We start from the raw sequence: 89,085 nt of genomic DNA on the forward strand, positions 1-89,085 counted from the left end.
GCTCCCGACAGCCCCGACGGGGCCCGCGCGCTCCGACGCGGATCGGGCCCGGCCCGGCCCGGCCGTCGGGCAGACGTCGCCGGTGGCCGGGACGTTGTTCCCGTCAGGGCGAGGACTCGGGGCGCACGGCGGCCGGGCCGGCGCCACCGGCCCGGCGGGGTCCGGTCGAGGACGACGACGCTGACCGGTGTCCGGCTGTTCACCTTGTCCGTCCTCCCGTCAGCCGCCTCCCGCCAGCCGCCGCCCGTCACCGCGACCCCGCGGCACGGGACTCCGCGACCGTGCCGGTCACCGGCGTCGCGGTGACGGGTTCGAGCTCGGCGACCGACTCGTCGGGAGAAGCAGGTGACCCGGAAGATCGGTTCGAGGAGTTCGGACATCAGCGGGCGGCGCGCGTCACCGCCCGCATCGTGCGCCTCGGTGGCACGACGTCACGTGACCCGGTTCACAGGGAACTCCGGGAGGCGAGCGGACAGGGGTGGACATGGAACTGTCACAACGCGCGCGATTGCGCGCCGGGGACCAGGACGCGCTCGGCGAACTCTTCGACGAGCACGCCCCGGCCGTGTACGGCTACGCGCTGCGCACCCTGGGGGACTGGGCGGCCGCCGAGGACGTGGTGTCGCTGACCTTCCTGGAGGCCTGGCGGCTGCGCGGGAAGCTCCACGAAGGTGACGACGACCTGCGGCCCTGGGTGTTCGGGATCGCCACCAACGTGCTGCGCAACACCGCGCGGGCGGCCCGGCGGCACCGGGCGGCGATCTCGCGCCTCGCCGAGCGGGAGCCCGTCCCGGACTTCGCCGACGAGCTGGTCTCCCGGATCGACGACGGCGACCGACTCGCCGCGGTGCGCCGCGCCCTGCCCGGCCTGCGCCGGTCCGAGCGCGAGGTGTTCCGGCTGTGCGTGTGGGTGGGGCTCGACTACGCGTCGGCCGCGCAGGCCCTCGGGGTGCCGGTCGGCACCGTCCGCTCCCGCCTCTCCCGGGCCCGGGCCCGGCTGCGCTCGCTCGCGGAGGACGAACTGACGGAGGGCCGGGAACCGGCTCCCGCCGTCGGACAGGTACGGGGTGGCGGCTTCGGTGCCGCCCGGTCGATGCAGGAGGACATCCGATGAACAACCCGCACGAGACGCTCTCCGCCGACCGCCGACGTCTTCTGAGGGAGCACCTGATGCGTGAGATCGCCATGGACGCGAAGGCACCGAGGCCGCGGAGGAGGCTGGTCTGGCTGGTCGCCGCCCCGCTGGCGGTCGGCGCGCTGGCGGCCGTCACCCTGGTCGTCCCCGGCGGGCACCACGGTGCCACCGCACCGGCGGCCCCGGCGTCCTCGGCGGCGACGCCGACGCCGGCGACGGGCACACCCCTGCCGGAGCCGACCGATCCCGCCGGGCTGCTCAGCCGGGCTGCGAAGGCCGTCGCGAGCCGTCCGGCCCCCGCGGCCGGGAACGCGCAGTTCGTGTACTCGCGGGAGATCCAGGACGGCGCCCGCCAGCCCGTGCACGAGCGCTCGTCGTGGCTCTCGGTCGACGGCAGGTCGGAGGGCCTGATCGTGGACCCGACCATGGGCGACGGACGCACCACCTGGCACGCCGCCCTGTCGGACCGGCCCGGGGCCCACCGGTCGGCCGGCTTCGACGTCCCGACCTACGAGTTCGTCTCCCGGCTGCCCACGGACCCGCAGCAGCTCCTGCAGCAGCTGCTCGCCGCCGACCGCTCCAACGCGGTGGCGGGAATGCAGATGACGCCGAAGCTGCGCAACCAGATCGCCTTCGGGGACATCCAGATGATCTTCCAGAACGTCTCGGCGCCACCGGCCGTCGCGGGCGCGCTCATGCAGGCGGCCGCGAAGATCCCCGGCACCTCCGTGGTCGCGGACGAGGCCGACGCGAACGGCCGACACGGCGTCGCGGTGGTCGGCACCAACGGCACCATGCGGGTGTCCCTGATCTTCGACAAGGACACCGGCGCGTTCCTCGGCCTGCGCGAGGTGCTGCTCGCCGACCTCCCGCCCGCCGGCCCGGACGGCCTCCCGCCCACCGGCACCCCGTCCCCGGGCGCCGGCAACGGCAAGGGGTACGACTACGCCACGGCCGTCCTCGCCTCGGGCATCGTCGACCACGCGGGCGACAGCCCCAAGGGCTGAACCCCGCACGCACGCACGGTCGGTACGTTCGACGCGGGAAGACGCCGTGGTGACCCGGATCGGGCGCCACGGCGTTCCGCCACAGCGACTTTATGTGGGTTGCGCCGTTCGCGCGCCTTCCGCTAGCGTCGGCGACGTCTGCCATCGACACGGAAGGAGTGGCGAGAAGCCGAACGATCTGCGAAGGACCGCGATCGACACGTCCGTTGAGGACTGATCGACGGTCGAGAGGGCCGATGAAGGCCGGAGTCGGGCACAGGATCCGACCACCCCATCTCCGCTGCCGTAGCAAGCAGCGTTCTTCAGCGAGTTCGTTACGCGTGCTCCCACTTCGGGCGATGCGCCGCACCGCGGCGCCGCTCCTCGATGACAAGGCTTCCCCATGTCCTCCCGCTCCTCCGAGCCTGCCGTCGGCGCATCCGCCGCACCCGCCTCCCCGGCCAGGACCAACGTGGTCGTGCTGACCCTGATGGTCGCGGTCTTCCTCTCCCTGCTCGACACCCAGATCGTCGCCACGGTGCTGCCCCGCGTGGTCGGCGACCTCGGCGGACTCGACCGGTTCGCCTGGGTCACCACCGGTTACCTCATCGGTGGCAGCGCCGCCGTGCCCGTGTCCGGCAAGCTCGGCGATCTCTTCGGACGCAAGCGCGTCCTCATGGCATCGATGGCCGTGTTCCTGCTCGGATCCGCCCTGTGCGGACTGGCACAGACGATGGGTCAGCTCGTCGCCTTCCGCGTCCTCCAGGGCATCGGCAGCGGCGGCCTGTTCATCTGCGTGCTCGCGGTCATCGGCGAGATGTTCCCGCCGCGTGAAGGCGCCCGGTACTACGGCTGGTTCTCCGTCACCTTCGGAGCCGCTTCGCTGACCGGCCCCTCCCTCGGCGGCATCCTCACCGAACTCGCCGACTGGCGTTGGGTGTTCTTCGTCAACCTGCCCGTCGGCGCGATCGTCCTGCTGGTCCTCTCCTCGGCTCTGGACCTGCCCGCCCGCCGCCGGCAGGCACACCTCGACTACGGCGGAGTGATCCTCCTCGTCCTGGCGATCGTCGGCCTCAACCTCTTCACCGGCCGGGCCGGCGTCGACCGTGCCTGGACCTCCCCGGTCACCGTCGGCCTCGGCGCCGGAACGGTCATCGCCACGGCGCTCTTCATCCTGTCGCAGCGCCGCGCCACCGACCCGGTGATTCCACTGCGGCTGTTCGCCGACCGGACCTTCGCCACCGTCGTCGTCATCGGCTTCGTCTCCGGCTTCGTCGGCCTCGGACTGATCAACTACCTGGTGCTGTGGCTGCAGACGGTCCTCACCCTCGACGTCCGGGAATCCGGCTTCGCCCTCACCGCGATGATGCTCGCCGTGGTCCTGGCCTCCTACGTCAGCACCAGGGTCATCGGCCGCACCGGCTCGTACCGCTGGTTCCCGGTGCTCAGCATGGCCGTCTTCGCCGTCACCGCGGTGCTGTTCTCGACGGCCGGGCCTTCGACCCCTCCGCTGCTCGCCGTCGTCTACCTGCTGCTGTTCGGTGCCGCCGGCGGCCTCAACTCGCAGGCCCTCACCCTCGCCGCCCGCAACACCGCCGGCGTGCGGGACATCGGTGCCGTCCAGGGCACCGCGACCCTCGTGCGCCAGCTCGGCACCGCGCTCGGTGTCTCGTTCTTCGCGGCCGTCACGACCGGCCGGCTCGGCAGCGGACTCGACCGCCTCGACAGGTCCGGTGTGCACATCGACCGGGACGACTCCCTGTCGCCCCGGTTCGTCGGCACGCTGCCCGCCCCGCTGCGGCTCGAACTCGCGGGCGTCTACGCGGACTCGCTGCGGGTCGTCTTCCACGCGGTCGTCCCGATCGCCCTGATCGGACTCGTGGCCTCGCTGTTCCTCAAGGACATCAGGCTCGCCGGCCGACCCGCGCCGACCGAGCCGACGGCGCCGACCGAGCCGACGGCGCCGGAAGGGTCCCGGTCCGCCGACTCCGGCGCGCCCGCCCGCAGCACCTCCTGACGCACCGCCCGGCGCACTTCCTGACGCACCCGCCCGGTGCACTTCCTGACACGCCACTCGACGAGTGGCCTCCCCGCCCGGTGCCCACCGTGCGGCACACCCCTGACAAGGAGCACACGCATGATCCTCATCACTGGCGCCACCGGCAACGTCGGCAGCGCACTCACCGCCCGGCTCGCCGCCGACGGCGTGCCGGTGCGGGCCATGACCCGGTCGCCCGGGAAGGCGACCTTCCCCACCGGCGTCGAGGTCGTCGCCGGGGACTTCGACAAGCCGGAGACCCTGCCTGCGGCGCTCGCGGGCGTCGACCGGGTCTTCGTCGTCCCGCCGGGTTACGGCCCCGAAGGCCCGGTCCAGGAGGCCGCCCTCGTCGCCGCCTCCCGCGAGGCCGGAGTTCGGCACCTGGTCAAGCTCTCCACCAGCGGCGTCGGCTTCGGCGCCACCGACCCGCTCACCTCCGGCCACCGTGCCGGCGAGCAGGTCATCCGGGAGTCCGGCCTCGGCTGGACGGTCCTGCGCCCCGGCACCTTCATGGTCTACCTCCACGGCTACGCCGACACCATCGCCAAGGAGCGGACCATGTACGTGACCGAGGGCGACCCGGTCTCCGCCATGATCCACCCGCGCGACATCGGCGCGGTCGCGGCCGAGGTGCTCACCGGCTCCGGCCACGAGGGCCGGGCCTACACCCTGACCGGCGGTGAGGCGCTCAGCCCGCAGCGGCAGGGCGAGATCATCGGCCAGGTACTCGGCCAGGAGGTCGCCGTCGTCGAGCGCACCGCCGCCGAGACCCAGGCGGAGTTCGACCGCCTCGGCTGGGGCGGCCCGCGCCTCGCGGCCCTGCTCGAACTCAAGCGGCAGTCCGCTGCCTGGGACTGGCACGTCTCCGACTCCGTCGAGCGGATCACCGGCACGGCGCCGTTGCCCCTGCGCACCTGGGTCGACGAGAACATCCACATCTTCGGCTGAGCCGATCCGCACACGGCACGGGGCTGGTGCGGGCGGGGCGGCCCGGGCCCGCCCCCCCCGCCCCCGCGGGGGGGGGCGAGGTGCCCCCGGGGGGTGAGCAGGGGGGGCGGGGGGGCGGCCGCGCGGGCCCCCCCCCCCCCCCCCAGCCCGGCACCGAGGGAGGGCGACGTGTTCCCCCGGGCGGATCAGAGGGAGCGGAGGTGGGACTCGGCGGAGTCGAGGGTGTAGAAGCGTCTGATCCGGTCCGAGGAGCCCGGGATGCGGACGTACCGGTGGTGGTCGAGGTCCCAGAGGGCCCAGCATTCCAGCATGTAGAAGTGCGGGCTCCTGGCGTCGATCAGGCGGATCTCGTACCGCTTGGGCGGGTGGGTCGGTTCGGCGCTCACCGGCGGGTCACCTGGACGAACCCGCCGGCCTTCTCGACGTGCCGGGCGAAGGCGTCGAACTCGCCGTCGAGGGGCGAGACGGTCGCCTTGGACGCGATCAGGATCGCACCGGCGGTCCTGTCCGTGATCGTCTGCAGGGCGGCCAGGAGCAGCGGGCGCTGCTCGGGGCACTTGTCCGTCTCGTCGTCCACGACGGTCAGGGAGACCTCCCACCCGAAGGCGAGCGCGTAGTCCTCACAACTCCGCATCTCCACCTCGGGGAAGGCGACACTCTTCTTGGCGAGATAGATCACCACCGGGAAACGCTCGATGGCCCTGGGGGAGCCCACAACTCGGGGCTGGCGCAGCATCAACGCCCACTCCTCTCCGTAGTGAAACGACTACCGGGAGCGCCAACTGTCCTCTAGGCTTGGGATCCCTTCAACCTGTCAGACGTGCTCGGAGAACGCCCATGAACAAGGTTGAGCTGGACCCCGATTCCTCGCCCAGCGCAGAGTTCGGCGCCTTTCTGCGCAGTTCACGAGAGGCGCGAGGGTGGCGGCAGGACGATCTTGCAAGCATCATCGGCTACTCTGCCACGCACGTCTCTGCCGTTGAAACTGGCCGACGATCTCCAACTTCGCGTCTTGTGCGAGAGCTTGACAAGGCGTTTGGATGGGAGCGGGTCTTCACTCGCAAAGCCCTCGACGTCAAGGAGACGGCACTCCTCGCAGGCTTTCCGGAGTACGTTGTGCAGGAGTCGAAGGCTGCGGAGCTGAGGTTGTTTGATCTCGGCATCGTTCCCGGATTGCTTCAGACCACCGACTACGCGCGGGCCATTGCGGCGGGGGCGGTGCTCCGAAACAGCATTACGCAGGACCAGGCCGATGAACGGGTGGCATACCTTTCGCGAAGGCAGGCAGCCCTGCGTCGTGACCCCTCGCCAATGGTTCACGCTGTCCTGGACGAGAGTTGCATCCGACGCCCGGTCGGCGGATCAGCCGTCATGGCTGCCCAGTTGGATGAGCTCGTCGCCTTTGCCAAACTGCCCCACACCGTCCTCCAAGTGGCTCCGTATGCCATGGGCGAGCGGCGAGCATTCGACCTTCCGGTGAACATCATCACCCTTCCTGATCGCTCGCTGATGTCCTACGCCGAATCGGCACAGCAGGGGCATCTGGAGCGGGACAGCGGTGCGGTGCCGCCGCTCCTTGCGTCCTACTATCAGCTACAGGCCCTTGCGCTCTCGCAGGCGGACTCTGTGGCCATGATCAGGCAGCTAAGGAAGGAACTTCCGTGACCGCCAAGGAACCCACGTGGTTCAAATCCAGTTACAGCAGCAACGGCGGGAACTGCATCGAAGTCTCGTCCGACATCCCCGGGCGGGTGCCGGTTCGGGACTCGAAGGATCCCGAGGGGCCGGTGCTGGTCTTCCCGGTCGGTGCCTGGTCGGCCTTCGTTTCGGCCGTCCTCGATGGGGAGTTCGGCGCCGTCTGAACAGAGGAATGCACCGCCCCGGCCGGGTGGCCGGGGCGGTGTGCGTCGTTGCGGGCGGCGACCGTTGTGAACACGTACGGTGGTCAGGGCCCCGCCTTCCTGTCCGTTCGAAGCGATCGTCCTGCACGTACTTCCGCGGCGCTCCGCACGCTTCTACCGTTGCTTCATGCAGCGAGTTCTGATGGACCGTTCGAACCCGGACGTGCTCGACCTGGTTCTCGCGGAGCGGGGCGGCTCGCTCCGGTACGCTCTCACGGCTTCGCTCCAGGCCGGGATCGCGGTGCCGGTGCTGTTCCTGCTCAGCGTGTTCGTCTCCCTCCCCCTCTACGTCGTCATGCTGTTCGCCGGCACCGGGTGGGGCCCGGTGTGGGCGGCGGCCGGGATCCTCGGTGGGGCGGGCGCGGTCGTCGGGTGGGTGCTGCTGGTCCGTGCGATCTTCCGTCACGTGCACCGGCTTCGCTTCTCGCCCTGCACCGGGCCGGCCACGGTCGTCCTCGTCCGGGGTGCCCGGGCAGACCGGCCGATGCCGATCACCGAGGTGCGTCGGATCCTGATCGACCACTCCATCGAGGAGCCGTACGACGGCGACCCGCGTCCGAGGTCCGTCACCGTCACGGTGACCGTGGTGCTGGGGCGCGGCGAACTCCCCCAGCAGTCCCTGCCGCAGGACACCGACGCCACCGCACTCCACCGCGAGCTGTACGAGGCCCTCTCCCCGACCGTGACGGTGGACCTGCACGTCCGCCACCGGCAGCGCCCCGAGCCGCCGCCCCCGCCCCCGGTCTCGAAGCGGTCGGCGGGCGACGGCTGGTGGGGCGCGATCGGGCACGGCGGTTCGACCGGCGGGGGTGGCTGCTGAGCCTGCGAGGTTGCCGAGGTCGCCGAGGTCGCCGGGGATGTCCGGGACGTTCGGGAGTCGAACGTACAATCGCCGGACGACTGGGCACGGGAGGGTGCGGTGGGACACTTCGAGGGCTTCGACGTGACCGGGTTCTGGGACGATTCCGCCTACGCGCTCAGGGCGTACGTGGAGGAGGCGCCGCCCTCGCGGGAGTCGGTCGAGGCGTTGGAGGTCGAGCTCGGCGGGTACCGCCTGCCGGACTCCTACGTCGCGCTGATGACCGCGCACAACGGCGGCATTCCGACCCGCACCTGCTTCCCCCTGGCCGAGCCGAACTCCTTGGCCGAGGATTACGTCGAGATCACCGGCATCCGGGGCATCGGGCGGGTGCGGCCGCAGTCGCTCGGCGGCGAGTTCGGCAGCCTGTTCTGGATCGACATCTGGGGGTACCCCGACATCGGTGTCTACTTCGCCGACACCCCGTCGGCGGGCCACGACATGCTCGCCCTCGACTACCGCGCGTGCGGCCGGCACGGTGAGCCGACGGTGGTGCACGTCGACCAGGAGAACGACTTCGCGATCACCCTGCTCGCCGAGAACTTCGAGGCGTTCGTCACGGGCCTGGTCGACGAGTCCGTCTACGACACCTCGGAGCAGGACCGGCTTGCCGCCCTGGCCACGGTGCGCGACGGCAGCTTCTCCCCGGTCCTGCTGCGGGCGTTCCGCGAGGTCGCGGACGTGCTGCCCGACGCGGACCGGCGGCTGCGGGCACTCGCCGAGGCGGTCGTGCACGACAAGGGGCACTTCTCCCTGCACGCCGACCCGCGCTCGATGCTCATGTACGACTACCTGTTCTGGCTGTTCACCAGCTTCAACCGGGTCGACGCCCTTGCCTGGTACCTCGGGTTGCCCCCGCAGGACGAGCGGTCCTACGCGCGGCCGAGGTTCCCGCTCATGGTCGCCGGCTTCGGCCCCGCGGCCGAGCCGTACGGCTTCCGCACCGGCGGGTACGCCTCCGCATTCCTCGAAGAGTGGTGGAACTCCCGTACCGCCTCGGGCCGCCTCGTCGGGACCGGCGACGACGGCTACCGCTTCACGGACGCCGCCGTCGCCGCACTGCTCCACGAACTGGCCGCCGTGACCGGGGAGGACGGGTAGCCGTACCGGACAGGGTGACGGCGTGTCCCGTAGGGCCGGCTCCCGGGCGGCCGCAGCGGTGTGCGGGCCGGGAGTCGCCCCGTTGAACGGACGTGGTGCGTGCCGGGTTCAGTCCGGGGCGGGGCCGGTCGAACCCGGGAGGGGGTGCCGTCCGTGCTACGGGGTGAGGCCGGGCGGCAACCGGCCCGAGGACGGATGCGGGAGGACAGCGATGGCCTGGTACCAGGGGCCGAGCCGGATCACGGTGACGGCGGTGGAGGGGCGGTTCCCGCAGCGGGCGGTGGTGACGGTCCGGGGCGCGGCGCCGGTGGAGCTTGCCGGGGAGGTCGGCGCCGTCCACCTCGTCGACGCGGAGAGCTGGCAGCTCGACCTGGAGCACCGCCACTTGGGCGACTGGTGCCCCAACATCCGTGCGGTGCAGGGTCGTTGGCAGGAGATCCGGGGTGTGCTGACGCAGGTCGTGCACAGTCGCAACCGTGATACGGCGGGCGATCGTCAGGACCGCAACCTGGTGCTGCGGATCGAGCGGGTCGTGCCGGGCGGCGACGAGTCCCCGGCCGTGACCCGTGCCCCCGCCGCGCGTCGGACCACCGCCGCGCACCACGTCCCGGCGGTCTCCGCGGGCTCGGCCGCGCCGCGTACCTCGGCCGGTGGGCCGGGTGGTACGACGGCGCCGGGTGTGCGGACGAGCGGCTCGGGCGTCCGGGTCACCGGCTCGGGCGGTCCGGCCGGGACCACCACCTCGACCACGTCCTGGAGCGGCTGACCGGACCGGCCGGCGGGGTCGGCGCAGTCGGTGCGGTCAGCGGGGTCGGTGCGGTCGGCGGGGGCAGGGTGCGGGCCGGGCCTGCACCGGTTCCATCCGGCCCTGTTCGCCGGCGAGTTCCGGGGCTCGCTCCCGGTGCTCGTGCGCCGGCCAGTCGTCCCGGGTGCGGCCGGGTTCCGGCGCCCGGTGGACCTGCGTCGCGGTCTGCGTGCGCGGCTCCGGTGTCCTGTTCTGTCGCCCGCCTCCCGGTCGCAGCTGATCGGGCGGGTGGCAGGCGTCCCGGGCGGGTTTCGGCCACCTTGCGCGCCGGGCTGGACTTCATGGACAGGTGTCCAGCTATTCTGGACACCTGTCCATGAAGTCTGGAGCCGATGATGCGCGTGACCGCCGATGTCCTGGTCGCCCTGGTGGCCGTCCTGCACGGGTACTTCCTGGTGCTGGAGATGTTCCTGTGGGAGCGCAGGCCGGGGCGGGAGCTGTCCGGCTTCGACGCCGCCCTCGCCCGCACCACCGCACCGCTCGCCGCCAACCAGGGCCTCTACAACGGCTTCCTCGCCGCCGGGCTCGTCTGGGGCCTGGCCGCCGGGGGCTCGACCGGCCACCAGGCACAGCTCTTCTTCCTGGTCTGCGTGGTCGTGGCCGGCCTGTACGGCGGCGCCACCGCGAACCGCCGCATCCTGGCGGCCCAGGCGCTGCCCGGCGCGCTCGCGCTCGGCGCCGTCCTGCTCGCCGGATGAGCGCCGCCCAGGATCCCCGGGCCGCCCAGGATCCCCGGACCGAGCGCACCCGGGCCGCGCTGCGCCAAGCGCTGCTGGAGGAGTGCGCGGAACGCCCGCTGGCCGAGGTCAACGTCGCCGCGCTGGTGCGCCGGGCAGGGGTCGGCCGGGCCACCTTCTACGTGCACTACGCCGACCTGGAGGCGCTGGCGGTGGACGCCTGCGCGGACGTGGTCCGCGCGGCCGTGGACGCGCTGCACGCCTGGCGCGGAGTGCCCGATCCTGCGGTCCCGCCGCCCGCGCTGACCGGGTTCTTCGCCGAACTGGCCCCGCATGCAGCCCTCTACCGTGCCCTGCTGGCGCCGGGCGGTGGCGGCCCGCTGGGCCTGGTGCTCACCCGTGACCTGCGCGAGCGCAGCCGCACCGAGCGGGCCCTGGCCGGGGCACCGGAGCCCGATCTGGTGGCTGCCGCCGTGGCGGGCACCTTCACCGGGGTGCTCGCGGACTGGCTGCACGGCCGGATCGAGGCGGCTCCGGAGCGGATCGCGCACCAGGTCTGGCGACTGCTGATCTCGCTCCACCGCACGCCGCAGCTCTGAAGGTCCGGGCGTCAGGCGACACCTCCGGGCCGGCGCCTCCGGGCGACGGGACGCGCGTGCCGCAGCGGGCCGGGCGGGCCGCTGCGGCGGAGGCGGGCGCTATTGGGAAACTTTCCTAACGAAAATCGTTGACCGGGGAGCCCGCCGCCCCCGATCCTGTGAGACACCCGTCGCGGGCCGGCCGCCGCCGTCCGCGCGGGCGTTCGCGCCTCCCTGACCTGCCGTCACCGTCCCGCTGGATCGACGAAAGTGAGTTGGCATGCGCAAGACCACCGGAGTCCGCCCGACAGTCGGAGTCCGTCTCACCGCCCCGCTGCTGGCCGCCGCCCTCGGGCCCGCCGCGCTCCTGCTGGCCCCCGTGGCCTCCGCGACGGCGGCGCCCGCCGCGGCGGCCGTGCCCGGGATGGCCGCCGCGCCGTACGAGTACCTGGGTTGGGGCAACCCGCAGAAGCCGACCGACGTGATGAAGGCGGCCGGGGTCACGTGGTTCACCCTGGCGTTCGTCCTGTCCGACGGTGGCTGCAATCCGGCGTGGGACGGCAGCCGGGCGCTGTCCGGCGGTTCCGACGAGGCCGCGATCAAGTCGATCCGGGCGGCCGACGGGGACGTCGTGGTCTCGGTCGGGGGGTGGAGCGGGAACAAGCTCGGCGAGAAGTGTTCCAGCGCGGGCGCGCTGGCCGGTGCGTACCAGAAGGTGATCGACGCCTACAAGCTGAAGGCGCTCGACATCGACATCGAGAACACCGAGTTCGGCAACGCGACGGTCCGTCAGCGGGTGGTCGACGCGCTGAAGATCGTCAAGACGAAGAACCCCGGCATCGTCACCTACGTCACCCTGGGCACCACGCCCACCGGCCCGGACGCCAACGGCAAGGACCTCATCAAGCGGGGCGCGGCCGCGGGCCTGGCGAACGACGGCTGGGTGATCATGCCCTTCGACTTCGGCGGCCACAGCGGCAGCATGGGCCAGGCGACGGTCAGCGCGCTGGACGGGCTGAAGGCGGCGGTCAAGAGCGCGTACGGCTACACCGACGACGCGGCGTACCGGCACATCGGCGTCTCCTCGATGAACGGGAAGACCGACGAGGCGGGGGAGACCGTCACCACCGGCGACTTCCGCACCATCCTCGGGTACGCGAAGCAGCACCACCTCGCCCGCTTCGCCTTCTGGGCCGTCAACCGGGACCGCGCCTGCGGCTCCGGTACGGACGCCGACGCCTGCAGCGGAGTCGCGCAGTCCCCGTACGAGTTCACCAGGATCGTCGTCCAGTACCGGGGCTGAGGCGCGTCGGCCTCAGGGCTCCTGACGGTCGATCTGGTGCTCCCGGACCAGCCAGAGCGCGAGGACGGCGCCCACCAGGCTGACCAGCCCGCCGAGCAGCAGCACCAGGTTGAGGCCGTCCAGGAAGCCGGCCCGGGCGGCGGCCACGGCCACCGCCCGGGCCGGTTCGGGGAGCGCGGCGACCGCCTGCGGGAGGCTGCCGTCGGAGGCGGCCTCGATCAGCTCGCGCGGGCGGGCGCCCGCGGCGATCGGGGTGCCCGCCGCGACCTCGCGGACCGTGTGGGAGCCCCGGGCGACGAAGATCGCCCCCCAGACGGCGATGCCGACCGCGATGCCGACCTGCCGGAAGGTGTCGTTGATGCCCGCCGCCATGCCGCTCTTCTCCTTGGGCACCACGCTCACCGCGACGTCGGCGATCACCGGGTTGATCAGGCCGATGCCCGCGCCGCCGACCAGGAACCCGGCCAGCAGGCCGGTCCAGGTGTCGTCGGGCTTGATGCCGCCCATCAGCAGCATGCCCGCGCCGACGGCGATGAGGCCGACGAAGAGCATCAGCCGGGCCGGCGCCCGGGAGAGCATGATCCCGGCGACCGGTGCGACGAAGAAGCTGAGCACCGTGATCGGCAGGTAGCGCACACCCGCCGCGAACGGGGAGAGCCCGAGGTAGTTCTGCAGGTAGAGCGTCAGGTAGAGGAAGAGCGCGAACAGCGAGCTGGACACCGCGAACGCGGCCAGCTGCACGCCGGTGAACGCGTGCCGGCGGAACAGCCCGAGCGGCAGCATCGGCTCCGGCACGCGGCGTTCGACCAGGACGAAGACGGTCAGCAGGGCGGCCGCGCCGATGAACAGCCCCACGATCAGCGGGCTGCCCCAGCCCTCGGTGTTGCCCCGCACCAGGGCGAGGACGAGCAGGAACAGCCCGGTGCTGAAGGCCGCGACCCCGGCCCAGTCGATCCGGGTGGCGTTCGGGTCGCGGCTCTCCGCCAGCTTGAGGTAGGTGACGACCAGGGCGGCGGCCCCGATCGGCACGTTGAGGTAGAAGATCCACTCCCAGCCCAGCGAGTCGGTGAGCGCCCCGCCGATCAGCGGTCCGACGGCGACGGCCATCCCGATCGTCGCCCCGTAGACGCCCATCGCGGTGCCGCGCTCGCGGCCGGGCGGGAACTCCTGCGCGACCAGGGCGAGCGAGACCGCGAACATCACCGCACCGCCCACCCCCTGCACCGCGCGGGAGACGTTGAGGAAGACCGGGTTCGGCGCCAGCGCGCAGAGCAGCGAGGCGAAGGAGAAGATCACCAGCCCCGCGGCGAAGGCCCTGCGCCGCCCGAGCCGGTCGGCCAGCGAACCGGCGGTCAGGACCAGGGCGGCCAGCGAGAGGGCGTAGGCGTCGAACACCCACTGCAGGTCGGTGAAGCTCGCGCCCAGGTCCCTGCGGATGGACGGCAGGGCGACGTTGACCACCGTGATGTCGAGAAGCAGCATGAACGTCGCGACCGACACGGCGATCAGCGTCCACCACTTGCGTTGCACGGCTGCCGGTCTCCTTCGACGGGGGATACGGGGGCACGCCGACCGCGGTCGGCGGCGGTGTGGCGTCGACCGTATGCGCGGCTGCGGCCCGGACCCGGGCCGACACGACCGGGCGCGCCCCCGGAGGCCCCGTCCGGTCGAGACCTCCGGCATCCGGGGTGCCGGTTCCGGCGGGAGTTCCGCGGGAGTTCCGCGCTCTCTTGACGAGTTAAGTAACGTTCCTTAACTTGATCCCGCGACCTTCCCGACCTCCCCGCGACCTTCCCGACCTCCCCGCGACCTCCCCGCCCCCCTGCTCCGCTCCCTGCTCCATCCCCCGCTCCGTCCCCCACCTCTGGAGCCACCCGTGGACTCAGGCCTCACCCGGAGAATCGGCCTCTTCCAGGCCACCGCGATCAACATGAGCCAGATGTGCGGCATCGGGCCGTTCGTCACGATCCCGCTGATGGTCGCCGCCTTCGGCGGCCCGCAGGCCGTCATCGGCTGGCTGGCCGGCGCGCTGCTCGCCCTCGTCGACGGCCTGGTCTGGGCCGAACTGGGCGCCTCGCTGCCCGGCGCCGGCGGCACCTACGTCTATCTGCGCGAAGCCTTCCAGTACCGCACCGGGCGGCTGATGCCGTTCCTGTTCGTCTGGACGGCGATGCTCTTCATCCCGCTGATCATGTCGACCGGCGTGCAGGGCCTGGTGCAGTACCTCGCCTACCTGTGGCCGGGCATGACGACCGTCCAGGGCGACGTTGTCGGCGTCGCCGTGCTCGCCCTCGTCCTGGTGCTGCTGTGGCGCACGGTCGAGGACATCGGCGCGATCACCGTCGTGATGTGGGTCGTGATGATCGTCTCCGTCGGCGCGGTGATCCTGGCCTCCTTCACCGGCTTCCACCCCTCGCTGGCCTTCACCTGGCCCGCCCACGCCGTCGAACTCACCCACGGCGCGTTCTGGACCGGCTTCGCCGCCGGTCTGACCATCGGCATCTACGACTACCTGGGCTACAACACCGCCTCCTACCTGGGCGCCGAGATCAGGAACCCGGGCCGGGTCATGCCCCGGGCGATCATCCACTCGATCACCGCCATCATGGCCGTCTACCTGCTGATGCAGGTCGGCGTCCTCGGCGTGATCGACTGGCGGGACATGCTGGACCCGGACAACGTGGCCTCGAAGTCCGTCGCCTCCGCGGTGCTGGAGAAGACCTGGGGCAGGGGCGCCGCCGACACCGTGACGGTGCTCATCCTGGTCACCGCCTTCGCCTCCGTCCTCGCGGGCCTGCTCGGCGGCTCCCGGGTGCCGTACGACGCCGCCCGCGACGGGATGTTCTTCCGCTCCTTCGGCAGACTGCACCCCCGGCACGGCTTCCCCGTGCTCGGCCTGGTCGCCATGGTCGCGATCACCGCCGCCGGCTTCCTGTTCGCGCGGCACATCGGCGACACCTCCGCGCACCCGCCGCTGAGCATCCTGATCGCCCTGCTGACCAGCGTCATGGTGATCGTCCAGGCGCTCGCCCAGATCGCCGCCGTCACGGTGCTCCGCAAACGCCAGCCGCACCTCGCCCGCCCGTACAAGATGGTGCTCTACCCGCTGCCGAGCATCGTCGCCGCCATCGGCTGGCTGGTCATCTACGGCTACGCGGACAAGGCCAACGAGGGCGTCCACCCGATCGAGTGGTCGCTGGCCTGGGTCGCCCTCGGCGGCCTCGCCTACCTCGTCTGGTCGAAGGCCGAGGGCGCCTGGCCGTTCGGGCCGAAGGAGATCCGCGAGGAGTACCTGGAGGCCCAGCAGGTCCGGGAGGCCGACGCCCTCGCCGGCCCCTGAGGGCCCCCGGGAGTCAACTCGCCCTCCTCGCCGCGTACTTCCCCCACGTGGCGCAGGCAGGACAACCAACTCGTCCGGGGCGTCGAGGCGCTGACGCCCGGACCGGGTGCGGACGGCGCGCCCTGCCCGCCCGGGCGCGGTCCCGGGCGGGGCGGGGCGGGGCGGGGCCCTGCGGGCGGCCCGGGCGGGCGGGTGAGCCTGTACGGGTACTTCGTCGCGCGGCACGGGCCGGGCGGCATGTCGTGGTCGGATGCGGCGGTCCCGGCCCCCATGATGGCCGCGTCCGCCGCCGACCGTCGTCCAGGAGACCTCGCATGCCCCGACGGGCCACCTTCCCCCGCCGTTCCGCCCTCGCAGCCGCCGCCGCGGCAGCCGTCCTGACCTCGGTCACGGCGTGCGGATCGGATCCCTCCACCCCCACCGCCGCCTCCACCTCCCCGGGGAGCAGCGCGTCGATCGCGTGCAACGGATCGGGCCAGCTCCTCGGCGCCGGTTCGACGGCGCAGGCGAACGCGATCGACCTCTGGAAGAACACCTTCGGCGCCGCCTGCCCGAGCATCATGGTCAACTACAGCGGAGGCGGCTCGGGCGCCGGCGTGCAGCAGTTCAACGAGGGCAAGGTGGCCTTCGCCGGGTCCGACGCCGCCCTGAAGCCGGCCGAGGTCGACGCCTCGAAGCAGGTGTGCCCCGGAGGCCAGGGCATCGACCTGCCGATGGTGGCCGGCCTCGTCTCGATCGTCTTCAACGTGCCCGGCGTGGACAAGCTCGTCCTCGACGGGCCGACCATCGCCAAGATCTTCGACGCGCAGATCACCAAGTGGAACGACCCGGCGATCACCGCGCTCAACCCCGGCGTCACACTGCCCGACACCCCGATCCAGGCCTTCCACCGCTCCGACGACTCCGGCACGACCGCGAACCTGACGGCCTACCTCGCCGCCGCGTCGAACGGTGCCTGGCCGTACCCGCCGAGCAAGACCTGGGCGGCCAACGGCGGCCAGTCGGCCAACGGCAGCGCCGGCGTCTCGGCGCAGGTCAAGCAGGTCGAGAACTCCATCGGCTACGTGGAGCTGTCCTACGCCCAGACCAACAACCTGAAGAGCGCGGCGGTCAACACCGGCGCCTCCCAGCCGGTCGACGCCACCGCCGCCAACGCGGCCACCACCTTCGCCAAGGCCCAGTTCGCCGGGACGGGCAGCGACCTGGCCCTGAACCTCGACTACGCGACCAAGGACGAGGGCGCGTACCCGATCGTCCTGGTCACCTACGAGATCGTCTGCGACAAGGGCAACAAGGCCGCCAGCCTGCCCGCCCTGAAGTCCTTCCTGACCTACACCTCCAGCGACGCCGCCCAGCAGGCGATCGGCGCGACGGGGTACGTCCCGCTGCCCGCGGAGATCACCACCAAGGTCAAGTCGGCCGTCTCCCAGCTCTCCTGACCCCGCCGCCCCGCACCGCCGCCCAGAACTGCTGTCCCGCACCGCCCCTGCACCGCTCCGGCACCGCCGGGGCGGTGCCGCACGTCCGGGCCGGCGAGCAGCCGGAGGCCCGAGCGGCGGCGACGAGGACACTGCGTGACCGACGCCGACCGCGCCCTCCCCGCGCACTCCCCGTGCCCTCCCCGTGCGGTGCCCGTGCGGTGCCTGCGGGCGACGGCTCGACCTCCGGGAACACCCGGGAGCGACCTACCATGAGAGGCGAGGTCTGCTCGATCCCCGCACCCGCCCACGGCGACACGGCAGGGAGGCCCGCATGGAGTCCGGGAACGGATTCGGTCCGGTGGACGGCGCACGCTATCCGCCGATCTCCGAACACGGCCTGATCGGCGACCTGCGCACCGCCGCGCTGGTCGGGACCGACGGCACCATCGACTGGTACTGCTGCCCGCGCTTCGACGCACCGAGCGTGTTCGCGTCCATCCTCGACGCCGACAAGGGCGGATCGTTCGAGCTGACCGCCGAGGTGCCGGCCCGTACCCGCCAGTTCTACTTCCCCGACACCAACGTGCTGATCACGCGGTTCTACGCCGCCGACGGCGTCGCGGAGATCCAGGACTTCATGCCGGTCGTCGACGAGTCGCGCGAGGCGTCCAGGCACCGGCTGATCCGGCGGGTCGTGTGCGTCCGCGGCGTCCTCCCGTTCAGGGCGCGGATAGCCCCCCGCTTCGCCTACGGGACCGAACCGCACACCGTCGGCATGCAGGCGAACGAGGCGGTCTTCGAATCCCCGTCGCTCTCCCTGGCGCTGACCTCCACCGCGCCGCTCGACACCGACGGCACGGACGTGTGGTCGCACGTCAAACTCCTCGAAGGCGAGTCCGTGGTGTTCGCCCTCGACCGGATCACCGACGACGTCCACCCGAGGGCCTGCCCGCGCGCCGAGGCGCAGGCACAGGCCGAGGCGACCGTCCGGTTCTGGCGCCAGTGGCTGGGCCGCTCCCGCTACCGCGGCCGGTGGCGGGAGATGGTGCACCGCTCCGCACTGGTGCTGAAACTGCTCACCTACGCGCCGACCGGGGCGATCGTGGCCGCGCCGACGACCAGCCTCCCCGAGCGCGTCGGCGGGGAGCGCAACTGGGACTACCGGTACGTGTGGATCCGCGACGCCGCCTTCTGCGTCTACGCCATGCTGCGCCTGGGCTTCACCTCGGAGGCCGAGGCCTTCATGAACTTCGTCTCCGAGCGGGGGATCATGCGCGGCGGGGGCACGACCGGACCGCTGCAGATCATGTACGGCATCGACGGCCGCACTGACCTGCCCGAACGCGAGCTGTCCCACTTCGAGGGCTACCTTGGGTCCGCCCCGGTACGAGTGGGGAACGCGGCCACCGGCCAGCTCCAGCTGGACATCTACGGGGCGCTGATCGACTCCGTGTACCTGTACGACAAGTGGGGGCAGCCCATCAGCAGTGCCCACTGGGACGAGGTCGGCGCCGTGGTGGACTGGCTCTGCGACCACTGGGACCAGCCCGACGAGGGCGTCTGGGAGACCCGGGGCGGCCGGAAGGACTTCGTCTACTCGCGCCTGATGTGCTGGGTGGCGATCGAACGTGCCGTCCGGATCGCCAACCGCCGCGGCCTGCCGGCCGACCTCGCGCGCTGGCAGCGGAGCCGGGACGCGATCTACCGGCAGATCATGCGACAGGGCTGGTCGGCCGAGCGCGGGGCCTTCGTCCAAGGGCTCGGCGACGACGTGCTCGACGCGTCCGTGCTGATGATGCCGATGGCCAAGTTCGTCTCGCCCACCGACCCCAAGTGGCTCTCCACCCTGGACGCGCTCACCGCGGACCTGGTCTCCGACTCGCTCGTCTACCGCTACGACCCGGAGGCCAGCCCGGACGGCCTGCACGGCACCGAGGGCACGTTCTCGATCTGCTCCTTCTGGTACGTCGAGGCGCTCACCCGCGCCGGACGCCTGGAGGAGGCCCGGCTGGCCTTCGAGAAGATGCTCACCTACGGCAACCACCTCGGCCTCTACGCCGAGGAGATCGGCCGGACCGGCGAACAACTCGGCAACTTCCCGCAGGCGTTCACCCACCTCTCGCTGATCAGCGCTGCCTTCAACCTCGACCGGGCCCTCGGTTGAGCCCGCGTCCTCGGTTACGTCCGCGGCCTCGGTTGAGCCCGTGCCCTCGGTTGAGCCCGCGCCCTCGGGTGAGCCCGCGCCCTCGGCTGAGCCCGCGCCCTCGGCTGAGCCAGTGCCCCGGCGCTCCGGCCATGGCCCCGCCGCGGGGCCGGCCGGACTCCGCCCGCACGCTCCTCGTGATCGCGCACGGGAGGAACCGGACCCGTAGGCCGAATGCTCCTGCCGGGAAAGCCTGTTGACGACCCGTCAGTCGGAAGCGGGCCGGTCCTCCAGGTGTGCGGCGAACTCGTTCACCCGGACCTCGGCGATGCGTTCGTAGCGGGCCAGGCGGTCGCCGTCGGAGGGGCCGACGCCGAAGGCCACTTCGGCGAAGCCGAGCCGGCCGATGGCCTGCGGCACGTCCGGGTCCCCGGGGGCCAGCAGCCGGACCGGGTCGCCGATGGCCAGGGTGTACGGGGGGACGAAGAACTCGTCCGGGAGTACCGTCCGGGCGTGGACGAGCCCCGCGACGGCGACGACCGTGCCGGCGCCCACCCGGGCCTCCTGCAGGACGTTGGCGGAGGTGGCCAGGTAGGCGCAGCGCTGTACGGTGCAGCCCAGCAGGGTCGCGTGCGGGCCGACGAACACGTGGTCGGCGAGTTCGACCGGCTGGTCGGCGGCGACGGCGGAGGCGCGCAGGACCGCGTTCTCGCACACGACCGTCGCCTCGCCGACCTCGATGTGCGAGCCTTCCGCGTCGAGCACGGCGCCGTACATCACCCGTGCGCGGGGGCCGATCCGGACGTCGCCGACGAGCGTGGCGGTCGGTGCGACGTAGGCGGTCGGGTGGACCTGGGGGGCGGCGCCGCGGTGCCGGATCCGGATGCCCTGCGAGTTCGTGTTCACAGGCGGGATTGTCGCGGACCGCCGGGCGAGCGGCTGGCGGATTTCGGACACGTCGTTCGGGCGCCCCGCCCAGCCCTGCCGACCCCGGGACGCCGGGACCGGCACCACGACCGACACGGCACCACGACCGACACGGCACCACCACCGAGGCGAGCGCCGGAGCCAGTAGCACTGCGGCCGCGCTCGCGGAGCAGTTCCGCACCGTCCCGGGCACCGCCGACCGGGAGCCGTTCCGCTGGCTGCTCGCCGCTGACGCGCCACGGTCTGCTTCGTGCGGGACGGGCGGATCGGCACGTCCGAGACGTACCTCCCGGACGTGCCCGACGCGGACGCCTTCTTCGTCCGAGGGCTCCGGCGCGCGCCTGCGGGTGGTGCGGCGGCCCACCACCCGCAGGCGACGGTGGGTCAGGCGACGGTCAGGACGATCTTGCCGGTGGTGCGGCCCTGTTCGCCGAGTTCGTGGGCCTTCGCGGCCTGCTCCAGCGGGAGGACCGTCTCCACCACGGGCCTCAGCGCGCCGCGCTCGGCGAGGGCCGCGATCTCGCGCAGGCCGAGGTGGTCCGGCTCGACCAGGACCCACACAGCGCGCACCCCGTCCGGGGCGGCGGGCAGGTCGTCCGGCCCGGGCAGGGTGACGAGGCGGCCGCCGGGCCGGAGCACGTCCAGGGAGCGCTTCGCGGTCTCGCCGCCGATCCCGTCGAGCACGACGTCGACGTCGGACACGGCGTCCTCGAAGCGCACCGTCCGGTAGTCGACGACCTCGTCCGCGCCCAGCTCGCGCAGCAGGTCGTGCTTCCCGGCGCTGGCGGTGCCGATGACGTACGCGCCGCGGGCCTTGGCGATCTGGACGGCGAAGTGGCCGACCCCGCCGGCCGCCGCGTGCACCAGCACCCGCTCCCCGGGGCGGACGTCCGCGGTGTCCACCAGGGCCTGCCAGGCGGTCAGCGCGGCCAGCGGCAGTGCCGCGGCCTCCACGTGGGTGAGGGCGGCGGGCTTGCGGGCGAGGTGGCGGGCCGGCGCCACCGCGTACTCGGCGTAGGCACCCGCCTGGCGCGGGAACAGCGGCATCCCGAAGACCTCGTCGCCGGGGCGGAACAGGCCCACGCCCGGCCCGACGGCCTCGACGGTGCCGGACACGTCCCAGCCGACCGCCGGCACGTCGCCCCACTCGATGAGGGCGCCGCCGGCCCGGGTCTTCCAGTCCACCGGGTTCACGCCGGCGGCGTGCACACGCACCAGGACCTCGCCCAGCCCCGGTTCGGGGCGCTCGACCTCCCGCTCGACCAGGTTCTCGGGTCCGCCCCACTGCTCCACGACCACCGCGCGCATGCTGTCCTGCCTCGTTCTTCGTTGCTCTCCGTGTGCCGCCGGGCTCTGGCGACGCGGTCCACGATCCGGCACCCCGGTCCGCCGTGGTGTTGGCCGTCTGGCCACTATGTGCCAGGATCTGGCCATGGGCATCGTGACGGCGGAGGGGCAGCAGGCGGCGGCGAAGGTGACGGTGAAGGCGCAGGTGAGGGCCGCGGCGGAGGCGGGAAGCGCGGACGGCCGGCAGCGGCCGGCCGGAGCGCCGCCCCGGCGCCACCGGATCGCGGTGCTCGCCCTGCCCGGTGTCCCGCCCTTCGAGCTCGGGATCCCCTCCCGGGTCTTCGGCAGCGCGCTGGACGCCGAGGGCCGCCCGCTCTACGAGGTCGTCGTCTGCACCGCCGACGGCGCGCCCGTCCTCAGCGACGCCGGCTTCACCGTGCAGCCGGCCGCCGGGCCCGAGGCGATGGCCGCGGCGGACACCGTGATCGTCCCGCCCACGCACGCCATGCCCGACCTGGCCCGCGGCGGCCCGCTGCCCCCCGAGGTCGGCGCCGCCATCGCCGGCATCCGGCCCGGCACCCGCCTGGTGTCCATCTGCTCCGGTTCCTACGTGCTCGCCGCGGCCGGACTCCTCGACGGCCGCCCGGCCACCACGCACTGGAACCTGGCCCCGGAGTTCCGCAAGGCCTACCCGATGGTCAAGCTCGACGAGGAGGTCCTCTTCGTCGACGACGGGGACGTCCTCACCTCGGCCGGCGTGGCCGCCGGCGTCGACCTGTGCCTGCACGTGATCCGCCGCGACCACGGCGCCGCGGTCGCCAACCGGGCCGCCCGCATGTGCGTCGTACCGCCCTGGCGGGACGGCGGACAGGCCCAGTACATCGACCGCCCGGTCCCCGAACCCACCGTCGCCAGCACCACCGCCACCCGCGCCTGGGCCCTGGAACACCTCGGCGAGGACCTGCCCCTCACCCGGCTCGCCGAGCACGCCCGGATGAGCCTGCGCTCCTTCACCCGGCGCTTCCGCGACGAGGCCGGCATGACCCCGGTGCAGTGGCTCACCGCGCAACGCCTCGAACTGGCCAAGCAGTTGCTGGAGACCACCGACCTGTCGATCGACCTGGTCGCCCACCGGGCCGGCTTCGGCTCCGCGAACTCGCTGCGGGCGCACATGCGGACGGCCTTCGGCGTCTCCCCGGCCGCCTACCGCCGCACCTTCAGCCCGCACGAGGCCGCGCTCGGCTGAGCGTGCGGCGTCGAAGCGGCGCGGGAGGTGCGCGGTTCCCGGGTCGGCGCAGGCCCGGGAACCGCCCGCGCACGGGTCGCGGATGCTTCGCGATCGCCGGGTACGACAGCGCCCTGGCGACAGCCGTCACCAACGGCACGTCCTGACCGTTGCCGACCTGATGGGGCGTGGGGGCGTGGGGCGTGAGGCGTGGGCGTGGGGCGTGTTCGTGGAGCGGTCCGCGCCCGGCCCGCCCGAACCTGACTCCGCTGCGGCGCAGTCGTCCGACTGCCCTGCGGCGGCGGCCCGTCCGGTGTCGGGCACCGGGCGGGCCGAAGGGTGTCAGGCGGGCCGAAGGCCTTCCAGGACGGTCTCGACCAGGAGGGGGCTGCGCAGGGTCTCCTCGGGTCCGGCGCCGAGCAGGACCCGGTAGTAGACCGGCGCGTAGAGGACGTCGACCATCGTGCGGGTGGGCAGGTCCGAGCGGAGCTGTCCGGCGGCCACCGCGGCGTCGAGGCGGCGGACGCACCGCTCGATCCGCGGTTCGAGGAAGGTCGCGCGCATCGCGGCGGCGAGGGCGGGGTCGCTCTGGGACTCGGCGATGATGCCGCGGTAGAGCGTCCCGGTGGTGCCGGTGAGCATGGTGGCGACGGCGGTGAGCTGGGCGGTGAGGTCGGCGGTGATGTCCCCGGTGTCGGGGAAGTCCATGGAGTCGCCGATCCGGTCGTTGACGGCGTCCAGGGCGATCGCGCCCTTGGACGGCCACCAGCGGTAGATGGTCGGCTTGCCGACGCCCGCGGTCGCGGCGATGGCCTCGATGGTGGTCCTGCCGTATCCCTTGGCCCCGGCGACTTCGAAGACGGCGTCGAGGATGGCGCGGCGGGCTCGTTCGCTCCGGCGCTCGGGGTTCGGCTGCGGGGTCATGGCGGGAAGTCTAGCCCAGGCGTGACGTTACGTTTCGTTTTGACAAGGGGGTCGGGCCGTCCTAGCCTCGTTGGCGTTACGAAACGTTTCGTAACGCCGCTCGGTGATTCACGAGCCTCACCAAGGAGCCCGCCATGACCGCTTCCCCGTCCTCGTCCCCGTCTCCGTCCGCTTCCTCGTCCACGTCCTCGGTTTCGTCCGCGTCCGCCGACCGCTACGCGCGGGGGCTGTCCCTCCTGCGCGAGGTCGCCGGCCCCGGAGGCCCGGCCGTGCTGGACGCGCTCGACGGCATCGCCCCGGACCTCGCCCGGCTGACCGTCGAGTTCGGCTACGGCGACGTGTACGCCCGGCCCGGCCTCACCCTCCCCCAACGGCAGCTGATCAACGTCGCCGCCCTGACCGCGCTGGGCACCGCGGCGCCGCAGCTGCGCTTCCACATCGACGGCGCCCTCAACGTGGGCGTCGCGCCCGCCGAGATCGTGGAGACGGTCCTCCACATGGCGGTCTACGCGGGCTTCCCGGCGGCGCTCAACGGCATGGCCGTGGCCAAGGCCGCCTTCGCCGCCCGCCCGGAACTCGACTTCACTCCCGCGCGCAGCGACGCCGACGCCGCGCAGACCCTGGGGGAGCGGCACGAGCGCGGTCTCGCGGTGTTCGACCGGGTCGACCGGGAGGCCGGGGAGCGCGTGGTCGCGTCGCTGGCGGACATCGCCCCCGTCCTGGCCGACCACATCGTCGACTTCGCCTTCGCCGACGTCTACGCCCGCCCCGCTCTCGACCTGAAGAGCCGCGAGCTGGCCACCGTGGCCGCCTGCACCGCGCTCGGCACGGCCCACCCGCAGCTGCGGGTCCACCTGCACGGGCTGCTCAACGTCGGCGGCACCCGGGAGGAGGCGATCGAGACGATCGTCCAGATGGCCGTCTACGCGGGCTTCCCGGCCGCGCTCAACGGGATCGCCGCGGCCCGCGAGGTGTTCGCCGACCGCGACGCGACGGGCCGGGCGGGCGCGTAGACCGGGACGAGGAAGTGAGCCGAGCCAGTGGGACGCACACCGGGCGGGGGAGGAGCGGGACGTCCGTACGGGTGGGCGCGGGACATGCGAGGGGGGGAAAGCGCCTCGGCGGCAACCCCTCACGAGTTCGAACCTCGTACTGTCTGTCGGCAGAAGGCCCGGACAGCTCAGCGGCCCGGGCCGCCAAGACCGCAGCCAGTCGGCACTCGGGCGGGAAGACCATCACAAGTCGGCAACAGCGCGCCATCCAGCCGGTCGGACCTGGAAAGCTGGCGCCCCCGACGGAACATCAGAAGGGCGCCGGTTCATGGGCTTCTCCTACCGCAAGAGCTTCAAGGCGGGCCCGATTCGAGCCACAGCCTCCAAGTCGGGAGTCGGCTGTTCGGCTGGTGCGAAGGGCTTCCGCGTCGCCGAGCGAGCCGACGAGCACGTCCGGACCACCATCTCCGCACCCGGGGCGGGTCTGCATCACACCGCTACCAGCACCGGCCACGAGCGGCAGCGGAACATGGCAGCCACGGCCACCACCTCCGACGTCGCGATGCCCGTCGGCCCAGCAGCCGGTCGCGAGCGCAGAAGGTGGCGTCCCGGCGCGTGGTACTTCGTGATCGTGCTTCTATCAGTCGGCCTGTTCAGCGCGATACCTTTCGCGCACGCAGCGGCCCGACTGGGCCGTAAGGGCCTTCGGCTTCGGGCAGGAACCTATGCGGCCGTCGCCGCAGCGCTGGTTGTCCTCTCCTCGATCACTCCGAAGGACGCGCAAGGGCACGCAGTCGGTACAGCCGGCCATGTGCTGAGCGCGATCTTCGCGATCCTGGCAGTGGCTCTGATGGCGACCGCCTGCTTCCAACTGGTCCCGCTCCGCCGGGAGGTTTACGGCCTTGGTACTGGACCGGCACGGCCTGCCCACCCCGCAGCAGCTGATCCGGTCGTCGCAGCGCACCTCGCCGCTCGCGCGCGGCGGAACGAAGCTCGCACCCTTGCGCAGAGCGATCCCGTTCTCGCCCATGACCTCCGTATCGGACGTCCGGACCTGTCGCGCCAGTACGACGATGGCGGCCTCGTCGATCTCAACAACGCACCAGCCCACACCATTGCCGACGCGTGCTCCATAGAGCTGACCTCGGCCGAACAGATCGTGGCAGCCCGTCAGGAACTGGGATCGTTCAGCTCGCTGGACGAAGTGGTCGTCTTCGCCCGGATCGAGGAGGGGGCGGCCGCACGAATCCGCGACTACGCGATTCTCCTGCCTGGGTAGGCGGCTGGCTCGACCGTCGGCGGGGTGGGCTTCACAGCCGTTGCCCGCATTCGTGGCGAGGGAGTCCGGCGCCCTCGGCTAGGCGGTGTCCTGGCGATCAAGAGCGCTGGGGCCAGGTGCAGCCGGACGTGGCAACGAACAGGGTCGCTGCCGCTACCGCTCGAACAACGCTTCAACGCGCCGGCCCGATCCCCTCCGGCAGGACGGAGACCACGAAGGCGACGGCCTCCTCCGGCGTCTCGAAGCGCGCGAGCAACTCGCTCCGGTTCCGTACCCCGTAGAACCCCTCATCGTGCGGCCAGATCATGTACCCGACCCGTGTCGTATTCCATCGCGCCGTGGTACTGGTGGAGAACCAGAGGTTGAAGTGGCTGGTCACCGGCATCAGTTGGCGGAGCACCGGCTGGGTGTACGCGGCCGCCGACAGCGCATGCACGCGCGGGAACCGGTTCATCGGCGGCATGTGGATGCCGTCGAGCTTGAGGCACCACGCCAACTCGACAGCACCGAGCGGCTCCCGCTCGTGCGCGAGGGCCCAAGGGCGGAACTCGATGCACGGAGCCTGCTCCTTGGTCTCCTCGAGCCCCGCTCCGCCGATCCAGGCCGCTGCCGCCCTGACCGCCTCGGCCGGATCGGCGGTCCACCCGCAGGCCAGGCGCCGGCCGTTGCTCTGGAGATACACCCAGAAGGCACGCCGCTGCTCGTCAGCCGGACGCACCGACACCCGCCGGCCGAGCCCCGCGTCGACGTACACCGCTATGCCGCTCCACTGCCCGTCCGGCTCAGGCAGGACGACCCCGAGGCCCTCCGCCACACGCCCCAACGTCTCCTGGAGCACCCCGCCGCCCCAGTTACTCTCGCCGGACCCCACCCCGAAGCTCATCCCGCCAGTATGCCGCCGAGCGCATCGACGGTCCCAGTCGATCAGGTGCCAGTCCTCCCGGCTCCGGGCAAGGCGGCCCGGAGTTCGGCCAGGTGCCCTTCGGCGACCCAGCTGGCCCGGGGCTCCTAGGGCTTGTCTGACAATTCGCGTCGCATCAGCGCGCGGCGTTGGGCGCCCGGCTGGGCGTGCCGCCGGAGCGTCCTCGTACTGGACGTACTTGGACGATTCGGCGGTGCGTCCAGCCGGGATGCCCGGCGTCGTGCGCGCGGCGGGAATTGTCAGACAAGCCCTAGGTGCTGTCCCAGCGTCGCCGATCGTGTGACGGTCGGTGTCGAGCGTTCCTGGGCGCGGTGTCGTGACTGTCCGACTGTCAATTCCTCTGAGAAAGCCGTGAGTCGACGATCCCGGCGTCGCCCCCGGACTCCATGGTCCGCACGCGCTGGACGTAGCGGTGGATCAGGTGGCGCAGCACGTTGACGGTGGCGGCGACGTCCGGGGCCGGGACGCCGTCCAGTGCGCTCGCCAGTCCGATGATGTTGGCCTGTTTCAGCCGGTCGAGCACCGCCCGTCCCTCGGTGGTGAGTTCGACCTGGCGGGCCCGACGGTCCGTCGCGTCCTGGGTGCGTTCGACCAGCTCCTGGCCCTGCAGCCGGTCGATCTGGCGGGTGACGTGGGAGGGCTTGACCATCAGCCGGTCGGCGAGGTCGCCCACCCGGCTGCTGCCCTCGGCTTCGGCGAGTGCGCGCAGCAGGTAGACGTCGGAGCGGGCGGCGGTGATGCCGGCCCGGGTCATCTGGCGTTCGTGGTGTTGCGAACGTGTCAAAAGGTAGGCCAGTGTCGCCAGTACGGCCTCCAGCTCCGAGGCGGTGGTCCGTTCGTCTGCGGGGTCTTCGGCGTCCGGCATGGAGGAACTGTAGCGATCCGGTACGTGCGGCGGTGGTGGCGGAGACCTCTGACCGGATTTCGGACAGATTCGTTCGCCGTCGGACTGGCTCTTTCGCCGCAACGGAACGCGAGTTAGCGTGACGGTGAGTTAGTTGCTTTGGGCACGTAAATGGCCCGGCCCTGCCGCGCCGTTCGCCGCGCACCCGCTCCGCCGCGCACCTGCTCCGTCGCACCGCCGTGTCACTGCTCCGCCATGTCACTGCCCCGCCGTCCGACCGGCACGGCAGCACCGGCAACACCAGAAGCACCGAAACACCGAAGCACCGAAGCACCGAAGCACCGCAGGCCTGTCCGTCCGGCCCCGCCGGCACTCCCGCTCCGAGAAGGGAGCCCCCCATGTCCACGGCCGCACCGAACACCCGCTTCGCCCACCCCGCCGCCCGCGGCGCCTGCCCCTTCGCCCCGCCCCCCGCGTACCAGCAGGCCCAGCAGCAGGAACCGATCAGCCGCGTCTCCCTGTGGGACGGTGCCCCCAGCTGGCTGGTCACCCGCCACGAGGACGTCAAGGCGGTCCTCTCCGACGCCCGGTTCAGCTCCGACTCCAGCCGCTCCGGCTTCCCCTTCATCAGCGCCGGCGCCCGGCAGCTGAACGCCGGTCAGCCCACCTTCATCCGGATGGACGACCCCGAGCACGCCCGCCTGCGCCGGATGCTCACCGGCGAATTCATGATCAAGAAGGTCGAGGCGATGCGCCCCGAGGTCCAGCGGATCGCGGACGACCTGCTCGACCGGATGACCACCGGACGCACCGGCGCCGACCTGGTCCACGAGTTCGCCCTCCCGCTGCCCTCCCTGGTGATCTGCCTGCTGCTCGGAGTCCCCTACCAGGAGCACGACTTCTTCCAGGAGTGCAGCCGCATCCTGCTGCGCCGCGACGCCTCGCCCGAGGAGGTAGACGCCGCCCGGGAGCGGCTGTCCGACTACCTGATCCAGCTCACCGAGGCCAAGCGCGCCGAGCCCGACGACGGCATCCTCAGCCGCCTGATCGCCCGCGGCGAGCTCAGCACCGAGGAGATCGGCCTGATGGGCCGGCTGCTGCTGGTCGCCGGACACGAGACCACCGCGAACATGACCGCGCTCTCCGTCCTGGCCCTGCTGCGCAACCCCGACCAGCTCGACCACCTGCGCCGTCACCCGGAGTCCGTCCCCGGCGCCGTCGAGGAACTGCTCCGCTACCTGACCATCGTGCACTCCGGCCTGACCCGGGTCGCCACCGAGGACGTCGAGGTCGGCGGCGAACGCATCCGGGCGGGCGAAGGCGTCATCTGCATGATCAACACCGCCAACCGCGACGCCGGCGAGTTCCCCGACGGTGACGAACTCGACCTGACCCGCGACGCCCGCCGCCACCTCGCGTTCGGCTTCGGAGTCCACCAGTGCCTCGGCCAGCCGCTCGCCCGCCTGGAACTCCAGATCGCCCTCGACACCATCCTGCGCAGGCTGCCCGGACTGCGCCTGGACGTTCCGTTCGAGGACGTCCGCTTCCGCGGCGAAATGCTCATCTACGGCGTCCACGAGCTGCCGATCGCCTGGTGAAACCCGGCGCACCCGCGCCACCGCCACCCACCACCGTCACCCCACCAGGGCCCCGAGCGGCCCGCCCCCGAAAGGAACGCCATGTTCGTCCACATCGACCAGGACAAGTGCTGCGGCGCCGGACACTGCGTCCTCGCCGCCCCCGAGGTCTTCGACCAGCGCGACGAGGACGGCATCGTCGTCCTGCTCGACGCCCGGCCGTCCGCCGAACTCCACCAGGCCGTCCAGGACGCCGCCGCCGTCTGCCCGGCCGCCGCGATCCGCCTGGAACTGGCGTGACCGCTCCGCGCCGGATCGCCGTCGTCGGAGCCGGCGCGGCCGGACTGCACACCGCCGAAGCCCTGCGCCGGGCCGGCTACGACGGGCGACTCACCCTCGTCGGGGCCGAGGACGCGCCGCCGTACGACCGGCCGCCGCTGTCCAAGCACCTGCTCTCCGGCGAGTGGCAGCCCGACCGCCTCACCCTGCGCGACCCCCGGGCCCTGGACGAGCTGCGGCTCGACCTGCGCCTGGGGGTGCGGGCCCGGCACCTGGACCGCCGGGCCCGCACCGTCCACCTCGCCGACGGCCGGCAGGTGCCCTGCGACGCCGTCGTCATCACCACCGGAGTCCGCCCGCGCCGGCTGCCCGGCGCCGAAACCCCCCTGGCCGGTGCCCACGTGCTGCGCACCGTGGCCGACGCCCTCGCCCTGCGCGAGGACCTGCGCCCGGGGAGCCGACTGCTGGTGGTCGGCGGCGGACTGCTCGGTGCCGAGGCGGCGGCCACCGCCGTCGGGCTCGGCGCCGAGGTCACCTGGCTGGTCTCCACCGACACCCCGCTGGCGGCGGTCCTCGGCACCGAGACCGCCGCCCTGCTGACCGGCCTGCACCGCCGGCACGGCGTACGGATCCACCGGGGCACGGCCACCCGGGTCCTCGGGCGCAACGGCCGCGCCACCGGCGTCCGCCTGTCCGACGGCACCGACCTCGCGACCGACACCGTCCTGATGGCCATCGGCTCCCGGCCCGACACCGACTGGCTCGCCGACAGCGGCCTGCGGCTGGACGGCGGCGTGGTCTGCGACGCCCACTGCGCCGCCGGCCCCGGCGTCTGGGCCGCCGGTGACGCCGCCAGCTGGCCCGACCCGCGCACCGGCCGCCACCGGCGCCTCGAACAGCGGACCAACGCCACCGAACAGGCCCTGCACGCCGCCCGGAACCTGCTCGCCGGCCCGGACGGGACCCGCCAGGCCTACGCACCGGTGCCGTACCTGTGGACCGACCAGTACGGGCTGCGGGTCCAGGCGTACGGCCACCCCGGCGCCGCCGACCGGTTCGAGGTGGTCGACGGCGACCCGCAGGAGCACCGGTTCGCCGCCGCCTGCGTGCGCGACGGACGGGTCACCGGCGCGGTCGGCATCGCCTCCGCCCGGGCCCTGCGCGGACTGCGCGCCCAGGTCGCGGCGCACAGCCCGTGGCAGTCCGAGGCGGCCTGACCGGGCGGCCCGGGCCGGACGGGTCCGACCCCGTCAGGCCCGGGCCGGGCCGGTGGGCCCCGCCCGTGCGGGGGCCTACCGGCCCAACGGCGGCCGGACTATCGTCAGTTGGCGGAAGCTATCGACATCCCCGCTCCGACGATCATGCGCAGACGTTCCCGCATCGGGAGTCCCGCCCGGCGCTCGTACGTCGGCGCTCACGCTCCGACGCGCACGCACCGGCCCGGCGGTCAGCTCCGCCCTCCTCGCCCGCCGCAGCACCCGCCTCACCCCCGACCAGTGCCGACAGCTGGAGGCGGCCCTGCCGCTCCTGGAACTGCTTCTCGACGAACCCGCCCCGCCCCGGGCCCCGGAGGAGTAGCGGCCCCCGAGGATTGGCGGCCCCGGCCGCGATCGTCCGCCCACCGGGCGGCGACGGGGCGCGACCGGCTCCGCCGCCGGCGCAGCGAGGACGCTGCGCCGGGGCGGGAGCGGCGGTGACGGTCCGGGTCAGAAGGCGACGATGCCTTCGCCGCCGACGCCGCCGGGGACGGTCTGGGAGCCCAGCGCGGTGAGGGAGCCGTCGTCGTTGATCGCGAACTCGTCGACGATGCCGTTGACCCCGGTCTGGGCGTAGAGGAAGCGCCCGTTGGAGGAGACCGCGGCGTCGACGGTGCCGGGGTCGGTGGGCGTGTTGCCCAGGACGGTGAGTCGGCGGCCGCGGTCGGCGGTGCGCAACCCGGTGAGGGTCGAGCTGCCCGCGTTGGAGGCGTACAGCAGGTCGCGCACGCCGACGATCCAGCAGGTGGCCGACTGGCCGGTGGGCGCCTGCGTCACCTGGGAGGCCGAGCCGTCGCGGTGGACGACGAGGGTCGCGACGGCGTTGGTGCCGGCTTCGGCCAGGAACAGCCCGTGCGCGCCGTCGGGCACGAAGGCGAACGGCACGGCGCCGGGCAGGCTCGTGACCACGGGCGCGTCCGCGGGGGCGCCGGAGCGGTCGAGGTTGAACACCAGGAGGCTGCTGCCGTTCGCCTTGGTGGTGACGACGAGCTGGGAGCCCTCCCCGGTGAAGCCGACCTGCCCGGGGGTGTTGGTGAACTGGGGCGTGGCGTTCGGGTCGAGCCCCAGGCGGCGGTTCCAGCCGGACTCCGCACGGAGGCGTCCGGCGTGGACGGTGTAGCCCTGGATCGAGCCGCCGTCCAGGGCGTTGAGCACGTAGACGACGTCGTCGTGCACGGCGACGCTCACCGGGAAGCGGCCGCCGGAGTCGACCACCTGCCGCAGGGTGAGACGGTCGCCGTCCACGGAGAAGACGGTGACGGTGTCACTTCCGGCGTTCACCGCGTACAGCAGGGCGTGCCAGGGGTCGTAGGTGAGGGAGCCCTGGGAGGCGAGGTGGTCGGCGACGGAGCCGTCCAGCTGTCCGCCGAGGCCGTGGGTGTCGTAGGTGGCGGCCGGGGTCAGGCGTCCGTCGTCCGCCCGCCGGTAGGCGATGACCTGGTTGCCCGCCGGGTTGTCGTTCTGGACGAAGACGGCGTGGTTGCCGCCGTCGGGACGGCCCTGGCCGCCCCCGTGCTGCGCGGCGGATGCGGCGGGGGCGCCCAGGGCCGCGGTGGCGAGCGCGGTCGCGACGGCGATACGAGTGAGCTTCTGCACGGCGATCTGCTTCCTTGAGGAACTGGGGTCATGACGAAGGCCCGTGGTCGTGCCACGGCTCCGGATCGCACGGTATGTGACGATTTGTCATAACTCCGGGAAGCGCGGCGCTCCGTCGGACTGCTCCTGGGCGCCGCCGCGGTGCGGGCCGGGTCGGCCGGGTCGGCCGGGGGTCGGCCGGGTCGGCCACGTCGGCCGCGTCAGCCGCGTTGCACGGTGACCCGGTCGACGGCCGTGCCGTCCTCGGTGACGGACCGCACGTCCATCCGCGCGGGCGCGCCCCCGGAAGCGGGCGTCACGTCGACCGCCACCAGGCAGTAGCCGGTGTAACGGACCCTGGACCAGCCGACCTTGACGGTCTGCTCGTGGCCGCTCCGGTCGGAGACGACCATCGGCACCGGGGCGTCGTTCCTGGTCTCGTGCCCGAGGTAGGTGTCGGAGGCCGGGAACGTGTAGAGCCCGCCGCCACCGCCGCCCGCGACGACGTACGTGGTGCCGTCCTTCACCGGGTCGACGGTGTCCCCGGAGGCGACCTTGCGGGTGGCCTTGCCGGCGCGGATGGGGTCGGTCCGCTCGTAGACGTGGTTGTGGCCGCTGAGCACCAGGTCCACCTGGTACTTGTCGAACAGCGGGGCCCAGTCCTGCTGCGCGCCGAGTTCGGCCCCGTTGTCGTGGCAGGTGGAGTACGTGCACTGGTGCAGGTAGACGACGATGAAGTCGATGCCGGGGTCGGCCCGCAGTGCGGCGAGCCGGCTGTCCAGCCACTTCTTCTGCTTGCCCTTGGTGTAGTCGAGGTTGGCGGGGGTGTTGAAGCAGACGTCGTTGCCGTCGAGGCTGATCAGGCCGACGTTCTGGTAGCGCCAGGAGTAGATGCCGGTCGACTGGCTCCAGGCGTTGTCGGGCATCGTGAACCGGGCGCGGACGCCGCCGTAGCCGTCGGGCCCGTACCACGGCTCCATCTCGTGGTTGCCGACCGCCACCATCCACGGGGTCCGCGCGGCGACGGGGTCGTTCTGCACGAAGAAGGAGTCCCACAGGCGGGCGTCGTAGGCGTCGCCGGTCTTGCCGCTGCCGCCGCTGTTGGCGTACGACAGGTCGCCCATGTGGAGGTGGAACGCGGGGTCGAGGCCGGCGATCAGGTTGCCGGTGGCAGCGGCGTTGTACCCGATGCCCTGGTCGCCGAAGGCCGTGAAGGTGAACCCGGCGCCGCGTCCGGGGGCGGGCGCGGTGCGGAAGCTCGCCACGTCGCCGAGCCGGCCGCCCTGGCCCGCGGGGTCGAGGCCCTGGTGGCCGACGACGTAGTAGTAGGTGGTGTCCGGGATCAGCTGGTCCACCTGGGCGTGCAGGTAGTACTGGGTGACGGTGGTGGGCTTGATCAGGGGCTGGTCCTCGACCGGGTGCTGCCAGGCGAGTTTGCTGACCAGGGTGCGGACCTCGGCGGCGACCGGGGCGCCGAAGTCGCCGGGCCGGAGACCGATCCGGACGAAGGGGGCGGTCACCGCGTCCGGCACCTGCCAGGAGACGACGACCTGGCGGGACGGGTCGGCCCCGAAGGCGAGGTGACGGCCGAAGGGCCGCAGCGCGGACCCGGCGGTCCGGTCGCTCCGGGGCGTGGGGAGGGGCGGGGTGTCGAGGGCGGTGGGGCGCGGGGCGGCGGCCTGGGCGGTGCCGGGCAGCAGGAGGCCGCCGGCGAAGGCCGCTCCGCCCGCCGCGCCGACGCGCAGGAGGTCGCGTCGGGAGTGCCGTGGTGTCTCGGACATGACATCAAGTTAGGAAACTTCCCTAACCTTTGACAAGAGGGCGGGCGGCACCGAATTCGGCTCCACCGGGGGCCAGTTGGGCGACGCCGCCGCCACCGTCCCGGACGCCGACTCGTGCGGCGGCCCCGACGAGTACGGGTCGGGCCTTCTCGCGCCCGACCTCGCACTCGCCCGCCGGCCGCCCGGGAGCTACCGGCCGGTCGGGTGCGTGCTCGCCTCGGCGACGACCCGGATCTCGTGGACGGCGTTGCGGTCCCCGGCGAGCGGCTGGACGCGCCCGGCGGAGTCGGTGGCCCGGCAGCGGATGCGGTGCGGGCCCGGGACCAGGTCGTACGGCAGGCGGAAGCGCTGCCAGGCCGGGTCCGGGCCGCGGCGGTCCAGCGCGGCGGGCTGCCAGCCGGCGTCGTCCACGGAGACCTCGACGGACGTCACCTCGGTCGAACTCCAGGCGTAGCCCGCCAGTTCGCAGGTGCCGGCCGGGACGGAGCTTCCGTCGCCCGGGGCGAGCAGCTTGCTGCTGACGTCCTTCTCGCGGACCGGCCGGGACTCGCTCTCGCCGGGCAGGACACGGGTGTACAGGCGGGTGGTGAAGAGGTGGTCGGGGCGGTCGGCGGCCAGCACGATCCGGCTCAGCCACTTGACCGAGTTGGTGCCGAACATCAGGGGCGCCACCGCCCGCACCGGGTATCCGTGGTCGGGGCGCAGCGGCTCGCCGTTCATGCCGTGCGCGAGGACGACCTCGGCGCCCGCCAGGTCGAGCGGCAGGTCCTTGAGGTAGCTCGTGCCGCTCTCCCCGCCGAAGTCGCCGGTGTCGGCGCCCTCCAGCCAGACGTGCCGGGCCTCCGGGAGCGGGCCGGCGAGTTCCAGGACGGCGGCGAGCGGGACGCCGGCCCACTCCACGTTGGTGACCGCACGGGTCGGCACGGTGGGGTGCAGCGGATTGCCGAAGCACTCGTGCACGGCGGTGAAGCGGGTCTGCGGCAGGCTCTGGAGCGTCGGGAAGTCCAGCCGCAGCGGACGCTCCACCAGGCCTTCGACGGTGAGCGACCAGGTCGCGGTGTCGAGCCGCGGATGCGGACCGAGGTGGTTGCGGACGAAGACCTCGTCGACGGGTGTGAGGAAGAGGTCGGGCGTCGGTGGATCGGTCCTGATCATCGGTCATGTCCCCCGTGTCGTGAGCGCTGTTGCGTGCGGTCGACTGTACAAGGAGCAACTGACAGCCCGGCCGTGCCGAGGTGCCCGCACCCGACCGTGCCACGCGTTCGGCAACGTCCGGCCCTGAGTCGCTTCGGTCGCTTCGGTCGCTCCCGGCGTCAGGGGCGCGTCAGGTCGGCCGGGCCCTGCCCGGCGGCCCACAGCGCGACCGCGATGTGGCTGTAGTCCGGGATGGACGACCCGGTGGCCTTCTCGTAGCGCACGGCGTCGGCGAGTCCGACCTTGCCGCCCGTCGCGAGGGACCTGTTCGTCGTCCACAGGAGGACACGCAGGTCTTCGTTCTCCAGGTCGAGGAGCGGTGCGGCGGGAATCAGCGGCACGCCGGTGCCGACCCGCCAGTCGGCCACCGCGGCCCAGAAACCGCTCACGCCGTCCCAGCAGACCGTGCTGCGGGGGCCGAGCAGCGGGCGGACCTCCTCGGGTGACCGGAAGACGTCGAGGCCGTGCGACACGAGGTTCTGGAGGTTCTCCAGGAACGTGACGACGAACCGGTACTCGGACTCGTCCGCCAGCAGTTCCTCGACGACGGCCAGGACCTCGGCGGTCGCGCCGTGGTCCCGCCGGGCCACCCGGTAGGCGACCTGCCGGCAGACGTCCAGGTCCTCGTCGGCGTCGACCGATCGGGCCCCGACACCCGCGAGGTCGAGGAGCCGCCGCGTCCGTCCGGCCGGTCGTCGTCTCCAGGGGATGCGCATCGTGGCCCTTTCCGCCCGCAGCGACGGCGATCATGGTCGCCCGTGGTCGGCCAGCATGCCACGGCGTTCGGAGCGTCCCGACGGGGCCCCCGGAATCTTCGCCGTCTGCGGCCTCGGCCTCGGCACCGGCACCGGCACCGGCCTCGGCACTCGCACCGGCCTCGGCACCGGCACCGGCACCGGAACCGGCGTGGCCGGGCGGTCGGCGGTGTCCGCGCTGCCGCGTTCGGGGTGGGACCTGCCGGCGGGGGGAGCCTGGATGACCCAGGAGGAAGCCGCGGCCCACCTCGGCATCGGCCGGTACCACCTGAACGCCCTGACGTGCGTCACGCACCGCGTCGACATGGTCCGCACCACGGGCGGCAAGGAACTCGCCGTCGTACGCGCCGACGTCGAGGCCGAGAAGCACTGGCGCGCCACCGCCACCGTCGGGCAGAAGGTCTGGCGCCTCCTCAAGGACGCCCTCACGCGCCTGTGAGGAACTCGGTCGGTCGATCGGCCCGGTCGGTGGTCCGGGACCAGCCCGGACCGGACCGGCGGACGGCCCCGGCCCTGAAGGGCGCCGGTCCTGAGGGAGACCGGTTGCCGCTTCACCAGTCCCGGACGGCGATCAGCTCCTCCGCGTCCGCGTCCGGGAACCCGTAGGCCGACGCGACGAACCAGAACTCCTCGCCGATCCACTCACGCGCCACCGTCTCGATCTCGCTCCCGGCGGCCTCGAACTCCGCCTCCAGACGGTTGAACTCCTCCGTCGCGGCATGGGTGAGCGCATACAGGCCCCCGAGGTCCGACGGCTGCTCGGCCTCGATCCGCTCGCACAGCCGCAGCAGGACCGCCCTGCCCCGGTCGACGACGTGATCGGGGAAGTACGGGTCCTCGTACATCGGCCGCAGGAACGCGTGCCCTGCCACCCGCTGGTTCGTGATCGGCACGGTGCTTCCCCCTGCGTGGATGAGTGGATGTCCCGATGCGCAGATCATGCACGGCACCACTGACACCGGGGTCGTGCCCGCGTCCGACGCCGCCGCCCGGCCGGCGCACCGGGAGGAGGCACCCCCGGCTCCGGGGGGGCGCCCGTACGACCGGCCGCCGGGGGCCGTCCGGCCCCGCACACCCCGACCCGTCCAAACCCGTCCACATCCGCGGGCGAAGCGATCGCGAATCCGGTGCCGTCAGGACTCGGACGGTCCCGGTCCGTCACTTTCTCGCAGCTCCTGACAACTGCCCGGGCACGGCGGAGCGGCCCCGACAGGATCGGCGCATGAGCGTGGCAGACATCGGCGCCGTCCTTCCCGCAGTGCTGGCCCTCCCCATCAGCGTCCTCGCGGCATGGTGGACCAGGCGCTCCGGCGACCGGGCGGCGGGCGCGACCCTGAGTGCGGGACACAGCCAGGCGAGCGCCGCCCTCGCGGCCGTTCACGTCCAGAAGCAGAACGAGCAGGAGCTCAGGCAGCAGACCGCGTTGGCGGACGCGTCGTCCGGCTTCCTCCGCGCGAGCGACGAACTGGTGGCGACGGTCCAACGGCTGTCCGAGGTCGACCACGACCGGCGGAGCGCGCAACTCGCCGACCACGGCACGGCCGTGGAATCGGCCTTCGGACCGCTGGAGCTGCTGGCCTCCCCGGACCTCATCTCCCGCGCCACGGGCCTGCTGCAGCACTGCCGGCGACTGGAGAAGCTGGCCCTCGACCGTGCGGTGCTGCGGTCGGCCGTGGCGGCGATGGAGGACGGCTGGTGCGACTCCGACGCCGAGGACTGCGACCACCCCGAGCACGGCTCGGCCTGGGTCGCGTGGTGCTTCCTCGTGGAATGGCCGGACATGGAGGCCGAGAAGAGGTGCGAGGAGCGGGGTCTGCTGGAGTTCTGTCTCCTGGAGAGCGGACGGATGTCGGAGGAGGACGCCGCCCGGGTGCTCGCCCTCGCGGACCGCTGCCCGAGCTCCTGGTCGGCGATGGTCGGGGGCCTTGTCCGCGACCCGCTGATGGAGCGCTTCACCTCCCTGCGCACGGAGTTCGTCGACGCCGCCCGGTCGGTGCGACCGCACCCGTCCGACGCGCCCGCCTCACCGGCAGCGACCACCTGACCGGCAGCGCCCGCCTCACCGGCAGCGCCCGCCTCACCGGCAGCGCCCGCCGCTGTGCCCACCCGCGCGCTTGCGGAGGGGCGCGATGCCGAGCGTGTCCCCGGCCGGCACGTCTTGAACGCCGCTGCCGTTGCCGCTGCGTGGGAAGTCGGACCCGTCGACTTCCCACGCAGCGCGCCTCGCCTACAGCGCGGCCCGGTACGCCTCCAAACGCTCGGCCAGCTCCTCCGGGTGGCCGAGCATCGGGAGGTGGTCGCCCGGCATCTCGTCCGGCCGGAAGCCGAGCCGCTCCTCGACCTGCCGCCGCACGAACGCGGGCGGGAAGAACCGGTCGCCGGCGGCCAGCAGATACCGGGTCGGCACCTCCGGCCAGGCCTCCAACGGCCACGGGGTTCCGAACGGGGTGGCGGACTGTGGCCGCTGGTGCTCCGTGAGGAGTTCCTCGGCCAGTGCGGCCGGGGTGTCGTGCAGGAACAGGGCGCGCTCGTCCTCCTCCGCGCCCTCCGCCACGCTCCTGGCACGGTCGGCTTCCCGCCGGTCCGCCCGGTAGCCGGTGTTCTCCCACCACTCGTCCGGCGACTCCCCGGGCGCCGGCACCTGCGCCTGGAGCAGCACCAACAGGTCCACCGGCAGCCGGTCGCACACCAGCGGGCCCGTGAAGCCGCCGAACGAGTGCGCGACGACCACGAGCCCGCCCGCCCGGTCGCCGACCGCCGCGACCACCGCGTCCGCGTACTCGGAGAGCCCGGCCGCATCGTCGTCGCACGGCAGTTCCGGCGCGACCACCTCGTGACCCCGCTCGCGCAGCCCGCCCGCCAGCGGCCCCCAGTACCAGGCGTCGGCAGCCGCGCCATGGATCAGAACGTACGTCGCCACGGATCACTCCCGTTCGGAACGGATCACTGCTGCGCCCCACCCGAGCCTACCGACCGGTCGGCCCCCGAACCGCCGGGCAGCGCCGAATGCTCACCCCGACGAAGGTCCGTCGAACGCCTGTTGGGGACGGTCCGGTGCTCCGAGGGGCCCGCACGCGGGGGTGGGCCGGGTCAACCGGAGTGGGGTGCCGGGTCGCCCTGTCGGCTGAACCGGACGGATTACCGCCCAACGGGTGGGCGCAGCGCGGACACTGGGCATTCCGGTGTCCCGCCGGTCCCGGCCTGTGCCGGCCGGCGAACACCCCGTACCCGTACCGACACCCCGTACCCGTACCCCGGTTCGCTGCCCACACCCGCACCCCGACGGCAGGAGTGCCATGACCTCGACCGGTTCGAACAGCACCGGCGCGAACACGACGACCACGGACACGACGACCGCGAGCACCTCCGCCACGGGCGCGACGAAGGGCGGCGCCGGGGTGTCCGAGAGCGAGCAGCTGCTGTTCGGCGGGCCGCTGCGCTACGACTACGGCTGGGCCAAGCACGAGTTCGTCGGTGCCAGGGTGACGTTCGGGACGGTCGCCCGGCAGATGCCCCGGTTCCTGGGGCTGGCCGGGCGGATGGCGTGGGCGGCCGACCGTACCGCGCTGGTGACGCTGGTGGGGGCCGAGGTGTTGCGCGGTGTCGCCGCCGCGGTGGTGCTGATCGCCACCAACCAGGCCCTCGGGCGGCTGCTGGCGCCCGGTGACGTGCGGACCGTCCTGCACGCCGCCGTCCCGGCGGTCGTCGCGGTCGGGGCGGTCTCCGCGCTGTCGGCCGTGCTGGCCGCCGTGTCCGGCCTGGCCTCGGGGCGGCTGGAACCGGCGGTGTTCCGCCGGGCCACGGTGGACTTCCTGGACGTCGTCTCGCGTTCCGAGCTGGAGGCGATCGAGGACCCGGAGTTCCTGGCCGAGGTCGACTCCGCCCGCTGGGGCGCCGGGTCGATCCAGCACATCATCGGACAGGCCACCGCCGTCCTCACCGCGACGTTCGCGCTGGTCTCCGCCGCCGGGGTGCTCTCCGTCCTCCACCCGGCGCTGCTGCCGATGCTGCTGCTCATCACCGCCCCGCGCGGCTGGGGCGCGGTCCGCACCGCCCGCCGCCGCTACCTGTCCACGCAGGCGATGCTCCAGCACAACCGGGCGAGCGGGCTCCTCGCGGACATGCTGATCCGCCCGTGGTCGGCGGCCGAGGTCCGGGTCCACGCGTGCGGACCGTTCCTGCTGCGGCACTACGAGCAGCTGGCCCGCACCGCCGAGCGCGAGCAGGCCCGGCTGGCCGGGGCGAAGGCGCGCACCGACCTGCTGACCGCCGCGCTGTCCGGTCTCGCCACCACGGGGGCGTTCGCGGTGCTGGGGTGGCTCGTCGGCACCGGTTCGATGCCGCTGGCGGTGGCCGGCACGGCCGTGGTCGCCATCCGCACTGGATCCTCGTCGATCGGCGGCCTGGTCGCCCAGATCAACAGCCTGTATGAGGAGTCCCTGTTCGTCGCGGACCTGGACCGGCTGCGCCGCGAGGGACACCGCCGGGCGATCCCCGACGGGGGCGCACCGCTGCCCGCGCGACCGGCCGAGATCCGGGTCGAGGACGTGACCTTCAGCTACCCGGGCCGCGACACCCCCGCCCTCGACCGGGTCAGCCTCACCATCCGCCGCGGCCAGGTCGTCGCGCTCGTCGGCGAGAACGGCTCCGGCAAGTCCACGCTCGCCCACCTCCTGTGCGGCGTCTACCGGCCGCACCGGGGCCGCATCCGGTGGGACGACGCCGACACCGCCACCGCGGACCGCGCCCAGCTGTTCGCCGGAATTGCCCTGCTCGCCCAGAACTTCCAGCGGTGGAGCTTCACCCTGCGCGCCAACCTCCTCCTCGGCCGCCCCGACGCACCCGGCACCCAGGAACGACTCGACGCCGCCGCCGGCTACGCCGACCTCGCCCCCGTCCTCGCCGACCTCGACCGCGGCTGGGACACCCTGCTGTCCAAGGGTTTCGAAGGCGGCGTCGGCATCTCCGGCGGACAGTGGCAGCGCGTCGCCCTCGCCCGGCTGCGCCACCGCGTCACCACGCCCGGGCCGGACGGGCGCCTGCCGCACCTGGTCGTCGTCGACGAGCCGACCAGCGCCCTGGACGCCAAGGCCGAGATCGAGGCCTTCGAGAAGATCCGCGGCCTCACCGAACTCGGCGTCAGCATCGTCCTCATCACCCACCGGCTCGCCGCCACCGCCCGCGCCGACCGCATCTACGTCCTCGACCACGGCCGCCTGATCGAAGAGGGCACCCACGCCGAACTGATGGCCGAACCCACCGCCTACCGCGAGGCCTACCGCCTCCAGGCCGCCCAGTACGGCATCGGCGACCGGCTGCCCCGCCAGAGCACCACCGGACCCGACCCCCGGGAGACGACGTGAGGCCCTTCCACCCCACCTACGGGCAGCAGCCCTGGCCGGACGGACTGCGCGCCCTCCAGGTGTACGCCCTGCCCGACCTGCCGCCCGGTTCGCCCCTGCACACCCTGCTCGCCGACCTGCGCAAGGCCCTTGCCGGTTTCCCCGTGCTTCCGGTGCCCGACGACCGCACGCACATCACCCTCGACATGGTCACCTCCGGCCCCGCCGACACCGTCACCGAAGCCCAGCACCGCGACCTCGCCGACCACCTGCGCGCCGCCGTGGCCGGGACCGGGCCGCTCCGCCTCCAGGCCGGCTCCCCGATCGCCTACCGCACCGGCGTCCGCCTCGACCTCCACCCCGACGGCGAACTCGCCGCCCTCCAGCACCGCGTCCGCGGCGCCGTCCACCGGGTCTTCGGCCCCGACTCCACGGCCTACCCGCTCGGCGTGCTCCACGCCACCGCCGCCTACGCGGCCGCCGACACCGACACCGACGAACTGGCCCAGGCCATCCACCGGGTCCGGCCCGGGCACGCCCCGTTCACGGTGAGCCGGATCATCGTCAACGAGGTGTACTGGCGGCGCGTCCCGGTGGCCGGCACGGATCTGCCGGGCCGTCAGATCTGCTGGGACACGCTCGCCACCGTCCCGCTCGACGACCAGGCGTACGGGCCGACGCGGTCGGTGGCGGGTGCGGCGGGTGCCTGAACCCGTCGATCGAGCACCTCGCGCATGGACCGCCCACCGACGTCACGGAAGGCGTCGTCCCACCAGTGGGTGTCGACCGCTTCCGGCCGGAGGTCGCTCAGGCGCGTGAATGCCGCGCGGAGGTTCGGCGCGAAGTCGTCCGGCAGCCGGTACTCCAGCATGTCGAAGGCCGTGGGCCGGACGAGCCAGGGCCCGATCGTGCGGGTCAGCAGACCGGCGAAGTCCTCGTCGGTGAGCTGCGCTTCGGCGATCGCCTGCCCTGACGCTCCTTCCAGCAGGGTCCCGAGCGTGCCGGCGAGCGTTCCTTCACGTCGTGGTGTCAGGTACTCGGCACTGAAGCGCTCGAACTTCTCCGTGTGCATGTCGACGAACGACTTCAGCGAGGCCGTCGTCTCCGGATGGGTCAGCGCCATCCGGCGGATCAGGTCCCTCTTGCTGCCCTTGCAGGCCGTGTCGATGTCGAGCACGGCCATGACGGTGAGCATGTCGTAGGCCCAGGTGCGTCCGCCGAGGGCGAAGTCGGTGGCACCGACGAGTCCGCGGGTGGCCGTGGAGTCCAGCACGATCGAGCCGCTGTCGCCCTCCTGCGCTGCCGGGTCTCCGGGGTCCGAGCGGATCTGGAACAGGGTGTTGCCCACCCCCAGCAGGACGATCTTGCCGGTAGCCGACTGCATCTGTTGGGTGACACCGATCGCCTCGACCGTCCCGCTCTGGAGACGGGTGGTGATCCCGCGACGGAGGACCCGCTCCCCGAGGGACGGCGGGAGGACGACGAAGGGGTGCTTCCCGGGGATCTCCAGGACGGAGAACTGCGGTCGCACCGGGGGATCGAGAGCGACGATCCCGGCATCCACCGTGCATTCGAAGGCGTTCTCGGACCCCAGCGGCGCGCGGTAGAACGGCACGATCCGCCTGCTCCGGCCGATGAACTCGGCCGGGAAGACGCCTCCGGCCCACGGCTGGAGCACGCGGGTGTCGGGCGGCAGCTCGAAGAGCCGGTCCGGGTCGCAGAGTACGTGGTTGTTGGTGAGGAGCACCGCGTCATAGGGCCACTGGCGGTCGTAGAACACCCCGGCGACCGTGCCCAGCATCGGGACCATGCTCTCGATCATGCAACCGCCCGGGACGGGGCGGTACTCGGCGAAGTCCACGGGCCCCGCGCAGAACCGGGGCATGGCCGTCTCGACGACGTCGGTGCGAACGGTCTCGCCGTTGACGGTCAGTTCATCGGGAACGCGCTGCAGTCGGGAGAGGTGCGTCGGCGGTTCCTTCCGCGACACATTGACGGTCACGCCGACGGTCTCGGTCCGGCGACCGGCCACGACCTTGTAGGCGACGCCCACGCCGGTCACGTTGGGAAGTCGCAGCAGCTCAGCGGTGTGGGCGCGGGCTGCGGCGAGGGGCGCCCGTGGCGGTTCGGGTTTCTGCGAGGCATGGGACATGGGGGCTCCTCGGTCCGGGCGGAGCGCGGGTGCGGCCCTCGCAGAAGACCGTCCCGGCCGTCAGAAGCGTTCGGTGGAACGTCCGTTGGTGGAAGTCCGTCCGTGGACGTGGGCCGGTGGACGTGGGCCGGCGTCATGTCGGCCGGTGGAATCCCGGCCTGCGCCCCCGTACGCACCCCTCACTGTGATTCTAGTCAGTCCTGCCCCGTGCGCACCCGCGCCTCCGCCGCGGTGCCGGGGGGCCGCGGGAGCCCGCCGCCGGTCGTCTCGGGGCGGGCGTCTCGGGGCGGGCGGGGCCGGCTTCCGTGCCGGACCTCAGGCGAGGACCGCGGGCTTGAGCACCCGGGTGCACCACTGCTCGAAGCTGGTGGGGGAGGAGGTGGCCGGGGTGCGGGTGACGCCGGCGTCGAGGCCCTCGTCCTTGGCCCGCTTCATGTCGACGACGGCCCGGACGAACTCCTCGTCGAGGCCGTAGCCGACGAGGGCGGTGTGCATCTCGTCGAGCGGCTGGCGTTCGTAGCGGACGGGGCGGCCGAGCTGTTCGGTCATGATGCGGGCCAGGTCGCGGGGGGACAGGTCCTGCGGCCCGAGGACGGGGACGCTGCCGGTGCCGGTCCACGAGCGGTCCAGCAGCAGGGCTTCGGCGGCGGCCGCGATGTCGGCGACGGCGACGAGGGGGACCTTGCGGTCCGGGTCGACGGTGTCGGTGAAGACGCCGTGCTCGCGGATCGAGTCGGCCTCCTCCAGGAGGTTCTCGAAGAAGGACGGGTTGGCCAGGGCGCGGTAGGAGACGCCGGAGCCGGCGATGAGGTCGTCCATGGCGAGGGAGGCGGTGACGAGGCCGGCCCGGTCGGCGAGCGGGGTGCCGCGGCCGAGCGCGGACACGCCGACGACGTGGCGGACGCCGTGGGCGGCGAACGCCTTGACGGCGGGTCGGGTGAAGCCGCTGAAGCCGTCCCGAGGGGGGAGGGAGGCGTCCGGGGGGACGAGCCAGAAGACGGCGTCCGCACCCTCGAAGGCCCGGTCGAGGACCGCGGCGTCCCCGTGCGAGCCGGTGACCACCTCGACGCGGCTGCGCGCCGCGTTCGGAAGCCGCGCGGGATCGCGCACGATCACGCGCAGGTCCTCGCCGGCGGCGGGGGCGGACTCCAGGAGCCGGGGGAGCAGGTGACGGCCGATGTTCCCGGTGGGAGCAGTGATGACGATCATGAAAGAACCTCGTAGGTCGTGCCGGTGCGGTACGTCCCTCATCCTGCTGAGGACCACTGCGGCGCGACAACGGGAACTTCGGCACGGGATCATTGACGGAAACGGAAAAGTGCTGGTGGGAGGCCCGGATCGGGCGCCGTCGGCGCAGAATCCCGCGATCGCTCCCGGCGCCCCGCCGGCCGGGGCAGGACGCCCGGCCGGGGCAGGACGCGTGACCGATGGACACCTGGCCGGGGCAGGACGCCTGGCCGATCAGGACAACCGGCCGGGGCAGGCCGCCTGGCCGATCAGGACAACCGGCCGGGGCAGGCCGCCTGGCCGATCAGGACCCCCGGCCGGGTCAGGACGCCTGGCCGATCAGGACCCCCGGCCGGGTCAGGACGCCTGGCCGGGCCAGGGGACGTCGACGGTCACCGCCGCGCCGTAGTCGACGCCCGGCACGGAGAACCCGTACAGGCGCCGGACGTGGGCGCGGAACCAGTCGAGGTCGGCGAGGCCCGCGATGGTGTCGGTGGTGGCGGCCTCCCAGCGTTCGGCGACGGCCGCCTGGACGTCGTCGGCGAGTTCCCAGGTGTCCAGGCGGATCCGGCCCTCGTCGTCCGGGGTGAGCGGGGCGGCACCGGTGAACTGGTCCCAGAGAGCCGCGAGTTGGTGGATCGGCGGGACCAGGCCGTCGCCGAGGACACCGCGCAACAGGCCGGTGTACAGGGCGATGCCCGGGATGGCGGTGGAGGACTGGGTGACGGCGGCGCCGTTGACGGAGGTGACGGCGCGCCCGCCCACCGTCCTGCGGAGCCGCTCGTCAAGGGTGCGGGCGGTGGCCTCCAGGTGGGCCTTGGCCGCGCCGATGGTGCCCTGCCGGTAGATCGCCGCCGTCAACGGCGAGCCGATGTACGACAGCGCGGCGGTGGTGAAGCCCTCGGCCAGGAGGCCCCGGCCGGCGAGGTGGTCGATCCAGCGTTCCCAGTCCGCGCCGCCCATCACGGCCACGGTCTGTTCGACGTCGTCGCCCCCGGCCGCTTCGGTCTCGACCTCGCGGACCTCGGGGACGCCCTGCTCGTCGAAGACGAGCGTCTTGGTGCGGTCGGCCCGGCCGATCGGCTTCAGGACGGAGGCGTACGTGGCGCCGCTGTCGGGGTCGGTGCGGCGGGGTGCGGCCACCGAGTGGATCAGGAAGTCCAGCCTGCCGCCGAATCGTTGCTCGATGAGGTCGGCGACCCGGTCCTTCATCGCGTCGGAGAACGCGTCGCCGTTGAGGAAGACCAGGTCCCGCCCGGCGGTGCGGGCGAGGTCGGCGGTGGCCGCCGTGCGGTACCAGCCGGCCGTGGCGGTGCGCCGGTCGGTGGCGGCCTTCTCGAAGGACACCGCGATCCCGCGGATGCCGGCGCGCTTGAGCCCGGCGAGGGTGGCCGCCAGGCCGTATCCCGCGGAGGAACCGACGATCAGCGCCACCGGCCCGGCACCTGACGGCACGTGGTCGGGCGCCGGGCAGCTCTGCCACATGTCGGCCACCAGCTGCCGGCAGCCCGCGGGGTGGGAGTCGAGGAAGAGGAATCCCCGGTTGCGGGGGGTGAGAACGCGCTCGCTCACGACGGCAGTCCTTCGGTCGGGCCGGAACAGGATCGCGGCGACCGCCCGGGCCGCCGCACCGGTGCAAGTCTGGGACCGCACGGAACGCGGGCAGGAGCCCTGCCCGGGACAATGATCACGAGCCGATCTTGGAGTGTTGCCACATCGCGGGCGTGGCCGGCCCGGGCTCGGGTGCCGGCACCGGCCCGGGTGCGGGCGGCGGTCACCGCACGTGCGGGTGGGCGGTGGGGCCGGCGCCGGATGCGAACCACCACGGAGACGGAAGCGGCCGTGCAGCGGGAGCACACGCCGGCGGACCGGGAAGGCGACCGCGGTCCACCGCCCGGGTGTTGACCGTACGTCAGGGGCGGTAGTCGGTGAGGCCGTGGGTGGGGTGCCAGCCCTGGGTGCGGGCGCGGGTGAGGTCGAGGACGACGCTGCGGCTGAGGAGGTCGACGGCGTACGGGGTGAGGCCGGGGACGCGGCCGGTACGGGCGGCGAGGCGGGCGAGGCCGGCGGGGAGGTGGGTGATGCGGGCGGGGAGGCGGTGGGCGGTGAGGACGTGGCGCAGGGCGGCGTCGCGGCGGTACGGGGTCGCGTCGGCGATGTTGTAGGCGCCGGGTGGCCAGGGCGGGGTGCCGGTGAGGCCGAGGGCGGCCAGGCAGGCGTCGGTGAGGTTGGCGACGGCGGTGAGGCTGAGCGGGATGTCACGGCCGGGCAGCGGCAGCAGGCCGTACCTGACGCGGGCGAGCAGTTGGGGGAGGAGGTGCGGGTCGCCGGGGCCGTAGACGGCGCGGGGGCGCAGGACGACGGCGCCGGCCGTGAGGGCGAGCCGTTCGGCGGCGGCTTTGGTGCGGCCGTAGCCGTTGAGGTGGCCGGCGGTGGTGGGGTGGTCCTCGGTGAGGGGGCGGGTGGTGCTGTCCGGCCGGGTGGTGCGGGCGGCGTCGGGTCCGCTGGTGCGGGCGGGGGTGCGCGGGTCGTAGACGCTGGCGCTGCTGACGTGGACGAGGGGACGGCCTGCGGCGGCGCGCAGGACGCGTTCGGTGCCGGTGACGTTGACGGTGTGCTGGTGGGCTTCGGCGGGGTGGCCCGGGGGCAGGTCGGCGACTGCGGCGGCGCAGTGGACGACGAGGTCGGCGTCCGTGAGGTCGGGGTCGCCGGCGGTGGCGTCCCAGGGGCGGTGGCGGCCGACCGGGCCGGGGCGGCGGCCGTGGCAGGTGACGTCCAGGCCGAGGGCGGCTGCGGTGCGGGCGAGGTGGGCGCCGCAGAAGCCGGTGGCGCCGGTGATCGCGAGGCGCATCAGGGCCTTCCGGGTCGGAGGGTGAGCTCGGCGTAGCCGGGCAGGGCGGAGCGGCGGTCGACCCGGGCGCGGGTGACGACCGGCTGGAGGGGCGCCAACGCGAGGAGCACATCGGCGAGTTGGGTGCGGGCGAGGCCGGCACCGGGACAGGCGTGCGGTCCGGCGCCGAAGACGGCCTGGGTGGCGTCCCGGCTGACGGCGGTGGGATCGCCGGCCGGGGGCCGGCGGTGGGCCCGGGCGGCGTGCCGGGCGACCAGGATCAGCCGGTCGCCGGCCCGTACGGGGTGCCCGGCGAGGGTGGTGTCGGCGGCGGCGACGCGGGGCAGCAGCGGGGACGGTGCGGTCAGGCGCAGGAGTTCGGCGGCCAGGCGGGGCGCGGTCGTCTCGTTGACGGCGGGCCAGAGTCCGGCGTCGGCGCACCAGGCGACGGCCCGGGGCACGGCGGACACGGTGGTGTTCACGGCGGCGACGACGACCATGGCGTCGCACGGCCCGGGCAGCAGGGCGGTGAGCCGGGCCGCGGCGGCGGCCGCGCCTGGCCCGCGGCGGCGGAGGCCGGGGAGGTGGTCACGGGCGGCGTGGGCGGCGGCCTCGGCAGCCGCGTGCGCGAGCCGGTGCGGGCAGCCCGTCGCGCCGGTCAGGGCGGCGGCGGTGACACCGGCCAGCTCCCTCGCCAGCGCGACGAGGTCGATGTCGAGGTCGATGCCGAGGTCGAGGTCGCCGTCGGCTCGCTCCGGGATCCGTTCGGTGAGGACGGCCTGCCAGTGGGGGCGGATCCGCTGCAGCGCGGCGGTGTTCAGACTGGCGGAAAGGGCTCGGCGGGCGGTGCGGTGTTCGGCGCCGTCCTGGTCGAACAGCACGTCGCCGGCGGTGAGTTCGGCGGCCGCGCCGCCGGTGGTGCCGGATGCGGTGCGGTCCAGCGGCACCCGGGTGAGCGCCTCGTGGTAGGCCGCGGTGCCGTGCACCAGCAGGGTGCGGCCGAGCCGGACCACGGGGCGGCGGCGGGTGGCGGCGAGCAGGGCGAAGAGCAGCGGGTGGCTGTGGGTGTAGACCCGGCGGTCGCGGCGGCGGGCCCGGCGGGAACGGGCGGCGAGGGACGCGACGTCGAGCCGAACCGGCCCGCCGGCGAGGCCCGTTCGGGCGGCCGGCGGGCCGGGTGGGCGGACGGCTGGGCGGACGGGCGAGGGCACGGGCGGGTGGTTCATCGTGTCAGCTCCCTCGCGCAGTGGGCGGCGGCCGCGGCCCGGTCGGGTTTGCGGGAGCGGCCCGCGAGCGGGACCTCGCCGAACAGGACGGCGTCGGGCCGCGCCGCGCCCATCCGGTCGAGCGGGCCGCGCAGGGCGGCGCGCAGCCGTCGCGGATCCGTACCCGGGGCGGGCTGGACCAGGGCGACCAGTCGTTCGTCACCGTCGCCGGCCGGAACCCCGACCAGGACGGCGAGTTCGACGCCCGGCAGGTGCAGTGCCGGTTCGTACAGGCCGGGATAGATGTTCTCGGCGCGCCGCAGCACCATGTCCTTGAGCCGGCCGGCGAGGACGATGCGCCCGTCCGGGGTGAGGCCGGCGCGGTCGCCGGTGCGTACCCAGGGGTCGGGCTCCTCGCCGAGGTAGCGGTGGCGAACGCCCGGTCCGGTGAGCAGCAGTTCGCCGGTGCCGTCGCCCGAGCCGGTGCCCGTACCGTCGCCGGTGCTGTCGCCGTCGCCGTCGCCGTCGCCGTCGCCGTCGTCGTCGCCGCCCGAGCGCTTGCCGGAGCCGTCGTCGGCGAGACGGGCGTGGACGCCAGGCAGGGGAGCGCCGACCAGGTCGCCGTCCCCGTCGTAGGCACTCTTGTCCGCCTCCTCGACCGCGGCGGCCGGGAACAGCTCGGTCAACGCGTAGACGCTCCAGGCCTGTTCGGCACCGGACTGCTTGACGCGCCGCAGCAGACCGGCGTCGGCGGGGGCGGAGCCCGTCCAGACCCGGCCGGTGAAGCGGGCCCCGGCGGCGAGCGCGGCGCGCAGCTGCGGTGGGGTGAGATAGGTGTGGGCGGGGGCGAGCCGGGCGAGCTGGCGGCCGAGTGCGGCGGGCCGGCGGGCGGGCAGGGCGACGGTGGCGCCCGCGGCGAGTGCCGGGACGAGGACGAAGAAGGTGCCGCCGAGGACGACCGTCCCGGGGCGTGGGGCGACCAGGTCGGCGACGGTGCGCAGCCCGGCGGCCAGGCCGTCGCGGGTGTGCACGACGGCGCGCGGACGGGCGGTGGTGCCGGAGGTGAAGACGATCACCGCGTCGTCGCCGTCGATGCCGTCGATGCCGTCGAATCCGCCGGCGATTCCGCTGCCGCTGCCGATGCCGTCGCGGATACCGCCGTCGAGGCCGTCGCCGGCCCCGAAAGCGGCGGGCGGGGCGGCACCGGCCGGGCGTAGCCGCGGGGCGCAGCCAGGCAGGCGGCGCCCCAGGGTGGCGACCGGTCCGAGCGCGGCGAGGCGGGGCAGTGCGAGGTCGGCGCGGCGGGCGAGGGGCCCGGCCCAGCCGGCCACGGCCTGGGCGGCGGCGTCGGCGAGGACGAGGTCGGGGTGGGCCAGGGCGAGCCGGGCGGCGAGCACGTCCGGCCCGGCGGTGGGGTCGAGGACGGCGATGCGCAGGCCCAGCCGGTGCGCGGCGAGCATCACCGCCAGCGCGCGCGGTCCGGGGCGGACCGCGACGCCGACGGTCGCGCCGGGGCCGAGGCCGCGGGCGTGCAGGGCGGCGCCGTAGCCGTCGGCGAGGTCGGCGAGTTCGCCGCGGCGGATCACCGGGCGGACGGCGCCGGTGCGGGTGTGACGCAGGACGGCGGGCCGGTCGGGGTGGACGGTGCGCAGGGCGTGGGCGAGGCGTTCGAGCACGGCAGGGGCTGCTTTCGGGGCTCGGGGGCGGTAGGGCCACCGGAACGGAGGAACGGAGGAACGGAGGAACGGGGGCCGGAGGCCTCAGCGGACGTCGACGGGGCGCGGGCCGGCGCCGCGTTCCAGGTACCAGCGCGCCGTGCCCAGTACGCCGTATGCGCGGATCCGCCGGGTGGAGTTCTGCACCACCATGTCGCGGCTGCGCACCACCGCCGTGGTGTGCAGGCGGACCTTGTTGAGGAAGGCCCGGTCGGTGGGGGAGGGTCGGCGGGGCATGCCGCCGACGGCCTGGTACAGCTCGGCGGTGATCGCCATGTTGTTGCCCGCGTGCATCCGGTACGGCGTCAGGTAGCCGTGCCGGCGGCGGTGCGCGGGCCGGATCCGGCCGAAGAAGGCGCCGAGCGCGACCAGCACCAGGAACACCGCGCGCCCGGCCGGCCCGTGCTCGTCGCGGCGGGCGGTGACCCGGCCGCAGACCAGCCCGCCCGAGGCGACCATGGCGGCCCGGGCGGCGGCCGTCCAGCCGGGTTCGGGCAGGCAGTCCGCGTCGGTGCGGGCGAGCAGGGTGGCGCCGCGGGCGATGGCGTGGCGGAACGCGGTGTCCACCGCGGAGCCGACGCCCTTCTCCGGTTCGACCAGCACCTCGACCGGGAACGGCGCGCGGGCGGCGAAGTCCCGGACGGCGGCGGTGGTGCCGTCGGTGGAGCCGTTGTCGACGACGAGCAGGGTGAAGTCCCGGTCGCGCTGGGCGGCGAGGGCGTGCAGCACGCCCCCGATCCGGGCCTCCTCCTGGTAGGCGGGGACCACCACCCACAGGTCGGTCCTCACGACGCCTCCCAGACCATGGCCATCAGGCTGACGCCGCCACCGAGACCGATCAGCAGGACCTTCTCACCGGGCGTCAACGTTCCATGAATCCGGTCGAGTTGCACGCCAAGCGTGGCACTGGCGACGTTGCCGAGCTCCGGCACGGTGACCACCAGCTTCTCCGCCGGTACCCCGGTCAGTTCGACGAAGCCCTCCAGGTACGGGACCGTCACCTGGTGGACCAGGACGCGGGCGTAGTCGTCCCAGTCGAGGCCGGTACGGTCGGCGAGCCGGGCCAGGACGGCGGGGCCGATCTCCTCGAAGATGCCGCGCAACTCCTTGCCGCCGCCCCGGAAGTAGCTGTGTTCGTCACCGCGCGGGTGCCGGGAGCCGCCGCCGGGAATGCCACCGGCCTCCCAGTGCTGCGAGGCGGTGGCGGTCTCCACCTCCAGGATGCCGCCGCGCTCCACGGCTTCGACGACGACGGCCGCCCCGGCGTCGCCGAAGGTGTAGCCGGCGAAGCCCTCCCGGACCTCCTTCGCGGAGACCGGAGTGCGGCGCATCGCCCGGCTCGGGGTCTCGCCGGTGACGACCAGGGCCCGCCGGGCCCGTCCGGCCAGGATCATCGCCCGGGCCAGGTCGATCCCGTTGAGGAAGCTGTTGCAGGCGTTGCTGACGTCCAACGCGTGGGCGTGTGTGCCGAGTTCGGTCTGCACGATGTGGGCGGTGGCCGGTTCGCAGACGTCCCGGGTGGCGGAGGCGAACAGCAGCAGGTCCACGTCCCGCGGGTGCAGCCCGCGCGCGGCGAGGGCCCGCCGCGCGGCGCCGACGGCGAGGGTGGAGGCGAACTCGTCGTCGGCGGCGAAGTGCCGGGTGCGGATGCCGGTCGCCTTCTCGAACAACCCGTCCGGCAGGGCGAGCCGGCCGCCCGCGCAGACCTCGTCCTGGAGCTGCCGGGAGCCGAGCCGGCGGGCGGGCAGATGGGAGCCGACGGCGGTGATGCCGATCCTCGGTATCGCTGCTGGATGCATGCTTCCCATGCTCCGGCGCTCACGGGCCGGCGAGCCTGAGTACGGGTACTCATCCCGGCCCGACCGGCTACCCGGTTCGGTCCGGGGCCGGCGGACCGGTGCGGTCCTGCTCCGGTGCAGAACTCCGTTTCACCGCCCTTGCCTTGGTTTTCGTGCGCACCGGTGGCGAGGTCTGGCAGACTCCGTGGCCATGCCCCCAGTTGTGAGCGAGCTGCGCGGCTGGCTCGCCGGGTTGGACGACGACCAGCTCGGCCGACTCCTGCAGATCCCGACGAACCTCCCCGTCGCCGCTGGTATCCGGACGCAGGGAAGAGCCCCGGGCAGCGGGTGGCGCCGGCGCGAGCTGCGCGCCGCGCGGACCCACCTCGCGACCCTGCCGCTCGCCGGGCTGCGACTGATCACCCGCCAGGCCGGCGGCTACGCGGCCCATCTGCTCGCCCACGGTCACGACTGCCCGGAACAGGACGCGCTCTCCCCAGGGCCGGAACAGCTGCGGCAGATGCTGACCGACCTCGAACCCTTTCTGGCGCGGGCCTATCTCCACGCCCTGGCCGATCTGGACCCCTCGGTCCTGGGACCGTACGGGGAACAGCTGCCCGAACTCGCCGCCTGCGCCGACGCGCCGGGCGTACCGGTGCGGTGCTCCTGCGGCGGCACCTCACCGGAACCGTCCGATCCTTCCTGCCCGACCCCCGACCCCCGAGTCAGAGAGTCACGATCAGGTGAAGAACCAGCCCGCCACCGCTGCGGAACTCTCGCTCTCCGCCGCCGAATTGCGCGAGACCGCGAGCGGACTGGCGGCCGTGCTGCGCGCCACCGCCGACCTCGCCGACGCCGGACGGCCGGTCGGACCGGACCTGGTGGAGGCGCTGTCCGCCTACACGGACGCTCGGGAGGCGCTGCGCGACCGGCTGGCAGCGGCAGCGGCAGGGCACGGATGGCCGGCGGACGGGAGTTTCACCGACCTCGACCGGCTGCTCGCCGAGCTCGCCGAAGCGGAGGACGACGCCCGCAACCGGGAGGCCAGGATCGCCGACCTCCGGGGCCGGTACGAGAAGTACGCGGACCTCCTGGCCCAGGAGGAGGACGAGATCGTCCGCGCCCACCTCGCCCAGGCCCGGGACCGCATCGCCGAGCAACTCACGGAGTCGGGCGGCGAGCCGGTGGGAGAGCCGCCGGCAGCGCCGGTCTGGGAGTCGCCGGCGGCGCCGTCCGCGGTGCCCGAGCCCGTGCTGCCGCACCAGCGGACGGAGGCCGGGGGCGACACCCCCGGACAGCAGCCCGAGGACGGCGCCGTGACGGTCACGGAGCTGCCCGACAGCCCCGGCGCGGCGTCGTCCTGCGCACCGTCGCCCGCGGTGCAGGACGACGGCGCACAGGACGACGGTGCGGAGGCCCGTGACCCGGACGCCCCGGCCCGGAACACCGGCGCGGACGCGGACGCCGCCACCGACCACGACCTCACCACCTCGGACGCGCCGGAGGCCGCTCCCGAGCCCGCCCCCACCCCGGAGGCCGTCCCGGAGCCCGCCCCCGACCCGGTGCTGGAACACGACCCGGCCCCGGCCCCGGATCCGGAGGGCGAGCGCCCCCCGGTCCTGCCCTGGTCCCAGCGCGCCCAGGAGCAGCTCCCGGTCGAGACCCTGATCCGCCAGGGCCGTCTCGCGGAGGCCTTCTGGTTCACCCGGGGCTCGGACGAGTCGGTGTTGCGCTCCGACACCCTGGCGTTCGCCGAGGCGGCGTTCGCCTGCGACGACGAATCCGCCGCGACCGCGGTGCTGGTCGCGTTCGGGCACAGCGCCGCGGAGTTCCGGGACGACCGGACCGCCCAGGTCGCCGCGACCGTGGCGGCGCTGCGTGCGGGCCTGGTGGCGGGGTGGCCGAACGACCTGCTCAGCCAGGGCGAGCCGGGAGCGGGCCTGCCCGAGCCCTGGGCCCAGCTCGTGGACGCCGCCACGCAGACCGTCCGGCACTGCCGTCGCCTCGACCCCAGCGGGGGCTGGCTGGTCGACTCCACCCTGCCCGGTGTGACCCGTGAGCTGATCGGCGAGGAGGCCCGCGGCCTGCTCGCCGAGCTGCCCCGGCGCCGCATCGGCTACGAGCGGGCGACCCAGGTGCTGGCCCGTCTGGTCTCCGAGGGACAGCCGCTGGGCGTCACCCTCGGCGCGGTCGTGGCCTGGGCGGACGGCGAGGCCGGTCTGCCGGAGCTCGACCAGGTCGCCGAGTTCTTCGCGCGGCGCGACGCCGGAGAGCGGCTGATCGAGGCCGCCGACGCCCTGGTCGCCAGCCCGATGCAGGCCAAGGAGTCGATCGAGGCCAAGGCCAAGCGTGCCCTGCTGCGGGCGATCACGAGCGTGGGCGACCTGCTGGCCCGGGCTCGGAACATGGCGGCCTCGCAGGCCGCCACCCGGGCCGAGTCCGGTACCTCCCTGAGCCCGCTGCTCGCCGCCGTCTCGAACGAGCAGCCGCTGCCGGGTGTGGACGGCGCGCTGCTCGACCTGCTCTGCCAGTGGCTGCGCGGCGAGGGCCCGCGGAGCACGCCGCTGGTCGTCGCCGACGACTCCGAGGGTTTCCCCGAGGACCTGCGCGAGCACCAGCCGGACACCCGGCCCCTGCTCGCGCTGACGGCGTTGCCCCGCAAGGCCGACGGGAGCCCCGACCCGGACGCGGACGGTTTCGCCGACGCCCTGCTGCCCCTCCTCGCCCGCGTCGACGCCGAGGCCGCCCTGCGCGAGCACTGCGAGTACGGCGACATCCACCTCGCCGAGGACCTGGCCACCGCCCTCGCCCAGGGCGCCGTTCCGGTCGTGGACGGCGCCGCCGTCCGGCTCGCCGACCAGGCCCGGACCATCGAGGCGGCCCGTACGGAGTGGACGGCCCGGCTGCGCACCGAGCACGCCACCGCCTCCGGCCTGCTGGCGGAGCTGCGGACCCAGCAGACGCTCGACCCGGCCACCGCACGGGAGTTCAGCGGTGAGCTGCTGCGCCTGGAGCTGCCCCGGCCGGCCGGCGCCTACCGCGCCACGGTGAGTCAGATCGTCGCGCTCGCCGGGCAGTTGACGGAGGCGGTGCGCGAGTACGCGGTCAAGCTCCGCGCGGACATCGCCGAGCTGGACCTCACCGGGCGCGACCGCGCCCGGTTCGAGGAGCTCCTGGCCAACCAGGACACCGTCACCGCCGAGGAGTTCGTCTACCTGGCCAAACGCGGCGAACCGCTGCCCGACTGGAACACCTCCGACTGGGGCAGCGAGCTGACGGAGTTCATGGCGGGCCTGGAGAAGCCGATGGAGGCCGCCCGGCTCCCGCAGGGCTTCAGTGCCCGGCCGTGGGCCCTGCACTACGCCGCGGGGGACCTCACCGACGGCGTGCACCCGGCGCTGGACGCCTGGGAGGCGCTGTGCGACTCCACGCTGCGCAGCTCGGAGTGGCAGCGCCACCTCCAGCCCGTGCTGCGGATGCTGGGCCTGGAGCCCGAGCAGGGGTCCCTCGCCCCCGTCGAGGACGGCCGGCGCCGCTTCGGCCAGGTGCGGGGGACGGTGCGCGCGCGGGTGAGCGAGTCCCGTCCCGGGTACGTCGCCCCGCTCGGCTCGGCGGCCAACGGCCGGTACACCGTGGTGATCGTCTCCGAGGAGCAGGTCGGCCGCAGCGTGCTGGACCTGCTGGACGAGTACGACAACGGCGCCACGCTCATCCTCTACCTCTACCCGATGGGTCTGGCCGGCCGGCGCCAGCTGGTGGCCCGCGCCCGGGCGGGCATGCGGCAGGCACTGGTCGTCGACCCGGCGGTGCTCGGCTGGATCGCCGCCCGCTTCCCGCGGTCCTTCCGCGCCACCCAGCGCGTCACCCTGCCCTGGACGGCCTTCAACCCCTACACGCCGTTCGTGGCGGGCCTGGTGCCGCCGGAGGTGTTCTACGGGCGCCGTGAGGAGATGACACAGGTCGTCGACCCCCTCGGCGGACTGTTCCTCTACGGCGGCCGGCAGCTGGGCAAGTCGGCCCTCCTGCGCCGCGTGGAGGCGTCCTTCCCCACCGCGCCCAACCGGCAGGCGGTCTACATCGACCTGAAGGCCCGCGGGATCGGGGAGGCCGAACCGGCGGAGCGGATCTGGTACGAACTCGCCCGGGAGCTCCAGCGGATCGGGGTCCTGGACGCCAAGGGCTCGGCCGACGCCAAGCCGGACGTGGTCGCCCGTCAGATCGAGACCTGGATCATGGCCAACCCCGAGCGCCGCCTGCTCGTGCTCGCCGACGAGGCCGACGCGTTCCTCACCGCGGACTCCCGTTCCGCCCGCGGCCGCGGCGGCGAGAGCATCTTCCCCAACGTGCAGGCCCTCAAGGCCCTGATGGAACTCAGCCGGCGCCGCTTCAAGGTCGTCTTCGCGGGCCTCCACCAGGTCCAGCGCTTCAGCCACCTGTCGAACGTGACGACCCTGCACGGCGGCCCCGACGTGCTCGTCGGCCCGCTGCGCACCTCCGAGGCGCAGCGCCTGGTCGCCGAGCCGATGGCCGCGCTCGGCTTCGTCTTCGAGCACCCCGCGCTGGTGTGGCGGGTGCTGGCCGCGACGAACTACCAGGCTTCCCTGGTGCAGATCTTCTGCGACCAGCTCGTCTCGGCCCTGCGGGCCAAGCCCGCCGCCGACGCCCGGTGGCCCATCACCGTGACCGCGGCGGACGTGCGCGCCGTCAGCGCCTCGCCCAAGGTGCACCAGTACATCGCCGAGCGGCTGCGCATCACCATCAACCTGGAGGACCGCTACCGGGTTCTCGCCCTGGTGATGGCGCTGCGCAGCCTGGAGGACGGGCACCGGATCGGCTACCAGCCCGAACAACTGCTGCAGGAGGCGCGCCGGCACTGGCCGGACGGCTTCCGCGGCCTCACCGTCACTGCCGTGCGCATCTACCTGGAGGAGCTGGTGGGCCTGGGCGTGCTGGTCCAGCAGCCGGGCCACAACCCCACCTTCGCGGTCCGCAGCCCCAACGTCGTCAACATGCTCGGCACCCGGGACTCGCTCGAACTCGAACTGCGCGAGACCGAGTTCAGCCTCCCCTACGAGTACAACCCGCGCTTCTCCCGGCGTCTGCTCGGTCAGAACTCCAAGGGGGTGCAGAAGCTCAGCCCCCTCACCGAGGAGCAGCTGCACACCGTCACCGGCCAGGGGGTGAGCGCGGTGTGCGTGACCGACGCGTTCGGCCCGGACCTGGTCCTCAAGGCCGTCGAGGTCTACGCCGGCGCCCGCGGCATCACGGTCAGCCGTACGAACGGCCCCGACCTGGCCGCGCACCTCGCCGTACGGGCCCCGGAGCGGACCCCGCAGCTGGTCCTGGTCGACATGCGCCACCGCGGCCAGGCCGAACTGGACGACGCCCTCGCCCGGCTCCAGGCGCACACCGCCGTGACCCGGTCCCGCAAGAAGGCCCCGCAGGCCGTCCGGTCCGCGGTGATGCTGGTCGACCCGATGGGCGTCTACGCCCGCACCGACCTCGTCGGGGACGCGATCCGGCCCGGCCGGTGGACCGCGGACAGCCTGCGCGCCTGGCCGGAGTGTCCCTTCGACACTCCCGAGCGGCGCCGCCAGCTGGTGGAGGCCACCGGAGGCTGGCCCGAACTGGTCGAGGCGACCATCCACCAGGCCTCCCGCACCAACACCCCGCTGGAGGCCGCGCTCACCGGCATCCACACCGGCACCGCCACTCCCGAGTTCGCCCGCCGGCACCTGCAGCGGGTCGGGCTGGACACCGAACTGGCCGAACTGCTCACCCACTGGACCGAACTCCTGGACGCGCCCGAGGAGGACACCCCCGCGCGGATCGCGGACATCATCGGCGTACCGGAGGACCGGATCCTGGACCTGGTCCGGCGGCTGACCGACCTCGGCGTCCTCGACCAGGGGGAGAGCGGGATCTCGCTCGACCCGGTGACCTTCCGAGCGCTCGCGGCCCGCGCGTGACGGCCACGGGGACGCCCACGGGGACGCCCACGGGGACGCCCGCAGGGACGACCGCGGGGACGACCGCGGGGACGACCGCCGTGACGCGCGGCGAGGCCGGGCACCCCGGCCTCGCCGCCCTGCCCGGCGCCAGGCTCTGGCTGCGCCACGTCGCCGACGACCTGGAGGCGGGCACTAGCTGCCTGCTGCTGTTCCCCGCCACGATGCCCCGTCCGGAACCGCTCCTCGCCGACCTCCTGGCCGGCCAGCCGCACTGGCGCACGGTGCCACCGCCGGACGCCGCGCACCAGGGCCCCGCGGACCGGCCCGGCGTGGACCGCCCCGGCGTGGACCAGCCAGGCGCGGACCGGACCGGCGCGGACCGGGGCGCCGCTGAGGCCCCCGACGAACGGTTAGCGGCCGCCGCCGAAGAACCCCTGTGGTCCGGCCAGCTCCCCGTCCTGGACATCGACGACGACTTCGTCACCGGCGTCATGGCCGCGGCCTTCGGCACCGACAGCCCGGCACCCGCACCCTTCGTCCCGCGCGCCCGGACCGCCCCCGACCGAGCCCGGGGCATCGAGGCCCGACTCGAAGGCCTCCTCGACAGCCACCCCACCGGCACACTGCGGGACGTCTACCACCGGCTCACCACCGGCCCGCACACGGACGGCTGCGTCTACGTCGTCGACGCCACCCGCGAGGACGACCCCGAAGCCCTCGCCCACCTCCTGCTGCGCCTCCCCGCCGCGGCCAAGGAAGCCGGCCTGCCACCCCACCAACGCCCCAGGCTCCTCGTCGCCGCCACCCCGGACCACCTCCCCGCGGCCTACCCCGACCGGCTCGGCAGTGAGGACATCGCCGTCCACTGGTGGTGGGGCGCCCTCAGCCGGATCGACACCGCCGCGGTCGCCACCGTCAACCGGCCCCGTCGCAGCCGCTCCGCCCTCACCGGCCGGGGCCGGATCGAGGAAGCGGTCGCCCTCGCCACCGTCGTCGAGGTCTGCGGCCCCTACCTCGATCACGCGGCCCACCTCGCCACCCACTGGGACGGCCGCCCCGACACACTGCGCCAGGCCCTCGCCGCCGCCTGCGCGACACACCCCCCGGCCACCGCGGCCGCGCCCACGACCCATCGCACGGGCGGCCTGTCCGGCCGGCCCCCCTCCTCCCTGCGCGACCCGTGGAACGCGGGTGCCGTGGACTCCTGGGACGGCCACCTGCGAGCCCACCCCGCCGCCGTGCTCGCCGCCGGAGCGGAGCGGTCCCTGGACAAGCTGGTGTGGCTCGCCCAGAGCCGCACCCTGCTCCCGCTCATCGACGACGCCCGGGAGGCCCTGGTCACCGCCGTCCTGCCCAGCGCGCGCCTGCCCGCCGACCGACTGGCCGTCAGCTACGGCCCCGAGCGCCGCTCCCAGCCGGTCGCCGCCGCCACCACCGCGGACACCGCCGAGCTGCTGCGCGGAATGGAACTCAACATGCTGGCCCGAGCCAGGCGGGACGGGCACGTCAGGCTCACCCTCCCGCAGAGCGCCCGCCTCGCCGTCCTGCTCGACGCCCGCAACTGCCTATCGCACCGGGAACCGCTCCGCACCGAACCGTTGGCGAGGCTGTACGAGCACCTCAGCTCGTGACGCCGGCCGGCGCGGCCGTCGTTGCCGTGCCGTGCCGTGCCGTGCCGTTGTCGTAGCCGTTGCCGGCCGCCGGGGGTTCAGTGTCTCCTCGTCAGGTGGTCGAGGACGGTCCGGCCGCGGGTCGTCTGCCAGCGTGACCGTGCCTGGCGGATGACCGTGTCCCACTGCTGGCGGACCTCGTTGTCCGGCGGGCGCTCGCCGCGACCGATCCGGTCCAGCTCGTCCTGCACCTCCCGGCCGAGGGCTGCCGAGCCCACGGTCGCGAGCATGGCGCCGAACAGGGCGGAGAGCATGGCGAAGACCGCGCCGATCGCGCCGTAGCGGTCCGTGTAGGAGTTGAAGAGGCGGGGCAGGTACACGCTCATGGCCACCGAGTAACCGCCCAGCGCGGTCGCCCCGATGACCCCGAACGGCACGAGGTCGAGCCGGGGGATCCGGCCTGCGGACAGGAACCGGCCGCCCCAGATGAGGAAGGCGGCGGTCAGCGGCGCCTCCACGACGGCCGCTGTCAGTTCCAGCGGTCGGCGGCCGAGAAGGGCGTGCACCCAACTGCTCAGGGCGGTGTACACGGCCAGCAGGGCGATCCACTTCAGGCCGTTCACCGTGTTGCGCACACTCAACGGCTGGAGTTCCCAGCCCTGTTCGAAGAGCCGCTGGGCGGCCCGCGCGAAGCTCAGCACCGAGACGAGGAGGAAGGCGATCCCGAAGAGCCCCGCCGTGGTCCACCCGCTCGACGAGGCGAGGATGTGGCGGACGGCGTCGGCGCCGTCCCCGGTGAGGCCGTAGCGGTCGATGACGCGCTGGGCGATGTCCTTGCCGCCCAGGCGGACCACGACCGAACTGAGGAGGATGGCCAGCGGCACCAGGGCCGTCAGCGCGGAGGAGGCCAGGGCCATCGAGCGGTCGAAACCCACGAGCCGCTGGAACCGGCTGACCACGCGCAGCGCGAAGGCCGGGCGGAGCCAGAAGGTCGCCGCCCTCAGGATGGTCTCGCGGCTGATCCGTGTCGTGGGGCCCTCCGGCGTAGCGGTGGCGGGTCGTCGCCGGAGTGATCCTCCCGCGCCGGGTCCGATCGGGCCCGGCAACCCGCCGGGTGTGGTCCTTCGGGTGTCGCCGCGGAGGCGCAGCGCACGCGGGGTGAGGACGGGCGACGCGGGAGGGTCGTCACCGGGGGCCGGACACGGACGTACGGCCCCCGCCGCCTTCGGCAGCCCTCCCGGGCCGCGAGCCGGTGGCGGCGGAGCCCGTCGCCCCCACGGGTCAGCCCAGCGTCACGCCGCGCTCCCGGGCCAGCTCCTCCAGGCCGTACCGGGCCACGTGGTCGGCGTTGCCCAGGTCGATCGTCCGGACGCCGGCGGCGGCCAGCCGCTCGTTGACCTCGTCCAGGTGCTGCCGGACGAGCTGCTTCTCGGCGTCGGTGGTGCGGCCCTTGTGCGGCTTTCCGGCGTGCTCCAGGCTGGCGTAGTTGACCCGCTCCCTGACGCCGGCGGGAGCCGCCTGCACCGGGACGGTCCGGGCCACCCGCTTGGCGCCGCGCAGCACCTCGGCCATCGGGGCCGCCGACGCCAGCCGGTTGAACGCCTCGGCCTCCAGGACGACCGTCTCCGGCTCCTCGGCGTCCGGGTAGTGCAGCTCGACCGTCACCAGGTCGAGCGCCAGCTCCTCCACCGCGCCGAGCTCATCCGCCAGCGCCTCGATCTCGACCGGGCCGTCCTCCAGCTCGGGGTGCTGGCGCACCACGATGCGCACCAGGTCGCCGTCGTCCTCCACGTGCTTGCCGGTCAGGTCCGAGAACCGGATGATCTTCTGGCCCATGTCTGCCTCTCGCGATGACTGTGATCAGCCGAGAGCCTAGCCCGGACCGGCCCGCACCCGGTCGAACTGGCGATCGGTCAGCCGAGCGGCGGGCCGGCCGGGCCGACTGTGCATCGGATCACCTCCCCCGGTGCCCAGCCCGCGACGGCGGGCGCCGCCCGGTGGAACACGAACGCGTCGGAGTCGTCATCGGAGCCGACACCTCCTTCGACACCTGCCACGCCCCGGCGGTCCCGTCACGGCCAGGCTGCGCTCCCCGCTGTCGGTCACGGCCGTGATGCGCGTTCCCCCGGCGGCAGCGAGGATCCCGCCACGGGGTCAGGGCGTGGCGTTCCGCGGTGCTGGCTCCCGGTGGCGGCGGGCCGCGCGGACCGACCCGATGACGGCGTAGCCGAGGCCCACGCCGAGGAGCAGCGCTACGGCCGCGGGCCAGTACGACCACGGGGTGAGGGGCACGTCGGAGGACCCCGTGCTGTCGGCGATCGCCATGGCCATGAACGGACCGGGCAGGGCGAGCGGGGCCCACCACGGATAGCGACCGCGGGGGGCGCGGCGGGTGGCGACGCACCACGCGGTGAACAGCACGGCCGAGGCGAGGGCCCAGACCAGCTCCGCCGTGCCCTCGACGACCCGGCCGTCCGGGTGGTCGACGGTCGGGGCGGAGACGCCGTCGACGCTCACCTCGGTGGCGGTGCGTCCGTCGAGCCCGGTGGTCACCTGGACCGGGTCGCCGTACTGCAGCCCCCAGAGGTGGGCCGGCAGCGCGGCGAAGCGGAGTGTCCGCTGCTCGTCGTCCGACTTCCTGCGCACCGTCAGCTCGGCGCCCGAGCCGCCGTCCGCGTCCGGGACGATCCGAACGGTCCGGTGCGGCTCCACCGCCCGGCACCCGCCCGGATCGACGGGCGGCACGACCGTGCAGGACGGCGCCGAGTCGTAGCGCCGGGCCGCGTCCACGTCGTCGAGCAGCCGGACCGTGAACAGCATGGTCAGGACCGCCGCGACCAGGGCGAGGACGCCCGGCAGGACGCCGCGAAGCCGCCGCGACAGGCGCTCGCGGCTCTCGTCGCCGATCCCGGAAGACCCGCCGGTGTGCTGCTCCCACCGGGCCAGGACCTGGGCGAGCTTCAACGCGAAGTGAGGGTCGGGGAAGACGGGGTTCGAGCTGATACCGGGCAGGGTCCGTCGGCGACCGCTCACCAGGGTGATCCGCACGCTGACGGCTTCCCCGTTCGGGCCGTGCTGCCGGCGCTCCGCAACCCGGCGGATCTCCCGCCACGGGTAGCTGCGCACCCGCCCGAAGCCCCGATGGATCCGGATGCCGTCCTCCCCGACCGCGGTCCAGCTGCGCCGCTGCACGGCCAGGAACGCGGCGAACAGCACGGCGACCACAGCGATGACCGACAGCGCGCCGACCGGCCCGATCCGCAGCACGGCCACCGCGGTCTGGAAGGCGATCACGACCAGGGTCCAGGCCGCCCGGCGCCGATCGGCTTTGAGGTCCCCACCCCTGAAACGAAGTTCGTTCACCGCGGCAGGGTACGCCCGTCCTCCGCCCGAACCCAGGGCTGGGACACCGGCTGATGCCGGCGTCCCGGGAGGGCGGCCCGGCTTCGAGTTCACCCGTGGCCTGCGGACGGGACCGGGCGGGCCCGCCGCGACGCCGGAGCGACCGACGGGCCCGTCGTGAGCCGCGCCCGGGTGTCATCGGGGTACCGGTCGGTCGGCCGCCGCGGCGACGCCGGTGACGAGCGGACCGTCCGCGCTCAGGGAGCGGATGCGCGGTATCGGCGAGGGGAGCAGCCAGAGCAGTGACAGTGCTCCCCCGGCGGCGGCTGTGATCAGAGTGGTCCGGAGACCGATGTGGGTGGCGAGCACGCCTCCGACGACGGCGCCGACGGGGCGTACGCCGTAGTTCACCGTGCTGTAGGCGCCGGCCACCCGGCTGCGCATTCCGTCCGGAATCACCACGGCTTGCAGGGAGTTGAGGTTGACGTCGAACAGCATCACGCCGATCCCGGCGAGGAACTCCGCGACTCCGAGCGCCCCTGCGCGGGCCCAGTCGGGGCCGCTCGCGGTGGCGGCGATGGCGATGGGGGCGGGGAAGAGCACGGCGCCCGCCGCGATGCTGCGCCCCACGCCGATCCGTCGTGAGACCTTCGGGGCCAGCACCGCACCCGTGAGGGCGCCGGTCGATCCGATGCCGAACGCCAGCCCGATGGTCCCGGCGGAGAGGCCGAGCACCCGGTCGGCGAACAGGACGGTCAAGCCGGTGCTCGACACGAAGGTGAAGAAGTTGAGGGTCGTCGCGCAGCCGAGGCTCGCCCGTAGGACCGGGTGACGGACGACGAAGAGCAGCCCCTCTCCGGCCCGTCGCAGCAGCGAAGGTCCTGTCGTCGTACGGGCGGCGTCGGCCGGCTCGTCGACCCGGATCGGCCCGAGCAGGGCGGCCGAGGCCACGAAGGACAGGGCATCGGCGATCAAGGCGACGGGCGCGCTCAGGAGTTGGACGAGGGCGCCGCCCACCGCGGGGCCGACGACGTGGGAGGCGGACCGGCCGGCGCTGAGCTTGCTGTTCGCGTCGACGTAGGACGAGCGTGGCACGAGGTGGGCGAAGAAGGGCGGGTAGGCGGTGTTGAACAGAACGGCGGCGGCGCCGGTCAGCAGTGCCACGGCGTACAGCTGGAGGAGCGTCACGGAGCCCGTGAGGTAGGCGACGGGCACGGTGAGCAGCACGCCCGCGCGGACCAGATCGGCGAGGATCATCAGGCGGCGCTTGTGGAGGCGGTGGTCGACCCAGGCGCCCAGCACGACGGCGAGGAGGTTCGGGGCCCAGACGAGCGCGGTCAACCATGCGACCTGGCCGGCCGAGGCGTGCAGTGCCGCCACGGCGATCAGGGGCAGCGCCAGTTCGGAGATCCGGTCGCCGAACTGCGACACCGACTGCCCCGTCCAGAAGCGGACGAAGCGTCGGTTCCGCCACAGTGATGCCGAAGGGTCCTTGTCCGGTAAGGAGTTCATGCCATGCCGCCCGTCGGGTCGGCTGTCCTGTCGTCCGCCGGTTCGGCTGCCGTGTCGTTCGGCCGGTCGTCGGCCGCCTCCGGCAGGACGTAGCGCAGCAGCCGGACGCTGCGGCTGTCGTTCGGCCGTTGCGCAGGGTCGCGGGTGATGTAGGGCACGAGGACGCGCTCGATCGCGTCCTCGATGGCTGCGAGTTCCTCCGCGGAGACCACGATGCGGGTGTCGGCCAGCCCTGCCGGCTTGCGCCAGACCGGATCGAGTCCGGGTTCGGTTTCGGTCATCCACCGCTGCGGCAGGGTTGCGGAACGGGCGAACATCTCCCGGGACAGCACCCGTGCGGCGGACCGGCCCTCGTCGTCCTCCGGTGTCTCGAACCGGAAGCCCCGCGCCGCGGCCTCCCACCGCCGCTCGCGGCGGTCCGTTCCGGCCTCGGCGTCGCGGACCAGTCCGAAGCCGGCCAGGTGGCGCAGGTGCCAGCTGGTCACGGACGGGGTGGCTCCGACATCCGGTGACAACTGTGTGGCCGTTGCCGGCCCGTGCCGTTGCAGCCGTTCGAGGATCGCAAGCCGTACCGGATGTGCCAGGGCTCGCATGGCCTTCGGGTCGGTGATCTCGATGTCGCCAAGGCGGTTCTCATGCTCCATGGCGTGAGAGTGTTCTCTCATAATACGTGAGAGTCAACTCTCATGAATTGCCCGATGCGTCGAACTCCTCGGACTGTCCGGCCGGTTGACGGGAGGTGAGCCGGCCGCCCGGTACCTCCCAGGTGCCGCCGTCCGGGGTGGCGCCGTGCAGGCCGTCGAGGGTTCCGGGGCCGGTCAGGGCGGGCAGTCGGGGGTCGGCGAGGGAGGCGAACGCGACGGTGCGGGCCGGGTCGAAGCCGGTGGATCGGCGCAGGCGGCGGGCGAGGTGGGCGAAGCCGGGAACGGCGGCCGCGATCACCCAGGCGTCGGGGGTCTGGGCGGTCAGGCGGCGGGCGGGGCGCAGCCAGGAGGCGGCGTCCTCCGGCCAGTCCACCCGGGCGAGGACGGTGCCGCCGCGGGCCTGCCAGGCCTCGGCGAACGCGCTCGCGGCGGCGCGGGAGGCCTCGTCGCGGCCGTGGCCGATCGTCACGGTTCCGACGTGGGGGGGGTGAGTTCCGTCAACAGGCGGATGAGGGAGGCGAGTTCGGCTTCGGTGTGCGGGGTCGCGGGGTGGTGGGGACGTTCCGGCGGGATGTCCATCGGGTGTACTCCTCGGGCAGGCAGACGGCGCAGGGGCGGTACCCGGCGGCGATGGCGGCGGGCTCGTCGGCGAAGAACACCCGGTGCGCGACGTCGTGCCCGCCGGGCGACGGCCCGCCGTGCGGACGGCCCGCCGTGCGGACGGGCAGTCGAGCCGCTCGTAGAGCCGGTTCCGGCGGTGTCCGCCGAGGGTGCCCCGCACGGCCCGGTCCGGTCAGGGTGGAGCCGGGCTGCGGTCGGCTCACCGGGAAGGTGGGGTCGGGTGTGGTCACGAGGCGTCGTGGAAGACGAGGCCGAGGGTGTGGCGTCGGCCGGAGCGGACGGTGCTCACGCCGTGCCGCATCGGTGCGGCCGACCAGCCCCGCTTGGTCGCGACGGGCCGGTCGCGGGTGGTGAACACCAGGCCGCGGCCCTGCGGGAGGGTGGTGGCGGAGCCGCGGGACTGGGCGCGGGGGCGCTGCTCGGTCATGAGGAACTCGCCGCCGGTGAAGTCGGTGCCGGGGGCGTCGAGGCCGATGACGACCTGCAGCGGGAAGAGCATGTCGCCGAACACGTCACGGTGCAGGGCGTTCCAGTCGCCGGGGCCGTAGCGCAGCAGGATCTGCGCGGACCTGGTCTGGCCCGCCGCGTGGCAGCTCGCCAGCCACGCGTCCAGGTCGTCGGGCCAGGGGGCGGAGGTCCGGAGTCTGGCGGCCCAGTCGCGCGCGACGGGCAGCAGGCGGGGGTAGAGGGCTTCGCGCAGTTCCCCGACGAGGGCGGGCAGGTCGTGCGTGAAGTAGCGGTACTGGCCGGAGCCGAAGCGGTGGCGGGCCATGTCCACGGTCGTGCGGAAGCGGTCGGGCCGGTCGTAGAGGGCGGTGACCGCCCGGCACTCGGCCGGGGTGAGGAGCGGGCCGGTGAGGGCGTGGCCGTACTCGTCGAGCTCGCGCGCCAGGGCTGCCCAGTCGGTGCCGTCAGGGCGGGCGGCGTGGCCGGTGCCGTCAGGGTGGGCGGCTGCCGGGGCGGTGTCGGTCATCGGGTCCGTCCTCGCTGGTCGGGAGCGTGTGCTCGCGACGATGCCGCACTCCGCGGACGGACACCGGCGGCATTCGGACGGTGCATTCGGACGGTGCGTGCGGACGGTGCGTTCCGGTGCGCCCGGGCCGACCGCACCCCGGCGGCGCACCGCACCCCGGTGGTGCACCACACCCCGGCGGCGGCGCACCGCACCGCGCCACCGTCGGGGCGGGGACTCAGCCCAGGAGTGTGGCCACCAGCCGGTCGAGTGCCCGGATGTCCTCCGCGGGCAGGGCGCGCAGGGCGTCCGGCGGGGTGGTGAGGATGTCGATGGCGCGGGCGGCCTTCGTCGCGCCCTCCTCGGTGAGGTGGACCAGCTTGGAGCGGCGGTCGGCGGGGTTGGTGATGCGTTCGGCGAGGCCGCGCCGCACCAGGTCGTCCACGATGACGGTGGTGTACGGCGGGTCGGCGCCGAGCCGTTCGGCCAGCTCCCGCAAGGTGATCGGGCCGGCGGCGAGCCGGCGCAGCGCCCTGACCCGGCTGAAGCTCATGCCGAGGGCCTCGGAGACGGCCTTGCGGCGGTCGTAGCGTTCCAGCACGAGCGCGTTCATCCCCTGCCAGACCCGGGCCGCGATCCGGTCGTCGGCCTCGGTGGCTGCGGCGGTCCCGGCGGCCGGGTCGGTCTCGTCGCTCCTGTCGGTCCCGTCGCTCCCGCCGGTCCTGCCGGCTTCCGGGTGCCCGCCGGCGTCAAGGCGCTCCATCAGGCGTCCACCGTCTCCTTCGTCTCCCTGGTCCCCTCACCCGCCTCCTCGGCGGCGAGCCGCTCCGCTGTGCGTTCGGCGGTCGCCCGGGCCCAGCGGCCGGAAGTGAGCGTACCGGTGACCAGTACGGCGGCTCCGCAGCCGGCGATGATCCACCACGCGGTCCGCGCCGTGGCGGTGAACGTCTCGGGGTCGGTGTGGGCGGCGCCGGCGACCAGGGCGCCGATCACGGCCACGCCCAGGGACTGGCCGACCTGCCGGCTGGTGGAGGCGACGGCCGCCGCGACGCCGGCCTGGGAGCGGGGCATCCCGGAGACGGCGGTGTTGGTGATGGGCGCGTTGACCAGGCCGAATCCGGTGCCGAAGAGCAGGAAGGCGAGGACCAGCAGCCAGGTCGGCAGGTGCGTGGAGTAGCCGAGCGCCTGGAGTACGGCGCTCGCGCTCAGGGCCGTTCCGGCGAGTATCAGGGGTGTGCGCGGCCCCCGCGAGGCGACCATGCGTCCGGACAGCGGCGCGGTGAGCAGCGACATGACGGCCATCGGCAGCATGAACAGCCCGGCGTGCAGCGGGTCGAGCCCGCGGACGTCCTGGAGGTAGAGGGAGGTGAGGAAGAGGAAGCCGCCGAGGGCGGCGAAGGCGCCGATCGCGATGACGGTGGCGCCGGCGAACGGCGCGGAGCGGAAGAAGCGCAGGTCGATCAGCGGGTCGGTGCGCCGGGCTTCGTGCCACAGGAGGGCGAGCAGTGCGGCCAGGGCCGCGGCCGTGCAGCCGAGGACGAGGGGCGAGGTCCAGCCGTGGTCCGGCGATTCGATGATCGCGTAGGTGAGTGCGGCGAGCAGGACGATGACGAGCAGCTGGCCGAGCGGGTCCGCCCGGCGGGCGCGGGCGGCCCGGGACTCGGGTATGTAGCGGCCGGTCAGGAAGAGGGCGGCCAGGCCGATCGGGACGTTGATCCAGAAGACCGCCCGCCAGCCGGCCGACTCCACCAGGGCGCCGCCGATGATCGGTCCGGCGGCCATGCTGATGCCCACGACGCCGCTCCACACGCCGATGGCGCGGGCGCGCCGGCGGGAGTCGGTGAAGGTGTTGGTGATGATCGACATGGCGACGGGGTTGAGCATCGACCCGCCGACGGCCTGGAGCATGCGGGCGGCGATCAGCCAGCCGAGCCCGGGGGCGAGGCTGCACAGCAGGGACGCCCCGGTGAAGACGATCAGTCCGATCCGGAAGACCCGGCGGCGGCCGATCCGGTCGGCGGTGGAGCCGGAGAGCATGAGGAACGAGGCCAGCACCAGGGTGTAGGCGTCGACCGTCCACTGGAGTCCGGAGACCGAGGTGTGCAGGTCGCGCCGGACGGCGGGCAGGGCCACGTTCAGGATGGTGATGTCGAGGCTGACGATCAGCAGGCTCATGCAGCAGATGGCGAGCACGAGCCAGGGCCGCGGTCGGGCGGCTTCGGGCATGACGGACGCTCCACAGGTATTTGTGTTGTTGTAATCATTGTGAGAGTACAACTAAATCGGCGATCGACACCAGCCCTTTCGGCGGACCTCGCCCCCGGTGCGCCGGCGGCTCATGTCATCATGTGAAGACATCAATTGGTGACTACGTCGGGGAGAGTGTTCGATCGTGCACGCAGCGGACTTGCGGCAGCGGGCCCTGATGCCCGTCCTGGTGTTCCTCGGCACGGTCGTGGCCGTCATCAGCAGCCTCGGCGCGCCGCTGGTGCCGACGATCGCCGCCGTCGACCACGTCTCCCTCTCCGAGGCGCAGTGGTCACTGACCGTCACCATGCTGGTCGGGGCGGTCGCCACCCCGGTCATGGGACGGCTGGGCGACGGGCCCCGGCGCCGGGCCGTGATGCTCGGCGCCGTCGCCACCGTCCTGGTGGGCAGCGTGCTCGGCGCGCTCCCGCTCGGCTTCGAGTACCTGGTCGTCGGCCGGGCCCTGCAGGGCGTCGGACTCGGCCTGACCCCGCTCGCCATCGCCACCGCCCGTGACTGCCTCGCCGGCGAGCGCGCCCGCTCCGCCGTCGCCCTGCTCTCCATCACCACCGTGGCCGGCGTGGGCCTCGGCTATCCCCTCACCGGACTGCTCGCCCAGTCCTTCGGCCTGCACGCCGGCTTCTGGTTCGGCGCGACCATCAGCGCCGCCGCCCTCGCCGCCGGGGCGCTGGTGCTGCCCGCCGCCGCCGCCGACCGCCGGCCCGCGCCGCTGGACGCGCTCGGCGCCGTCCTGCTCGGCCTCGGCCTCAGCGGCGTGCTGCTCGTCCTCAGCGAGGGGGAGAACTGGGGCTGGACCGCCCCCGGCCTGCTCGCCCTCGCCGTCGGCGCCGTCCTGCTGCTGGCCTGGTGGGTCCACCACGAACTGCGCACCGCCCACCCGCTGGTCGACCTGCGCTCGCTGCGCAACCGCGTGGTGCTCACGGCCGACGTCGCCGGGCTCGTCGCCGGCGTCGGGATGTACCTGCTGATGTCGCTGCTGACGCGGTTCGTGCAGACCCCGAGCTCCGCCGGCTACGGCTTCGGCGCCACGGTCACCGTCGCGGGCCTCGTCCTGCTGCCCTTCTCGGTGACCAGCGTGCTGTCCAGCAAGGTCGTTCCGGTCCTGGCCCGGCGCACCTCCCCGGCGCTGGTGCTCCCCATCGGCTGCGGACTGTCGCTGCTGTCGATGCTGTTCTTCCTGACCGCCCACGACCGGCTCTGGGAAGCGTTCGCGGTGCTGGCGATCGCCGGACTGGGCGTCGGCTGCACCTTCGCCGTGATGCCCGGACTCATCGTCGGCGCGGTGCCCGCCGACCAGACCGGCAGCGCCGTCGCCTTCAACCAGGTGCTGCGCTACGTCGGCTACTCCACCGGCAGCGCGCTCAGCGCCGCCGTGCTGCAGGCCCACACCGCACCCGGACACGTCCTGCCCTCCGGCGACGGCTACCGCGTGGCCACCCTGATCGGCTGCGCGGTGTGGGTACTGGTCGCGGTGATTACCATCGTCCTGCCGCGGCACCGTGCCGCGACCGGCCCCGGCGTGACCGTTCCCGGCGTGACCGCCCCGGGCGTGACAGCCCCCGGCGTGACCACCGCGGCGGGCGGCCGGCCGTCGGGGCGGACCGTGGACGAGGAGCAGCCGGTGAACGAGAGCACGACCGTGGCCACCCCGGGCGGGAGCACCCCGCCGGGACGCGACAGCGGAGCGCGCACGTGACCCGGCCCCCCGACCGGGCACGCCGACGGGACGCGGCCCGCAGCCGCGAGGAACTGCTGAACGCGGCCGGCGAACTCTTCGCCGAACGCGGATTCGAACGCACCACCACCCGGGAGATCGGCGAACGCGCCGGCGTCGACCCGGCCCTGATCGCCCGCTACTTCGGCGGCAAGACCCAGCTCTACCTCGCCACCGTCCAGGCCGAACACGGCGACGAGACCCCCGCCGACCTGCTCGACCCCGAGCGGCTCGGCGACCTGCTCGAACGCTTCCGGCGTCGCACCAGCCCGATCCTGCAGATCGTCATGCTGCCGTCCGACGACGCCTCCGTCCGGGAGGCCGCGCAGGCGCACCTGTACCGGCGGCTGGTCGACCCGCTGCGCGAACGCTTCGAACGCGAAGGCCTCGACCGCCCCGAACTGCGCGCGGAACTCGCCGTCGCGGCGTTCGGCGGCGTGATCCTCGCCCGCTCCGCCGGCGCACTCGACCACCTCGCCGGGGCGCAGCCCGCCGAGGTGATCGACCTGCTCCACGAGCTGCTGAGCGCGGCGGGCGGGCACGCGCCGCCCGCCGACGCACCGCCGTTCGGCGACTGAGGGACGGGACCCGGGGCGCGGCCAGGACCGTCCCGTCGGTCGTCCGGGTCGTTCGGGTCATTCGGGTCATCCGGGCGTCCGCGTCGTCCGGCTACCGAGTCGATCGGTCGCTGAGTCGCTGAGTCGCTGAGTCGCTGAGTCGCTGAGTCGCTGGGTGTTTCCGCAGGTCAGGATGGTGACAGGGACTGAAGTGACTGAGATTCGGGATTGGGTGCGGGTTCTGCCATTGTCCTTCGCCGCTGAGCCTTGACCGGTTGCCACCCGACCTTGACCGACGCCAGTGTGTGCCGGCGAAGTCTGATCGCCGCAGATCACCGGCATCCGGCTGCACAATGCCTCGGCCGGTCCTTCGCCGGCTATTGGCAAGGAGGACAATCGGCCCATGAGCTTTCTGCAGGAGAAGGTGGAGCGGAACGATCTGATCAGAGTGGTGATCACTGGTTCGCCCGCCCCGCAGCAGTTCACCGCGATCGTCGAAGAGGTGTACTCGGCACGGGTCTTCGAGGGCAACGCGGGATCGGAAATCCGGTTCGTCGGCAAACCGACTCACTGGGGCCAGCGGTCACTCGCCGTGGGCCAACGCGCTCTCCTCTTCATCAGCCGTATCTCCGGCAGGTGGTACGAGGACGCCTGGGAGGGCGATCTTCCCATCGAGGAGATCGACGGCTCCGAGTACGCGCTCTACCGGGTCGCTCATGAACGTGTCCTCACCTTCGACGGGCTGTCCGACTCCCTCAGGGCCGGCTGCCGACCGCACCCCACCCTGCCGATCACCACGTGTTTCAACCTCGCCGCGTTGGAGTGTCATCTGAACGGCCTCATCAAGCAGGCCCTGCTGTAGACGAGCGGCCTGCGCGCGGCTCGGACCTGCTCGACCAGTGCGACAGACTGCGGGACGCGCTCGGCGACGACACGCCGCTCCCGGCGGTGGACTGGGCGCGGATCCTGCTGGCGGCGGAGATCGTCTTCGTCAGTGACCTCGTGGGCTCGGGGACCGAGTGGTCCACGACCACGGGGTTCGCCGACGAGGCGACGATCAGGATGCTGAGGTCGATCCAGCGGAAGCTGGGCGGCATCGTCCGTCCCTACTACGGCACGTCCCCGAGCGAGTAGCGGCAGGGGGCGGCGCAGGGCCCCGGCCCGATACCTCCGGCCGTTCGCACCCTCGGGCGTGGCTCTGCGTGCCGGCACCGACAGCGGCACCGGCGCCCGCGCAGGGTGTCCGGGAGCGACTCAGTCGCTCAGTCGCTCGGTGTTTCCGCAGGTCAGGGCGGTGGCAGGGACTGAAGCGACTGAGTTCCGGGATTGGTCCCACGTTCTGCCCGCGTGCTGTTCCGCCGGTGCGCCGGCCCGCCGGGACCTCGCTGCCTCGGACCGCCGCGACGCCCTCGTCGGCCGACGGGCGGCGACCGGCGGGTTCGGTGTCGGTGCCCGGCCGGCCGGGCACCGGGGCCGTCAACGCTCGGGCACGTCGTCACCCGATCCGGGAGCCCCGTGGCCATCGGCCGCCCCCGGGCGCGGAAGCCCGCGCCGCCCGTGCCGGTGGTGGGCGTCGGGGAGCCGGGAGCGGGGGGAGTCCGTCGCCCGTCACCCGATCGGTGGGTGCCCGTATCCGAGTGCCCGTCGGCCGCGTTGGTACGGCACCAGTCGGTAGGCCGGCATACGACTGCTCTGGTACCACCCGACGACGACAGCGGCAGAAGAGGGCGGCATGCTCCAGATCTCAGTCGAGGACTCCGAGATCGGCCCCGGCGAGGCCCACCGGTGGCACCTGGTCCCCCTGACCGGCGCCGACGGGCCCGCCCCGCGCCGGATGACCGGTTACAACCAGGCGAAACATTTCACCGTCGCCCAGCACGCGCAGAGCGTCGACGAACCGATCCGCTCCTACGTGGCGTCCAGCTTCGAACTCACCGGCCGGGTGGACCTGGACGCGCTGGCCGCCGCGCTGCTCCACCTGGTGCGGCGTCACGAGGTGCTCCGGGCGGTCTACCAGCCGCTGGGCGGGGACCTGGGCTGCGAGGTCCTCGACGCCGAGGAGGTGGCCGTCAAGCACGTCTACGCCGGCCCGCTGGAGACGCCCGAGGAGGTCACCCGCCACCTCCAGGAGGCGTTCGGGGAGGTGGACACGCTCTCCTGGCCGCTGATCACGATGGGCGCGGTGGTGCGCGCGGAGTCGACCACCGTCTGGTTCTCCTGCGACCACCTGGTCACCGACGGCCTCTCCAGCGCGATCGCCGTCAACGACATCGCCACGGCCTACCGGAGCCTCACGGCCGCCGACACCGGGCGCGGTGACGCCGACAGCGGTGACACCGGGCGCGCCGACGCCGACAGCCGTGACACCGGGAGCGGCGAAACCCCCGCCGCGCCCCGGCAGCCGGGCAGCTACCTGGAGTTCAGCCGCGCCCAGCGCCGGGCCAACCGGGCGATGCGCGCCGACGACGCGCGGCTGGACTACTGGCGGGCGTTCCGCGACCGCAACGGCGGCCTCTTCCCGGCCTTCCCGCTCGACCTCGGGGTCCGGCCCGGCCGGCTGTACGCGCCGGTCGCGAGCACCGAACGGCTGCTGACGGCCCGGCAGATCGAGGAGTTCGGCGCAGCCTGCCGGGCCCGCGGCGGGCGGCTGTCCATGGGGCTGCTCGCCGGCCTGGCGATCGCCCTGCGGCAGGAGGGCGGGCCCGCGGTGTACCGCGGGCTGGTGCCGGTCAACGAGCGCGGCCGGGGCGACTACGCGGAGTCGATGGGGTGGTTCATCAACACCCTGCCGATCGAGTTCCCGGTCGGGCCGCAGGCGGGTTTCGGCGAGGTGCTGGCCGCCGCGCAGGACGCCTACGGGCAGATGCAGGCCCACGCCGGGGTGCACTTCGTGAAGGCGTGGCGGCTGCTCGCCCCCGCCGAGTACGCGCGGCTGCACTACTGGCCGCACGCGGTGAACTTCTTCTCCTACATCGACTTCCGCCGGCTGCCCGGTGCCGGGCAGCACACCGCGCAGCGGGCCCGGCTGCACGTCTGGGTCTCCGGCTGCAACGGCGTCCTGCACTGGCTGCACCGCACCGACGAGGGCCTGTTCGTCAACACCATCCACGTCGACACCGCGCAGGCCCGGACCACCAACCGGGCGCTGCTCGACGGCTTCACCCGCTGCCTCACCGAGGCCTCCTGACGCCTCCGGCCGCTGCGACGACCGGCCGCTGAAACCTTCCGCCAGTGCCGCTCCGGCGCAGGCGCAGGCGCAGGCGCAGGCGCAGGCGCCGGGTCCGGCGTCCCGTCCCATCCTGGGCCGGCCCGGCGGCTACGCGCCGAGGTGGTGCAGGACGGCCAGGACGCGGCGGTTGTGGTCGGTGGTACGCGGCAGGTCCAGCTTGTCGAAGACGGCGTTGAGGTTCTTCTCCACCGCGCTCAGCGAGATGTGCAGCCGCTGCGCGACGGCGGTGTTCGTCCAGCCCTCGGCGAGCGCCTCCAGGACGCTGCGCTCCCGCGGGGTGAGCCGGGCCAGCGGGTCGACGCGGGTGGTGTGCACCACCAGCCGGCGGACCACCTCCGGGTCGATCGCCGTGCCGCCCGCCGCGACCCGCTCCAGGGCGTCCAGGAACTCCTCGACCTCGGCGACCCGGTCCTTCAGCAGGTAGCCGACCCGCTCCGCGCCCGCCTCCAACAGCCGGGCCGCGTAACCGCGTTCGACGTGCTGGGACAGCACCAGCACGCCCACCTCCGGCCACTGCTCGCGGATCTGCACCGCCGCCCGCAGCCCCTCGTCGGTGTGCGTCGGCGGCATCCGGATGTCCACCACCACGACGTCCGGGGGCTGTTCGGCCACGGCCGCGGTCAGCGACGTCGCGTCGCCGACTGCGGCCAGCACCTCGTGCCCCTCCTCGGCGAGCAGCCGGACCAGCCCCTCCCGCAGCAGGGTCGAGTCCTCGGCGAGGGTCACGCGCATGGCAGCTCCGCGGTGATGACGGTCGGGCCCCCGGCGGGGCTGTGGACGTGGAGGGTGCCGTCCAGTGCGGCGACCCGACCGCGCAGCCCGGTCAGGCCGCTGCCCGCCGGGTCCGCGCCGCCGTCGCCGTCGTCCTCGACCCGGACGGTGAGCAGCGGGCCCGCCCCGTACAGCCGGGCCGAGACCGCCGAGGCGCCGGAGTGCTTGGCGGCGTTGGTGACGCACTCGGACACCACGAAGTAGGCTGCTGTGCGCACCGGTTCGGGCAGGGGGGCGGGCACCTCGTAGTGCAGCCGCAGTGGGATGGCGCACCGCTCGGCGACCCCGCCCAGCGCCTCCTCCAGCCCCAGGGTGTCCAGCGCCGACGGGTAGGCCCGCCAGGCGACCTCGCGCAGCTCGGTCAGCACCTCCCGCGCCTCCCGGTGCGCCTGGTGCAGCAGTTCCCCGGTCCGCTCCGGGTCCCGGCCGCGCCGGGCCCGTCCGAGCAGCATCGCCAGCGCCACCACCCGCTGCTGGACGCCGTCGTGCAGGTCCCGCTCGATCCGCCGCCGTTCCGCGTCCACCGCCCGCACCACCGCGGCCCGGCTGTCGGCGAGTTCGGCGATCCGGCGGCGCAGCAGCTCCGCCTCGGACGGCCCGAAGCACTCCCGCGCCGTCCGGGCGTCCAGCGCGGCGAGCGAGAACAGGCCCTGCACGGCGAGGAACAGCAGCACCCCGCCGAGCAGCACCTGGGTCGCCAGTTCCTCCCAGCCGAGCGAGCCGCGCGCCACCCCGCCGGCCAGCAGCACGGCCAGCCCCGCGCCGAACACCAGCAGGCCCAGGACGACCCCGGTGAGCAGCCCGGTGCCGCTGCGCACCGCGAGGTAGCGCAGCAGCCTGCGGTCGTCCGCGCGGTAGTGCCGGGGGAAGCGGTCCCCGAAGAACGCGCCGCGCCGGGCCCGTTCCAGGCCGGAAAGGCGGCGCACCCCGGAGAGCAGGCTCCGCTCCGCGTACGGGCGGGTGCGCGGCCAGAGCAGGAAGGGGCCGAGGGCGACGCCGGCGGACAGCAGGTACAGCGCGGCGAGTGCGGCGCTCGGGCAGCCGAGCAGCATTCCGGTGGCGCGGCGCTGCCATGACGCGGTGTCTGTTCCGTCCCCCTGCACGGGGTCCGAGTCTACGGGCCCGGCCGGTGGGTCCGTCGGGCTGCTCGTCGGACTGGGCAAGCGACTCGGCAGAAGGCCGGGCAACGGATCGGTCAACGGGCGCGGCGGTGCTGGGCGGTGGTGTGACGCCCGCGCCACCGCAGCACGACGTACCCGGCCACGGCCACCAGGACGACCACCAGGACCGCCTTCGAGAACAGGCCGACGTACGTCTCCACCGCGTCCCAGCGGTCCCCGAGCAGGAAGCCGGCCATCACCAGCACGCTGTTCCAGACCAGGCTGCCGAGCGTGGTCAGCATGACGAACGCGGGCAGCGGCATCCGCTCGACCCCGGCCGGGACGGAGATCAGGCTGCGGAAGATCGGCACCATCCGGCCCAGCAGCACCGCCTTCGTCCCGTGCCGGGCGAACCACGCCTCGGTGCGCTCCAGGTCGGTGGCCTTGACCAGTGGCAGCCGGGCCCAGATCGCGTGCATCCGCTCCCGGCCGAACAGGGCGCCCAGCCAGTAGAGGACGACGGCGCCGGCGACCGAGCCGAGGGTGCTCCAGGTCAGGGCGGAGGCGAGGCTGATCACGCCCTGTCCGGCGGCGAAGCCCGTCAGCGGCAGGATCACCTCGCTGGGCAGCGGTGGGAACAGGTTCTCCAGGGCGATCGCCAGGCCGGCGCCGGGGCCGCCCAGGGTGTCGACCAGGTGGGCGGCCCACCCGGCGAACCCGTCGGCGGGCTGTGCGGCGGCGAGGACGGCGTGGGGCATGACGGGCTCCCTGACGGTTGTGTCGGAGCGCTGCTGCGCTCAGGTACCGTCCACGCTAGAAACCGCTGGTCAGCGGCGGTATGCGGGTTTCCGGCGAACCGTCTGCGGGTTTCCGCACCCCGTGCCCTGCGGTTTCCCGCAGGGGACGGGCGGGGTGTCAGCTGGGGCGGGGGGTGGCCAGCGTGCCGTTGACGACGACCCGGAACATCCAGGCCAGCCGGTCCTCGGGCGCCCCGGACACCAGGTCGTCGCCGAGGGCGGCGATCCTCGGGTGGGTGGCGGCGGGGGCCGCGCGCAGGGCTTCGCCGAGTGCGTGGTGCTCCGCCTCGGCCTCGGGGTCGGCGTCCCGGGCGGACTGCTCGGCGGCGGTCGCGGTGGCGGTCAGCAGCAGGACGTCCACGCCCCAGGCCGCCTGGGCGTCCGGCACGCCGCCCTCCTGGAGCAGGGTGAGGAGTGCCTCGACGAGGGCCAGGTAGTGGGGACCGGACGGCCGGGCCACCAGGGCGGCGTGGGCGAGCGCCGGGTGCCGGAACAGCACCGCGGTGCAGGAGTCGAGGACCTGCGCCAGCCGCTCGCGCCAGTCCCCGGCCGCCGTCACCGGGGAGAGGTCGACCTGGCCGAGGTACTCCTCCAGGATCGCGGCGTGCAGTTCCGCGGTGTTTGCCACGTACACGTAGAGCGAGGCCGGCCCGGTGTCCAGCTCCTGCGCCAGCCGGCGCATCGTCACTCGCTGCAGCCCCTCCGCCTCCAGGATCCGGACCGCGGCGGCGACGATCGCCCGGTGGCTCAGCGCGGGCTTGGCCGGCCGCTCGCGGCGGCTGCGCGGGTGCGCGGGGGAGGGGGCCGGGGAGGGGGCGGCGGAGGGGGTGGCGGAGGGCGAACCGGTCATGCCCGACAGCGTAGCGATCGTGTTCGTGACGAACTAGTTCGCGGGTGCAGGTGCAGGTGCAGGTGCGGGTGCGGGTGCGGGTGCGGCGGTAGGCGTGGTGGTGGGCGTGGTGGTGGGCGTGGCGGTAGGTGTGGGCTCGGGCGCGGGGCCGGCGAACAGCTCCGCCAGACCCCGCAGGCCGTCCGGCCCGAACATCAGCTGCAGGCTCGCCGCGGATTCGGCGGCCGATACCTCGGAGCGCGGGAACAGCGCGTCCTCGTAGGCGGCCAGGGCGGCTTCCGGGTCGCCCGGGTGGCGGGCGAGGGCCAGGCCCAGTTCGGCCCCGTCGAGCATGGCGAGGTTGGCGCCCTCCCCGGCGAACGGGGACATCAGGTGTGCGGCGTCGCCGAGCAGGGTCACCCCGGGTACGCGCTCCCAGCGGTGGCCGACCGGCAGGGCGTGGATCCGGCGCGGCACCAGGGCGCCGTCGGCGTCGGCGACCAAGGCGCGCAGGTCGTCGGCCCAACCGTCGAAGTGGGCGAGCACGGCCGCCTTGGTGGCGGTGCGGTCCTCGGCGTCGACGGAGTCCAGCCACTCCTCACCCACCCGCAGGGCGGTGTAGACGTGGATGCTCCGGTCGCCCTCGCGGTGCGCGAGGAAGCCGCGGTCCTCGGCGACGGAGAGGAAGAACCCGCCGCCCACCAGGGCGGCCACCGCCGGGTGTCGGGTGTCGACCTCGTGCAGGTCGGCCTCCAGGAAGGAGATGCCGGTGTAGACGGGCCGCGCCCGGGACAGCAGCGGCCGGATCCGCGACCACGCGCCGTCCGCGCCGACCAGCAGGTCGGTGGTGATCGCCGTCCCGTCCGCGAAGGCGACCTCGTGCCGGCCGTCGCCGAGCGCCCGGACGCCGACCGCTTTGCGCCCCCAGTGGACGGTGCCGGCGGGCAGTGAGCCCAGCAGCAGCGCCCGCAGGTCGCCGCGGTCGACCTCGGGGCGGCCGCCGGTGCCGTCGTCCTCCTGCTCCAGCCGGACGACGCCGTCCGGCCCGACCAGCCGCACCGCCTCGCCGCCCTCGTGGACCAGCTGCCGGAACCGCTCGTGCAGCCCGGCGGCCCGCAGCGCCTGCTGGCCGGAGTCCTCGTGGATGTCGAGCAGGCCGCCCTGGGTGCGGGCCTCGGGGGAGGGCTCCAGGTCGAAGACGGCGGCCGGGACGCCGTGGACGTGCAGGACGCGGGCGAGGGTGAGGCCGCCGAGCCCGGCTCCGATGACGGCGACGGGGTGGTGCTGGGTGCTCATGGTTCGCTCCTCGTGGTGCTCGGGGGTCGGGCCGGTTCTCCCCTCACGGTAACGAACATGTTCGTAACGAACAAGTTCGTTCGGCGCATGTCCGGGCCGTGACGGCGCGGGGCGGGCGCGTAGGGTGCCGGGATGATGACGATGCCGGAGGAGTTCGCGCGCAGCACCGTCGAACGTGAGGGGGAGGCCGGGGCGCGGTGGATCGCGGCGTTGCCCGGGACCGTGGAGGACTTGCTGGGGAGCTGGGCCTGCGTGCCGGACGGCGAGGTCATGCACGGGGGCGTCGGTGTCGTCGTCCCGGTGCGCCGGCGGGGCGGGGAGAGCGCCGTGCTGAAGGTGTCGTTCCCACACCCGGGGAACGTCCACGAGCCGGACGCGTTCGTGGCGTGGGCCGGGCGCGGCGCCGTCCTGATGCACGAACGCGACGACGAGCGGTACGCGATGCTGCTGGAGCGGGCGGAGCCCGTGACCCTGGCGGAGGTCGAGGACGGCGACGAGCTGGTGGCGGTCGCCGGGCGGCTCAACCGCCGCCTGGCCGTCCCCGCGCCGCCCGGCCTGCCCCGGCTGCGCGATCAGGCCGCGGCATGGGAGGAGCAACTGCGCGCGGACGCCGAGGCGTTGGCGCACCCCTTGCCGGGCCGCGTGCTGGACGCGGCGGTGGCGACCGTCCGGGAACTGGGCCGGACCCAGCCGGACACCCTCGTCCACGGTGACCTCCACGCGCGGAACATCCTGCGCGCCGGCCGCGAACCGTGGCTCGCCGTCGACCCCAAGGGGTACGCCGGGGATCCCGCCTACGACGGCGGCACCCTGCTGAAGTCCCGCGCGCTGACGCTCCTCGACGCGGACGACCCGCGCAGGGCCGTCCACCGCATCTTGGACGTGTTCGCCGAGACGGCCGAACTCGACCGCGAACGGGTCCAGCGGTGGGCCCAGTTCCATGCCGTCCAGGCGGCGTTCTGGGGTCGCCGCCACGGCTTCCGCGTCGCCCGCAGCGGACCGCGACTGGACTGGCTCACCCGATTCGCGGACCGGTTGGCGGAGTTGCTCACCGGGCGGTAGTCCGCGGGGCAGTGCCGGCCCGCCCGCCGTCGGCCCGCCCGCCGTCGGGTCGGGCGACGTCAGGTCCGGCGGGCGTGGGAGGCGAGGCGGTCGGCGAACGCGGCGACGAGGGTGCGCAGTTCCTCGGGGCGTTCGATGACGAAGGGACGGTCGATGGCGGCGAGGACCGGCGGCAGCCAGTCGAGCCGCTCGGCCCGCAGCGCGACGCGCGTCCAGCCCTCGGTCGTACCGTCGCCGCCCGCTCCCGTTCCCGTTCCCGTCCTGGCCCCCGCCCCAGCTCCTGGTTCCGCCCGTGGTCCCGGTTCGGGCGCGGGTTCGGAATCCTCCAGGGTCGCGACGCTCCCGGGGAGGTGGACGCGGATCCGCTCGGCCGTGGCCCGGATCCGCACCACCACCTCGTGCCGGTACCCGGCCGTGGCGAACCCCGAGAGCACCCGCTCGGCCGGGTCCGGTCCGGCGGGTGCGTCGAAGGTGCCCGGCTGGGCCCGGGCGCCCGTGATGCGGTCGAGCCGGAAGGTCCGGTCCTCGCCGATCCCTGGGTCCTCGCCGGTGACGTACCACCGGCCGCCGTGGGCGACGATGCCGTACGGGTGCAGCGTGCGTTCGGTGGTGCTGCCGTTGCGGTCGGTGTACCGGACGGCGACGGGGCGGCGGTGGCGCACCGCGTCGGCGAGGGTGAGCAGGACCTCGGCCTCCGGCGCGACGGCGGTGTCGGGCCGGTCGGGGTGGCCGGTCAGGTCGGGGCGGCCGGCCCGGTCGGTCAGGTCGGTCCGACCGGTGAAGGAGAGGGAGTCCAGCAGGGCGTCGAGGCGGCGGGCGACGTGCCGGGGCAGCACCCGCCGGATCTTGGCCGCCGCGGTCTCGGCCGCCGTGCGCTGGGCGGTCGCCAGACCCGTCCGGGGGCCGGCGACCAGTCCGAGCAGCACGGCCAGCGCCTCGTCGTCGTCGAGCATCAGCGGGGGCAGGCGGTACCCGGGGGAGAGCCGGTAGCCGCCGTACCGGCCGCGCACCGACTCCACGGGCACGTCGAGGTCGATCAGGTGGCCCACGTAGCGCCGCACGGTGCGCCCGTCGACGCCGAGGCGGTCGGCGAGTTCGGCGACGGTTCGGGTACCGCCCGCCTGCAGCAGTTCCAGGAGGGTCAGCACGCGGCCGGTGGGTCGGGACACGGTTCACAGCCTAGGGCGAATAGTGGACCGGTTCTGTCCACTATTCCTCCTAGTCTGCGGAGCGCACGGCCGCACCGGCTGCGGTCGGCTCCGCACACCCGAGGAGAATCACCATGGACTTCGTTTCGATCCGCGTCATCACCGGCGACGTCGCGCGCCTGGTCGGCTTCTACGAACGGGCCCTGGGGGTGCGGGCGGAGTGGGCCACCGAGGACTTCGCCGAACTGCGGACCACGGGCGCCACGCTCGCGATCGCCGGCGTCCGCACCGTCCCGCTGTTCGCCCCGGGCTCGGCCGCCCCGGCGGCCAACCGCAGTGTGATCACCGAGTTCCTCGTCGACGACGTCGACCGCCTCCACCGGGACCTGACCGGGTTCGTCACGGACTTCGTCACGGAGCCCACCACGATGCCCTGGGGCAACCGCTCGCTGCTGCTCCGCGACCCCGACGGCAACCTCGTCAACTTCTTCACCCCCGTCACCCCGGCCGCCGTCGCCAAGTTCACCCGCTGACGGGGCGGTCCCCGGTGCGGGCCGAGGGGCCGGTGCCCGCGGGGCAGCCGATCTCCGCGATGTTCTCGGCCAGGTCCGCGAGGGTGAGCTCAGGGTTCAGCACGGACACGAGTGCCCGGCTGAGCGGCCGCAGGGCGTACAGGTCGCGCACCGCCCCCAGGTCCACGGGGACCTCGTCGTAGTCCTCGGCGAAACGCCGGAACGCCTCCGGTGAGCGCTCGACCAGGAGCTCGAACAGGGCCGTCGCCCCGTCGGGGTCGGCGTGGCCGGCCGGGAAGCCGATCACGCCGTGCTGCCGGCGGTCGTCCGCCGCACCCCGCCACAGGCAGGCCGTCACGACGGGGACGCCGTGCTCGTCGGTGAACGCCGGCTCCTCGACGAAGGGCCGGAAGACCGCCGGGACGTCGTCGATCACGCCCGGCCAGGGCTCGCCGTCGTTGCCGTACGGGCTCGTCGGGGCCTCGTGGCCGAAGCCGCGCACGTAGGTGCCGGCCGTGGAGAACACGACGGCGTACTCGTCCCCCGACCCGTTGCGCATCGACGCCATCTCCTCGTCGTCGGCCCAGGCCGCGTCGAAGGAGTGGTACCGGCCCGCCCAGTCGGGGCTCAGGATCGCGTCGAGCATCGCCGGCGAGCGGCACAGGCCCGCAGGCGGGCGATGGAGGGGAGCCGGCGGGCCACGTCATGGACGGTCATGCGCCCATCCAAGCCGCTACCCCTGACAACCGGATCCCGGAGCCGGGCGGGTGGACCGGCGGCGGTCGGGGGCGCGAGCGCGCCGGTGCACCGGTGCCCGGTTCGCCGGCACACCCGCGCCGGGGCGTGGGATGAGGATGGGCCCGCCGGCTGACGGGCAGTCTGGTCGCACGGCCCGCCGGAGCACCCCCCGGGCCGTGCGACCGAGACGACCGGACGACGGAGCGTGCCACCATGGCGAACCCCCATCCGACAGCCCCGCACGGCCCCGAGCGCCGCGAGCTCATCCTCCGAGCGGCGGTCCGCGAGGGGCTGCTGGACCCCGAGGAGGCACGGCTCGCGGCCTTCCTCGACCTGGACGCGGTGGCGGCGACCGTCGACTCGCTGCACCGCGCGTTCCCCGGCCCGGTCGAGGTGCTGCACGCCTTCGCGGCCAAGGCCAACTGCCTCGTTCCCGTCCTGGAGCGGCTGCGCACCCTCGGCATGGGCTGCGAGGTGGCCAGCCCCGGCGAGTTCGCGCAGGCCCTCGCGGCCGGGTTCGAGCCGGCCCGGATCGTCTTCGACTCCCCGGCCAAGACCCGCCGCGAGCTGGCGCGGGCGCTGGACCTCGGGGTGGCGGTCAACGTGGACAACTGGCAGGAGCTGGCCCGGATCGACGAACTGCTGACGACCCGGCGGACCCGCTCCAGGATCGGGGTCCGGGTCAACCCGCAGATCGGCGCCGGCGCCATCGGGGCCATGAGCACCGCCACCGCGACCTCCAAGTTCGGCATCACGCCGGCCGAGGACGGCAACACCGGGCGGCTGGTCGCGGCCTTCCGGGACCGGCCCTGGCTCGGCTGGCTGCACTGCCACGTCGGCAGCCAGGGCTGCCCGCCGGACCTGATGGCCGAGGGCGCCGCCGCGACCGTCGCCCTCGCCCGCACGATCAACGCCGAGCTGGGCCGCCGTCAGGTGGTCGGCCTCGACATCGGCGGCGGCCTGCCGGTCAACTTCGCCGACGACCGGGTGACCCCGGACTACCCGGACTACGTTCAACGCCTACGGGCGCACGCGCCCGACCTCCTCACCGGCGAGTTCCGGCTGGTGACCGAGTTCGGCCGGTCCGTGCTGGCCAAGAACGGCTTCACCGCCGCCTACGTGGAGTACACCAAGACCTCCGGCGGACGGGCCATCGCGATCACCTCCGCCGGTGTCCAGGTGGCCACCCGCACGGTCTTCGCACCGGAGGCCTGGCCGCTGCGGGTCACCGCGCACGACCCCACCGGCGCGGCCAAGCACGGGGAGCCGGTCGAACAGGACGTGGCCGGCCCGGCCTGCTTCGCCGGGGACCTGGTCGCCGAGGCCCGGCCCCTGCCCCTGCTGGAGCCGGGGGACCTCGTCGCGCTGCTGGACACCGGGGCCTACTACACCTCGACCCCGTTCTCCTACAACAGCCTGCTGGAGCCCGCCGTGTACGGGGCCGCCCTAGCGGCCGACGGCGCCGTGCGCTTCGAGACGCTGCGCCGCGCGCAGACCGTCGAGGAGCTGTTGGACCGCACCGGCGGGTGAGCCCCTCCGGCCCGCCCACCCGCGGGCGGGCCCAGCTCGCGGTCAGTCGCCGACGAACCACGCTTGCCGGTCCCGGCCCGGAGCCCGGACCGCAGTGTCGGGGCCCTCGCCGGGCACCTGTATCTTGATCACTCGCCGACCTGGCGGTGTCCCGTCCCGGGAGGTGCGTCCCCGGAGGTGCGTCCCGGGGGGTGCCGACGTCCGGGTCCGGCCCGGGCCGGTGGCCGTCTTCGCGGGGAGGGGCAGAGCCGCCGCGGGCAGGGTCGCCGCGGGCGGGGTCGCCGTCGCCGGGGCGTCAGGAAGACCTCGACCGGGGCTGAACGGCCGTTCCTCGTCTCAACGTTCTCGAAGGATCCCGTATGACCGTTTCCGTCCCGTCGGACAGCCCGCAGCCCACTGACGCCGAGCCGGCCGAGGTCGAGCCGGCCGACGCCGAGCCTGTTGACGCCGAGTCGGCCGGCGCCGCTCGGGTTGACGTCAAGGCTGCCGACGCGGACCGGGCCGGTGCCGAGCCCGCCGACGTCGACCCGTGGACGCCGCTGGACCCGGGGCAGGGCGCGGCTCCGGCGTCGGGCGGGGCCCCGGTGTCGGCACCTGCCGCACCTGCCGCGGCCCCGGCCGAGGCTTCCGGCCAGGTCCCGATACCCGGCCAGGTCCCGGTACCCGGCCGGGTACCGGCCCCCGGCCAGGCTCCGGGCGTGCCGTACTGGCCGCCGTACCCGGTGGCGGCGCCGCAGCCCCGCAACGGTCTGGGCACCGCGGCCATGGTGCTCGGCATCGTCGGTACGGTCCTCAGCCTCGACATCATCCTGTTCTGGCTGTCGTGGCTGCCGGCCCTGCTCGCCCTGATCTTCGGTGTCATCGGCATGGGCTACGCGCGCAAGGGCCAGGCGACCAACCGGGGGATGGCGCTCGCGGGCGTGATCCTGGGGATCACCGGTCTGCTGGTCTCGGTCGGCACCGGCGTCGTCGTCGTGCTGCAGGTGCAGGCCGTCAAGCAGGAGGAGCGGGCCGAGGCGGAGGCCGCGCGCGTTCGCAGCGAGGCCGCGATCCAGGCCGCCGAGGAGCGGGCGGCGAAGGAGAAGGAGCGGATCGAGACCGAGCGGAAGCGGATCGAGGCCGAGAAGGAGAAGGCCGCCGCGGACGAGCGGGCCCGGCGCCTGGCGTTCGGCCAGTCCTACACGTACCCGGACGGACTGAAGGTCACGATGGCCCCGCCGGAGCCCTACGTCCCGAGCGAGACCGTCTTCGAGGCCCCGAAGAACGCCAAGATCCTCCAGGTGAGGATCACCGTCGTCAACACCGGTTCCAAGGACGTCTCGCTCTACGGTTCGGGGATGCCGTTCGTCAGGGACGCCAACGGGGGCCTCGTCTTCCAGGTGATCGACGGGAGCAACCGGATGAAGCTCCTCGGCGGCTCGCTGGCCCCCGGGCAGGAGGCCACCAGCCTGTCCGCGTACGCCCTGCCGAACAGCGCGGCCGGCACGTTCACCGTCGAGTTCGACTACGGCAGCGGGCTGCAGCGCAAGAACGTCATCTGGTCCGGCTCCCCCAGCTGACCCGGAACCACCCGGCCGGCCCGTCTCCTCCGAACCGGAGCAGACGAGCCGGCCGCGTGCTGTCCCCGGCCATGTGCTTTCCCCCGGCCGCGTGCTGTCCCCGCGCCACGCGTCTCCCCGGGCCTCGGCTGACCCGTCCGGCGCAGCGTGGCGCGCGGGCCGGGCGGGGTGCTGCGATCTTCGGAGGACGCCCGGCCGCGCCCGATCGCCGGGTCCCGTCGTCCCGTCGTCGTCCCGAGACCGTGGAGGCCCGGATGTGGCAGGCACCCCCAGCCCCCGTCAGCCGTGAGTGGCTCCCGGTGCTGGACATGCCGGCGGCCGCTGCGCAGAACCGCTGGACGGTGCTGCTGCGCGCGCTGCTGCTGATCCCCCAGTTCGTGGTGGTGTGGGCGCTGTCGGTGGTGGCGTTCTTCGTGACCGTCATCGGCTGGTTCGGCGCGCTGGTGCTCGGCCGGCTGCCCGGCTTCGTGGTGGACTACCTGACCGCGTTCGTCCCGTACGAGACCCGCGTCACGGCCTACCTGATGCTCACCGTGGACCGCTACCCGCCGTTCGCGTTCCACGCCCCCGACTACCCGGTGCAGGTCGGGCTGCGGCCGGGGGAGCTGAACCGGCTCGCCGTCCTGTTCCGCATCATCCTCGTCATCCCGGCGTCGATCGTGCAGGGCCTGTTGTACGCGGGCTGGTGGATGGTGGCGTTCGTCGTCTGGGTCGTGGTGCTGGTCCTCGGCCGGATGCCGCAGCCGCTGTACGAGGCGACGACCGCGATCCTGCGCTACCGGCTGCGGTACGACGCCTACCTGGTGATGCTCTCCTCCGCCTACCCCAAGCGCCTGTTCGGCGACGAGCCGGGCAGCGAGCCGGACGGACCGGTGTCGGCCACCCGCCCGCTCGTCCTGAGCGGCGCCGGGCGCGGCCTGCTCGTCGTCTTCATCCTGCTCGGCGTGGTCTCCTGGACGACGAGCTCGGTCACCGCCTCGGTGGACTCGGACGACGACGACTCCGGCGACCCGACCCGGCACGTCGACGCGCCGCTCGTGCCGGGCCCCGCCGACGGTCCGCAGCGGAACCTGCCGGGTCGGTCGTAGCCGACCGTTCCGCGGCGGCCGGGGGCCGGTCGGCCGGTATTCGATCTTCGCTACTCTGATCGAATGACCGACAAGCTGGTGCACCGTTACCGTCAGGCCGTGGAACCGCTCTTGGCCGTGGGGGAGCGGATGCTGGACGTGGCCACCGTCTACCCGGTGGCCGGGGCCGAGGGCCTCGGGGACGGACTGGGCGCCAAGCTCGGGAACAAGCTCTCACGGATCGGCGCGGTGTCCGGGCAGACGGGGAGCCTGGCACAGAGCTTCCCCACCGGTGAGGGCGCGGCCATGCACAAGCTGCTCCTGGTCACCGACCAACGCGTCGCCTTCGTCTCGACGAGCGACATCCGGAAGGCCGGCGAGGTGCACTGGCATGTGCCGCGCCACTTCGTCACCCGCGTCGAGCGCCGCCCGAGGCTCCAGGCCATGGCCCGGTTCCGACTGCACTTCGCCGACGGCTCGGCGGTCTCGGCCCTGACCCTGCGGCGGCGCACCATCGAGGCCCTGGCGGACCAGCTGGGACGGTAGCCGGGCCACCGTCCCCGGGGCGTGGCCGTGGCGGCGGCCGGACGGGGCCGGCCGCCGGGGCGAGCGAGGGGGCTACCTGCCCTCCGAGGCCCCGCCGCCGCCTCCGGACCGCTTGCGGCGGGCCCGGATCTCCGGATGCTCCGCGGTGATCTCGATCAGCAGGTCCGGATGGAATCCGGGGCAGCCGAACGAGGGCGCGCCGGTGAGTTCCCACGGCTGCGTGCACGTGTCCACGTACCGGGGGTCCAGCGAGCCGGAGACCTCGGCGACCCAGGTGCCCAGGAGGACGGGGCCATCGGGGAACAGGAACGGGTCGAGCGCCCAGGACGTGCCGTCGTCGCAGTGGAGCACGGGCGCCACGTGGTGGTTCCACCGGTGCGGGTCGTGCACCACGAAGCCCTCGGCGGGCACCACCCACACCTTGCTCAGGTTGTGGCAGGCGATGCTCGGGTGATGTGCGTCGATGTGGAGGCACACGGCCTGCGCCAGGTACTCGCAGCCGTCCGTGCCCTGGTCCCGCGGGGCCTCGACGGCCCCGGTGATCTCGCCCCACAGGTCCGCCGGCGCCGTGCGGCCGAAGGGCACCGGCGGCACTGCCGCCAGCTGCGCCGCGCGGGCCCGGAGCGCGGGCATCAGGTCCTCGGCGATGCCCGGGAAGGGGCTCAGCCAGTCGAGGACGGAGGTGACCCCCGCGATGCTCCGCAACTGCCCGACCGCATCGGTCTCGATGAACTCCAGGCAGGCCTGCCGGACTCGGAACAGCTCCTCCTCGTCCGCGTCGGTGTGGAACTCGCGCTGCGTCATCACCTCGAAGAGGGCCTGCCGGGACAGTCCGCCGACCTGGTACGAGGTCAGGGGTGTCGGCTCGTCCTCGTCCTCGTCCTGTGCCGCTGCCGAGGTGAGGATCCTGGCCAGCCACTCGGGCAGTGGCTTCTCGTCGTCCTCCGCCGACTCGGAGGCGGAGCCGGACGACGAGCCCGAGCCGGACGACGAACCGGAGCCCGAGCCGGACGACGAACCGGAGCCCGAGCCGGACGACGAACCGGAGCCCGAGCCGGACGACGAACCGGAGCCCGATTCCGAACCCGAGCCCGAGCGGGACGACGACTCGCGGTTCGTGGGCGCCGGTGCGATGACCGCTGCCTGCGGTTCCGTCCGCCGACGCTTGGCGGCCGGTTCCTCGGTACCGGCGGAATCCTGCTCGGCGGCCTGCACGAGCGCCTGCTCGTCGGCCAGGCCCTTGCCGATCGGTGTGCCCAACTCGTTCTCGCGCTTCACGGCACGCCTCCCCCGGGGAGGGCCCCACGCGCCTCCCGGCCTGAGAGACTATGCGGAACACCCCACGTACGAAAGGCTTTTGGCCTGCCGCCGTGGCCGACCGGGACCGCCCGGGCCCGGTGTACGGGGGAAGCACCGGGCCCGGGCGGTG

Annotated in this window: 77 protein-coding genes; 38 read left to right on the plus strand and 39 right to left on the minus strand. The window is 73.7% G+C overall.

The genetic code is table 11. The annotated features are described in order from the left end of the window. Positions 1-484 precede the first annotated feature (484 nt). The 4 genes from ACFV04_RS10665 to ACFV04_RS10680 all read left to right on the plus strand — a co-directional run bounded on the left by ACFV04_RS10665 (position 485) and on the right by ACFV04_RS10680 (position 5,107). Positions 485-1,114 carry an RNA polymerase sigma factor gene (locus tag ACFV04_RS10665; RefSeq protein WP_380528296.1) on the plus strand — a complete coding sequence of 210 codons (630 nt, stop codon included), beginning with the start codon at positions 485-487 and terminating at the stop codon, positions 1,112-1,114. Further along, positions 1,111-2,142: a CU044_5270 family protein gene (locus ACFV04_RS10670; RefSeq protein WP_380528298.1), complete on the plus strand. Its 1,032-nt coding sequence runs from the start codon at positions 1,111-1,113 to the stop codon at positions 2,140-2,142. The genes ACFV04_RS10665 and ACFV04_RS10670 overlap by 4 nt, the downstream gene beginning before the upstream one ends. 382 nt (positions 2,143-2,524) lie before the next feature. Next, positions 2,525-4,138, plus strand: coding sequence for an MDR family MFS transporter (locus ACFV04_RS10675; RefSeq protein WP_380528300.1), 1,614 nt, complete (start codon positions 2,525-2,527; stop codon positions 4,136-4,138). Between the two features lie 120 nt (positions 4,139-4,258). Beyond that, positions 4,259-5,107: an NAD(P)H-binding protein gene (locus tag ACFV04_RS10680; RefSeq protein WP_380528302.1), complete on the plus strand. Its 849-nt coding sequence runs from the start codon at positions 4,259-4,261 to the stop codon at positions 5,105-5,107. Positions 5,108-5,292: 185 nt separating this feature from the next. Here ACFV04_RS10680 and ACFV04_RS10685 read toward each other — a convergent pair whose 3' ends face one another. Together ACFV04_RS10685 and ACFV04_RS10690 are read right to left on the minus strand one after the other, a co-directional pair. After that, on the minus strand, positions 5,293-5,493 hold the full coding sequence (locus ACFV04_RS10685) for a hypothetical protein (protein WP_380528304.1): 201 nt from the start codon (positions 5,491-5,493) through the stop codon (positions 5,293-5,295). After that, complete coding sequence (locus tag ACFV04_RS10690; RefSeq protein ID WP_380528305.1) at positions 5,490-5,843, minus strand: hypothetical protein; 354 nt, start codon at positions 5,841-5,843, stop codon at positions 5,490-5,492. The genes ACFV04_RS10685 and ACFV04_RS10690 overlap by 4 nt, the downstream gene beginning before the upstream one ends. Before the next feature lie 101 nt (positions 5,844-5,944). On the opposite strand from ACFV04_RS10690, the gene ACFV04_RS10695 reads away from it, so the two are divergent. The 8 genes from ACFV04_RS10695 to ACFV04_RS10730 all read left to right on the plus strand — a co-directional run bounded on the left by ACFV04_RS10695 (position 5,945) and on the right by ACFV04_RS10730 (position 12,331). Further along, positions 5,945-6,772 carry a Scr1 family TA system antitoxin-like transcriptional regulator gene (locus ACFV04_RS10695; RefSeq protein ID WP_380528307.1) on the plus strand — a complete coding sequence of 276 codons (828 nt, stop codon included), beginning with the start codon at positions 5,945-5,947 and terminating at the stop codon, positions 6,770-6,772. Continuing rightward, a complete protein-coding gene (locus tag ACFV04_RS10700; RefSeq protein WP_380528309.1) occupies positions 6,769-6,969 on the plus strand; it encodes a DUF397 domain-containing protein in 201 nt (66 codons plus the stop codon). The genes ACFV04_RS10695 and ACFV04_RS10700 overlap by 4 nt, the downstream gene beginning before the upstream one ends. 166 nt (positions 6,970-7,135) lie before the next feature. Further along, a complete protein-coding gene (locus tag ACFV04_RS10705; protein WP_380528311.1) occupies positions 7,136-7,828 on the plus strand; it encodes a hypothetical protein in 693 nt (230 codons plus the stop codon). 99 nt (positions 7,829-7,927) lie between these two features. Then, positions 7,928-8,968 (plus strand): SMI1/KNR4 family protein, encoded by a 1,041-nt coding sequence (locus tag ACFV04_RS10710; RefSeq protein WP_380528313.1) that lies wholly within the window; start codon positions 7,928-7,930, stop codon positions 8,966-8,968. Positions 8,969-9,179: 211 nt separating this feature from the next. Next, the gene (locus ACFV04_RS10715; protein WP_380528315.1) at positions 9,180-9,734 is read left to right on the plus strand and encodes a hypothetical protein; all 555 of its coding nucleotides are present in this window, start codon (positions 9,180-9,182) and stop codon (positions 9,732-9,734) included. Positions 9,735-10,108: 374 nt separating this feature from the next. Beyond that, positions 10,109-10,471, plus strand: coding sequence for a DUF1304 domain-containing protein (locus ACFV04_RS10720; RefSeq protein WP_360256407.1), 363 nt, complete (start codon positions 10,109-10,111; stop codon positions 10,469-10,471). Continuing rightward, positions 10,468-11,049 carry a TetR/AcrR family transcriptional regulator gene (locus ACFV04_RS10725; RefSeq protein ID WP_380528317.1) on the plus strand — a complete coding sequence of 194 codons (582 nt, stop codon included), beginning with the start codon at positions 10,468-10,470 and terminating at the stop codon, positions 11,047-11,049. Before ACFV04_RS10720 ends, ACFV04_RS10725 begins: the two co-directional genes overlap by 4 nt. Before the next feature lie 259 nt (positions 11,050-11,308). Beyond that, on the plus strand, positions 11,309-12,331 hold the full coding sequence (locus ACFV04_RS10730) for a chitinase (protein WP_380528319.1): 1,023 nt from the start codon (positions 11,309-11,311) through the stop codon (positions 12,329-12,331). Between the two features lie 12 nt (positions 12,332-12,343). Here ACFV04_RS10730 and ACFV04_RS10735 read toward each other — a convergent pair whose 3' ends face one another. After that, positions 12,344-13,861: an MFS transporter gene (locus ACFV04_RS10735; RefSeq protein ID WP_380528321.1), complete on the minus strand. Its 1,518-nt coding sequence runs from the start codon at positions 13,859-13,861 to the stop codon at positions 12,344-12,346. Between the two features lie 400 nt (positions 13,862-14,261). On the opposite strand from ACFV04_RS10735, the gene ACFV04_RS10740 reads away from it, so the two are divergent. From ACFV04_RS10740 to ACFV04_RS10750, 3 genes are all read left to right on the plus strand, one after another. Further along, positions 14,262-15,671, plus strand: coding sequence for an APC family permease (locus tag ACFV04_RS10740; protein ID WP_380528406.1), 1,410 nt, complete (start codon positions 14,262-14,264; stop codon positions 15,669-15,671). A gap of 314 nt (positions 15,672-15,985) precedes the next feature. After that, positions 15,986-17,110 carry a phosphate ABC transporter substrate-binding protein PstS gene (gene pstS / locus ACFV04_RS10745; RefSeq protein ID WP_380528322.1) on the plus strand — a complete coding sequence of 375 codons (1,125 nt, stop codon included), beginning with the start codon at positions 15,986-15,988 and terminating at the stop codon, positions 17,108-17,110. A 313-nt stretch (positions 17,111-17,423) separates the two neighbouring features. Next, a complete protein-coding gene (locus tag ACFV04_RS10750; RefSeq protein ID WP_380528323.1) occupies positions 17,424-19,256 on the plus strand; it encodes a glycoside hydrolase family 15 protein in 1,833 nt (610 codons plus the stop codon). A gap of 246 nt (positions 19,257-19,502) precedes the next feature. Here ACFV04_RS10750 and ACFV04_RS10755 read toward each other — a convergent pair whose 3' ends face one another. Both ACFV04_RS10755 and ACFV04_RS10760 read right to left on the minus strand, forming a co-directional pair. Beyond that, the gene (locus tag ACFV04_RS10755; protein WP_380528324.1) at positions 19,503-20,141 is read right to left on the minus strand and encodes a gamma carbonic anhydrase family protein; all 639 of its coding nucleotides are present in this window, start codon (positions 20,139-20,141) and stop codon (positions 19,503-19,505) included. 405 nt (positions 20,142-20,546) lie between these two features. Beyond that, the gene (locus ACFV04_RS10760; RefSeq protein WP_380528326.1) at positions 20,547-21,470 is read right to left on the minus strand and encodes an NADP-dependent oxidoreductase; all 924 of its coding nucleotides are present in this window, start codon (positions 21,468-21,470) and stop codon (positions 20,547-20,549) included. A gap of 124 nt (positions 21,471-21,594) precedes the next feature. Between ACFV04_RS10760 and ACFV04_RS10765 the strand changes: the two genes are divergently transcribed. Beyond that, entirely contained in the window at positions 21,595-22,695 is a 1,101-nt protein-coding gene (locus ACFV04_RS10765; protein WP_380334554.1) for a GlxA family transcriptional regulator, read from the plus strand. A 321-nt stretch (positions 22,696-23,016) separates the two neighbouring features. Here the strand turns inward: ACFV04_RS10765 and ACFV04_RS10770 are convergent, their stop codons facing one another. Further along, positions 23,017-23,598: a TetR/AcrR family transcriptional regulator gene (locus tag ACFV04_RS10770; protein ID WP_380334557.1), complete on the minus strand. Its 582-nt coding sequence runs from the start codon at positions 23,596-23,598 to the stop codon at positions 23,017-23,019. Positions 23,599-23,732: 134 nt separating this feature from the next. Here ACFV04_RS10770 and ACFV04_RS10775 point away from each other — a divergent pair, with 134 nt between their 5' ends. Together ACFV04_RS10775 and ACFV04_RS10780 are read left to right on the plus strand one after the other, a co-directional pair. Beyond that, entirely contained in the window at positions 23,733-24,611 is an 879-nt protein-coding gene (locus ACFV04_RS10775; RefSeq protein WP_380528329.1) for a carboxymuconolactone decarboxylase family protein, read from the plus strand. Between the two features lie 307 nt (positions 24,612-24,918). Further along, complete coding sequence (locus tag ACFV04_RS10780; RefSeq protein ID WP_380334563.1) at positions 24,919-25,869, plus strand: DUF4236 domain-containing protein; 951 nt, start codon at positions 24,919-24,921, stop codon at positions 25,867-25,869. Between the two features lie 172 nt (positions 25,870-26,041). Here the strand turns inward: ACFV04_RS10780 and ACFV04_RS10785 are convergent, their stop codons facing one another. Next, the gene (locus ACFV04_RS10785) at positions 26,042-26,752 is read right to left on the minus strand and encodes a DUF6193 family natural product biosynthesis protein (protein WP_380528331.1); all 711 of its coding nucleotides are present in this window, start codon (positions 26,750-26,752) and stop codon (positions 26,042-26,044) included. A gap of 370 nt (positions 26,753-27,122) precedes the next feature. Next, positions 27,123-27,656, minus strand: a complete 534-nt coding sequence (locus tag ACFV04_RS10790; RefSeq protein WP_380334568.1) for a MarR family winged helix-turn-helix transcriptional regulator — start codon at positions 27,654-27,656, stop codon at positions 27,123-27,125. Between the two features lie 377 nt (positions 27,657-28,033). Between ACFV04_RS10790 and ACFV04_RS10795 the strand changes: the two genes are divergently transcribed. From ACFV04_RS10795 to ACFV04_RS10805, 3 genes are all read left to right on the plus strand, one after another. After that, a complete protein-coding gene (locus ACFV04_RS10795; protein WP_380528334.1) occupies positions 28,034-29,233 on the plus strand; it encodes a cytochrome P450 in 1,200 nt (399 codons plus the stop codon). Between the two features lie 81 nt (positions 29,234-29,314). Then, positions 29,315-29,512, plus strand: a complete 198-nt coding sequence (locus tag ACFV04_RS10800; RefSeq protein ID WP_360256164.1) for a ferredoxin — start codon at positions 29,315-29,317, stop codon at positions 29,510-29,512. Then, on the plus strand, positions 29,509-30,708 hold the full coding sequence (locus tag ACFV04_RS10805; protein WP_380334576.1) for an NAD(P)/FAD-dependent oxidoreductase: 1,200 nt from the start codon (positions 29,509-29,511) through the stop codon (positions 30,706-30,708). The genes ACFV04_RS10800 and ACFV04_RS10805 overlap by 4 nt, the downstream gene beginning before the upstream one ends. Positions 30,709-31,197: 489 nt before the next feature. On the opposite strand, the gene ACFV04_RS10810 is transcribed toward ACFV04_RS10805, so the two are convergent. The 4 genes from ACFV04_RS10810 to ACFV04_RS10825 all read right to left on the minus strand — a co-directional run bounded on the left by ACFV04_RS10810 (position 31,198) and on the right by ACFV04_RS10825 (position 36,013). Next, positions 31,198-32,343 carry a lactonase family protein gene (locus tag ACFV04_RS10810; protein WP_380528336.1) on the minus strand — a complete coding sequence of 382 codons (1,146 nt, stop codon included), beginning with the start codon at positions 32,341-32,343 and terminating at the stop codon, positions 31,198-31,200. Positions 32,344-32,543: 200 nt separating this feature from the next. Continuing rightward, complete coding sequence (locus ACFV04_RS10815) at positions 32,544-34,103, minus strand: purple acid phosphatase family protein (RefSeq protein WP_380334582.1); 1,560 nt, start codon at positions 34,101-34,103, stop codon at positions 32,544-32,546. Between the two features lie 189 nt (positions 34,104-34,292). Continuing rightward, the gene (locus ACFV04_RS10820; protein ID WP_380528339.1) at positions 34,293-35,258 is read right to left on the minus strand and encodes a molybdopterin-dependent oxidoreductase; all 966 of its coding nucleotides are present in this window, start codon (positions 35,256-35,258) and stop codon (positions 34,293-34,295) included. Between the two features lie 158 nt (positions 35,259-35,416). Next, on the minus strand, positions 35,417-36,013 hold the full coding sequence (locus ACFV04_RS10825) for a hypothetical protein (protein WP_380528341.1): 597 nt from the start codon (positions 36,011-36,013) through the stop codon (positions 35,417-35,419). A 55-nt stretch (positions 36,014-36,068) separates the two neighbouring features. Between ACFV04_RS10825 and ACFV04_RS10830 the strand changes: the two genes are divergently transcribed. After that, on the plus strand, positions 36,069-36,491 hold the full coding sequence (locus tag ACFV04_RS10830) for a hypothetical protein (protein WP_380528343.1): 423 nt from the start codon (positions 36,069-36,071) through the stop codon (positions 36,489-36,491). A 112-nt stretch (positions 36,492-36,603) separates the two neighbouring features. Here ACFV04_RS10830 and ACFV04_RS10835 read toward each other — a convergent pair whose 3' ends face one another. Further along, entirely contained in the window at positions 36,604-36,945 is a 342-nt protein-coding gene (locus ACFV04_RS10835; protein ID WP_380334594.1) for a DUF5713 family protein, read from the minus strand. A 329-nt stretch (positions 36,946-37,274) separates the two neighbouring features. Here ACFV04_RS10835 and ACFV04_RS10840 point away from each other — a divergent pair, with 329 nt between their 5' ends. After that, positions 37,275-38,096 (plus strand): hypothetical protein, encoded by an 822-nt coding sequence (locus ACFV04_RS10840; RefSeq protein WP_380528345.1) that lies wholly within the window; start codon positions 37,275-37,277, stop codon positions 38,094-38,096. A gap of 183 nt (positions 38,097-38,279) precedes the next feature. Here ACFV04_RS10840 and ACFV04_RS10845 read toward each other — a convergent pair whose 3' ends face one another. Next, entirely contained in the window at positions 38,280-38,972 is a 693-nt protein-coding gene (locus tag ACFV04_RS10845; RefSeq protein WP_380528347.1) for an alpha/beta fold hydrolase, read from the minus strand. Positions 38,973-39,348: 376 nt separating this feature from the next. Here ACFV04_RS10845 and ACFV04_RS10850 point away from each other — a divergent pair, with 376 nt between their 5' ends. Then, positions 39,349-41,415, plus strand: a complete 2,067-nt coding sequence (locus tag ACFV04_RS10850) for an ABC transporter ATP-binding protein (RefSeq protein ID WP_380528349.1) — start codon at positions 39,349-39,351, stop codon at positions 41,413-41,415. Beyond that, the gene (locus ACFV04_RS10855) at positions 41,412-42,104 is read left to right on the plus strand and encodes a 2'-5' RNA ligase family protein (RefSeq protein WP_380528351.1); all 693 of its coding nucleotides are present in this window, start codon (positions 41,412-41,414) and stop codon (positions 42,102-42,104) included. The genes ACFV04_RS10850 and ACFV04_RS10855 overlap by 4 nt, the downstream gene beginning before the upstream one ends. Here the strand turns inward: ACFV04_RS10855 and ACFV04_RS10860 are convergent. The 8 genes from ACFV04_RS10860 to ACFV04_RS10895 all read right to left on the minus strand — a co-directional run bounded on the left by ACFV04_RS10860 (position 42,014) and on the right by ACFV04_RS10895 (position 52,322). Then, positions 42,014-43,546, minus strand: coding sequence for a hypothetical protein (locus tag ACFV04_RS10860; protein WP_380528353.1), 1,533 nt, complete (start codon positions 43,544-43,546; stop codon positions 42,014-42,016). The two genes, ACFV04_RS10855 and ACFV04_RS10860, sit on opposite strands and share 91 nt — an antisense overlap. 315 nt (positions 43,547-43,861) lie before the next feature. Continuing rightward, positions 43,862-44,755 carry an NAD(P)H-binding protein gene (locus ACFV04_RS10865; RefSeq protein WP_380528355.1) on the minus strand — a complete coding sequence of 298 codons (894 nt, stop codon included), beginning with the start codon at positions 44,753-44,755 and terminating at the stop codon, positions 43,862-43,864. A 375-nt stretch (positions 44,756-45,130) separates the two neighbouring features. Next, positions 45,131-46,345: an enoyl-[acyl-carrier-protein] reductase FabV gene (fabV, locus tag ACFV04_RS10870; protein WP_380334612.1), complete on the minus strand. Its 1,215-nt coding sequence runs from the start codon at positions 46,343-46,345 to the stop codon at positions 45,131-45,133. A 340-nt stretch (positions 46,346-46,685) separates the two neighbouring features. Beyond that, positions 46,686-47,624: an NAD-dependent epimerase/dehydratase family protein gene (locus tag ACFV04_RS10875; RefSeq protein ID WP_380528357.1), complete on the minus strand. Its 939-nt coding sequence runs from the start codon at positions 47,622-47,624 to the stop codon at positions 46,686-46,688. After that, on the minus strand, positions 47,624-48,829 hold the full coding sequence (locus ACFV04_RS10880; RefSeq protein WP_380528359.1) for a cytochrome P450: 1,206 nt from the start codon (positions 48,827-48,829) through the stop codon (positions 47,624-47,626). Before ACFV04_RS10880 ends, ACFV04_RS10875 begins: the two co-directional genes overlap by 1 nt. After that, a complete protein-coding gene (locus ACFV04_RS10885; RefSeq protein ID WP_380528361.1) occupies positions 48,826-50,484 on the minus strand; it encodes a class I adenylate-forming enzyme family protein in 1,659 nt (552 codons plus the stop codon). Before ACFV04_RS10885 ends, ACFV04_RS10880 begins: the two co-directional genes overlap by 4 nt. Positions 50,485-50,568: 84 nt before the next feature. Beyond that, on the minus strand, positions 50,569-51,312 hold the full coding sequence (locus ACFV04_RS10890; RefSeq protein WP_380528362.1) for a glycosyltransferase: 744 nt from the start codon (positions 51,310-51,312) through the stop codon (positions 50,569-50,571). Then, on the minus strand, positions 51,309-52,322 hold the full coding sequence (locus tag ACFV04_RS10895; protein ID WP_380334627.1) for a 3-oxoacyl-ACP synthase III family protein: 1,014 nt from the start codon (positions 52,320-52,322) through the stop codon (positions 51,309-51,311). The genes ACFV04_RS10890 and ACFV04_RS10895 overlap by 4 nt, the downstream gene beginning before the upstream one ends. Before the next feature lie 722 nt (positions 52,323-53,044). On the opposite strand from ACFV04_RS10895, the gene ACFV04_RS10900 reads away from it, so the two are divergent. Further along, positions 53,045-58,270 (plus strand): hypothetical protein, encoded by a 5,226-nt coding sequence (locus tag ACFV04_RS10900; RefSeq protein WP_380528364.1) that lies wholly within the window; start codon positions 53,045-53,047, stop codon positions 58,268-58,270. A gap of 80 nt (positions 58,271-58,350) precedes the next feature. Further along, a complete protein-coding gene (locus tag ACFV04_RS10905) occupies positions 58,351-59,883 on the plus strand; it encodes a hypothetical protein (protein ID WP_380528366.1) in 1,533 nt (510 codons plus the stop codon). A 77-nt stretch (positions 59,884-59,960) separates the two neighbouring features. On the opposite strand, the gene ACFV04_RS10910 is transcribed toward ACFV04_RS10905, so the two are convergent. The 9 genes from ACFV04_RS10910 to ACFV04_RS10950 all read right to left on the minus strand — a co-directional run bounded on the left by ACFV04_RS10910 (position 59,961) and on the right by ACFV04_RS10950 (position 69,159). Further along, on the minus strand, positions 59,961-60,797 hold the full coding sequence (locus ACFV04_RS10910; protein WP_380528368.1) for a hypothetical protein: 837 nt from the start codon (positions 60,795-60,797) through the stop codon (positions 59,961-59,963). Between the two features lie 346 nt (positions 60,798-61,143). Next, positions 61,144-61,698, minus strand: a complete 555-nt coding sequence (locus ACFV04_RS10915) for a hypothetical protein (protein WP_380334635.1) — start codon at positions 61,696-61,698, stop codon at positions 61,144-61,146. A 318-nt stretch (positions 61,699-62,016) separates the two neighbouring features. Continuing rightward, the gene (locus ACFV04_RS10920; protein WP_380528370.1) at positions 62,017-63,225 is read right to left on the minus strand and encodes a hypothetical protein; all 1,209 of its coding nucleotides are present in this window, start codon (positions 63,223-63,225) and stop codon (positions 62,017-62,019) included. Between the two features lie 174 nt (positions 63,226-63,399). Then, positions 63,400-64,716 (minus strand): MFS transporter, encoded by a 1,317-nt coding sequence (locus ACFV04_RS10925; protein ID WP_380528372.1) that lies wholly within the window; start codon positions 64,714-64,716, stop codon positions 63,400-63,402. Then, positions 64,713-65,360, minus strand: coding sequence for an ArsR/SmtB family transcription factor (locus tag ACFV04_RS10930; RefSeq protein ID WP_380528374.1), 648 nt, complete (start codon positions 65,358-65,360; stop codon positions 64,713-64,715). Before ACFV04_RS10930 ends, ACFV04_RS10925 begins: the two co-directional genes overlap by 4 nt. Positions 65,361-65,400: 40 nt before the next feature. Beyond that, the gene (locus ACFV04_RS10935) at positions 65,401-65,829 is read right to left on the minus strand and encodes an ABC transporter substrate-binding protein (protein ID WP_380528376.1); all 429 of its coding nucleotides are present in this window, start codon (positions 65,827-65,829) and stop codon (positions 65,401-65,403) included. A gap of 378 nt (positions 65,830-66,207) precedes the next feature. Continuing rightward, positions 66,208-66,954, minus strand: coding sequence for a 2OG-Fe(II) oxygenase (locus tag ACFV04_RS10940; protein ID WP_380528377.1), 747 nt, complete (start codon positions 66,952-66,954; stop codon positions 66,208-66,210). A 217-nt stretch (positions 66,955-67,171) separates the two neighbouring features. After that, positions 67,172-67,696: a MarR family winged helix-turn-helix transcriptional regulator gene (locus tag ACFV04_RS10945; RefSeq protein ID WP_380528379.1), complete on the minus strand. Its 525-nt coding sequence runs from the start codon at positions 67,694-67,696 to the stop codon at positions 67,172-67,174. Continuing rightward, positions 67,696-69,159, minus strand: a complete 1,464-nt coding sequence (locus ACFV04_RS10950) for an MFS transporter (RefSeq protein WP_380528381.1) — start codon at positions 69,157-69,159, stop codon at positions 67,696-67,698. The genes ACFV04_RS10945 and ACFV04_RS10950 overlap by 1 nt, the downstream gene beginning before the upstream one ends. 166 nt (positions 69,160-69,325) lie before the next feature. On the opposite strand from ACFV04_RS10950, the gene ACFV04_RS10955 reads away from it, so the two are divergent. The 5 genes from ACFV04_RS10955 to ACFV04_RS10975 all read left to right on the plus strand — a co-directional run bounded on the left by ACFV04_RS10955 (position 69,326) and on the right by ACFV04_RS10975 (position 74,659). Next, a complete protein-coding gene (locus tag ACFV04_RS10955; protein ID WP_380528383.1) occupies positions 69,326-70,897 on the plus strand; it encodes an MFS transporter in 1,572 nt (523 codons plus the stop codon). Further along, entirely contained in the window at positions 70,894-71,493 is a 600-nt protein-coding gene (locus tag ACFV04_RS10960) for a TetR/AcrR family transcriptional regulator (protein WP_380334665.1), read from the plus strand. Before ACFV04_RS10955 ends, ACFV04_RS10960 begins: the two co-directional genes overlap by 4 nt. A 382-nt stretch (positions 71,494-71,875) precedes the next feature. Continuing rightward, entirely contained in the window at positions 71,876-72,334 is a 459-nt protein-coding gene (locus ACFV04_RS10965; RefSeq protein WP_380528385.1) for a hypothetical protein, read from the plus strand. A gap of 86 nt (positions 72,335-72,420) precedes the next feature. Further along, complete coding sequence (locus ACFV04_RS10970) at positions 72,421-72,606, plus strand: hypothetical protein (protein ID WP_380528387.1); 186 nt, start codon at positions 72,421-72,423, stop codon at positions 72,604-72,606. A 598-nt stretch (positions 72,607-73,204) separates the two neighbouring features. Next, complete coding sequence (locus ACFV04_RS10975; protein WP_380528388.1) at positions 73,205-74,659, plus strand: condensation domain-containing protein; 1,455 nt, start codon at positions 73,205-73,207, stop codon at positions 74,657-74,659. A gap of 129 nt (positions 74,660-74,788) precedes the next feature. Here the strand turns inward: ACFV04_RS10975 and ACFV04_RS10980 are convergent, their stop codons facing one another. From ACFV04_RS10980 to ACFV04_RS11000, 5 genes are all read right to left on the minus strand, one after another. After that, complete coding sequence (locus tag ACFV04_RS10980) at positions 74,789-75,433, minus strand: response regulator transcription factor (protein ID WP_360256103.1); 645 nt, start codon at positions 75,431-75,433, stop codon at positions 74,789-74,791. After that, positions 75,424-76,575, minus strand: coding sequence for a sensor histidine kinase (locus ACFV04_RS10985; RefSeq protein WP_380334676.1), 1,152 nt, complete (start codon positions 76,573-76,575; stop codon positions 75,424-75,426). Before ACFV04_RS10985 ends, ACFV04_RS10980 begins: the two co-directional genes overlap by 10 nt. A 92-nt stretch (positions 76,576-76,667) precedes the next feature. Beyond that, a complete protein-coding gene (locus ACFV04_RS10990) occupies positions 76,668-77,330 on the minus strand; it encodes a DedA family protein (protein ID WP_380528390.1) in 663 nt (220 codons plus the stop codon). A 157-nt stretch (positions 77,331-77,487) separates the two neighbouring features. After that, positions 77,488-78,219, minus strand: coding sequence for a TetR/AcrR family transcriptional regulator (locus ACFV04_RS10995; RefSeq protein ID WP_380334682.1), 732 nt, complete (start codon positions 78,217-78,219; stop codon positions 77,488-77,490). Between the two features lie 33 nt (positions 78,220-78,252). Next, positions 78,253-79,494 carry an FAD-dependent oxidoreductase gene (locus tag ACFV04_RS11000; RefSeq protein WP_380528392.1) on the minus strand — a complete coding sequence of 414 codons (1,242 nt, stop codon included), beginning with the start codon at positions 79,492-79,494 and terminating at the stop codon, positions 78,253-78,255. A 132-nt stretch (positions 79,495-79,626) separates the two neighbouring features. Here ACFV04_RS11000 and ACFV04_RS11005 point away from each other — a divergent pair, with 132 nt between their 5' ends. After that, positions 79,627-80,556: an aminoglycoside phosphotransferase family protein gene (locus tag ACFV04_RS11005; RefSeq protein ID WP_380528394.1), complete on the plus strand. Its 930-nt coding sequence runs from the start codon at positions 79,627-79,629 to the stop codon at positions 80,554-80,556. 59 nt (positions 80,557-80,615) lie between these two features. On the opposite strand, the gene ACFV04_RS11010 is transcribed toward ACFV04_RS11005, so the two are convergent. Then, on the minus strand, positions 80,616-81,725 hold the full coding sequence (locus ACFV04_RS11010; RefSeq protein ID WP_380528395.1) for a helix-turn-helix transcriptional regulator: 1,110 nt from the start codon (positions 81,723-81,725) through the stop codon (positions 80,616-80,618). Between the two features lie 113 nt (positions 81,726-81,838). Here ACFV04_RS11010 and ACFV04_RS11015 point away from each other — a divergent pair, with 113 nt between their 5' ends. Next, entirely contained in the window at positions 81,839-82,237 is a 399-nt protein-coding gene (locus ACFV04_RS11015; RefSeq protein WP_360256090.1) for a VOC family protein, read from the plus strand. Here the strand turns inward: ACFV04_RS11015 and ACFV04_RS11020 are convergent. Continuing rightward, the gene (locus tag ACFV04_RS11020; RefSeq protein ID WP_380528397.1) at positions 82,227-82,862 is read right to left on the minus strand and encodes a hypothetical protein; all 636 of its coding nucleotides are present in this window, start codon (positions 82,860-82,862) and stop codon (positions 82,227-82,229) included. The genes ACFV04_RS11015 and ACFV04_RS11020 overlap by 11 nt on opposite strands. 305 nt (positions 82,863-83,167) lie before the next feature. On the opposite strand from ACFV04_RS11020, the gene ACFV04_RS11025 reads away from it, so the two are divergent. The 4 genes from ACFV04_RS11025 to ACFV04_RS11040 all read left to right on the plus strand — a co-directional run bounded on the left by ACFV04_RS11025 (position 83,168) and on the right by ACFV04_RS11040 (position 87,656). Continuing rightward, positions 83,168-84,484: a diaminopimelate decarboxylase gene (locus ACFV04_RS11025; RefSeq protein WP_380528398.1), complete on the plus strand. Its 1,317-nt coding sequence runs from the start codon at positions 83,168-83,170 to the stop codon at positions 84,482-84,484. A gap of 359 nt (positions 84,485-84,843) precedes the next feature. Then, a complete protein-coding gene (locus ACFV04_RS11030; RefSeq protein ID WP_380528400.1) occupies positions 84,844-86,043 on the plus strand; it encodes a DUF4190 domain-containing protein in 1,200 nt (399 codons plus the stop codon). Between the two features lie 254 nt (positions 86,044-86,297). Beyond that, complete coding sequence (locus ACFV04_RS11035; RefSeq protein WP_380528402.1) at positions 86,298-87,131, plus strand: DUF4389 domain-containing protein; 834 nt, start codon at positions 86,298-86,300, stop codon at positions 87,129-87,131. Positions 87,132-87,194: 63 nt separating this feature from the next. Next, the gene (locus ACFV04_RS11040) at positions 87,195-87,656 is read left to right on the plus strand and encodes a hypothetical protein (protein WP_380334705.1); all 462 of its coding nucleotides are present in this window, start codon (positions 87,195-87,197) and stop codon (positions 87,654-87,656) included. Positions 87,657-87,728: 72 nt separating this feature from the next. Here ACFV04_RS11040 and ACFV04_RS11045 read toward each other — a convergent pair whose 3' ends face one another. Further along, on the minus strand, positions 87,729-88,934 hold the full coding sequence (locus tag ACFV04_RS11045) for a protein-glutamine glutaminase family protein (protein ID WP_380528404.1): 1,206 nt from the start codon (positions 88,932-88,934) through the stop codon (positions 87,729-87,731). Between the last annotated feature and the right edge of the window lie 151 nt (positions 88,935-89,085).

Origin of the sequence: Kitasatospora sp. NPDC059599 (assembly GCF_042735125.1) — a bacterium.
GTDB lineage: Bacteria > Actinomycetota > Actinomycetes > Streptomycetales > Streptomycetaceae > Kitasatospora.

Excerpts from the sequence above, each read along its gene's own strand:
- ACFV04_RS10680 (WP_380528302.1), top strand. The coding sequence starts at position 4,259 with ATGATCCTCATCACTGGCGCCACCGGCAACGTCGGCAGCGCACTCACC.
- ACFV04_RS10820 (WP_380528339.1), bottom strand. The coding sequence starts at position 35,258 with ATGATCAGGACCGATCCACCGACGCCCGACCTCTTCCTCACACCCGTC.
- ACFV04_RS10840 (WP_380528345.1), top strand. The coding sequence starts at position 37,275 with ATGAGCGTGGCAGACATCGGCGCCGTCCTTCCCGCAGTGCTGGCCCTC.
- ACFV04_RS11040 (WP_380334705.1), top strand. The coding sequence starts at position 87,195 with ATGACCGACAAGCTGGTGCACCGTTACCGTCAGGCCGTGGAACCGCTC.
- ACFV04_RS10875 (WP_380528357.1), bottom strand. The coding sequence starts at position 47,624 with ATGCGCCTCGCGATCACCGGCGCCACCGGCTTCTGCGGCGCCCACCTC.
- ACFV04_RS10815 (WP_380334582.1), bottom strand. The coding sequence starts at position 34,103 with ATGTCCGAGACACCACGGCACTCCCGACGCGACCTCCTGCGCGTCGGC.
- ACFV04_RS11025 (WP_380528398.1), top strand. The coding sequence starts at position 83,168 with ATGGCGAACCCCCATCCGACAGCCCCGCACGGCCCCGAGCGCCGCGAG.
- ACFV04_RS10740 (WP_380528406.1), top strand. The coding sequence starts at position 14,262 with ATGAGCCAGATGTGCGGCATCGGGCCGTTCGTCACGATCCCGCTGATG.
- ACFV04_RS11015 (WP_360256090.1), top strand. The coding sequence starts at position 81,839 with ATGGACTTCGTTTCGATCCGCGTCATCACCGGCGACGTCGCGCGCCTG.
- ACFV04_RS10790 (WP_380334568.1), bottom strand. The coding sequence starts at position 27,656 with ATGCCGGACGCCGAAGACCCCGCAGACGAACGGACCACCGCCTCGGAG.
- ACFV04_RS10995 (WP_380334682.1), bottom strand. The coding sequence starts at position 78,219 with ATGACCGGTTCGCCCTCCGCCACCCCCTCCGCCGCCCCCTCCCCGGCC.
- ACFV04_RS10730 (WP_380528319.1), top strand. The coding sequence starts at position 11,309 with ATGCGCAAGACCACCGGAGTCCGCCCGACAGTCGGAGTCCGTCTCACC.
- ACFV04_RS10690 (WP_380528305.1), bottom strand. The coding sequence starts at position 5,843 with ATGCTGCGCCAGCCCCGAGTTGTGGGCTCCCCCAGGGCCATCGAGCGT.
- ACFV04_RS10990 (WP_380528390.1), bottom strand. The coding sequence starts at position 77,330 with ATGCCCCACGCCGTCCTCGCCGCCGCACAGCCCGCCGACGGGTTCGCC.
- ACFV04_RS10865 (WP_380528355.1), bottom strand. The coding sequence starts at position 44,755 with ATGATCGTCATCACTGCTCCCACCGGGAACATCGGCCGTCACCTGCTC.
- ACFV04_RS10670 (WP_380528298.1), top strand. The coding sequence starts at position 1,111 with ATGAACAACCCGCACGAGACGCTCTCCGCCGACCGCCGACGTCTTCTG.
- ACFV04_RS10945 (WP_380528379.1), bottom strand. The coding sequence starts at position 67,696 with ATGGAGCGCCTTGACGCCGGCGGGCACCCGGAAGCCGGCAGGACCGGC.
- ACFV04_RS11000 (WP_380528392.1), bottom strand. The coding sequence starts at position 79,494 with ATGAGCACCCAGCACCACCCCGTCGCCGTCATCGGAGCCGGGCTCGGC.
- ACFV04_RS10965 (WP_380528385.1), top strand. The coding sequence starts at position 71,876 with ATGAGCTTTCTGCAGGAGAAGGTGGAGCGGAACGATCTGATCAGAGTG.
- ACFV04_RS10695 (WP_380528307.1), top strand. The coding sequence starts at position 5,945 with ATGAACAAGGTTGAGCTGGACCCCGATTCCTCGCCCAGCGCAGAGTTC.
- ACFV04_RS10825 (WP_380528341.1), bottom strand. The coding sequence starts at position 36,013 with ATGCGCATCCCCTGGAGACGACGACCGGCCGGACGGACGCGGCGGCTC.
- ACFV04_RS10915 (WP_380334635.1), bottom strand. The coding sequence starts at position 61,698 with ATGGGCCAGAAGATCATCCGGTTCTCGGACCTGACCGGCAAGCACGTG.
- ACFV04_RS10785 (WP_380528331.1), bottom strand. The coding sequence starts at position 26,752 with ATGAGCTTCGGGGTGGGGTCCGGCGAGAGTAACTGGGGCGGCGGGGTG.
- ACFV04_RS11020 (WP_380528397.1), bottom strand. The coding sequence starts at position 82,862 with ATGCTCGACGCGATCCTGAGCCCCGACTGGGCGGGCCGGTACCACTCC.
- ACFV04_RS10780 (WP_380334563.1), top strand. The coding sequence starts at position 24,919 with ATGGGCTTCTCCTACCGCAAGAGCTTCAAGGCGGGCCCGATTCGAGCC.
- ACFV04_RS10795 (WP_380528334.1), top strand. The coding sequence starts at position 28,034 with ATGTCCACGGCCGCACCGAACACCCGCTTCGCCCACCCCGCCGCCCGC.
- ACFV04_RS10770 (WP_380334557.1), bottom strand. The coding sequence starts at position 23,598 with ATGACCCCGCAGCCGAACCCCGAGCGCCGGAGCGAACGAGCCCGCCGC.
- ACFV04_RS10895 (WP_380334627.1), bottom strand. The coding sequence starts at position 52,322 with ATGCATCCAGCAGCGATACCGAGGATCGGCATCACCGCCGTCGGCTCC.
- ACFV04_RS11030 (WP_380528400.1), top strand. The coding sequence starts at position 84,844 with ATGACCGTTTCCGTCCCGTCGGACAGCCCGCAGCCCACTGACGCCGAG.
- ACFV04_RS10705 (WP_380528311.1), top strand. The coding sequence starts at position 7,136 with ATGCAGCGAGTTCTGATGGACCGTTCGAACCCGGACGTGCTCGACCTG.
- pstS (WP_380528322.1), top strand. The coding sequence starts at position 15,986 with ATGCCCCGACGGGCCACCTTCCCCCGCCGTTCCGCCCTCGCAGCCGCC.
- ACFV04_RS10760 (WP_380528326.1), bottom strand. The coding sequence starts at position 21,470 with ATGCGCGCGGTGGTCGTGGAGCAGTGGGGCGGACCCGAGAACCTGGTC.
- ACFV04_RS10715 (WP_380528315.1), top strand. The coding sequence starts at position 9,180 with ATGGCCTGGTACCAGGGGCCGAGCCGGATCACGGTGACGGCGGTGGAG.
- ACFV04_RS10725 (WP_380528317.1), top strand. The coding sequence starts at position 10,468 with ATGAGCGCCGCCCAGGATCCCCGGGCCGCCCAGGATCCCCGGACCGAG.
- ACFV04_RS10720 (WP_360256407.1), top strand. The coding sequence starts at position 10,109 with ATGCGCGTGACCGCCGATGTCCTGGTCGCCCTGGTGGCCGTCCTGCAC.
- ACFV04_RS11035 (WP_380528402.1), top strand. The coding sequence starts at position 86,298 with ATGTGGCAGGCACCCCCAGCCCCCGTCAGCCGTGAGTGGCTCCCGGTG.
- ACFV04_RS10880 (WP_380528359.1), bottom strand. The coding sequence starts at position 48,829 with ATGAACCACCCGCCCGTGCCCTCGCCCGTCCGCCCAGCCGTCCGCCCA.
- ACFV04_RS10765 (WP_380334554.1), top strand. The coding sequence starts at position 21,595 with ATGGGCATCGTGACGGCGGAGGGGCAGCAGGCGGCGGCGAAGGTGACG.
- ACFV04_RS10975 (WP_380528388.1), top strand. The coding sequence starts at position 73,205 with ATGCTCCAGATCTCAGTCGAGGACTCCGAGATCGGCCCCGGCGAGGCC.
- ACFV04_RS11005 (WP_380528394.1), top strand. The coding sequence starts at position 79,627 with ATGATGACGATGCCGGAGGAGTTCGCGCGCAGCACCGTCGAACGTGAG.
- ACFV04_RS10860 (WP_380528353.1), bottom strand. The coding sequence starts at position 43,546 with ATGTCCCATGCCTCGCAGAAACCCGAACCGCCACGGGCGCCCCTCGCC.
- ACFV04_RS10980 (WP_360256103.1), bottom strand. The coding sequence starts at position 75,433 with ATGCGCGTGACCCTCGCCGAGGACTCGACCCTGCTGCGGGAGGGGCTG.
- ACFV04_RS10950 (WP_380528381.1), bottom strand. The coding sequence starts at position 69,159 with ATGCCCGAAGCCGCCCGACCGCGGCCCTGGCTCGTGCTCGCCATCTGC.
- ACFV04_RS10800 (WP_360256164.1), top strand. The coding sequence starts at position 29,315 with ATGTTCGTCCACATCGACCAGGACAAGTGCTGCGGCGCCGGACACTGC.
- ACFV04_RS10925 (WP_380528372.1), bottom strand. The coding sequence starts at position 64,716 with ATGAACTCCTTACCGGACAAGGACCCTTCGGCATCACTGTGGCGGAAC.
- ACFV04_RS10665 (WP_380528296.1), top strand. The coding sequence starts at position 485 with ATGGAACTGTCACAACGCGCGCGATTGCGCGCCGGGGACCAGGACGCG.
- ACFV04_RS10675 (WP_380528300.1), top strand. The coding sequence starts at position 2,525 with ATGTCCTCCCGCTCCTCCGAGCCTGCCGTCGGCGCATCCGCCGCACCC.
- ACFV04_RS10930 (WP_380528374.1), bottom strand. The coding sequence starts at position 65,360 with ATGGAGCATGAGAACCGCCTTGGCGACATCGAGATCACCGACCCGAAG.
- ACFV04_RS10750 (WP_380528323.1), top strand. The coding sequence starts at position 17,424 with ATGGAGTCCGGGAACGGATTCGGTCCGGTGGACGGCGCACGCTATCCG.
- ACFV04_RS10775 (WP_380528329.1), top strand. The coding sequence starts at position 23,733 with ATGACCGCTTCCCCGTCCTCGTCCCCGTCTCCGTCCGCTTCCTCGTCC.
- ACFV04_RS10830 (WP_380528343.1), top strand. The coding sequence starts at position 36,069 with ATGCCACGGCGTTCGGAGCGTCCCGACGGGGCCCCCGGAATCTTCGCC.
- ACFV04_RS10940 (WP_380528377.1), bottom strand. The coding sequence starts at position 66,954 with ATGACCGACACCGCCCCGGCAGCCGCCCACCCTGACGGCACCGGCCAC.
- ACFV04_RS10850 (WP_380528349.1), top strand. The coding sequence starts at position 39,349 with ATGACCTCGACCGGTTCGAACAGCACCGGCGCGAACACGACGACCACG.